A 113,750-nucleotide genomic window follows, 5' to 3' on the forward strand; every position below is an offset into this window, starting at 1 on the left:
CGACCTTGGCACATTGCGATGCCGTCGGGGGAGGGCGGCAACCATCCCATCTACCCAATGCCGACCTCCGAGAGGATCTCGAGCTTCTCGTCATCGCTCCATCGACGGCGCCGCTCAACGCCCAGAACTTCGCCCATCATGGCCCCTTCAGATAAGACACGTCGTTAACGACGCCGTTATGCACGTGTCTTAGATCAGAGGGCCCCAGTCAGGCAGGCGGCCTCAATCGGCGGTTACAGTTTTTCTATGTTGCGACGCTGATTGTCAGGTGCAAGGGTGCGGGCGACAGGCATGATCGCCAAACGGCAGAAGAAGGACGGTAGATGAGAATTCGATCCGTATCGGTCCTAATGGCCGGTTTCGTACTCGGTGCATGTTCGGCAGTAGTGAATGACAGTTCTGATAGTCGACAGGACCAAGAGCTATCTGAAGCCGTAGCGGCCTTGGCGGCACCCGACCAAAACCTCGCATCGGCGCGGCTGCGGTCGAGTGACGGCTGCTACTGGTATCGCCATTCCGGCCCCGTCGAAACGACAGAATTGCCGCTTCGGACAGTCGATGGCCAGCACATTTGTGTGCAAACTACCACTTAGATGCTGACAAGGAAGCTGACGGCCATCTTCTGAAGACTACTGCAGGGTCGGGGCCGGAAATACCAATGCCATATTCCGCACGTCCCTCAACTTTGGGCAGTAACGCTTTCTTTGGCGGAATAGAGGAAGGCCGTCGAATTGATCTCGACTTCTGGATAAAGCTGGTTGATGTGCGCCATCACCATGCGCACACAGCCCGAACTAGCCCGTGAACCAATGGACCGCGGTGAGGGTGTACCGTGGATCCGTAGGTAAGTGTCTCGATCCCCCACATAAAGGTAGAGGGCGCGTGACCCCAAAGCATTGTTCGGTCCTGGTTCCATCCCTTCCGAGTACTGCGCATAGGTTTCGGGATCACGTTCAATCATGGACTGTGTCGGCGTCCAGTGAGGCCACTTGACCTTGCGCTTGATTGTATAAGTACCAGGCTCGTATAGGCCACCCCGTCCAATGGCTACGCCGTACCTCATGGCTGTTCCATCCTGTTCGATATGATAAAGATACCGCGCCACGGCATCGACATGAATGTCACCTGGCGTAAGGTCGGCATTGGCAACGACCCGCTGCGGCAGAAAACGCGAATGCAAGCCCCACGGATTGGAAGTCGCCGGATCGAAGTTTGGTGGTGTCACCTGTGCATCCCAAGCGGCCTTCTCGGCCTCTGTTGGCCATGTGTTTGCGAGAAGGGGGCTCGCTATAGGAGCAGAGAACAACATGGCCGTCGTCGAAATGAAGTGGCGTCTCGTAAGCATACTTTCTCCTGATCCAGGAAGGAGCCTAATGCCGAAGAAAAGCCGGCAGGTTACTACCCTCACATAGGACCTCTACCAACTTTAGCTTCAAGGTATTGCTGGGAAAATTCTTGATGAATTCGACGAGCATGTGGCTGCTCACGGTATGGAGGGGCGAGCCGTCCCGGGTTTGCCGGAGGCTCCAGCTGACCTGATGCTGTGGACGGCCTCTGCACCACCGCAGCGTGCGATAATTTTGCCGATGAGCCAAATAAAAGGAGCGCTTTCCTTACCCTTAACCGGAGCTACAACTCAGAGAGTGTTCTGAGCTGCCCGGATATAAATCATTGGATCTACAGCCTCGCCTTTCACCCGGATCTCATAGTGGAGATGGGGGCCGGTGGAGCGTCCAGAGCTTCCCATATCGCCAATTTGCTCTCCACGTGAGACTTTTTGTCCGACCTTGACGCGGATCTTATTCAGATGGGGATAACGTGTTTCGATTCCGAACTCGTGCTGAACCTTAATGATGCGGCCATAGCCACTCTGCCAACCGGCATATGTCACCACGCCGTCTGCAGTTGAGTAGATCGGTGTGCCGACAGGCCCAGCCATATCAAGGCCCTTGTGCATTCGACCCCAGCGCGGGCCAAAACCTGAAGTGTAGCGGAATGAAGCTTGCACAGGCATAGCGAAGGGAATGCGCTCGACAGCGAGCCGGTAGTGGTTGATGCGGTCGAGCTGGTCTAGAATTCGGTTCGCTCGCAGTGTTTCGTCTGCAAGATCTGCCGCTCCCATTGTTGACATCTGGATCTGCGTCAAGGACGCGCTTTTCTGGGAATGGTCCTGATGCACGTCGCGCATCAGCTGTTCGGGTTCGAGGTCTGCCGCGCGAAACATGTCATCGAGCGGCTCGACAGGCACCGTCAACGCATCCTCAAGCTGTCCGAGGATTTCGTTGTTCCGCTCTTTCATGAGACGCAGTTCTAGATCGAACTTTTCGGTAACCACGCTAGCGTCTATGGCCTCCGTTGCTATCTGGTCGCGTTCGGCAGCCGTTTCGGCGAGTGCATTCGCCAAGAGGTCAATGGCACCGATCGACGCATCGGAAGCCTGCACCACATCGCCGGCTTCGCTAGCCTGCAATGTGGCCAGCCGCTCCTCAGCTTCCTTTCGGTCGGACATGGTTTTCCGCAAGGTTGCTTGCAGAGCTCTAAGCCCTGTGTCGAGTTCGCGGTGGCGTTCCGTAGAAGTCAGAAGTTCGCTCTGTAGTGCCGAGATCTGCTCAAGGGCGGCGACGAAGCGTTCTTGGGCCGCTCCGGCTTCTTTTCGACGTAGGTCACGCTCATCGGACAATGCATTGAGACGGCCCTCATAGATATTCAAGTCACGTGCAGCTTGGTCTCGGTAGCTCCCGGCTCCGATCGAGTCGATGAGTAAGATCGCCGTCACGAGAATTGCCCAAGCAACGAACATCCCTCCTGCAGTCCAAGCCAGCAGTTGAGCCCTGACCCCCAGACGAACAAAGCGGGTATGGTTCTCTGACTTGATAAAGAGCCGCCGCTCCGGCACGCGACGTTCAAAAGCCGCATATACACGCTTCATCGGTTGCGACGTCAATGGCTCGCCCCAGCTTGCTGCGACCATGGATGGCCGTATCTCCGCGAGACTGAGTATCGGCGCCGCCAAGAAATCGCAACGAATTTGACAGCTGCCTTTGGCAGACCACTGCTGGTTTAGCCCCCATCGGCGTTATCTTGCCAGAAACCGTCCGTATGATCTCTTTGCGGGAAAGGGCTCATCCGATCTCGCGCCCTACAATATGCCATGCGAGTCAGACTGATCGGACTCGGCGGGACCCGGGTCGAGACTACAGACGAGGATCTCGGGCGCTTGGCGGCCTGATCCGGCCGCCTCGCTTTGATCTGAACACCACTGCGTTTGCCCAAAATGGGGATCGAGCACCATCTCTTTCTGGAGTGTTGTTGCCGCCAGCCCATCATTCCCACGGCGGAAGTCCACGAGCCGCATGGGGATCACGATCGGCAGGCGCTGATCCGGCAGGATTTCGACCGAGCCTCGCGCAGCGCCGCGGCAATCTCGGCGATCCGCACCGTCGGCGTGGAAGGCATAGCCGGATCACCACGCCCCATGGGTCTCGATCTCGATCCACTTAAAGGGCGCCACCAGCCTGTCACCGGAATGAAGGCCGAAAAATTCAGATCCCGGCGGTCCAAGGTTGGGTCCCAGAGCACAAACCCGCAAACTCTCGTAATGACCGAGGGACCGGCGGGGAGCAGCTCATCTTGCATATGGTCTCTCCCCCATTCTTGAGGCTCGGCACCAGCCAATCTGGCGCAACCCTCGAACGGAAAATGCCGTGGGAGAGGCCACTGACCCAGTCAGCTCACTGCCCGATCATGGGGTCTAAAGCCTTTTAGCGGCGTCGCTTTGCCCGCTTCTTAGGCGTATATGTCGATGGGCGTCCCGATCCGCACCATGGCGTAGATTTCTTCGATTTGACGGTCCGACACCGCGATGCAGCCTGCCGTCCAGTCGCGCTTGTTCATGGGATCGATCCCGCGCCTTGGGCCGCCGTGAACAAAGATATCCCCTCCGGGAGGTCGACCCTGCGCCTCCGCGAAAGCAATGTCTGCCTCATTCGGATAGGAAATGCCGATGGAGAGGTGAAAGAGGCTGTTGGGGTTGCGCCGGTCAATTGTGTAGGAACCTTCAGGAGTGCGGCCGTCTCCCTCGAATTGCTTGTGGCCTTCGGGCGCGAAGCCGAGACCGATGGGGTAACTTCGCACTATACCATCAGCACCGTCCAGGATCAGAAAGCGTTGCGCCTTGTACATCCGCAGCCGGATGACTTCGGCTCCATTGTCAGATCTGAACGTGCTGGCACAGCCCGACAGAACGGCGGCCAATCCGCCCGATAGAAAGGCTCGCCGCAGAATTCTGGTATGCATCACTACTCGACGCCTCATTTGCGAGGTCTGGTTCGGTTGGAACGCTACTCTACCAAAAACGCCGGATCAATGACCATGCGCCAGTGCTCCTTTCGCCATCTGGTCGCCCACTGGTTCACCGCCCGATGGGCTTTCCTTGATCCGGTGGCCATTCAGAAGCCGCAGCGCATTGGCCACCACTAGCAGGGATACGCCCACATCGGCGGCGATCGCACCCCACATCGAGGCCATGCCAAATGCTGTCAATCCGACAAACAGGGCCTTGGCTGCCAGTGAGATGCCAATGTTCTGATGAATGATCGTCATGGTCCGACGCGAATGACCTATAAGCCATGGCACGCGATCGATATCGTCGGTCATCAGCGCGATGTCAGCCATCTCGATGGCCGCATCCGATCCGACGGCACCCATCGCGATGGCATAATGTGCCCTTGCCATGGCCGGCGCATCGTTCACGCCATCGCCGATCATCGCCACCATGTCATGGTCTGCGACTAGTTCCTCGATAATCCTCACCTTGTCCTCTGGCAGCAGTTCGGCACGCACCTTGTCGATGCCGACCTCGGCAGCTACCGCGCGGGCGGTGCGTTCATTGTCCCCGGTCAGCATGACGATTGTCTTCACGCCCCTCGCGTGCAGTTCCGCCACGATGCGCTTGGCATCAGGTCTGATGCGGTCGCGCAATTCCAGAATGCCGTTCACGCCTGTTTCGTCCCCTATAGCAACGAGCGTGCTACCAGCCCCTTCGATCCGATCACGGAGATCTGCCGGAATGCAATTGCTGAATCCTTTCTCGCCGGCGAACCGGTCCGAGCCAAGCCAGATGGAGTGCCCGTCGGCGCGCCCTTCCAATCCTCGCCCCGGCACCGTTCGTGTCTCGTCCGCTGCCGACACGTCGATACCCTCGGATTCGGCGCGCGCAAGGATGGCACGGGCCAACGGGTGCGACGAACGCGCCTCCAGTGCCGCCGCTCGCTTCATCAGGTCATGCGCCGAGGCATCGCCCAAGGGGTAGACTGCTGCCACTTCGGGCTCGCCCATGGTGATCGTTCCGGTCTTGTCCATCGCGAGCGCCGTGGTGCGGCCCGGCGCTTCGACATAGGCGCCGCCCTTGATGAGCACCCCCGCTCGTGCCGCAGCGGTAAGCGCCGCCACGATGGAAACCGGCGTAGAAATGACCAGCGCGCAGGGACAGGCGATGACCAGAAGCACCAGCGCATTGTAGAACCAGTAGTCCCAGCCCCCCCCCAGGAGGATCGGTGGCAACAGCGCAATGGCGATCGCCAGCATCATGATAATGGGGGTGTAGATGCGTGCAAACTTTGCAACCCACTGTTCGACCGGCGCGCGGCGCGCGTGGGCATCGCCGACCATGCGGATGATTTTTGCCAGCACAGTGTCCGAGGCGGCCTTCGTCGCGCGAATGATTAGCGTACCCTCACCGTTGATCGTGCCGGCATAAACCTCGTCGCCGCGCTCCTTGGGCACCAATGCGCTTTCCCCGGTGATCGGCGCCTGATCGACGGCCCCTGCCCCGTCCACGACTTCACCATCGAGGGGAATACGGTCGCCGCCGCGCACGATGAAGCGGTCGTTCACGGCGACCTCTGCCGCTGGAACATCCGTCTCGATGCCGTCCGGTCGGATCACCCGCGCCGAGGGCGGTGCTAGATCCAGCAGGGCCGACACCGCGTTGCGCGCGCGTCCGACGCTCCAGCTTTCGAGATAAAGAGAGAGAGAGAAGAAAAACGCGACCGTAGCAGCCTCAAAGAACTCACCGAGCCCGATGGCGCCGACCACGGCAACTACCATCAGCAAGTTCATGTCAGGAGAAAACCGTCGCGCAGAAGACCAAGCCTTGGGCGCAACCAGCCAGACCCCAAAGAGGATCGCAACAGCAAACAGCCCCGCTTCCACCAATGGCATCGTCATTTCACCATGCCCTGCGAACAGCCCAAGCGCGCCACCCATTCCGGATTCAACGATGTGATAGAGAAAACCCGCCGCCCAACAGCTGCCACTCAGTGCGGTGAAGCGCTTCTGACGTACCAGATGCGCCGCCTGGTCCTTCGCTGCGTTGTCTGCATCCCACGGCTTGGCGCTCATCCCCGTGCTTGTGACGAGCTGCGCAACTTCGTCGTCCGAAATTCTGTCAGCGGTGTCGAGGATCGTCATTCGTCCGTTTATGACATCGAACGCCAGATGCTCAGTCCCGCCGACCTTCGGACCAACAACCCTGTTCAGGATCGCCACCTCTTCTGCACAGTCCAGACCAGAGACCTGGAAACTTCGTCCGTTCGGGGGAATGGGATGTGCCGATCCCGTGTTGGTGCGAACACCGCAACACGCGCTACCCTCTCGATGAGAATGTTCATGTTCGCTTGAGTCGTCGTGGGCGCGATCATCGCGGTGGCCATCAGAAGACATGGATTGACCTCGGGATTCGTTCATTCCCCATCGGAATAGCCCCTACAGCAACTAGAGCTTCAAGGGGTAAAACAGTATTTTCGCTCAGCAGGGAAACCGACCGGCGGAAACTTCAAACGCGCCGCTATCGCCAGATAATGGGGCTCACCTGCCAAAAGGGTGAAATGGACATGCTTCAACGGCCCGCGGTGATCATGGTAACAACACTGGCCCTTGCAGGTTGTGCTGCGCCTGCAATGGAAGACAATGATTAGTCGAAGATCGGCAGTGTTCCAGAAGCTGTCGTTGTCCTCACCGCGCCTGACCAGAACCGCATCACGGCGCGCCTTCTTCCTGAAGATACTTGCTATTGGTATGAGCATAGTGGGCCGGGGAAAACGACCTTGGAGCCGTTGCGATCGACAAGCGGCAACCCCATCTGTGTCGCGCGCCAATCCTGATTGGCCCATCGGCATTTCCTATCCCAATGAGGCCGACATCGCGTTTGCGGAAGCGCTTGGTCGACCTCCCGGAAAGGACATTTTCATCCATGGCGGCCCGAGACCCGGGGTCGACCCCATGGATGTCCGCGATTGGACGGCAGGCTGTATCTCGGTGTCGGACCGTCAGATCGAAGAGATCTACGCCATGGTGCGGAATGGGACGCCCATCGATATCTACGCCTGACGATCAGGCAAAGCGACGGCGCAGTGCGACGTTGATGGCCTCGATGGCAACGACCATGATGATGACTGCGAGCGTCACACTGGCAGCCTTGTCGTATTGAAAAGAGCGCACGTAGGTCTGGATGTAGAAGCCGATCCCGCCTGCACCGACGATGCCGAGGATCAGCGACTCGCGGAGGTTGAGCTCGAACCGGAAAATCGTGTCACGAGCAATAACCGGCGCCATTTGGGGCCAGATCGCGTGCCGAAGACGCGCCAGCGGTCCAGCGCCCGCGCTTTCGAGCGCCGCGATGGGCGCACGGGAAACACCGTCAATCGCTTCGGCATAGAATTTGGCGAGCATTCCGGTCGCATGAAAGGCAACGGCGATGATGCCGGGCAGCGGGCCGAGGCCGACGGCGCCAACCATGAGCATCGCCACAAGAATCAGAGGTATCGCCCTGATGAAGGCGAGAAGTGTTCGAACCGTTCGATAGAGCGGCGGAGACACCATCGTTTCGGACGCAAGAATACCGAGCGGGGCCGACAGGACCACCGCTCCCAGAGAGCCGAGGATCGCGATCCTGAGCGTTTCGGCGCCGCCCTTCATGATCTCCCTCATCACGGTCGGATCAGGGGGAAACATCCGGCCGAGAAATTCTGCGATCCGGGGCCCGGCCGACAGGAGACGCGAGAACTCGACGTCGGTCGTCATGAAAGACCACAGAATTGCACCGGCGACCAATGTGCTGGCCGCGAAACCGCCGAACCCGCGAAACCGCATCAGGACACCGCTCGCAGACCGACACCGGGCATCCGCTCTGTGTCCCGGTATAGGTTCGCAGTCGCCTCCTCGCTCAGGTCGGAGGTCGGGACATCGAAGACGATCCGCCCACCGCTTATACCTACGATGCGTTGCGCGAAACGCCGCGCCAGATCGGGCTGATGCGACGAGAACATCGCCGTTGCGCCGCGCACTCGTGCCGCGCCTGTCAGCAGCGTCAGAATTTCGGCCGCCCGGGCGGGGTCGAGACTGCTCACCGGCTCGTCAGCGAGGATCAGTCGCGGCTCCTGCGCCAGACAGCGTGCGATGGCAACGCGCTGCCGCTGTCCGCCGCTGAGACTGTCGACTCTGCGCTCGGCGAGATCGGCGATGCCGCAGTCGGAGAGCGCGGCCAGCGCAGTTTCCAGATCATGCGAAGTCGACGATCCCATCAAGGCGCGCAAGGGCGACATGCGTCCCAAGCGGCCATTGAGAACGTTGCGTAGGACCGTGGACCGTTCAACAAGGGCGAATTCCTGGAACACGAAGCCTGTGTCGGGGCGTCGCGCGCGCAGAGGCGGTCGATCGGGATCGAGCGACGCTCCCAAGACCGAAGTTCGCCCTTGCCAGCCCCGGAGCCTACCGTCGAGCAGTGCCAGGAGCGTCGTCTTACCCGCACCAGAGGGACCGAGCAGAGCGACGCTTTCCCCCGTGGGAACGAGCAGAGAAATCCTTTCCAGAGCCGGAAGATCCGAACCCGGATGGGCAAAGCTCAGGTCGTCGATCTGCACGGCCGGGCTCATTTCAATAGTCCGTATCGCCTCGCCAAGTCGCGCACACCTTCGTAGGCGGCGGGATCGGCTCTGACGTATCCATCTGGCCCATAAAGAAAGCGCAGTTTGTCGCGGTGCTCTGGCTTGTTCAGCATCATCATGGCATCGACGAACCGCGTGCGCAGGCCAACGTCCAGCCCTGGCCGAGCGATCACCACGTGGCTGGGAATGGCATCGCTCTCCGCGATCCAGGTCACCTGCGACTGCTGCTCCGGCGTGAGCAAGAGATCGGCATACTGACTGGCGCCTGCCGCCGCGACCAGCCCCTCGGCCATCGCCTGCATTGCCTGTTGATAGCCACCCGCGAAGAAGACCCGCCCGAAGAACGCGTCGGCGGCCTCCGGGCGGTCGATCAGCCCCGCGCGCTCGAACTCGGCAAGCGGGTAAAGATAGCCCGACTCCGATATCGGATCGGCGAAGGCGATGTCCCTACCACGCAGGTCGGCGAGCGACTGGATGCCGGCGTCGCGGCGAACGAAAACGCGGCCGGTGTAGCTCGGATCACCGCGGTAGACCTCGGACAGGAGCGGGATCGCGTCGATCTCGGCCTCGGCCAGAACAAAGGGCAGCGCTCCCATGAAGGAGATGTCCGCGTCACCGTTCCTCAACGCCTCGACCGCGGCGGCATGGTCGATGGTGACGAAGCCCTCGACAGGCGCGCCGATCTGCTCGGACAGCCAGCTTGTGATGGCCTCGATATCCCCCAGCAGCTTGTCGGGATTTTCCTGCGGGATGAAGGCAAGGCGCAACGTATCATCTTGCGCGGCAAGGGGCGCCGCCAGAAGCACTGTGCTTGCTCCAGCCATGGCCAGGACGGCTCTGCGGTTCAGTTTCGTCGCCATTAGAAGGCCCTTTCGTCAATCGCGTTGGCGTCGGACTTGAACGCGCTCCAGCTTGCTTCCGCGGCCGCCCAGTCCTCGTCGCGCACCGCAGCGCCGACTTCTTCCAGCCCCTTGGCCAGCGCGTAGACATCGGGGCGGGCGGCAAGGTTTGACATGGTGCCGGCGTCGGCCGCGAGATCCGCCGCGACAGTGTCTACCAGCAGCAGGATATGCTCCGCATCCCGTTGTGGGATCAGCGTGTCGAGTGTCGAGGCAAACGTCGTGAGCTCGGAAAATGCCAGCCGGAAGGCTGTGTTTTCGCTGCCGAAGGCTTCATAAGGCTCATCCGCCGCGCCCACAGTTTCCAGATAGGCCGTGAGGTCGTCACGATCCGCCTCGGTCAGCCCAAGCGATTTCGTCTCGTCGAACCAGTCCACGACAGTCGCCAGTGTCGGCAGCGATCCGTCGTGGAAATAGGGTGCTGTATAGACGGTGCCGAGCAGCGTTGGGGTATCCAGTGCACCGGCACGAGCGCCTTCATAGACCTGCGCGACTGAGCTGATGTCGTGTGCCTGACGATCCAGGAAGTTCGCGTCCGGGACATGACAACTGGCGCAGGAACGGTCGCCGAGGCCTGCGAAGGGACGGCTGAAGATCGCCTCGCCGCGTCGAGCGGCCTCTGGCGCGGCACTGGTAAGCCTACCATCGGCTGTCAGCATGGCGTTGGGCAGAAAGTCGAATTCGAGCATGTAGGCGACCAGCGCGTCCAGCATGAAGGGCGTCGGCTCCTCGCCGCCGAACTCGTTGACGATCACGTTGCGGCTGAAATCGCGCAGGGAAGCGAAGCGGCCATCGCGGCCATAGGGTCCGGTGAAGCGCAGTCCGCGCAGGCTCGGAATATCAATCGGGTCGTCGCGCCGGTCGTTGAAGATGGGATTGAAGAATGCGCCATCCACGTCGATCGCACCGGGCTTGTGGCTGGCGCCGGGGATGAAGAGGCGCTGGTTCACGTCCGAGCGGTTGTGACAGGTCGAACAGCCGATTCCGATATCACGCGCGGGACTGCCGAAGATCTGCGCGCTGTCGAACAGCATGTCGCCATAGGCGACGAGTGGGAGGTCCGTTTCATCTATGCCCTGCTCCTCGAAGTTGAGCACAAGCAGCGGCAGCGGGTCCTGATCGAAAATATCCGAGCCGGGCGGCAGGCTTGGCGGCACTTCGACGGAGCGGCCACTCAGCACCGCTGTTTCCGGTAGAGCGCTCAGCGTCCGCCGCGTCGTGAAAGTGTCGAGGAGATAGTTGTCGGCGAGATAGTCCGAGATGACTGCGCGCGCGGTTGCCATTGCCTCGGTGGAGGTAGGTGTCGTGCCTGCGCCAAGGAGACCGGGAGAACCCGCGCTGCTGGCGAGTTCCAGCCATGCGCGGCCGATACGCCTCGAAGCTTCGGGATCGGCGGCGGCGATGCCGTCCGCGAAGGCGCGGTAAAGTTCACGGGCTTCGCGCACGGCCCGCTGCGCGGTCGCCGGGCTTTCGGCCGCAATGGCCCGATCCAGCTCTTCTTCGAGCCTAAGCGCTATCAATCGCGTCGCCTCGGCGAAGACCGCATGCCGGTCCTCGCTCGAGATAGCATCCATGAGCGTGTCAGGCTTCACGTCGCTATCTTCATCCAGACGCGCCAGCGCGCCGAACGAGAAATCCGAGTTGCGGTGGGGTTCAGACCAAGCGGCCTCTACGTCGTCCCAGGGCAACGGCTCGAGATTTCCGAGGAAGAGTGTCAGCCGATAGGCGGCCGCTTCGGGAAGCCAGGGCGCCTCCTTGGCAGGAGTCGCCAAAGCAGAGCCAGAGAGGGCAAGCGCCCCTGCAAAAGCGGCAAGCAACAATGCAGGAAATCTCGACGTCACAGCGTTCTCCGGTCTCACAAGTTAGCCGACGCTAACATATATAGATAATGCTAACAAGTTGTCATTCCCGCCAGATCGCGGCAATGTCCTGGCATGACGAAGTTGCAGATACATAGACGTGAGGCCTCCGACGCGAGCGACAGGGATGCCAAGGCGCAGGCGGAAGGCTTCGCGACCGTGCGCCAGGCGCATGAGAGCGAAATGGCCGAGGACTATGTCGAATTGATCGCCGAGCTGATCGAGATTCAGGGCGAAGCGAGACCGGTGGACATCGCCGAGCGTCTGGGTGTGAAACCCCCCACGGTCACCAAGAACATCTCAAGACTAAAAGAGGCAGGCCTCGTTTCCCGCGAGAGGTATAGAGCCATTTTTCTCACCCCTGAGGGACAGAAACTGGCAGAGGCCTGCCGAAGGCGTCACCGTATCGTGGTGGCGTTTCTCCTGAGTCTTGGGATCGATGAGGAAACGGCGGAACGGGACGCCGAAGGGATCGAACACCATGTCAGCGAAACCACTCTGGAAGCCTTCGAGGCGGTGGTGACGCGCGCTCATGAAAAGCCTTGACCTCGCGGTTTCGACTTTTGCCGGCGACCAATGGACGTCTGCGGAGAACTGAGAAATCCATGCGTTCTCCAAGTCCAAATTCGTTGCTTACGAAGGATCGTGGCGGATCTCCGGAGAGATGACATGCGCAATCCTTGAATGGGTCGATCGGCTCATCAACCGCCGCCCGGTCGAGCCTGTCGGCGTTGTCCGTTCAGCGGAGGCGAACACTACGTTGCTCTCGAAACATCGAGCATGGCCGCGTAGCTGAAGCAAACCAGCCCCCCGGAAGTCTGGCGCGGTTCATGCCGCGATAATGTTGCGGCCACGGGGACTGCTTTGCCAAGCAGGTCGGCGGCAAGGCCGCTTGAAAAGCGCGTCTCTGGAAGCCGAAGCATCGGGTCGACCAGCGGCTGGGCGGCCCATTTCGAGGACAGATAGGCTTTCGCCTACCCGTGCCCATACAACTCGGCGTTCTGGTGGGCATTTCCTTCGTGCTCGAACTCCAGACTCGAATGGGCGATACCGAAGCCGTCCTTCAATCGGGACTTGATGTCGGCTTTCACGCTTTCGATGCGCGCCCAGCCCTGATCGTCCAGCACGACGTGGCAATCGAGAGCGACCTCATGCTCCTGCATTTGCCAAAGATGCACGTGGTGGACATCCCGAACGCCATCGGCGTCCCGCATTGCCTGAACGACGGCGTCACTGTCGAGATCAGGCGGACTGCCGAGCATCAGGGTCCGGATCGGCCCGCTAATTTCGGTCAGTGCCAAGTAAAGGATATAGAGCGCGATGCCGATGGTGATGGCGGGATCGACCCAGCGCAGGTCGTATAGAAGGATCAGCGTGCCGCCGATGATGACAGCCACCGAGGCGAGCGCATCCGAAAGATTGTGCAGGAACAGTGCCCGGATGTTCACGCTGCCCTTCTGCATCGAATAGGTAAGGCCCGCGGTCAGCGCATCGATGACCAGAGCGATCCCGCCAAGGATGACGACCGTCCAGCCGCGCACCTCGGGTGGATCGATCATCCGCATGCCGCCTTCGTAGATCAGGTAGAAGCCGACGAGAATGAGAGTTGTGTAGTTGATGAGAGCGGCCACGATCTCGATCCGCCCATAGCCGAAGGTCATCGTTGAATCCGCGGGCCGGCGCGCGATCTTTCGGGCGGCGAAGGCGATGACGAGCGAGGCCATGTCCGAGAAGTTGTGCAGCGCATCCGCGATCAGCGCGAGGCTGCCCGCGAATATGCCGCCGACGATCTGCGCCACGGTCAGCAGAGCATTGGCCCATATGGCTATGGAAACACGCCGATCCCCGGATTCGGGATCGAGATGCGCGTGGCTGTGATCATGCGGCATGTCCATGCTCCTTCGGTAGACCTTTCCTCCGGGCACCCAGTCCAGGCACCGGAGGGACATCACCATTCCGGATCTTGCGCACCCGCGCGTTCATCCAATGGCGGATTGCATGACGATACAGCTGCTCCTTGAAGCGGCCGATCGCCTGTTTTCGGTTCTCGAGAAAATCGTCGGGTGAAGCGAAGGTTCCGAGATCACGGGCAATCCCGGTCTTCTGGATGTAGGTATCCTCACCGGTCCACTCGACCTGCGGCGCGTCAAGGCGATCCGTGCCGACACCATAGCCGCACAGACTATCCCGGTCCGGGAAAGCGGCTTGGATCGCCTGAAGATATGGGCTGTCGAGAATGAACCCCTCGAGGTTCAGCCAATCACCATCCAGTTCGACCTCGACCCAGGAATGCAGTATTTCCGCCGGAACCCACAGATAGGCCGCCTCCGGCACCACGCCGCGCTGAAGCGCCTTGTGTATCGTGAACCCGTGCAGCCTGCATGGCACCCCCACGCCGCGCAGGAGCGCCATCAACAGGGTGGCCTTGGTGTTGCACTGACCATGGCCGTCCCGCAGCACGTCGCTGGCCGAGATGTCATCCGCCCGGTTGTAGCCAAAGGGAATGTCGTCGCGCACGAAATCGTAGATGACGCCAATCCGATCGGCTCGCGGCAAACGTGACCAGCCCCGCGTCTCGATCAGGGCGGCGATGGCTGGCACCTTGAAATCCAACATCGGGGTGGTTGCCGTCAGGCAGGGGGAAGTTTGCACGAACTCTCTCCACGAATCGCCGGGAAGAAAGATAGTCCCTACAGTGACTTTAACTTCAAGCGTTTCCGCTCACGTGCCGCGTGGCGCCGCGAGAATGATCATTGCGCCCGTCAGGCTCACCATCGTCCCGACGAGATCCCACCGATCGGGACGATGCCCTTCGGCCAGCCACATCCAGAGCACCGAGGCGGCGATGTAGACACCGCCATAGGCCGCAAAGGCACGCCCCGCCGTGGACGTTTCGACCTGCGCGAGTAGCCATCCGAACAGTGCCAATGAAACCATGCCGGGTAAGAGCCAAAGCGGCGAGGCGCCAAGCCCAGACGGCAAAGCATCCCGCGATCTCGGCGATCGCGGCCAGCGGATAGGCGATGACGGCGTTCAAGTGCCGATGCCCTCGTGGTCCGTCAGGCATTCCGAGTGATCGCGCAGCACCTCGAGCACGCGGCAATCCGCCGCTCGCCCGCCGCTGCATTCCTCGATCATGCGTTCCAGCTCCAGCCGCAGCACCTCGAGCCGCGCCATGCGCTGCTCGACCTGCTTGAGCTGGCGCCGGGCAATGGCATCCGCCTCCTCACAGGACCGGGCGGGATGATCACTGAGGTCGAGCAGTTCACGGATCGCATCGAGCGAGAAGCCAAGCTGCCGGGCATGACGGATGAAAGACAGGCGGTCGAGCTCGGCATTTCCATAGCGGCGCTGTCCACCATCGGTCCGCCCCGGTTCGGGCATCAGGCCGATCTGCTCGTAATAGCGGATGGTCTGCACCTTCGTGCCCGTCTTCTTCGCCAGATAACCGATCGTCAGCATATCCACCTCTCCGCCTTACCTACAGTGTGTGTAGAGTTAAGCGCTATGCCGCACAAGTTCCGGTGAAATATCCCTTGAACCTACAGTGGCTAGAGGAGCTAAACACGCAGCAAAGTTAGAATCGACAATGGGCGGAGCGACGTGAAGCTTTCAGGTCTTCGGCGGGTATTATGGGTCTTGGCGGGCGCGGCTGTGTTCGCTTTCATCTGGCTGTTGCTGTGGTGGGACTACCGCGCCGACCGCGCCCAGAACACTGACGATCCAGCGTTTGTCGCGGAGTTCGAGCTGACTGATCACCAAGGCATGATCCGTACCGAGGAGGATTTCGCGGGGCGCTGGATGTTGGTGTTCTTCGGGTTTACCAACTGTCCCGATGTCTGTCCGACGACGCTCGCGGAAGTAGCTGCCGTCGTGGATGGCCTGGGCGAGGATGCCGAAAAAGTGCAACCGATTTTCATATCGATTGATCCCGAGCGGGATACTCCAATGGCTCTCGCCGACTTCGTTCCGCGCTTTGACTCGGGCATTATCGGGCTCACAGGCACATCAAAGCAGATCGCAGAGACAGCCGAGACCTTTCCAATTTATTTCGAGCGGATCGAGGAAGCCAGCGCGCCGGATGGTCATACAATGGGGCATACATCTCACCTGTTCCTTTTTGATCCACAGGCGGGCTTTGTGGACTCCTGGTCCTACGGCACCCCGGCCGAAGAGATCCTTGCCGATCTGAGAAAGAGGATCTGATCGCCATGACCCGACTTTCCGAAGAAACGGCTCTTGGCCTGGCGTGGATCATTGCGTTCACCTCATCTCTCGCCGTGCTCTTTGTCGGCGAAGTGCTCGGACAAGCGCCTTGCGTGCTCTGCTGGTTCCAACGAGCCTTCATGTTCCCCTTGGCCATCGTTCTGGGGCTCGGATTGTGGTGGCAGGACCCGCGCGTGGGCCGATACGGAGTCGCGTTGGCCTTGGGTGGTGCCGCCGTCGCGTTTTGGCATATGGGCCTCTATGTCGGCCTGATCCCCGAGCGTATCCAGCCTTGCATGGCGACCGGCCCCTCTTGCACCGACGATAACCAGCTGCTCTTCGGCATACCGATTCCACTGATGGCGCTTGTCGCATTTGCGCTAATCGGGCTGCTGTCAGCTCTTTCACTCAAGGAAAAGCAAATATGAATCGACGCGGCCTCCTTTTGTCCGTTCTCGGCATTGGTGCCGCAGGCTTCGGCGGCGCGGCCTGGTATGCCACCCGCCCCCAACCCGTGGCCGAGGCAGGACCCCTCGCACCTGAGGTGAACGACGTGCTGATCCGGCCCTATTCCCCGATCCTCGGACCCGAGACCGCGCCGGTCACGATCGTCGAATTCTTCGATCCAGCTTGCGAGGCCTGCCGCGCGTTCCATCCCGTAGTCAAGGATATCATGGCTGAACACGGAGATGCGGTGCGTGTCGTGATCCGATACACGCCTTTTCACGGTGAAGCTTCGGTGGAAGCGATCCGTGTGCTCGAAGCTGCGCGGATGCAGGACGTGTTCGAACCGGTGCTCGAAGCGGTCTTGCGAGAGCAGCCCCGGTGGGCATCCCATGGGACCCCTGCACCTGGCTTGATCCTTGAGATTGCTGCAAGCGGAGGTCTGGATGTCGAAGCAGCCCGGACACAAATGCTGGCCCCCGGTGTCGTGGCAGTGCTCAACCATGACCGCGCTGATGTCGAAACGGTTGGCGTGCGGCAAACGCCCACGTTCTTCGTGAACGCCAAGCCGCTAGACCCGTTCGGTGAGGCCGAACTGCGGCGACTGGTGGCTGCGGAAGTTGCGGCCAGCCAAAGTTGATGCGCGGACAGATACAGGAAGAATTGTCATGAAAAAGCGACCATACGTCAAGGGATTGGCCGTTATTTTTGTGCTCGCGGGCTTGTCGGCCCCGGCAATTTCCGGCTCGGAAGATGTGAATGTCGAGAACGCGTGGTCCCGCGCCTCCATCGGCGCGAGCCGTCCGGGTGCCGCCTATATGATCGTGCGCAACATGGGTGAAGACGCGGTCACGTTGACCGGGCTTACAACACCTTTGGCCATGATGCCCGAAATCCATGAGACGAAAACCAATGCCGATGGCGTAAGTTCAATGACGCCTGCTGGAGAGATCACGATTGAAGCGGGCGAAAGCCTAGCATTGGAGCCAGGCGGGCTACACGTCATGCTGATGAACTTGCAAAACCCGATGACCGAAGGCGAGACTTTCCCGCTGACACTGACCTTCTCGGACGGCGACGAAGTGACTGTCGACGTCCCGATCCTGGACATTGCCGCGCGCGGGCCGGAGGGCTGATGCAGCGTCGGCATTTGCTTCGATACGGTGCAGCGGGTGCAGGCGCTCTCGGACTGATGCTTGGTGTCGGATGGTGGCGCGTGGACGGACCCGGTACCTCGAAACCAGCTGGCCAACGGCCCCTAGCCCTGTCGGCAATGGACTTCCGTCTGACCGATCATGAAGGCAATGAAGTGGGCCCAGACACCCTGATCGGCCGCCCGACCATGGTGTTCTTCGGGTTCACCTACTGTCCAGACGTCTGCCCAACGACTCTGTCGGATATCTCCGGCTGGCTTGACGATCTCGGAGACGCGGCCGCGCAGATGAACGTGGCCTTCATCACGGTCGATCCGGAGCGGGACACGGTCGAGGCCATGGCCGAATACGTCGGCTATTTTCATCCGGCCATCCGCGGCTGGACGGGGCCGGAAGACCAAATTGCCCGCGCTGCAGAAGGATTTCGTGCCTTATACGAGCGCGCCCCAACCAAGGGCGGGGGTTACACAATGAACCATACGGCAAGCGTGTTCCTGTTCGATGCCGAGGGTGAGCACGTCACCATGATCGACTATCACGAGCCACGAGAATTCGCAGTGCCGAAGATCCGGCGCGCACTGCCAGAGAACGTAGAGGGGGCAACATGAAGAAGCGAGCTGTTTTGAGGACCGTGGCGGTCGCAGGCGCATGTTCGGTGACTACCATCGCCATCTCTGGAGTTCTGTCGAAAGAACCGATGCCCCAGCAATTGCCGAAACAACGCTTTGGACCCCCGATCCGCTCTCGGTACCGCAACTTGTCGACCACGTTGTGACGCTGCCTAAAGCACCACAAGCCGATGGGGGGTGCCCAATTCGACCTATCACTCTATTGCAGCCTGCCTTCGCCGAAACCTCGTTGCCCGAGATAGAGCTGCCTTTAATCGTTTGGACGCATGAGATCGCGTCGGGCGAGATACTGGATGTGGTCCTAGCGGACGCTGGCATTCCTGCGCCTGCCCGCGCAGAGATCGCCCTGGCACTTGGTGTGGAATATGATCCCCGCCGATTGCGCCCATGGCATGCGGTCGCCGTGATCTCAAAAGCGGAGGGGAACCCAAGGCGCGTGGAACTGGCCGTCGACGACGGGGTGCAGATCGAAACGATCCTGGGTAGGGATCTTGTCATCGGCGTATTGGGGCCAGACCCCGAGATGGTAATTTTCGCAAGCGAGGCAGTGATCGAAAGTTCTGCTCTCGATACGCTTGACAAGACAAGCCCCCCTGTACGCTTCTCGGGCGACTTGGCGCGAATGCTTGGCGGTACGAGGATTTTCGAAGCGAACTCTCCGGCGGCGAGTTGCTGCGGTTCCTTTGGCACGAGGCGCAAGACAGGAACGCTTCATCGGCCGTCGCGGTGGGTATGGTCGGGTGATTGGGATGGCGCATGGCTTCGACGCGCTTACAAGCCCTGCTCATCCCTGCGAGGTGCCGGACGATCACGAACAAGGGCAGCGCGTGATGGCCGGCCATGTGATCGGTCGCGTTGATGCGACCGCAACTGCAACTGGCCCAACCTGCCTTATGAAGTGTTCATGGACGGTCGTCCCACCGACCCGCTTTCAGGCGACCGGGTTACAGAGGCGGCCGAGCGTGAGACAGACGACACGACCGCACTTGAGCGACCGAGTGAGGCGCGCCCGCTCTTGGCTGAACGTCTCACCAGCGAACTTGTGCAAACAACAACTCGAAAGGCTTTATTCTATGAAACGACTAGCTCCCGCCCTTGCGGTCGCGTTCGCTTTGCTGCCTGCGGCACAAGCTTTCGCCGAGGCGATCCCGATCGATGTCCGCAAAACCAGCGGCTGCGGGTGTTGCCTGTCCTGGAAGAAGCACCTTGAGGAAAACGGCTTTGCGCCGAAGGGCGAGGACATGTTCGGGGGACTTCTCGTACGTTTCAAAGTCGACAATGGCGTGCCGCAGCGCATGGTGTCCTGCCATACGGCTTTGGTCGACGGTTACGTGATCGAAGGCCACGTACCGGCGTCCGACATCCAGCGTCTGTTGGACGAGCGCCCGGATGCAGTGGGGCTGGCGGTGCCAGGGATGCCCTATGGCTCGCCCGGCATGGGACCGGAAGACGATCGCGAGGCCTATGACGTGTTCCTGATCCGCGGCGACGGGTCGACCGAGGTCTTTAGCAGTTACTCGGCCTCTGACTGACGTATCGACGAGACCTCAGCGCATGGAAACTTCCTTCCCAATAGCCCTCGGCTTTCTTGGAAGCCTGGCCGCCGGATCGCTGACAGCCGTCGGGGCGGTCCCCGTTCTCTTTGGGCGCATCCCCTCCCGAGCCACGCGCGATCTTCTGCTTGGCTTTGCCGCAGGTGTCATGCTCGCAGCCTCGTTCTTCTCGCTGATCATCCCGGCTCTCGACGCAGCCGAAGGACAGTTCGACAACGGTGCACTCCCCGCGGCCATCGTTTGTGTTGCGATCCTGCTTGGCATGGGCGCGGTCGCTCTGATGAACGAAAGGCTGCCGCATGAACATTTCAAGACGGGGCGGGAAGGCCCCGACGCTGCTTCGCTGCGCCGTGTCTGGCTCTTCATTTTCGCGATCACGATCCACAATTTTCCCGAAGGTCTTGCCGTTGGTGTCGGGTTCGGCGCTGACGGTTTCTCTGGCGGCTTGCCGCTTGCGATCGGCATAGGGCTACAAAACGCTCCCGAGGGTCTCGCCGTAGCGGTCTCATTGCTTGGTGAAGGATATTCTAGGCGCCGCGCGTGGGGGATTGCCGCCCTGACAGGTCTTGTCGAGCCGGTAGGCGGGCTTCTTGGCGCTGGCATCATCAGCATCTCGCAGCCGCTGTTGCCTTGGGGCCTCGCCTTCGCTGCCGGGGCGATGCTCTACGTCATCAGTCACGAAATCATTCCGGAGACCCACCGTTCCGGCCATCAAAACAGGGCGACTTTCGGTCTCGCGGTCGGCCTCGTGATCATGTTGTTCCTCGATGTATGGCTGGGATGATGAGATGAAACAGTCCCTTTTCCAAGGTTTCATTGCGGCTGGAACTGCTTTTATTGTCGATCAGGCGACAAAAGCAATTGTCGTCGCCAATGCGGCAGATTTGAGCGCCGGAATTCCGGTCTTTCCCGGATTCAATCTCATCTACCTGCGCAACGATGGCGTAACATTCGGACTATTTGGTGGAGCGCCATGGTGGAGCCTTACGGCGTTGGCCCTCGCTATCTGCGGCTGGTTGACGGTCATGTGGGTGCGCACTGCCAACCCGGTTGAGGCTATCGCCTATGGTGCGATTATCGGTGGCGCGCTCGGCAACGTTATGGACCGCATCCGGTTTCGGGGTGTGACGGACTTCCTCGATTTCTACGTCAGATCCACGCATTGGCCCGCCTTCAACATGGCGGATATTTTCGTGGTCGGCGGCGTGGGCTTGCTGCTGATAGCGCTTTGGTTGAGCGCCAAGTTTCAGAATGGCCCATGATTACGGGCTTGCCATCACTGACTGGTCGGGGCCGTTACATTCCCCTGCGGTCCGGGATTAGCTTTGCGGCGGGCGGTCTGACGGTTCTCGCCCTTCCACCGTTCTCATGGCTCATCGTTGTTCCGGTCGCCTTCTCAGCACTCTTTCTCGTGCTCCGGCAGGTTTCGACAACGCCTGCCTTCTTCATCGGCTGGGTCTTCGGAATGGGCCAGTTCGGGTTTGGAATTTCTTGGATCGCCGAGAGCTTTTACGTCGATACCGAGCGTTTCGGTGCCCTCGCGATCCCGGCAGTCGCGGGACTGTCCGCCGGACTGGCCATTTTCCCGGCTATTGCGGCGATGTTATTTGCCACCATCATGCAGCGCCGTACTGTCAGCGGCATTTCGGCAGGCCTTCTGCTTGCAACCTGCTGGGTTGCCGCAGAATGGCTGCGTGGTCATGTCCTGACGGGGTTTCCCTGGAACCTTGCCGCTTATGCCCTTCTCGATCATGCCGCCTTGCGCCAACCCGCTGCTTGGGTCGGAAGCTACGGTCTGAGCTTTCTCACAGTCTTCATCGGCATATTACCGGGTGTTTTGCTTGTGGACGCGCCAAAAAAACGCGCGTTCGTTCTCGCACTCTTCGGCGTTGCGGTGACGGGTCTCGGGGGTGGCGGTGTGCTTCGATTGAGGCAGGACGTGCCGCCGACGGACATTGCTTTGCGCGTTGTGCAAGGCAATGTGCCTCAAGTCGAGAAGTGGGCGCCGGGCAGCCGAGAAAGCACGTTGGAAAAATACCTGCGCTTGTCCGCGCCACCCGGACGTTTTGATCTGCTGCTGTGGCCGGAAACGGCCTTTCCCGGTTTTTTGGACGAGGACGCTGCGGCGCGCACGCGGTTATCCACGGTTTTGCCAGACGGCAGGATCCTTTTGACAGGTGTGCCTGACCGCCTAGAGGGCGATGGGGGAACCCGATATTTCAACACGGTTCAGGCCTATGACGGCAGCGGCGAAATTCTGACGGGATATGCAAAACATCATCTTGTTCCGTTCGGGGAATATGTGCCCCTGAGAGGCTGGCTGCCGATCGAGCGGCTGACCGAAGGTTTGGGCGATTTCACGCCAGGACCAGAGCCACGCACGCTGGCGATCCCGGGTGCTCCTCCGGTCGCGGTGGCAATCTGTTACGAGATCATTTTTCCGGGCCATGTGGTCGATGATCTTTTCCGTCCCGATTGGATATTCAACGCCACAAATGATGCCTGGTTCGGAACCAGCATCGGGCCCGAGCAACACCTTGCATCCGCACGCATGCGCGCGGTTGAGGAAGGTCTTCCCGTGGTCCGCGCGGCCAACACCGGGATATCCGCGATCATCGACGCCAACGGAGAGATCGTCGCGCGCCTCGACACCGGGCAAACAGGGGTCATAGATGCCAACCTGCCGACAGCGCTAGCGCCCACGCCTTACGCACGTTTCGGCGATTGGACGTCGCTGGCGCTCATCTGTGCGGCCTGGGCCCTGATCTTTGCCGTCAGATTGACCAAACGACGTTCGAATACAAAATACTCAAGATCGGAGGAATCGTGATGCTGGTGCTCGCAGGCTTTGTCGGAGGGGCGCTCTGGGATGGCTATCTGGCGCGACGGCGGGAAGGGAACCGCCTGGATATACTTCAATACGCGACAAGCTTCGGTATTGCTTTTGGTCTAATCGCTTTTTTCACCTCGGTGATTCTCTTGCGCATCACGTCCTGAGATTACTTTGGCACCGGCAACGAATTGAGACGACTGTTCAACATATTATTTCGCTCGTTCCTGGCGGTTTGCGCAGCAGGCTTGGTCGTTTCCGGTGTCGCCTACTTTCTGCTGCGCGCCTCCGTTCCTAAGTATGAGGAGGACTTTAGCGTTGAGGGTATAGAAGGCCCGGTCGATATCCTGCGGGATACTTCAGTCGACACCGCCCGCGGCTACGCCGACCACGCGGTCTCCGAGAACACGCGTAGGGTCTTCGCCCTCTCGTATCGTTTAAGGTCCCTCCGCTTGCCCGAACCGGCGTGACTAAGGTTGCCCTTAGGCAGGGGCCGGCGCACTACGTGACTGTGATGCTCCATCGAAAGTGCGGTGCAGTTCGATAATCCTCTCCACCTCGCACGCCGATCCCAAGATAACCGGAACCCGCTGATGCGGTCCTTCGGGCGCAATCTCGAGAAGTCGCGCCCGCCCAGTGCTGGCCATGCCCCTTGCCTGTTCGATCAGGAAACTCATCGGATTGGCCTCGTAAAGCTGTCAGGCGCAACTTGCCCCCACTCTCCCGAAGCGTTCGGTCGATGGAATAGAGGAACACACCGCCTAGAAGCAGGTTGCGATGTACCTCGGCCACCATCGAGGCAACCCACCGCATGTTGAAGCTGCGCTGGCGCATCCCATCGACGCCGGCGAGGCATTCCTCGACATAGGTCCGGACTGGCTCCTCCCACAGCGGTGACACTATAGCGCCCTCGGAGTCGCAAGTTTCAAGCGCGCCGCCACAATAAATTTTCAATCAAGCCACTGATATTTATAAGAAATACAATTAAAGGATAGCGGTGCCAGCCAACCTTGCGCTGGGGATATTGGATTATACCGATCGGTATAATCGGTTAGCCATCTCGGTATCGCTGAATGAGATCCAACAGCTCTCGCTCGAAGTCCTCTTGCTTCACGGTTGGGATGGAGACGCCCTTAGCGGTGAGGCTGACCTTCTTACCGCTCCGCTCCAGCTTATATGTCCCCCCACCTGGGATCGTCTTCTGGGCGCGTTTCGCGGCGGTCCCCCTGCCCTTCTCTCTCCTCTCGGCCAGCGCCACTTTCGCCTCAGCAAGCGTTTCCCTCTTGTCGAGGAATGGCGCGAGATCCCGGATCATGTCCATGCTTGCCTTCGGGCCGAACCAGTCGAGCGCCTTATCGGCGTTCTGGGCACACTTCACACCGACAGATACGAGCGGTTGCGCAACACCCAAGCGCTCTGCGATGTGCGCCTGGGTCGCATCCTCTTCGTGCTTCAGCCTGACCGCGATCTGCCCGATCGACAGGATGCGTTCAAACGGCGTCAGGTCTTGCCTAATGGCGTTCTCGGAGTAGCGCTCCTCGAGGTCCGAGATGGTAAGGTCTTCGTGCCCATCCAGCGCGCTCTTCATGTCAGGCGCGATGATGGCTTGCACCTCATCCACACCTAATTCCTGCAGCGCCCGGAGGCGACGCCGGCCGGACAGAAGAAGGAACTGCGCAGCTCCGTCGATGACGGTCGGGTTCTTTTGGTTAGGGCGCCAGTCCGGATTCATCGGGCGAACACGGATCGGCTGGGTCTGCCCGCGCGCAGCGATGTTCTCCTTGAGCAGCCTGAACTCCGAGTCCTCTACCCAGTTGCCTTTGCGGTCGCTGCCGAGGGTGTCCTCGATCTGCGAGGTATTCATGACCACCGAGACCCTTCCGTCCATCACCTTCTTGAGGATGTCGTTGGTGGCATGGCCCATTTGGTGGCCAACCAGCCCGCCGCGCGGCTCCTCGTAGCTCTCGAAGGTTTGCACCGTCTCTTGCGGCACTCCCCTCTCCTCGTCCGTCATCGGTGCCGAGTTCAGCTTCCTCTTCGCCATCACACCCACCTCTCAGCGATGAATTTCTCGGCGTGGCCGCGCGATGGAAGCGCCCCACCCCACACCAGTTTGGCCAGTGCATCGTTCACTGCGTTCGCATTCTGAATGAATGCCTTCGCAGAAGGTCTTCTGCTTCGCGGAGGATCGTACTCGTAGATGGACTTATATTCCTCAGCCGCGTTGGCGACGGCATCTGATCTCGAATACCAGACCTGAGACACGAGGCCCGGGTGGCGCCTATGAATGTCGACGATCTGATCGACGTCCTTCTCGTTGGCCTCCTGAATGATGGTCGGGAGCACGATGTGGTTTCCGCCACCGATCACTCGATCCTCGATCGCCATCTCGGAGAGGTAGGCCTGCACGTTGTCGGCGTAGGTGCTGAGCGTCTTGAGGTCGAAACCTTTCATGGTCTGCGGCACGACCAGGTTGGTCGCGGCAACCAAGCCGTTGAGCTGCACAAGCGTGAAGGATGGCTGCTGGTCAATTACGATCACATCGACCGTCTCGTGAAGGGCTTCCTGATACTTCTCGACATCGAAGCTTCCATCGGACTTGCGAAGCTCGGACCCCAGGGTCTTCGGGCCATACGCGGCGTCCCAGCGAGCAATGGCATCCTTGAGGGCCGCATGCACGGGAGCGGTGCCGCCGGACTTCTGCGACAGCATGAGGAGCGCGAGATCAGCGTCCTGAATGTTTGCGCCGCCAGGAATGAGCCGGGTGCCTGGCCACTGGGTGGTCTGCCACATCCCATTCAGATCCTCGGCCGGCTTCTCCACGATCTGGTGCGCATTGAACTGGTCGAGGTCGAGCCCCATGAACGATGCCACGGTATTGCGGTTTCGCTCGAAAAGCTTGGTCTGCTTGTCAGCGAAATAGAGCGACACAGTAGCCTGCGGATCGCAGTCGAGAATACCCACGCGCAGACCGTAGTTCATGGCCACATACTGCGCGAAATGAGCAGCAGACAGGCTCTTCCCGGTGCCGCCTTTCTGGGCGGAGAAGCTCACAACCGGGAGCGGATCACCCGGCTTGCGCCAGTGCAAGTACTCGTGCTTCCGGTGCGTGCGTGATTGAAGGTAGGCCCGCATCATCATGATCTCGGAGATCGAGTAGTGGGCCGTATGTCCACTTTGCCCGACGGTCTTCCGCCCTACAGGGAAGCTGTCATCGTCGCTTGTAGCCTGGTTGAGCACACGGATGGTATAGGCATTCCCCAGCCCGAGAAGCTCTCCGACTTCGCGTGTGCTGAATGTCTTCTCAACACGCTTCTTCATCGTGTCGTCCTGACGAACCTGCCCGGCGATATCCCTCATGCCGTGGGCGAGGCGCTTGATGAAGTCAATCATCTGCGGCTTCGATGCGTCATTATACCGGTCGGTATAATCGGTCGTTTGCTTGTCTGCCTGCACTTTGCAGTCTCCTCGTTCTCTGCTATCCGGCTCCCAAGCGGGATTATACCGATCGGTATAATCGGCTCCGTGGCCGTCTTGGTTTGTCTTATTCGGTAGGCTGACGGTCACCGGTGGCAGTCTTCATCGCGGTCAGTTCGGTGTGTTTCTTCAGGTGGTGTCTTAGCACCTTGAGCGTCGACGCCATAGTCGCAGGAGCTGCCGCACACGCTTCAGCGAGGTAGTTTCGGAAGAAGTGTGGCTCTGGCATCTTCCTCCAGAAGCCGACCCGCCATTTCCTTTTGATAGCCGCCGATAGGGCAGGGAGAACCACTGCTGGCGCCGGGTTCTGGGACACTAACTCAACCTGCTCGCGCAGAGCCTCTTGGTTCTCCCTCACACCCAACGACCGCCAGATGCCCCGGAGCCTTCGCTCTATGTCCACATCGCTGATTGCTGTGTCTGCCTGAACCGGCGCGTAGTCGGCGAGGAGCTTCTCGGTCTTAGCAACCAGATCCCGCGAGGGCATGGAGTTGAAGTGCGTGCTCCATGACGCACCACGGGTCAGCTCGACCCATCTCTCCCGCAATTCTTCCACCACTGCACTGACGCAAGGATCCGGTCGCAGGGCAGGAGCCTCGTTCATCTCGACCAACTGTGGCAGAGGCTGCGGTGCAGTAGTGTGGTTAGAATGGATATGGTTATTATATTCGCGTTCGGAGGACTGAACGCCGCATTCAGCTTTCTGAACGTCCGCAACCTGTTCATCGACCTTCTTCTGGCGCCGTTCGGTTCCTGCCTTACGCAGAGCAGTGCGCCATTCTTTCCAGAAGGTCACGTTGTGACGCTGGTATCCATTGCCACCGAACAAGCCTCTCTTCGAGAACGAGGCAACTAGCCCCAGGGCGCGAAGCTCCTTGAGGTAGGCAGTGATGCTCGGCTTTGATCTCCCCATACGGGAGGCCAGCTCCTCGTGGGGAGTGTGGCAGTCACCGGTCATGTGGTTCGCATACGAGCATAGGAGGGTGAGTAGGCGGAACGCACCGCTGCTCATTTTGAGATCCATGATCTCGTTGGGCAGGGCAACGAAGCCTCTCCCCGGATTCATTGGGAAAGTCATTCTCAAGCACACTTTTCATGATCCCGCACGCCGAAGGGGCTTGCGGGAGGTGGGAAATGCCTGCTAGGAAGAAGGTGAATATAGGGTCTGTTTTCCTAGCAGACCGGGCGACTAAAGGGCTCAGAGAGGCGGCAACCTTTCTGGGCTCTCGTCTTGTCTAGGGGCTAGCTACTCATCTGCGGCCTCTTCGTGTGTGCATTTTCGGTCATCAATGCACAAGCACCTACCGAGACGCAACAACTAATCGAGAGCACTCCTGAACAAGGTGTAAATTGCACTTTGCAAAGAAGCTATTTTTCAGGGGCTTCGGCCTGATTTCGGCCCTGAACTTTTTTCGAGAGCCTTCTGAGAGCCCACGCTGAACGGGCAGTAGGCAGCACTAATATACAAGCATTGCATGAAACTAAGTGGATTTATTGAAGTACTTTCAGGGGGCTCACCCTCTGGTAGCCATTGTTGGTACGCGTGCCACGAGAATCAGGTGGCTTCCGATTTGATCAGGGCAGCCTACCGAGGCTCAGAGCAGCCGATCAATCGACACGAAGATCTGCCCGTGGACGAAGTGCGCCCTTTGGCTTGGACACGTCAGGCCGGCTGGTTTTACCAGGCTTGGGCGCCGAACTCGATCTTTGCAAACTCCAGCCACCTCTTCAGGGCTTGGACCTGGTAGGTCTGATCGCTGGAGCCGCGGGCGATCTCGATCTCGCGCCAGTCGGTCTTGCCGCGCAGCGTGACAAGAACGCCGGCCTCGAGAATCTCGACCCAGCCGCTGCCATCAATGGTGTCGTCCTGGCCATGATCCAGCCCGACGGTTCCGAGCGCCGCAGCGCCCCGGCAAAGCCGATCAGCAGCATCGCTCGGTCGCGCAGACCCCGCAGGTCGTGGCTGAGCGTCGCGAGCATGGCCAGAAGGTCGTCCGGCCTGATCGCCTCCATCTGTTCCGGCGGTCGGGCATGGCAGCGGCAGATGACGACGAGAACACTCGAGATGTGCCGATCGCGCTGGTCGAGCCGAAAGTCGCGCTGCGCGTAGCCCCAAGACAGTCCGGCAAGACGGCTTTCGATCCAGGCCACCGACAGCGGGCATGCCTTATCCGAAGGCGCGGCGAGATCGGTGATGTAGAGCCCGACCAGTTCGAGGGGGGGGCAGGGGGTTGGCGCCCTTCATTCGACACCAACGCGCGAAGGCCGCCCAGTTGCGCGTGTAGGCGGTTCGGGTGTTCTCGGCAATGGCGTGGTCGGCATAGCCGCAGGCGCTGTCGACGAGACGGTCGAGGCTGCCGGAGCTCGCAATATCGGCGAGCAGAGCGAGCGACGTCACAGGGCTTCAGGTAATCCAGTCATGTCGAGCAGCGTATCATCGTCCTGTCCGATAAACCAAGATTACAGGACATGAAAAGAGACCGCACAGCGCGGCGGTTGTGGCGCCATAGAATAGACAAAAGCGCCGCGATCCAATAGCTCTCGGGACATGTCGTTCACCTCAGATCCCAACCTTTCCGCTCCCCCTCGGTCCGCTCTGCCGGGCTGGGCCGTCACGTGCCACACCGCCGATCCCGAAGATGCCGCGTTCCGCGCCGGGGCGGCGCTGGCGCATCTGCAAGGCGTGATGGTCCAGCCCGGCTTGCCTCTCGCACTGTGGCGCGACCGGCTGGCGCTCGAGGCCGCCGCGGCAACTGTGAGGTGTTCGGGGCGGTCGGAGGGCTTGGCGGAACTGCGCGATGCACTGCATCTGGCACGTCCCGGCGATCCGCTCGGACCGGCGGGGGAGATCGGCCAGGCCTGGCGCCGCGCGGTGACGCGGCCGCTGACCGCACGCGGCCTGACGCCTCTCTCCGGGGTGGCGCCGGAGCTGGTCCGACGCGAGCTGGCGCGGCCTGGAGCCCCCATCGCGCGGGCCGCGGCCACGCTGGAGGCCGTGCTCAGTGAGGCCCCCCGGGCCGAGACGGCGGCGCTGATCTTGGCGGACGCGGTGCTGGCCAAGGTGCTTGGCTGGGACTGGATCGTGCCGCTGCTGGCCAATGGTCTCACACCGCGGGAGCTGCGGCGCGATGGGGATGAGCTGCGATTGGCCTGCCACCAGGCCGTGGTTCGGGCCGCAGCCCGGGCGGCCGGCCTGGCGCAGGACCTGGCCCGCCGCGCCGCACGGCTGCACGCCGTGGCGCCGAAGCTGCGCGCCAAGAGCGCCGATGCGGCGATCGCGCTGTTTCTCGCGCAGGACGCGCTGGCCCCGATGGCTCTGACCCATCTGATGTCGGACCGCGCCGCGCGGCGGTTCTGCGACCGGCTGGTGGCCCTCGGCGCGCTGCGCGAGCTGACCGGCCGCGACAGCTTTCGGCTCTACGGGCTCTGACCATGGAGATGATCGACCGCGAGCTGGCCGAGCTGCCGCCCGAGCTGCGCTGGCGCGAATGGATGCGGCGGATCGAGGCGGTGCTGTTCACCTCCGCTACGCCGGTGCCGCGCGCCGATCTCGTGCGGGTCGTGTGGCAGGGGGCGGCGCTGGATCTGCTGCTTGAGGATCTCGCCGCGGAGCTGGCCGACCGGCCCTACGAGGTGGTGCGGGTCGGCGAGGGCTGGATGCTGCGCACTCGGCCCGCCTACGGCGCGGTGATCCGCGCCGCCGCCGATGTCGGGGACCGGGAGGTCGGCCTGTCCGAGCGCGACCTCGCGGTGCTCGCCGCCATTGCCTATCACCAGCCGATCACCCGCGACGGCCTCAAGGACATCTTCGGACATGAGATCTCGCGCGATCTGATCGGTCGGCTGGCCGCGCGCAACCTGATTGCGCCGGGGCCGCGCGCGCCGCGGCGGGGCGCCCCCTACACCTACGTCACCACGCCGGGCTTCCTCGCCGCCTTCGGGCTGGCGGACTTGCGGGACCTGCCTGATGCCGAAGCGCTGCGCGATGCGGGGCTGGCGGGGGAATAGGGTGGGGTAACGGCGGGATCGTCATCCGCCGAACCTCGTCGGTCATATGCCAAAGGCATTGCCCGTTTTCTGTCTGTCTTGTCGGCAGGCCCGGGCATGGCCGATATCGGTCAGCACGTGCGGCGGTTCGAGTTGCTCCTCATCATGCGTCACCGATCGGCAGCCCTGTCCGGCCAGCCCCGCAGGCCGGGCAGCGTCGCTGAAAGATGTCCGAGCCGTTCGCCCCGTAGCGTTCGCCGCAGCGTCGGCATTGAAGGATGTAGACGAGCTGGTTGTGGTCGTTGCCGGGAAGGTCGGTCTTCCGCAGGACTTCCTGTTCGTTGCGATTGACGAAGCCCGGCCGTGTCGTCCTGGCCGATGCCGCTCCCCGCGTGGACGGCTTCTGCTTCGACGTCGGCTTTTTGGCCGGCGGCCAGGTGGAGCCGAGGATCCACCCCTCGACCTGTCCCGTCATGGCGATCGGTTCGGGCGCAGGTGCCGCAAAGGCGCCTGCCAGATCCCCGCTGCGATCGGCCTCCTGAAGCCATCGCGCGATGGCGTAGGCGTCATGCTGGTCGGGCGTGCGCGCGTCTCTCGGATAGGTCGCGCTCCAGAGCCGCGGATACGCCTCGACGACCACCGAGGCCCCTGAAGCCGGAGCCCAGCCGTCAAACGGCCAGAAGTGAAGCCCTGGCCTCGCCCTGCGCAACGCGCGAAGCCAAGGGAGTCCAGAGTGGGTGGACTTCGCGACGGAGCCCTGCACGTCGAAATGAAACACCGACTTCGCCGATCCGGTGGCCTCCTCGGTCAGGCGGCGCCAGGTTCGCTCGCCTGTCCGGGCCACCCCGTTACCGACGTGGCCATACCGCACGAAGTCGACATAGGTGCGCGGCTCGTCCGTCGGCCAATGCGCGCAGAAGTCGTCCAGGAAATTCGGCCAGTCGGGCGCCAGACGGTGACGCTCGAAATAGCGCATCGGGAAGGAGAACGCATGGTCGATACCCACGATCGTTGGCACGCGGCTGTCCAGCTCCTGCATCAGCCATGCCGCCAACCCGCGCCGGGTCCAGTATTTTCGAGGCCCTACGGGCGGCAGGACTTCCTGCGCCTCTTCGTCACAGAGGGTCTGATAGACTCGCAATCCCTTGAGGCTCGCCTCTGCGGTCTCGGCCCCCGAATAATCAATGCCGATGGTGCGGGCGAAGCGGCGCGGTGTATCGGTCACTGGAAGCTCGCGCGAAAGCTCGTGGCGGTCAGCGAGACATGCGCGTCGAGAGGGGGACGCAGCTCGAACGCCTTCGGCGCACGCGCAAAGTCGTAGAGCCGGAAGAGATGCCAGTCATCCCGGCGCTCCTGCGCCACCTCGATCTCGTTGCGCGAGATGTGAGAGGGGGTCCGCTCCCACCCATTGGTGGTCTTCACCTCGATGAGGCGCTCCCGGCCTTCGGCCGTGAAACTGGCGATATCGTAGCCCGCGCCGTCGCCATCTTCCTGCGAGACCCAGCGGACCCGCCCCGCCAGATCCTCGCGGCCGTTTTGCCGCAGGACTTGGATTTCATGGCGAAGCACCCGTTCTTCGCCGGCATGACCCAGAGAACGGTTGCGCTCATCTCGACCGGCCACGTCGAAGCGTCGTGCAATGCGCTGCGTGTGCTCGAGATCTTCCGAGGGCGGTGAGTTGCGCAGAGTCGGTGCGACGCCAACGTGGAGCATGGTGGCCTCGGTCAACTGCGGGACAGCTTTGCCATGCAGGGCTGCTTCCCATTCCGGGTGCCGCGCGAGCCAACGGGCGGCGGCCTCGGCCAGCGACATCGGTGCGTTGAACCGGGGCAGGTAGCCTTTGATGATCGGCAGTCCGAGGCCAAGGCAGGCCGCGGACACGTTGCACAGCTTGAACTCGATCGAACCGCGGCTTCGACCGATCTGCTGCTGCAAAGCCCTGTTCTGGGCTGCCTTGTTGTAGGGCCGTCCAGACAACTCATCGCTGAGCATCGCAAAGTAGGCTGCCACGACGGCGTCGTTCTCGATGTCTGACCAATCATTCGGGTTCATGCCGTCACGCTACGGTGGGACGGGTGGGGTGTCATCAGGGTTCGGGGACTGGGAGGGCTGCCCTTGGGCGTCGAGTCAATCGAAGAAATTTTTTTACTGTCACTTTCACAATTGTCCAATCTCTGCCGTCTCGCTTTAAGATTGAACTATACATCATAGCGATCTCAGAAGGGACATTGGATTGGGTGATTGGCATTCTGATCGAAAGACCATCGACGGAGGGTGGTCGTGGTGGGTTAGAAAAAAACCTTGCCTAATAGCTACTCGCCGACAAGCGCTTTCGCAGTAGCTCTAACGGAGGCCTTTATATATTCGGCGCGAATTTGATGGCTTTCGGCGATCATTGAGACCGCACCCTCAATATCTCCGGGTGCCTTGGGACCGTCGGCCCCGGACTGAAAAGGTGCGTCAGTTTCAGTTAACAAGCGTGCCAGCGGTACCGTTTCGAGTAGCGACCTGCCCCTGAGCGTCTTCAACATCTGCTCGTTGACCGAAAAGTAACACCCGAGGTCGATCGCTCGCCTGATTTCGGACTTGGAGCCGGTAAACCAGTGAAGAATTGGCGTGCAGGTCCGGTGCACCCCGGTGCGCTCGACGATGTCCAGCACCTGTTTTGCGGTTCTTACACTGTGTAAGCTGATCACCTTGTCGCCGAGCCGAGCACAAAGGGTCATTGCACGTTCGAATACCTGAGTCTGCAGCGCGAAGGATGGATAGAAGCGGCGGCCGGCGTCCAGACCCACCTCACCGATAAAACGCGTAGATGGAGCCGCCTCCTCGAACAGGGTGAGCTCGTCGGCCCGCTCCGCGACGAGCTGCGGATGTAGGCCGAGCGCCGCGTGCACATAGCGGTTCGATCCCGCCATCGCTTGGTTGCGCCTAAAAGCCTTCGGAGTGGTTGTGACCGCGAGGGTAATGCATCGGACCGCCTCGCAACGATCGAAGGCCCCCCGCATATCTGGGCAAAGGTCGAGATGACAATGAAAGTCGACTGGCGCCGTTCCTTCCTTACCGGACATGCCCGACCCTCACACCGCGCAACATCTCAGATACCTCCGCCATCCCTCGTCTGTAGACGTTCACGTAGTTGTCCAAATGCTCTCGTGGCAGAGGGCCGGGTTTCTGCACAAGATATCGCGCCCTCTCGGGATTGCACCGCAGGTTCTCAGCGGCGAACATGAAAGAGCGTATGTTCTTGCCGTTGGCCGACCTCGAGTCCAATACGCCCGAATGCAGGTCATGCAAGAAGTATGGTGTCGTATCGGCCCCGTCGAGTCCGGCGGCGAGCGCCGCTCGTCTGATGAGGCAAGGCACACATCTCCCGCAGTGCTGGGGCGGCGCGCTTTCAAAACGGACTTGGGCGGGATGGGAGCATGACATTGAGATTGGTGCGAGTTCTGCCAAGAGATCTCGGTCCAGACATTCAGAAGCCATCTCGCCTTTGGTCTTGAACTGGTATGGATTATCCAAAGTCGCGTCTATGCCGAGACTCTCCACCAGATCGGACATGCACCGGATGAAATGCGGGTGAGCGGTTCTGGTACTTAGGGAGCCTAACCTCAGCGGATCCATCGGTACGTTAAGCGCGATGAGACCATTTTCTGGGATGAGCACCTTGCTGGTGGAGCCGACGGCGTCGGCGGCGACAATCGCCAAGCTGTAGAACAGAAACGATCGTGCCCTCTGATTGTTGTCGCTCCCTGCCTCGGCGAAGTCCGTCTTGCGGAATCCTATATAGGCGCGAATAGATACAAATGCGTCGCCGTGGCGTTCCTCCAAGATTTTCAAGAGTCGCCGCTGAGCGCTCGACGCCTCGCCATCCCAATAATGGCTGATCAAGAGAGGGCGTTGATCGGATGCAAGGAGGTCGACAGTCCCGATCAAGCTGTCGAGGCCGCCGGAGAATAGGCTAACATGCGAGAAATTAGTCAGGTTCATCTCGTCCGGTTGACGCGTCAACTCCTTCTGGCCTTTCGGCCTTGGTCGGAACGCGAAGCTCCAATGATCGCCGGTGAGAAATCGTAACATCGAAGAGAGCTTCGCGCCCATCGCGCTCCAGAGTTCGGGATCCGCTACCGGGATGCTGAGGTGGATCACACGAGTCCAGCCGTCGTCGGCGTACTGATTTCGAGAGATTCCGGTATCTGCGGCGTAGACGGCAGTGGCCACGATCATCAGATCAACGGCCGCCTCGCTCGGCCGGACGCCCAGTTTGGACAACCGCTCCAGCAGTTGTGTCAAGCCCCTGTCAAGCGTGCCGGATGCATCGATCATGTCGATTGTAATGTCGCTTGCGCCTGCCAGCGGGGCAGCGTCGTCTTTACCTAAGCGGATGAAAATACCACGTCTCATTACATCGTCTCCAGAACGGCTTCGAGCATATCGAATGTCTCGGCGTAGACGTCCCCGATGGTGCGATCGATCTCGGCTTGAGTGGACCTCGCGCCGATGTCGAACCGGTTACTCAAAGCGTCCCGGACACGGCCCTGTGTATAGTCTCTTGTTATCTGCTCGGCCTCCCGGAAGTCGGCATCCGAAGCCGAACCATGGAGCGCGTTGGTTCCGATCTCGTTTAAGACCTTCGTCAAGATGCTGCGCGCAATCACATCGCACAAGAAGTCGTTCAGTTGATCGGCTGAGAGGTCGTCGAACGCGCCCGGATCACTGTCTGCGAGATCCGCGATCGCTTCGAGCATGGCGTCTCTGGCGATAGATTCATCGATCGTCCCACCATCGGGACAGATCATGTCGGCCACAGCCTCGAGCACCTCGGCCGCTGGCCTACCGGCCAGATCTTGAAGATCGAAACGCGCGAGCGCTGCCTCGGCGCCTTCGGTCGCTACGGCGCTCGCGAGGGCGGCCACGCCCGAGGCCATCCGCGTCGACCCCGGCATCCGTCTCGCCGCGCCGGCCCCTCCGCCGGCCCCGCGGACATAGCCGCGCAACGCCCGACCAAGGGATTTGTCCCCGCCACCGTTTGTAAAACGGGTGAACTGTCCTCGCGGATATGCGAACCCGCCGGTCTGGGGCGGGAATGCAGGACCGGCTTCAGTCGCGCCATCTTCGGCCTCCTGCCCGTGGTGAGAGTTCTCGCCAGGGTCGACCTCCCCCGCTTGCACATCAGGGCCGTCGCCGCCGTCCATTCCGGCGTCAACGCCATCGACCCAGTCAGGGACAAGGCCCGAAGGCGGTCCGCCGTACGAACTCGATGTCCCCATCAGCGTCTATCCTTCCCTCCAGCTTTTCTGCCGCCTGCCGCGAGCTGCAGTGGTGTGTTGTCGGTGAGCTTGGCCCATTCCTGTTTGAGCACTTGAAACTCTTTTTTTGCACCGGCTTCCGTTAGCAGCTTATCCCACCCGGCAGCCGCCCACGGACCGAGCTGACCAGTGGGAAGTTCGGAGAGGAGGCGCACGGTCGGTGTCTGCAAGACTGGAGAGATCCGACACAATTCCATGAGGCCATCCACGCCTGCGGGCTTCCTCCGGAGATCGGTCGAGGCACGGACTCTGGACGCCACGACGTCGAAAATCGGCTCAATCTCGCCGGGCGTGAGCTTGGCGATCTCGACTGCCGCAGCCCTGGCCCCCAGTGTGCTGCCGCAAAGCTTCTCGATCCAATCCTCCTTGAGGGCGAGCGCGGAGCCAGCGGTGAACAGCGCTTTGCGGTCGCGTGACACGAAGAGGTATGGACGAAGGTCCTCACCGGACAGCGCCGGCGTCATAGCGGCCCAACGCCGGACCCACTCGCCCTCGGCTGCCTCCTGGGCCGCAGGTGCCTCGTCAACCTTCAACGCGCTTTCCTTCGTGGGCGCCTTCGAAGGGGTGTTGTTCTTCTGGGCTTCGCTCAGGCTCGCCTCGAGTGCTTCGACAGTACGTGACGTGCCACTTACAGCTGCTTCGGCCTCGATGCGTTGGAAGAAATCGTCTTTGAATCGTTCGGCGAGCATGAGCTTGGCGAGGACAGCGGGGTTCACATCATCGCCGATCCCACGTGCCTCGGCGATCGCCAGACGAAGATTCAGGGTATTGAGGAACCGCTTTATCTGTCGCGGATTCCCATGGGCGCCTTCGGCGAGGGGCAACGCCAGCTGGTCTGCAAGGGCGAGTGCGTTCTCAATGTCTGGCGTTATCCGTCCAAGACCGCCCTCAATCACCCCTCGACTTAGCCCATGCCCGTCCCACGGGCGCCTCAGCGCCTTGCGCCCCGCATCAAGCAATTGTTCGAAATCCGTTGATCCCAGTGGGAACGATCTGCCGGCGACCAAGAGCGTGAGATAGATCTTGGTTTCAACATATCCCAGCGGCGGGAGCCGGAACGGGACTTGTATCAGTTTTTCGAGATAGTTTCGCGCATAGGTAGAAGGTCCGGTCGAGAGCGGCAGGTCAGGAAAGTGCGTTCGAACCGCATACTCGATCATGCCCTCGTCGGCGGCGATTACGAATGCGGCGCCTGGAACGAACAGAAAAAGTCGTATTGCCTCAAGTGTTTCGATCGCCGTGGCGGGCAAGCACCGGTCGAGATCGTCGACTACCACGACGAGCCTGTCGATGTCGGCAGCCTCCAATAATTTCTCAAATTCCTGCCGGAACGCGTGTATATGCGCGGGCAGGGTGTCTGCGTTCGCCCCGTCCAGGCAATCGTTGACGCCCTTCACGAAGTTGGCCACGTCTGCGACATTCATGTCAGGGCCGTCCGCAAGAAGCTTTTTGCCGGCGTTCATCAGTCCGCCGATCATGTCCGGTGACGGGATGCCGGTGAGCCCGGTCAGGGCAAGCCCACCGGCTTTTGACGCGACTTTCATCAAATCAACGCGTTTGAGGAGCCGCGTCGCAGCATCCTTCAGTTTAGTCGTCGTCGCACGGTCGCGCAGCAACTGCTCTACGATCGTTTCAATGACGACCGTCTTGGCATCTTCCAAGCCTTGAAACAGCCATCCGTTGAACCGGATCACGGACGTCCTATCATCGTTCCGAAAAGCCTCTTCGAGCATGAGGAGGACACTCGACTTACCCGCGCCCCAGTCGCCATGAACACCGATTGTCAGCGGCTCGTCTCCAGCGTCCCGGATCACTCGCGCGACCGTCGCCGAGACCGCCTCAAAATAGATCATATCAGTCGCGGTCTCATTGTCCGGGATAATCATTCAAATTCTCTTTGTCATTCTGAGTTGTTTAGGGGCGATTTGGGCGCCCGATACTAAAATTCCTAAACTGCCTTCGTTGTTGCAATCAGCGACCACCTCAAAGACAGGTTAAGTAGTTGCCCGCCGGCGCAGCGAATAGTCAATTGCCGTCTATTCGGCCAGGCCTCAGTGCCCGCACTTGGAGTCAATTCAACTTCCACACTTTTCCTGAACGAGCCCATAAATAGCGTCGGCCTCGCCGGGAGGGAACGTAAGGCCATAGGATTCCGACACCCGGGTAAAGCGGAGAAGATACTGACAGTGGAAGCCCGCATCTTCCGGCATCCATTCGAGCGGTCCTGATGCCCCCTTCTGCCGGTTCGCCGACGCCTCGACGGCGAACAGGTTCACCGGGTCGTTCGCGAACCGACGCCGCTTTTCCTCCGCCCATGTGTCGGCCCCATGGGCCCAAGCGTAGGCCAGCGGCACGAGGTGATCGACGTCGAGCGTCGCGGCGTCGAGATGGATCTGCCCTGAATACGGATCGTTCCAGCGACCTCGCTCGACACGGCAGCCGTCGCCTGAGTAGCGGATCGGCCCGGTCGACAGCTCGGCCAGAAGCTCATGCCTGGTGTTCTGGCAGTCACCATCGTCATCGGCCCAGCCACCGAACAGGTCCCGGTCGTAGCTGCCGTTTCCAGCCGAGACGATGACGGCGTTGGCAGTGGGCTGGCTGAGAGCGGGTGCAGAGGACGCGAGCTCGCAGGCACCTTGGCCCTTCTTCGGGTGTCGTCCGCCAGCCTCGAGACAAGCCTGTATGGAGGGGAAGGGACGGAAGTTCTTCGTCCGCGCATAGTAGGCGCCGCCGGGGCAATGGCAGATCGCGGAGGTCGACATCTTCACCGGATCGGCAGCGCCGAGCGTGGGAATGGCTATAGCGCCGGAAATCGCGATCGCGCGGAGAAAACTCATGCGGCACCTTCTCGAGAGCAGATGCGCCCATGTGCGCATAGCTCGCTCCAGTTGTGTAGGGGAAATTGTTGCGCTTCTTAGGGGTGAAGTAGGGTCGTGGAGTCAGGGCCAAACTGTCTTTGGCAGGCACCCAGTCCGGGAGCGGCGCGGCTGACCGTCTTCACGACAAGCGGCTCGGATAGAGCCAGCCTGTTGCTACTGAGTTGACCCGCTCTCAACGGGATTAGCGACCAGTGCCGAGAACCGGCTGCGGATCATCTCCTCCCGGTATCGCTCGGCGAGATGCCCGTAGGTCGACGCGACCGTTCGCGTATCGGCATGACCGAGCTGTCGGGCCACGACCTCCAGCGGCACGCCGTGGCAGATGAGGTCGCTGGCATAGGTGTGCCGCAGACCATGAAAGACGAAGGTGGAGGGCAGGCCAGCCCGAGCAGCAGCGAGCCGAAAGGGTCCGGCATGCTGGCGCCGCCAAGCTCTCCCGGCTTCTGAGAGCAGAACATGATCCCGAGGGGCTTTTCCCACGCAGCATTTCTGAAAGAAGGCCATGCCTTCGTCCGGCAGGAAGACGAAACGGGCAGGACTTCGCTTGAAGGCCGGAATGCGCAGGCCGTAAACCTGATAGGCGACGTCTTCCACGCGCAGCTGTCCCAACTCGCCGACGCGGCAGCCGGTGTAGAGAGCGGCCATCACGAGGCGACGCAGTGCCGGTGAGCACTCATCGAGCAGGTGCCGGCATTGAGGGCGGTCAAGGAAGTCCCGGCGGAGCGTGTGGTTCACCGGCAACCGTCGCAAGCAGCGCCACGTGCGCTCCGCATCCAGATGCCCGTTCTCCCAGGCAAGACGAAGCGCCATACGCAGGATCGTCACCAGGCTGTTGAAGGTGCGCTTGCGGCGTCGAAGATCCTCCGAGGTGAGATCGCACAGCCGCACCTTCGGCCGCTCGCGCTGGAAGCCGAACTTCGGGGGGCGCTCCAGAACACGATATGCCAGCCGCCGGAGATGATGAGGCGTGAGGGCGTCGACCGGCACGAACAGCAGCTCGTCCGTCAGGTGATGGTTGATGAGCGCCAGCGTGTTGTAGTGTCCGCCCGGCGAATGCGCGATCTTCGTCCAGGCGGTATAATCGGCGAGAGCATGGCCAACCGTGTAGAGATCCCCGATGGGGCAGAAGCTGACCCCTGTCATCCGCTCGGCGGGCCGGGCGGCATGCGCCTTGTCGGCGACATCAGGGGCAGTGAACCATGCTTCGGCGAGTCTCAACGCGACCCCAAAGCCCATAGCGCCCTGGCCCGCGTCCAAGGCAGGACCGAGAGCTTTCTGCTTGTAGAGTTTGTCCACTGACAGGTAGCGCGCCGTCCAGGTGCAGACTCCGGCATGGGGCCGGTAAATCCCCAGATGCCGGGAGGTGGCGATAGACCACCAGTAGGGCGTTTCCCGGAATGGCAGGGCCGCGATGGCCTGTTGAGCGGCGAAGGGGCACGTCCGCTCATGCATCGCATATGGCGGTGGCACCGGCGGCGTCATGGCTCCCTCCATGCGACCGTTAACGGTTCGGTAACAGTTTGCTGCCAAACTGGAGGACATGGGAAGCGTCAGTTCATTCGAGCGATGGATCAGCAGGAGCGCCGTCGCCTACACCGAAGGGCGGGAAGTCCGATACGGCCTGTTCGGCCCGAAGGCGCTGACGCGGCTGGCAGGGCTTCCGCGCTTGCGGTGGATTCGACTGGAAGGCATCGCATCCCCACGGGCCTCGTATCGAAGCATCATGGCCCAAGAGGAGCGAGCGATCGCCATGATGTCGGATCTGCTGGATCTGCATGGCCGTCGAGTGTTCGATCATGAGATCATCCTGTCGCCCAAGTGCTGCGACCTGTTAATCCTGGTCAGCCGCGCACTGACCTCTCCCAACACGGATATAGAAAGCTGCGGCGACGTACAGGGTGATGTCGTCACGGTAGCGCAGGACGTGACAATCCCTCGACGCGAAGGAGAGAACGTCGGATCATTGCGCTAACCCAGCAGGTTCCGTTCGATCACCTTTGATACTACCTTACGTTGAGATGGGTGGCGGCACGATTTTTGGATCAGACAGCAACGCAGCGCCCTCGTGCTCATAAACATACTGAAGCGGACGATATGACCCACCCCATCGACAAGCACGTCGGCAGTCGCATCCGCTACGGCCGCTGGATGAGAGGAACGACGCAGCACGATTTGGGGGATGCAGTCGGATGCAAGTTCCAGCAAATCCAGAAGTATGAAACGGGCGCGAACCGGGTTTCAGCCTCCCGGCTGTGGGACATCGCCAAGGCGCTCGGTGTGCCCATCACCTTTTTCTTCGAAGGTACGGAACAGCCGGGGTCGATGTTATCAGCGTTCCCGGATCGCGGCGCGGCCGAATTGCTTCGAATTTGGATGTCCTTGTCGGATAGGCAAAAGCAGGCGCTGCTAAGCCTCGCGAAAAGCATGACCGATATCGATGGATAGCCTTAGATATCTCATGGCCACTTCCCCAGGTATGCAGAACGAGTTCTTAGCGGCTGTGTCCTACTCAACCTTGGCAATGTCGCAGACCAGCGCGGTGGCCGGGGCGGCAGTGCGATTGTAGACCCCGCGCACCGTATCTTTTGTTTCGGGGAGAGGGTCGAGCGAGGCGGCATCGAGGCCGCGTTCACCCGAAGGCTGATCCCCAACCCGGCTGCCGTCGATGACGGTGACGATACCCAGACGGTCGACGTAATCGTGCTTGGTAATCTGACTGCCGGCGCCGATCTCTACGACGCGAAACCGAAGGCTGTAGCCCGCAAGGCCAATGGTGGCCTCCATGGTCTGGGGAGACCGCTCGGCCAGCAGGTCGACCGTAAGGCTGGCATGCTCGATCGAGCCTGACATCTGCGCTAGGCCGGGTCCTTGGTAGCTGCGAGCAGACCCGTGCGTAGGCCAAGGACGAAGGTTGTACGGGGATGGCAGCGAAAACGCGACATGGGGGGCCGTTTGAGGTTGCTAGGTTTTGCCTTCGGCGATGCGAGAGCCGTTAATAGGAGGCAGGTCACCTACAAGCTCATGGTGCGAACATAGCCTGTGAGTGATGCCCATATTCGCTCAAAGCCAGTAGATCACCGCTTCAGACGCATCGTCTCGTCGAGCATCTCGTCGACGGTGGTGACGATCTTGGCGTTGGACGAATAGGCCCGCTGGGTGCTGATCAGATCGGTCAGTTCCTGCGCGATCTCGACGTTCGAGCTCTCAAGCGCGCCGGCCGTCAGCGAGCCAGCCGATCCCGCACTGGCCTGGTTGAGGCTGAATTTGCCCGAGCTGCGCGACAGCGCATAGGCGTTGCCGTCGCCGGCCAAGAGCCCGTCGGGATTGGCGACCTCGGCCAGCGGAATGTTGTAAAGCGGCTTGCGGCTGCCGTTGTTGAACACGCCATAGACATCGCCCTTCTCGTCGATCTCGGTGCGCACCAGCACGCCGCTCTCGGCCCCGTCAGCACCGATCTTGAGCGCCGAGTAGTCGCCAGCGAACTGGGTCATGCCGGTGTGCTCGTCGGGCGCGCCGAGCTGCACCTCGATCACCTGCGGCTCGGTGCCGTTGTCGACCGTCAGCGTTGCGGTGCCGGTGGCGGGATCGAAGGCGAAGGCCGCCGGAGCCGTGGCGGTGGAGGTGGCGGCCGAATAGGCCAGCGGTGCGCCGGCGAGCGGGCCGCTGTCGTGGAAATCGACCGTGATGTTGCCGTAACTCGCGCCATCGGAGCCAGACATCCTGAGCGTCCACTGGCTCGGCGTGGTGGTTGGCTGCCAAGAAAACTGCAGCCGCTCGGCCTCGCCCAGCGGGCTGTAGTATTCCGCAGAACTGAGGAAGGGCTCGCCCGCCTCGGCCAGCCCGGTCTGTTGGGCGGGGATGTTGCCGCTGACGGTCATCTGCTCAGTCGGCGAACCGGTCTGCGACAGGCTGCCCAGATTGACGGTCTTCAGATCGCCGAACTGGTTGCGGTCGATCACCCCTAAGGATCGCGTTTGATCATAGGGGAAGCCCGTGAGGTAGTAGCCTGCGGCGTTGCGCAGATCGCCGTTCTCGTCGGGCAGGAACGAGCCCGCGCGGGTCAGCATAAAGGCAGACTCGTCGGTCTCGTTGGGCTCCTTGGAAACCACGAAGAAGCCGCTACCGCCGATCGCCAGATCGGTAGAGTTGCCCGTCGCACGTACTGCACCCCCGGTTTTTACATCAGCGCCTTGCGCCGCCCTCACGCCTGAGGGTGAAATGCCTGCACTGTCACTCAGCGTGCTGGTGGTGACCATCTGCACGAAGCTGCGCCGGTAGCCGTCGGTGTTGGCGTTGGCGATGTTCTCCGAGATCCGGCCGACGGCCGTGGAGTTGGCGCGCAGACCGCTGACGCCGGTCTGCATGGCGTAGGAAATGCTCATTATTCTTCTGCCTTCTCCTTCCGGTGCGTAGCGGCCTGACGCCTTCAACATTCTAAAATGCTGAGGTGAGTGGGTCAGGCCGCTACCCGGAGGTATAGTTTTCCTTTCCTTTCGAGAAGAACGAGAATTGTGGCTGAAATGTGTTCGCATCGATCACAATCCATCCACCCTGAGAACTGTCCGATTTCGCGCAAACGCCGCATAACTGCTTGAGTTGCAATAGAACAACAGATCTCATTAAGGGTATGGGACATCGCGGCCTGCAGCCATGAGACGGGTCCTGCCCCCTGAAACGTGGTCCTCCCTGAAGTGAGCTTTCCAGCAAGTCGGAGGATGCAGGAATGCGCGCGAAGAAGCATAAGCGGGAAGAGATCGTCGCTAAGCTCCGGCAGGTCGAGATCTTGGTGTACTCCAAGGCCGGACGGTGTCCGAAGCCGTGCACACCATCGGCGTGACGCAGTTGACGTCTTACCGTTGGCGCAAGCACTTCGGCGGCTTAAATGTGAGCGATACTTGAACCGCGACTCCGCGGCAGCTTCAGGGTAGGGCGCTCACGGCCTCTTCTCCAGCGTCTTGGCCCGGAACACCTTGGCGGGTGTCAGCTATCCGAGGCATTTGCGCGGCGTGGCGTTAAGCCGGTCGCAGATCTCGCGAATGTCATGGTCCGAAAGTTTGCCGATATCGCGGTCTCTGGATAGCCAGCGGCGGGCGCAACGGTTGGTGTTCTCGACCGTGCCCATCTGCCAGGGCGCTGAGGGGGCGCAAAACCAGCTTCTCGCGCCGATCTCGGCTTGCAGGTGCTGCTACGAGACGAACTCGGTGCCGCGGTCGAAGGTGATCGATCGGCGCGCCGGCTGGGGCAGGGCGCGGATGGCCGCGATGACTTTGTCCATGACAGGCCGGGTCCGCTTGTCGGCGTTCTTCAGTAGCACGGTGAAGCGGCTGACGCACTCCACGAGCGAGGTGACCGGCTGCTGCCAGCCGGGCAGGTAGAGATGCCCCGCCGCCTCGTGCAGGCCGAGATCGACGTCGATCGAGGGCAGCGAGAACTCGGCCGCCGCGATCAGCCCGGTGTCCAGCGCCGGGCGAATGTCGGCGGCTGGCAGCTCGTAGGGCACGACGCTGAGGGCCCTGAGCGTCAGCGCGCCGTAGCCGAAGGCGCGCATGGCTAAGCCGTCGAGATCGGCGACGGTCTCGACCGGCGCGCGGAACCAGCCGCCGCCCTCGGCCGGCAGCACGCCGCAATAGAGGCTCTTGAGCCCGTGGCGCGCATAGATCGCGTCGAGCGCCTCGGCCCCGCCGCCCTCGCGCATCCAGGCGGTGAAGCCGTCCGGGTCCGGACCGAAGGGAAATCCGCTGAAGATCGCGAGTGCCGGATCCTCCCTGTGATGGTGACCAGCCGAGCCCCAGACCGCGTCGATCAGCCCTGCATCGAGCGCGCCGAAGCTGTCCTGGTCGAGGACTATCCGGTCCTGCACCTCGATGACGAAGCGGCCCGCGGTCAGGCGCTCGACCTCGGCGGCGAAGTAGGACCCGGCCTCGCCGAAGAGTTTCGGGTAGAGCAGGCTGTTCATGCGCCAATGCAGCACGTCCGAGACCGCCGGGTCCGGAGCTGATGCCAGGCCGAGCGCCACGATCAACGGGGCCGGTTGAAAGATCGAAACAGGTCGGCGGGGCATGGCTCGAACACCTTCGCTTGGGGCTGGTGATATGCCTTGTCATTCGTGTCGCGGGCGCTGTGCAGATCAGGTTTACAATGCCGCAGCAAAGGGGCGGGTGGTACTCTAAGGCGGTTTCTCGACGGCTGGGGCCTCCTTTCGGTCTGATGTGGAGTGCATCCCCGCACCGACCTCCGCTTGAGGCTATCATACTTGATGAGAACCGGGGGCAGGATATACTACTGAGTAGCAACGGAGGATGTCATGAGCGTGAAGGCGTCAGTTTCATTGACCGAGGCACAGGATGCCTATGCCCGTCAGTTGGTGCAGGAGGGGCGCTTTCCCAGTGTCAGTGCCGTCATCCAGCAGGGGATTGAGATGCTGCGCAAGGAGGGGCAGACCGAAGCCGCGCTGCAAAGTTTGCTGGCCCAGCGTCAGTCCGGGCCGATGATCGGCCTTGCGGAGGGCCGCCGCCATACCGAGGAGATGATAGCTCGCAAACGGGGCGCACGTGGCCTATGAGGTTCGGCGCGCCGCTGCGATCGATCTCGATCTCGAGTTGATCTTCGACTTCATCGCCAACAGCGCCGAAACGTTGGGTGAGCCCCCCGAGACCGCTTTCGACATGGCGATGCGCCGCGTGCTAGCGATCGAGGCCGCGATGGAGGGCTTGGGGCGTGCCCCGCATCAGGGGACGCTGGCGCCGCATCTCGGCTTCGGCATTCGGCATGTCACCAAGGATCGCGCCATCCTCTACTTCGACACCGACAACGAGGCCGAAACCCTTCGCATCCTCGCCGTGTTCTTCGGCGGGCAGGATCACGATACGCGGATTCTTTTGAGGCTACTTTCGACAAGTTGAGCCCCTCTCGGATGCAATTTTCCTGACCGCGTCTTACTCAGAAGCCTTCAGGTGATAGTGGCCAGGGAGACCTTACCACTTTTGTGGGTGTCGCTGAGGATCGGTTGGCATGACCGATCTGGTCCACAGCTGCCCTGAGAGCCCGTAGCCATGCCGGCGGATTGGATTGGTCGGTAACGCGGCCGGCGATGACTGACAGAACGTAACGTTTTGAAAAGCCGAGACGTAGCGTCCGAACATCACCGCCACATTCTTGCCATCCGGATTAGTCATTCGGCCTGAGAAACACCGGCACCGGAGGTAGACAGAATGTCCATCGCGAGCAAGAAGCACCTCGGCTTCACCCTCATTTCCATCCTGATCGCGGGCGCGATCGGCGAACTCGGCTTCGCCCGCCATGCTGACGTGGTGTCCGTCGACTCATACGAGTTGTTCACCACCGTCGAGATGGAGGTTGGCGGGATCGTCTACGACGTGCAGGTCCGGAAAGACACGCCGACGATCACGCCATCGAGCACCGCCTACTTTTTCTGAAACGCGAGCACGTGGATGGATTGTGCGTCTTGGCCTTCGCTTTGGCGCTGCATTCTCGTAAGCGGTGCGGGCTCCGGGTCCAAGCTTCCCAAGCATCGAAGATGCTCGGGGCTGTGAGAATTCAGCCGTGCTCGGCGGTAAAGAAGGTGCTGCCTCGCGCACCTCGTGTCCTGGCGGATGGGGTCCGGACTGATCTTCCAGTGTCAGGCGACACGACAAACTGATTGGCACCGAGAAAACGGTCGTTTGAAAACGTCGGCAAGAGACCTGAAGCTTTGGTTGGGCTGGCAGGGGAGGGGAGGCGACAGCCTCCAGACCCTTTGCCTCTAAGGGCGCGGAACGAAGCTGAAGGTTCTGTTCTAACTGCAACGCGTCACTTGATTGGACAGGATCACCCTTCCAGACCCCTCTCCTAGAGGGCCGGCAGAAACACATCTGCAATCCATCGAGACAATTGAAAATGAGCGGCTCCATCCTCAAGTGCGAAGGGAATATTACTTTTCTGCGGGCTCTTGTCCGATGGCCTTCAACGATCCCGAAATTGCTCGAAGCGCTGTGGCCACATTCCTGCGGGCTGAAGTGTTGGCTGCGCGGCTGGAGGCCATGGCCTGCGCGGAGCCGGAGGTCGGCAACCTCTGGCGCTCGGAACTCGCGCTGGCCGAAGCGGTCGCAAGCGCGAGCTTCGAGGGCATCCGGATCTCCAAGGGTGACCTGCTGCCGCGCGTCGCGTTGAATGGAAGTCAGGACGCGGATCCGACTAGTGCGGAGCTGGCGCTGAGCCTAATCCGCGTGCTGAAGGCGCCGGGCGACTCTTTGGCGCGGCCTGTCCAGACCGTGCGGCGTTTCGAGAGAGCGGCAGGCACCGGAATGGGGCCGGGTGTCGACCCGAACGAGGAGCCGCATGGGCATCGGCTCGATGACGCCGAGATCGAGGTCCTCTTCGCAGAGCTCAGCCCCGGCGACATGCCGATCCTGAGCGCAGCGCGGGCCGCCGCCGGTTACGCGGTTCTCTCCGAGCGTGCCAACCCCATCGTCGAACGGCTGATCTTCATGGCGGTCGACAGCAGCTTGCGGGGCCGGGCTGCGCGCGGGACCCACCCCGAGGACGTCCTGCGGGGTCTGTCGGGCCGGGTTGATGCGCATTGGGTCTCGCCGCCTGCGCTCGCGCTGAGCCAGCGCCGCTTCCTGCCATGGTCGCCCGGCAGCGAAACAGGGCTGATGGATCTCGGCACCAGTCTCGCGCGGGTCTTCGAAGCAGAAGTCGGACATTTTGCGCTCTCGCGCGACTGGCTGCGGGGCGGGCAGGAGGCAGCAAAGGGCAGGGGCGGACGCTCGCGCATGGCCGACGCGGTCCAGGCCTTCGGCACCGCGCCGGTGCTGTCTTCGGCGCTGCTCGCCGAGACGATCGGCGTGTCGATCCGCACCGCGCTGACCCTTCTGGACGAGATGACGGATCTGGGGCTTCTGAAGGAGATCACCGGCCGCCGGACGGCGCGGATCTGGGCGGTGCCAAGCTTGGGCGGGCGCCTCGCGGCGCGGCCGTTCCGGCGGACCCGGCTGCAGTGTCGCGCTGTCTTGCCGCCGGCCGAGATGCATGAAACGGCGCGCAGCCGCAGCCGGGATCAAAGGGGGGCTTCGATGCAGGCGATGGAGCGCGCTTTCACCGATCTCGAGACGGCGCTCGGCCAGGCGAATGCGCTGCTGATCAGCACGCGGCGCTGGAGATGACCACGCCGAGCGCCGTCATGAACTAAGCTGACGGTGGCGAGTTGTGCGTGCACACTCTTCATGGAGATTTCCAATGATCAAGGCCTTTGCAAGCGCCGCCGCCCTCTCCGCCCTGATGGCCGGGGGCGCCTTGGCGCAGGATGACGAAACGATGATCGTGGTCACCGAAGACGCGATGATGCAGATGTCGATGGTGGACGGACAGACCACCGTGACCTTCCCGCTCATCACCGCGCTGCAGGACGGCTACATCGTCGTGCATTCCGTTGCCGCCGACGGCACGACGAGCGAGGCATTGGGGCATGCCTCGGTGATGGCTGGAGAAAATGCCGATGTGGCGGTGAGCATTCCGGAGGCGCTGCCTGTCGGAACTCAGTTGATGGCCATGTTGCATGTCGAGAGCAATGACAACGGCACCTTCGATTTCGGGCCGGAGATGACCGATGTGGATGCCCCGGTGATGCGCGACGGGGCGCCGGTAATGGTGATGTTCGCCGTGCCCGAGGGCGTGGTTGACGGTGTCATGGTCATCGAACCCATTCCCTCGCCCGATGTGGCCGATCCCGAGTCCCGTTCGGTCTCGGAGGACGACGAGGAGCGGGATTCTGTCGACGAGGACGACCCCGCAATCGATCCGAATGATACGGAAACCGACGGCTTCATCGAGGAAGGTGAGGAATCCGAAGGGGAAGGCAACGAGGAGGAAGGCGAGGTTCTCGAAGAAGGCGCTGGCGACGAAGAGACCCAGGATACTGATCCAGAGCTTGAAGGTCAGGAAGATGGCTCTATCGATGCTGATGCTGATGCTGATGCCGATGCCGATGCCGATGCCGACGGCGAGGTGAACGTCCAATAATCTCGGTATCTTCTGAACTGTTCCTGAGGGGCTAGCCAAGCAACGATTGGCTAGCCCTGCGCTTCCAGGGGAACGGCAGGTCGGCCCGATGAAACTCTGAGCGTTCAGGAGCTGGCGGCTCCGACCGATCCGTCGGCGTAGCAATGCGTCGGTGCTTCGAAACGAGGAGCATCTTCTTCAGTCGCGATCGCGACTTCCAGCACCCTCCCGCCGCTGTTCGCCCGCCTTCCCGGGATTTGCGCCGTTCTTGCGCGGCGCATCAGAGCCCAATTTGTTTCCGGCACCACGCTTCTGGGCATTCTGCCCACCCGCCTGCGATTTTTCAGAGCTGCCCCCACCGGGCGCTGTCCCTCGACGCGCCTCTTGGCCCTCGCCAGCACGACCGGGAGGAGTTCCTTTGGAGGCCTTGCCCTGAGCACTCGAGGAACTCTGGGAGAGTTGGACCTCGTCGGGGGTGAGGTGACCATCGCCATCCCGGTCGAGACGCTTGAGCATGGCCTGCCAGCGGCTGCCAAAAGCCAGCCGGAGTTCCTCGGCGGAGAGCACTCCATTCCGATCGAGATCGATCTGCGTGAAGCTTTTGGAGCCGTCATCCGGGCCCCCGAAAAGGTCTTCGTATTTGAAAAAGGCGAAGACCACGCCAGCGCTGCCATCAATCGAAGGAGTGGGGCGTGCAGGGACAGAGGCAGTTGCCGGTGTGACAGCTGCGCAAAGCGCCACAAGAATGGCCCCTCCCTTGAAAGGCCATTTGGGTAGCCAGAGCTTTCGACATGAGCTGGTCATCGCAGAGAAGTAAATCGCCGCCGGCGCTATATCCAGTCGCACGACGCATTACTCGCGCGCCCGTGACATACCGATTGCACTTGGCGAGATGAGCGTTCAGGTTGATCTCGCCTCACGAGAGGAGCGCTCTAGGAGTTAGGACCGCTATTGTTGTTGTGTTTTCAGCGAGGCGGACGCCTGCCCCGTTCTCTGGCCCAGTCCGCGCATTCCGGCTGGGGCGGCTTGCCCGGCCGGGCGCCGGTAGCTAGTTCGTCTACTGTCGCAGTGTTAATGCTCCCTCGATGGATCAGGGCCGCTGCCGTTTTGGTGGAGAAGGGTCGAGTCGCTTGAACGCCGGACTATCGCTGAGCCACCGTCTTTTTCTCCTGACCGGGGTGGCGCTTCTACCAGCCATCCTGATTGTCACCAGTACCGAAGTCTCCTCCAGACGAATCCGCGAAGCTGAAGCTCAAGGCTATGTCGCCAGGATGAGTGACCTCGCCGCATCCGAGATCGAACGAGCGCTGACATCGGCGGCGACGCTCATGATCGCTGTCGCGGCGGCTCCGCCGGTCACTCGGCGCGATAGCGAAGGCTGCGAGACCTATGTTCAGGAGGTCAACAGGCAGCTCCCACAACTCAATGATATCATCGTCGCCGATGAAGAGGGCACGATCTTCTGCCATATGGGCGCGACGCCCAAGGGTGCGTTGCCCGCGGTTGCAGATCCTCTGATGGCAGAACTTTCTGGCTCGCGCTTTGCCATCGGAACCTATCAAGACACGCCCGCTGGACCGAGTTTGCCTATCGGGATGGCGGTCAGGACCGAGGGCGGGGAGGAGCGGTTCGTCTTGCTCGGCATCAGCCTCACGGCGCTCGAGGAGGTGATTTACGACAGCGGCTTTGAAGTCGGCACCGAGATGACGATCGCCGATCGGAACGGGACCATCTTGGCGCATCGCCCTTTCGTATCGAATATCGTGGGCGAGAAACTCTCGGAAGGAGCGGCTGCGCTCGCGGTGTCTGGAACAAGAGGAACAGCGTCCTTGCCGGGGAGCGACGGCCGGGAACTCTTCGTCGGCTACCAGCCACCCGTGGAGAGGCGGCCATTTTTTATCTCCGTGGGTCTGCCGAAGCACCAAGTGATGACTCCGGTGAACGCTGCGACCCGCCGTTCGGCATCCTTGGCGTTGGCCGGCGGCGCCATCGCGTTTCTCATGGCCTGGATGTTCGGGCGGGTCTTCGTGCGTCGCCCGGTGCAAAATCTCGTGCGCACGATCAAGCGGTGGCAAAGCGGAAACAAGAACGTACGGACGGGTGCGCTGGAGCGCACGAGCGAGCTGGGCTTGATCGGCGCGGCCTTGGATCACCTGCTCGATGAACTGCAGGAACGTGAGGAAGCTCAGCGACAGGCGGAAGGGCAGCGTGATGTGCTCGCGCGGGAGCTCGAGCATCGGGTCAAGAATCTGCTTTCGGTCGTTCAGGCCATCGCGCGCCGTACTTTCTCCGATGGCATCGAGTTGCCCGAGGCGCGCCGCACCTTTCAGGATCGTCTGAACGTGCTGGCCAAGGCTCAAGCCGTTCTCACGTCCAAGCAGAGGTCTGGAGCGACTATCGCGGAAGCAGTCCGTTCCGCCTACGAGCCTTTTGCAGGGCTCGACGCTGGACAGATCACCGCCTCTGGACCGGACACTCCTCTCGGTCCCGAGGCGAACCTGGCTTTGTCCATGGCGCTGCATGAACTGTTCACAAATGCGATGAAATATGGCGCCCTCAGTGTCGCCGATGGTCGGGTGTCCATTGAGTGGGCTGTTCAGGACGCAAAGAGCAGCGAGTGCCTTCATCTCCGCTGGAGCGAGTATGACGGCCCGTCCGTCGTTTCGCCTGAGAGGGTCGGCTTCGGCACCGTCATGATCAAGCAGATGTTGGAGACAGAGACTGGAGGGAAGGTGAACATCGAGTACGACCCATCTGGCCTCGTCTGTGAAATCCAGTTGCCGGTGAAAAAAGGGGCTCAGCGGGACAGGATCGAAAGAGAAGTTTCTATCTGACTGAACCGCCTCGGCTTGCCTCGAAAGCAGAGCTGCCCCCCGTCTGCGTCCTTGGGATATCTGAGCTGCTTTTGTAGCGGAGGTTTTTGGCTCATCGTGACCACCGAAGACTGGAGATGAGCCAAAAACCGGCAAATAGGCGGCGGCCACGGGGGTGAAGGACATGCGTCGGTGCGCGTGAAGCAAAATGCTGTCCCCTATCGACTTCGAGCGCTAGTAAAAGCTGAGGCACGAGGGAGTCCACGAGTTACAAAGCTCATCAAGATCTGAAGAGCATCTCCGATTAAAACGGACCTATTTGGCGGGCTATCCGTTTGACCAAAACCCCAACGAATAGAGGTAAGTTTATGGCTGCGAAGATCACCGTCCTCTTCTATTCTACGTACGGCACCAATCACGGCATTGCTCTTGAAGCCGCCAGAGCTCTCGAGGCTGCTGGGGCCGAGGTGCGGTTGCGTCGATGCCGGGAGACCGCGCCGCGCGACGTTGTCGAAGGACAAGAGGCTTGGCGAGATCAGCTGCAGAAGATGCAGGGCATCTCTGAAGCCACGCTCGATGACATGGAATGGGCTGACGGCTATTTCATCTCTGTACCGACACGCTTCGGCGTCCCTGCAAGCCAATTCCGCGCTTTCGTCGATACGCTGGGTCCGTTGTGGCAGTCAGGTGCTTTGGCCAACAAGGTCGTAACCGCCACCACTTCTGCCCAAAACCCGCATGGCGGCCAAGAGACGACGATCCAGTCAATCTACGTGACCGCTATGCATTGGGGCGCGATCATCGTGGCCCCCGGCTATGCCGACCCGATCAAGTTCGAGGATGGCGGTAACCCCTATGGTTACTCATGCGTGCCGGGTCCCCTCGACGAGACCGGAAAGCAGTCGGTGGCATTTCAGGCCCGGCGGCTGGTGGAGTATGCCGAAAAGCTGAGTGGCTGAAGCGATTTAGAGAAAATAGTATGCGTTAAACTGGCCAGCTTTCCGAGCAGTGTGGACCGCCTTAGGCTGTCAAAAGGATGATTAACTTTAGCTATACGGCCATGCTGGACGGGTTCTGCCTCGCATGGTCAAGGCGGAGTTCAAGTTCTCCCCGTCGGGGTGGTTAACTAGTGCGCTAAAATATAAGGACAATTCGGCCTGCCTAAGCACCTTCTCCAACCCGATTGTCCGTACCCACTATATTAAATCCAGTCGTGATATTAAATCCAGTCGTGGTTGCGTTCCCATAGTGGCGAAGGCGCTCCGGGGCGCCTTCACCTGTATTCAGAACTTGACGCTGGTGGTCAGCGAAATGTCGCGGCCCTCGCCAAAATAGCACGCAGCGCTGGCGCAGTAGGTCACATGCTCCTCATCCGCCAGATTGCGGATGTTGAGCGCGACTTCGTAGTCGTCGGTGCCATAGGCGAGCCGCGCGTCATAGAGCGTGTAATCCGGCGTGGTGGTGCTGCCGCTGCCGTCCTGCTTCTCGCCCGAATAACGGATGCCGGTGCCGGCCTCCCAGCCTCGTGCCAAACCGGCCTCGGGGGCGTAGGTGGCCCAGATCGAGCCAAAGCTCTCGGCCACGGTGGCAATGGCATTGCCATCGGCGTTCTCGGTGTTAAGCAGGGTCCAATTCGCATCAAGGCGAAGATCGCCCCAACGGGTCTGGGCCTCGAGCTCAAGCCCCCGCACCTCGACCTCGCCGGTCTGGATGCTGAAGCCGGGATTGTCCGGATCGGCAATGGCGAGGTTGGACTTGGTCAGGTCAAACAATGCCGCGGTGAACAGACTGTTGGACCCCAGCGGCTGGTATTTCAGCCCGACCTCGTACTGATCGCCGCGCGTCGGCTCGAATGGATCGCCCTGCGCATCGGTGCCGACGATCTCCTGCCGGAAGCTCTCGGCATAGCTCGCATAAGCCGAGACGCCATTGTCGAAGGCGTAAAGGAGCGCGACATTGCCGGTCACGGCGTCGTCTTCGGCGTTGACCGCCGCCGAGCTGAAGGCGCCCGTGGTCTCGCCGGTTTCAATCTCTCCATAGCGCAGCCCGGTGTCGAGATGCAGGCTTCCGCCGAAGGTCGCCCGGTTCTGCACGTAGACGCCCCGTTCCTCTACCGTACTGGCGGGATTGTCGGTCACGGTGACGTCCGGCGCGCCAGCATAGTCGGGATCGAATGGATCGATCGTGGCGATCTGCTCGCCATAGCCGAAGTCGCTGTCGTATTCGCCGCGGTTGTAGCTCAGACCGAGCAGGGTCTGCATTTCGACTTCGCCTACCGAATAGTCGGCAGTGGCGGTGAGATCGGTGCCAAAGGTCTCGAGCTCGTTCTCGGCGCGATAGAAGGTGCGGTCGATCGTGCCGTCATCGTTGTAGCGCGTTGGGTAGTCGTCGAAGGCCCACCATGCGTGCCGGTAGTCGGCCTCGCCCCGGCTTGCGCGCATCCGGGCGTCGAGCGACCAAACCGGCGACAGGCGATGCTCGGCCAGAAGCGTCAGGCCACGGCTTTCGCTGTCGAAGCGGTCGAAACCCGGCTCACCGACGAACAGGCTGTCGTCGAGGATTTCACCGTTCGGCGCCGGTTCCAGCGTGCCATAGTGAGAGGCGAACTGGATCATCGGGCTGCCCTGGTTCTCCTGGTAATTGGCCAGAAGGGTCAGCTTGGTGCCCAGCTGCGGCTCCCACGTGATCGAGGGGGCGATCGCGAAGGCGTCGTCGCGGCTATAATCGACTTGGGTCTCGCTGTCGCGGGCCAGTGCCACGAGGCGGCCGCGCAGGCTGCCGTCGGCGTTGAGGTCGTGCGACATGTCGAGGCTGACCTGGCGGCGATCATGCGATCCGATCTGGAACTGGGCGACGTTGTCGGAGACCTCGGTGGAGGTTTTGGACCCGGTGTTCACGACGCCGCCGACCTCGCCATTGCCGTAGAGGCCTGAAGCCGGGCCGCGCAGCACGCCGATCTCGGAGAGCAGGAAAGGCTCGGGCTTGGTATCATTGTAGAAGCCGTAGCGCGCCGGCAGCCCGTCATGGAAAGTGGCGGGACGGAAGCCGCGCACGAGATACCAGTCCGAACGGTTGTCGAGGCCATACTCGCCGGCAAAAACCCCGGCACTGTATTGCAGCGCCTGCTCGACATCCTGGGCGCCGCGTTCGGCGATCTCGGCCTCGGTCACGACCGAAATCGCGCGCGGCGTCCGGGCGATCGAGGCGCCGGTCTTGGTCACGTTGCTGTCGATGGCCACGGCATCGCCGAAGAAGGTGTCCTCGAAATCGCCCTCGATGGTGATCGCGTCGAGTTGAATGTCCTGCGCCACGGACGGAAGAGCCGCCATGAGGGCGCAGACGGATATAGCAGTGCGCCGAAGCAGCATGTCCCGTCTCCAATGAATTTTTCTGGAATTGCCTTGCCTTGGCGGCTGGGTTGCGCATCGGCTATATTAGCCTACCTAAACAGTCAAGAATTTTGCTGCTTCACCCGTTGAACATCATCGGCAAGGTGAAGCTGTAGCTCGGATCGTTCAGGCCGCGTGGTGACGCGGGCAGACGCGCGGCCTGCACCGCAGCCAGCGCCGCCTGATCGAGCGCAGGATTGCCCGACGAGCCCACGAGAGCGAGACCGGTCAACCGGCCGGCGCGATCAAGGGTGATGCGCACCGTGGCCGTGCCGGACGCGCCGCGCGCGGCGTTCGGATAACGCTTGCGCCGCTCGATCTGCGCGCGCAACTGCGCGCCCCATTGCGCGACGAGCGATTGCATCTGCCCCGGCGAGAGGCTGGGCGCAGCCTGACGCTGCGCCGCGCCCGCTTGAGCCCCGCCGCCCGTGCCCGCCGCGCGCTGCGCCTGTTGCGGCGGCGAGGGCTGGCGCTGCGGGTCGGCCTGGCGCTGCGGAGCTGGCTTGGGTTCTGGTTCTGGCTTCGGCTCAGGCGGGCGGTCGGGGCGTGGCTGCGGCCGCTCTTCCGGAGGCTCGGCCATGGGCTGCCGCGGCTCGGGCGGCTGCGGCTCGGCCGTGGCGGTGTCGATCCGGGGGGCCTCGGGGGCCTGCGGTACGGCGAGGCCCGGCCCGGCTGGCGGCACCGGTGCGCTTGGCGCGCTCGATGCGACAGCTGGCTGCATCGCAGGCATGCGCGGCCTTTCGGGCGCCTCGATGGGCCGCGGTTGCGCGATCTCCACCGTCTCCATCTTTTCAGGCGGTCGCTCCCAATCCTTGACCAGCGCCACGACCCGGGCGTCGGCGGCCGCCAGCGTCACCGTTTCGGCCCCGCCCGCGCCGGCGGCGTCCGGCGCACCCTGCTCAGGACGCAGTCCCAAGAGCGCCAGATGCGCGCCAAGCGCCAGCGCCACGAAGCCTCCGCCTTCGAGCAACCCTCTCATGGCGCGGCCGTCATGAGCTCGATCGCCGAGAAGCCGGCAGCCGACAGCTCGGGCAGCAGCGCCGCGAGCCGCACCGCGGGTACGCCCGCATCGGCGCGCAGCGTCAGGGGCGGCATGTCGCATTCGTCGCAGTTCCCGGCTTCGGCCGAGGCCGCAGCGACCGCGCCCTCGCCAACAGTGTTGCGAAAGGCCAGTTCGCCCTTGCTTGAGAGGTGCAGCACCAGCTCGGCGGTGGCCTGCATCTCTGCTTCGGCCTCGGGCGGCGTCACCTCGAAGGGCTCGGGCGGCGCGATCTGCGCCGTCATCAGAAAGAAGATCAGCAGCAGGAACACGACGTTGATCATCGGAACGATGCTCTCGGCCTGCGGCCTCCGGGGCGGCTCGTCGAAGGTCATGCGCTACTCCACCAACACGAGCTGACCGTATCCGGCGGCCGAAAGGCGCTGCATCACCGCCACCAGCCGCTGCAGGTCGGTGCCGGCCTCGGCTCGAAGCACGATGGTGTCGGAGGTATTTTCGACCAGCTCGGCCAGCGCCTCGGCCAGTGTCGCCTCCGCGACCGACGTGCCGTTGAGCGCTAGATCGTCGGGGCCGATCGAGACCAGCCGCGGTGGCCCCTGCCAGCCCTCGCCCGGCTCCTGACCTACGGCGTTCAGCGGCAGCTGCTGGTCGAGGCCGAAGCGGGCCGAAAGCATGAAGAACACCAAAAGCAGGAACACCACGTCGATCATTGGCGTCAGGCTGATGCGGCGGCGTGGCCGGTCGAGATTGGCAAGGTTCATCTCAGGCCGCCTGCGAGATCGGTTCGACGGCCAACGGGCGCAGGAAGATCCGGGTCGCGGCGTCCTCCATCTCATGGCGCAGCCGATCGGCGACGCTCTCGAACCAGGTCAGCGCCATTGAGGCCGGAATTGCCACGGCCATGCCAGCGGCGGTGGTCAGCAACGCTTCCCAGATACCGCCTGCCAGCGCCGCCGGATCGGCGCGGCTGCCTGCCTCTTGCAAGGCCTGGAAGGCGGCGATCATGCCCAGCACCGTGCCCAGAAGGCCAAGGAGCGGGGCGATGGTCGCGATCAGCTCAAGCGGCCGCAGACCTGTTCTGGCGCGGGCCAGCAGAGCGCGGGCCACGCGCTCGGTTTCAGCCTGCGCTGCGGCGTCATCGAAATCCCGCCGCGCCCGCATCGCCGCGCGGACCAGCCGCGCCCGGCAGCTGCGCCGCCCCTCGACCAGCGCCAGCGCCTCGGTCTCCTGGCCGGCACCCCACTGCTCGACCGCTCGCCGGGTGCGCCGCCCACCGTTCCAAGCGCCAAGCAACGCAAGCCGCCAAGCCTTCCACAGGATCAATGCCAGCGTGATCACCGAAAGCGCCGCGATCGCCCAGATCGCCGGACCGCCCATAGAGATCACCTCCCAGCCGCCTTCGAGATCGGTGCGCAGGCCTGTCCAGACTTCGTTCATATGCGATTGCTTTCTTGTAGAGGATGCGCCCACAGGGCGGATCGTCATTTCCGGGTGTGGAGCCGAGGGAATGCGGATCGGCCAGACGACCTGCCGGTGCTGTGTTCGCCTGCTGTGCCGACCGATGAGCGGGACGACCTTCTTCGGCTGTTACCGAAGCCGATCCGGCATCATCGCCAATGCGCGCCCGTCCGCATGGCTGAGGATCGTGTAGGCGAGGGTGCTGGCCGCGTCATAGGTCGCGGTCGATGCCAGGGAGCGCGGCAGGTAGACGACCTGGTTCTCGCGGCAGGCATGCAGTGCTTCGCACCATGACGGCAGAACGCTTTCCAGAGCGGCCTTGGCATCGGCCGCCGTCTCGCCGCGATCGGCGCGATAGGTGACGAAGATCATGTCCGCGTCGAACCGCGGCAGCATCTCGGCCGAAAACGTCTGCCGCTGGTTGCCCTCGATGGCGTCGACGATCTCCGGAAACTCGAAGCCTGCGTCGCGCAGGACCTTTCCGAGCGTGCCGTAGGTGTTCCAGACCAGCAGCTCGCCGTCATGGCCCTGAATGACCGAGACACGCAGCGCGTCCGTGTCGATCTGGCTGCGGATCAGATCGAGTTGTGCCGCGTAGCGCGCCTCGAGTGCCGCGAGGCGGTCGCCGCGCCCCGTGAGCTCCGCAAGCTTGGCGTAGACATCGAAGTCGTCGGTCGTCGCGATGTCGAAGACATAGGTCGGCGCGATCCGGCGTAGCCGATCCACGTCGGCCGTCTGCCAGTTCGTCGTCACGATCAGGTCGGGATCGGCCGCGGCGACGCGCTCCACATCAGCGGGCAGGTTGCCCATGAACGCGATGTCGGAGGTGTCGAAATCTGTTCCAGTCGCCGTGGCAGAGGAGCGGATATAGGGCGTTCCATCCGTTCGCTTCCGTCCATGCGATCCGACCGGTTCGATCCCCAGTTCCAGCAGGGCAACCGTCAGCGAGGTGTCGTGCAGCGACACGATCCGCTGCGGGGTGCCGGGCAGGGTGACCTCGGACCCGGTGCCGTCGATCACGGTGCGGGCCTCCTGCGCGGCCGCGGGTGCGGCGACCGCGATCAGGGCCATGGTGACGACATGCTTCATGAAAGCACTCCTTGTCTCATGCTCAGTTCGCATCGGCGGACGTCACCGGGTCACCGTCGAGAGCGGTCTCGATCATCGGGACGATCCGCTCCACGGCGTAGGGGATCGACAGGAGCGATGCGTGCGAGAACGCGCCGGTCAGCTCCTCGTCGAGAAAGATCTCGCCGCCTTCTTGGGCGACATCGAGGAACTTGCGCGCGGGCAGGTCGAGGATCGGCTGCCTGTTCCCTTCCTCGGGAAGCCAGACGAGAAGATCGGTATCTATCGGCGAGAGATCCTCAGGCGAAAAGCCGACAGCGAATTCATTGCCGACGATCAGATCGTCGATCGCCTGCGGCGTCTCGAAGCCGAGCTCGGCGAGCAGCTGGGGACGCACGTCGTTCGAGGTGTAGGCCCCCAGATCGCCGCCCCACAGATAAGCAACGGCGGCGGTCTTTCCGGCCCAGCCGGGATGGGCCTCGGCTGCCGCCTGAAGCTCGGCCTCGACCGCGGCGATCCGGGCTTCGGCTTCCGCCTCGCGTCCGACGGCCCTACCGGTCAAGAGCGCGCGCTCGTCCCAAGGCAGGGCATAATCGCCGACGCCTTCGGGGACCGCCACGACCGGTGCAATCAGGCTCAACCGCTCGTATTCCTCGGCCGTGATGCCGGACCACAGCGCGACGATCACCTCCGGCTCGGCGGCGGCGATCGCCTCGAAATCGATCTGGCCGCGCAGGATCGTCGGGGTGCCCTCGAGCAGGGGCTCGGCCCAAGGCCAGACTGAGCGGGGATAATCGCCATACCAATGGCGAATGATCACGGGTTGCACGCCAAGGGCGAGCAGATCGTCAGCCCCGGCATAGTCCAGCGAGGCGACGCGCTCGGGTGCCTCCTCGATCACCGTGGTGCCGAACTTGTGCTCGATGGTCACGGGGTAGTCCTGCGCGAATACAGGCCCCGCAAGGCCGATGATGGTCGAAATGGCCGTGGTCAGGCGCAGCATGGTCTTCTCCGGTTGTGCGAAATGGGATGTCGAACCCGTGGCGACGGATCTCGTGGTAGGGGGCGGGCAGGGAGTGGACCGCAATACCCGCGCGCTTGTTCGGAGGCGTGTGCAATCATGTCCCGTCCAGCCCGTGCTTGCGGCGCAGATGGGCGCGCAGCAGCGCCTCGCGGCTTTCAGGGTCACGCAGGACGCAGGTCGAACAATATGCACCGCCTTCCGTCGTGTAGTAGCGGCAGCAGCCACCCCGCGCCCGGAACCATTCGGCGATGTCCGGCCGTTCGGGCAGATCGATCCGGAAGTAGCCGGTCTGGCGGGAATAAAGCGGGCTCTGTCGATCGCGCAGGACCGCATGGGCGATCTCCATGGCCTCCTCTTCTCGCCTGACGTGCTTGCCCTGTATCAGGAGCGCGCCCGACAGGGCGTCGCCGACGAGCCTCCACAGCGCCCCCCGCGACAGGCCCGAGCGATCGATGAGATACAGGACGAGCTGCGCGAGCAACTCGGGCAGCGCGGCACCCAGCATCGCGGCGGGAGCGCCGCAAGGCACGAGGTCTGACCCGGCAAGCACGATGTCATAGGCGCGGCCCTCGCCGCTTTGCTCATCGAGATGCCACGCCGCCCGGCGGGCGGTCAGCGCGACGGCATCGGGCGCGAGGCGCGCGGGTTGCAGGCCCTGCAGCGCGAGGGCCGCGAGCACCTCGCTGACAGCGAAGGCGACCCGACCCAGCAGGTAGGCCGCAGCAAGCTTGTCGTCGGCACCGTCCTGCGCCTGCATCTCTGCGGCAAGCCATGCCTCCAGGAGAGCCGCATCCGGCGCATCGAGGCGAAGCGCCTCTCCAGGTGCAGGGCCGGCATGCAGCCGTGCCGAGAAGGCGTCGCGCAGCCGGGGCAGGCGCGCGGCCACCGTCGCGACATCGGGGCAGGCGGCATCGACCAGGAGTGCCGTGCTGCGGGATCGTGCGTCAGTGCGTTCCAGCCGTATCATTGACGTCACAAGGTCTCCCTCCCTTTGGTGCGGAGGAGGAGCCACACGAAGAGCGGCACGCCGATCACCGCCGTCACGAGGCCCGCGGGGATCTGAACCGGGGCGAAGACGACACGGCCCGTAAGATCCGCCGTGCCCACCAGAAGCGCGCCGACCGCCGCTGAGAGGGCGAGTTGAAGCCCGACGCCGGAGCGTGCCAGCCGGTGGGCGAGGTGTGGCGCGACGAGGCCGACGAAGCCGATAGGGCCGACCATCGCCACGGCCGCCGCGGCGAGGGCCACGGAGAGCGTGACAAGCGCCATGCGAGTCCGGCCGGCCCGCAGCCCGAGCCCCACGGCCATCTCTGGTCCCATGCGCATCGCCGCCATCGGGCGGGAGGCCGCGACCAGGGCAGGGGCGAAGCAAAGCAGCGCGCCTCCCAGGACCGCCACCTCGCCCCAGCCCGCCGCATGGACGGAACCCGCGAGCCAGCCCAATGCCGAGAGCGCGCGGTCGATCTGCCCATAGGTCAGAAACGCCGAGGTCAGCGCGGAGATGAAGGCCGCGACGCCGATACCAGTCAGGATGAACCGCATCGTCGCTCCGCCCGATCTGCGCATCGCGATCCCTTGGATCAGCGCGGCCACCGCGAGAGCGCCGCCAAAGGCGAGCAGGGGCCGCAGCGCCTGCGGCAACTCGGGCCAGGCCACGATCGCCGCGACGACGGCAAGGCCCGCCCCCTGGCTCACCCCGACCAGTGAGGGATCGGCCAGCGGATTACGCGTAACGTTCTGGAGCGTCGCGCCCGACAAAGCCAGCAGCGCGCCGGCCGCCAGTGCGGCGAGGGTGCGCGGAAAGCGGAACTGCCAGACCACCGTCTGCGCCATGTCCGAAGGCGCCCGTCCGGCGAGGGTCACGGCGACCTCGGCGGCCTCGAGCGGGTAGCTGCCGGCCATCAGGCTTGCGAGCACGAAGGCGCAGATCAGGCCGAGCAGGACGGCCAGCACGCCGAGCGCCCGGATCGGCAGGGCGTAAGTGACCGACCCGTCGAGCCTAAGAAGCAGACCCGCGCTCACAGTCGTGCCCTCACCAGCCAGACGAAGAGCGGCGCGCCGAGGAGCGCCGTGATGAGGCCCGTCGAGATCTCGACCGGGGCCAGCACCATCCGCGCGGCCACGTCCACGACAAGGAGATAGCCCGCTCCGGCGATCGCCGACCATGGAACGATCCGCCGGTAGTCCTGCCCCGCGAGGAGACGCACGGCATGCGGCACCACGAGACCCACGAACCCCATCGGCCCGGCCATGGCCACCGCGGCCGCCGTCAGCGCCACCACGGCGAACAACGTGAGCGCTTTCAATCGTCCGATATTCAGCCCCAAGCCTATGGCGGTCTCTTCCCCCATGGCGAGCGCCGTGATTTGCCGCGCGACGGCGAAGGCCACGGCCAGCCCGGCGCCGAACCAGGGTAGGGCCCAGCGAATGACATCGCCTTGCGCGCCCGCAAGGGAGCCGGTCATCCAGACCCGCAACTGCTCGAAGCTCTGCTCGTCGAGCAGGTTGGCGATGGTCACGAGCGCCGCGAGAAAGGCCGTGACCGCCGCCCCCGACAGAACAAGCGTGATCGGCATCGCCCCGCCCGGCGCGGCTGCGGCGATGCCCCAGACGGCCATGGCCGCTATGACCGCCCCGAGGGCCGCGACCAGCGGGATCAAGGCTGGCGCGGCGAGGTCGAACACGCCCACGAAGAGCACGACTGCGAAGGAGGCGCCGATCAGCAGCCCGAGGATGCCAGGATCGGCCAAGGGGTTGCGCGTCACGCCCTGCATGAGCGCGCCCGACACCGAGAGCGCGGCGCCGACCATCGCCGCCAACAGCGCGCGTGGCAGACGCAGATCGACGATGACGACATGTTCGAAGACCGAACGGTCATATGACAGCAGCGCTTCGGCCACGACCGCGAGAGGAATGGTCTTGGCCCCGACCGAGACATGCCATGCGAAGGCGAGTGCGAGCGCGGCAAGCCCCAATACGGGTGCAAACCTGGCACGTCGCCACGCCGGGCGTGTCGGAAGCGACATCATTGCGCAGCAAGCCAGGGCGCGACGCTCTCGACCGGCTCGACAGCGGGCACGCAGACCGGGCGGCCACTCGCGGGATCACGCAAGACATTCGCCTCGAGACCAAAGACCTCGTCGAGGGCGGACGGGGTGAAGACGCTCTCCACGGGGCCATCGGTGACAATACGGCCGTCCTTCATCATGACGAGGCGATCGGCGAAGGCGGCCGCAACGTTGAGCTCGTGCAGGACGACAACCAGCGTCCGCCCTTCTTCCTTCGCAATGCGCCGCAGCAGCAGCATCAGGTCGACCTGCACCTTGAGATCGAGGAAGGTTGTCGGCTCGTCCAGAAGCAGGATGCCGGTCTCCTGGGCAAGAACCATGGCGATCCAGCAGCGCTGGCGCTGCCCTCCCGAGAGATCCGACACTGACCGATCCGCGAACTGGATCACGTCAGCGGCCTGCATCGCGGCATCGACGGCCTCGGCGTCCCGGCGCGACCATTGCCGCAGGAGCGACTGGTGCGGAAAGCGGCCCTGCGCCACCAGTTCGCGCACGCGCAGCCCCTCCGGGGCGATCGGTCCCTGCGGCAGCAGCGCAAGTTGCCTGGCAACCTTGCGTGTCGGCATCGCTTGAATAGGACAGCCATCGAGGCTGATCACCCCGACGCTGACGGGCAGGACGCGCGCCATGGCCTTCATGAGCGTGGATTTTCCCGAACCGTTCGGTCCGACCAGCACCGTCAGCGCACCATCTGGCACATCGAGCGACACGTCGCGGACGATCGGCGCATCCCCATAGCCGACCGAGACACCTGACACGCGAAGCCTGGGTGCAGCGCTCTCTTCAGGAGCGTCCGGATTGTGGTGTCTGGTCATGCTCTGCCTCCATCACGACTCATGCCTAAGCAAATCTGTCGGATTAAACAAGTTGACTGACAAAACTGGTCGGGTATGAAGGGCGCCGGAAGAAGGAGCTGTAGACGCTGATGTCTAACCGCCCACTTTTTCAACGTAATGCCCGATGGAGATCGTCGGGAAACGAGATGCTCAAGCGTTACTGAATCAGGGTAAAGCTATGTTCCTCGCCGCCTCGGACCCCCGCGTCGTCCCTGACAGCGACCAGCGCGCTTCGTTGGAGCCCAAGGACCGGCGGCTGCTTGCCCAGATGCGCCTGTCCGCGCTGCGCTGCCGGTCTCGGAGCCGGATCGAGCTGGCGCAGGCCTGTGCCATGGTCGGCACTCGGCGAGACATCCCCCCGGAAACCGTGCTCGATGCCTTGATCAGGACGTTGGGCGAAGCGCTCGGCCGCTCCCCCCGCTTCTATCGACCGACCGCCGAAGCGCTGTCCTTCGACGAAAGCTGGCTGCTGCGCCTGATCGCTGCTCTGCGCGACGACGACTTGGCCAGCGCCACGTTCCTGCTGCACAGCCGTGTGCCAGCGCAGGTTCGGCGATCTCTGGTTCATCTGGTCGTCCGTGTCGCGTCCGAGAGTGACGCGTTGACACGTTTGGCGGATGCGACAGATGATCCGGCATCCCCGAAGTTGGAAAGGATTGCGTTATGACACAGCCTGCCATCGAGTTGAGCCCCGACGCTCGGAAGGAGATCGCCGAGGCGCTGAACCAGAGCGTGGCGGAAACCGCCGTGACCACGATGCTCGCCCAGAATTTCCACTGGAACGTCACCGGCATGGCCTTTGGCGAATTGCATCGCCTGTTCCAGGAAATCTACGAAGACCATTTCCAGGCTCAGGATGACCTGGCGGAACGCATTCGTGCATTGAATGTCCATGCCGAGGGTCAGCTCGCTGGGATGCTTCAGCGATCCAAGGTCAAGGAGCATGACGGGCACCAGAGTGACCGTGAGATGGTCGAGATCCTGGTGAGGGCGCAGGAGACCATCGCCGCGACGCTGGGAGGGCTTGGCGAACTCGCGGCCGGCCACGGCGACACGCTGACCGAGGATCTCGCCATCGAGCGTGGGCGGACCCATGAAAAGTTCGCCTGGATGCTGCGCGCGCACCTCGGCTGACAAACGGCGGCCAAGACAGTCGAGCGGCGCCCCGAGGGCGCCGTTCTCCGTGTCAGATGGGCCCCCGGCGGCACGCGACCCGCTCATAGCCGCCCTCGGCCCGGTGCGGCCCGCTGCCGTGGCGCTCAGGTAGGGATGGGCGGCGTCACGCCCTTCTTCGCGCATTTCTTCAGATAGGCCGGGGTCCAGTGCCGGTAGCGGCCCAGATCGTTCTGCTGATGGACCAGCATCGTGACGAAGGCCTCGCGATGCGCGGGCTTCTTCAGCGTCTTGAACATCTTCTTCTGGGCCTTGGTCATCGAGCAGCCGATGCAGTGGCCTTCGCGGCGGAACTTGCAGACGTCGATGCAGGGCGAGGGGAGCTTCTTTGGCATTTGTCCTCCGGCAACCACAAAGTAGATGGGTGACCGTCTTCCGGAACATAGAAGATATGGCCGCGGGACAAGGCGAAAGGCACCGCCGCCATCCCTCGGCCTTCGCCCTGCGGCATCCTCCCGGCAGGGAGCATTTCCGAGGCCTGCGGCGATCGGACTTTCCATGTCCCCTACGATCAAGGTGACGGCCGTGACCCGATGAGCACGCATTGCTGCATACGGAGATGTTGTCGGCGGCCGGCAAGGGAGTGCATCGTGACGGATCTGAGACTGCGCGATGCGACCCTCAAGTGTCAGGCGTCGAAAAACCCCGGCGGGGTAGCAAGGCGGGACCCAGCTGCGTGGTCACCGGAGCCCACACCGTGGTCAGGCAGGGCGGGCGCCTCGTGCAGCATGACCGCAAATCGACGACAGCTGGCTCGAATAACCCGCGGGCAGCGCAATCCCCGGCTCTAGCTTGGAAGACATGCCGGTCTTGCTTTGACGCTTTCTTCTGGGGGCACGCAGAGTTTTGATCGGAAAGTAGGGCGCGATCGGGCGGGAGAGACCGGCTGTTTCCGATTCTGATACGCTGGTCCATGCGGTATCCCTGCAGCGTTACGTCAGCCAAGCCATAGGCCAAAGTACGATCTGCGGCAGCGCGGCGACCAGCAGCAGGACAACAATGTTGATGGCATAGAAGGGCAGAGCGGCGATGACGATTTTCTCCGCCGGAACCTTGGAGACATAGGCCGTGGCAAAAAGGCAGGTGCCAACGGGGGGCGAAGCGAGGCCGACTGCAAGGCTTGCCACCATGAAGATCAGGAAATGCATCGGATGCACGCCCGCGGCCACGGCGGCGGGCATCAGCACGGGGATCAACATCAGCGCGGCAGCGACGATATCCATCAACATGCCCACTATCAGAAAGATCAGCCCCATCAGTAGCAAAGTGGCAAAGCCTGAGCCGCCGAGCAGCGACAGGGCGCCCGAGGCTTTCTGCGGCAACATGTCCACCGTGAAGACGAAGGTTGCGGCGCTTGCCACCATCAGGATGAGAAGGACTGACCCCGCCGATTGCCCCGCCAGAACAGTAAGGTCCCAGAGATCACGCCACCCCACCTCTCGATGCATCAGGGCAGCGACGGCAAAAGTGTAGAGCACGGCAAGACCTGCCGCTTCGGTCGGGGTGACGATACCCGAAAACATGCCGGTCAGGATGATGACCGGCGCGCCCACTGAAGGCGCGGCACGTAGCAAAGCGCGCAGCATTCGGCGCCCATCGAAGGCGCTCAACGTGCCATAGCCATAGCGGCGCGCGGCAAAGACATTGTATCCGGCCAGCGCGAAAGCCAACAGAAGCCCCGGCCCGAGGCCACCGGCCAAGGCGCCACCCACCGATTGCCCAGCTGCGGCCGCGGCGACGATGATCAGGATCGAGGGCGGCACCAATGTCGCCAAGGTCGAGGTGATCAGTGTCAAAGCCGCCGAATAGGGCAGGGGATAGCCGCGGGATGTCATCGAGCGAATGGTAATCGGCCCGAGGCTTGCAATATCGGCCACCGAAGAGCCCGATATGCCACCGAAGACGAAGGATGAGGCGATGTTTACATGCCCCAGCCCGCCGCGCATCCGGCCCACCACTGCCTCCGCCGCGTCGAAAATTCGCTCCGAGAGGCCGCCGCGCTCCATGATCTGGCCTGCAAGAATGAACAACGGCACGGCAATCAGCAGAAACGAGTTGATTGACGTCGCCATCGACTGGGTCAGCATCGACAGGGGCAAGTCGAACCACCAGAGTGTGCCAACCGTGGCAAGGCCAAGAGAAACCGAGAGCGGTACGCCGAGAATGGCGAGCACGGCGAAAACAAGGAGAAGCGTCGCACTCATTCTAGTGACCTTCCATGACAGGAGCAGCGGACTTGGCTGTGCGATCAGCAAGCTGGTCGGCGTTGATCGCCTGTGCAGGTTCGCCGCGCTTCTTGCCACAGATCGTTTCGATCGCATGCACTGCGGCGCCGAGCATCGAAAGCCCGGCGCCCAGCACCAGCGGCACGGTAAAGAGCCACATGCCCACTTGAAGAATGGCCGACTGTTCGCCGAAGCGCAGCTGTTGACGCAGAAGTTCAGCCCCATGCCAGGCGACCAAAGCGAAAAGGATCATGGCTGCGAAAGGCGGCAGCAGCTTCAGCGCAGAGGCCGCACCTCCAGGCAGAAGTGAGGTCAGCACCGAGAGGGAGGGATGCGCGCCATGCCGAAATCCCGTCCCGAGGCCAAGCCAGATCGTCCATATGAACAGCAGCCGGGACAATTCTTCCGTCCAAGCAATGGATGCCCCCGCCAGCCGAGAGCCGACCTGCAAGGCGATGAGCATGACCATCCCGAGCACACTGACCGCTATCACAGTGTCGACGATGCGCCAGAGCACTCGGTCGATCCGTTTCATTTCGCCCCTCCCTTGGTGGAGGGCGGCCTCCCCGACCGCCCCGCCCTCAATCAGCCCTGCACGAACGCGAGGCTCTCGGCCATGAACTCGGCACCGATCTGGTCCTCGTAGTCCGAATAGATGCCACGAGCGATGTCCTGAACTCGCGCCAGTTCTCCATCGGCAAACTGGTTCACCTGCATGCCGGCGCCCTTTAGCTGTTCTATGATTTCCGCCTCTTGCGCGATCTCCTGATCATCATGCTCGGCGATCATTTCGGCGGCCGCCTCTTCCACGGCCGCGTGATGCGCCTCAGGGATCTTGTCCCACGCCTGTCCCGACAGCGCGACAAGGAAGCTGTCGGCCAAGTGCTGGGTCATGTTGAGGTGTCCCTGCACCTCGTAGAGCCGGTTGTTCCACGGCACTTCCACCGGGTTTTCCTGCCCGTCGATCGCCTTGAGCTGCAGCGCCGAATACACTTCGGAAAAAGCCATCGGAGTTGGATTGGCGCCGAGCGCTTTGAAGAGCGAGACGAAGAGCGGGTTGTTGGGAGTGCGCAACGTTACGCCCGCAAAATCCTCGGCAGTGGTGATCGGCGTCTCCCGCGTGGTCACATTGCGGAAGGTGCGCAGGAAGAAGCCCAGCCCATGGATGCCAAGCCGGTCGAGCGAAGCGAGAAGCTGCTGCCCCGGGGCGCCGCCGAGATAGTCGCGCAGCTGATCGTAGTCCGAGAACAGGTAGGGCAGCGAGATCGCATTCATCTTGGGCTCGAATGAGGCATAGACCGAGCTTGCAAGGATCAGCCCGTCAAGTGCCCCGGATCCGAGCTGGTTGACCGCAGCGTTCTGATCTTTCCCGAACAGCAGCCCGTCGGGAAAGACCTGGATTGCAACTTCTCCACCGGTCTTCTCGGAGACCAATTCGGCGAAGCGAGTGGCCGCGCGACCGACCGAACTTTCGGCCGGGTCGGGCACGGCAAGCCGCAGGCTGGTTGCCGCCCAGACGGGCCGGGCTTGCAGGCCCAGGCCAGAAGCGAGAGCAGCCGTACCTCCGATCTGCGCCATCATACGGCGGCGGGTGATTTTAACAGTCATATGGGTCTCCTCCCTTTTGAGACAGTTCAGTCGTGTAGCGATGTCACCGGCACGGGCAGGCCGTTTCGCCGCCTGAGTTCGAGAAGCAACGCCGAGTGATCGAGATCGCCGCCGCCATGCGCGACGAGGTCGGTGAAAAGCCGATCCGCCAGCGTCAAAGCCGGCAGATCGAGGCCGAGCCGTTCCGCGACGGCGCGCGCTGCCTGAGTATCCTTGATCTGGTACTTCGCCGGGCCGCCGGGGACGTAGTCGTCGGCGATCATCCGGGCTCCGTGGAGGTCGAGGATCCGCGAGGCCGCAAAGCCCCCCATCAGCGCCTCGCGTACCCGGGCGGGATCTGCGCCGCCCGCCTGTGCCAAGAGCAATGCCTCGGAGATCGAGACGATCGTGGTTGCCACAACCACCTGGTTCACGAGCTTGGTCAGTGCACCCGCCCCGGCGGGACCGACCAGGGTGACCCGGCCCATCGCATCGAAGATCGACCAGGCCGCGTCCACATCCGGAGCGGCCCCGCCCGCCATGATCGAAAGAGTGCCGGCCTCGGCTGCGGGCGTACCGCCGGAAACTGGGGCATCGATCCAGCGCAGCCCCAGCTTTTGGGCTGTGTTCGCCATGGCCTCGGCCTCGTCTTGCGCGATCGAAGACATAACGATGAGCAAGGTGCCCTGTGGCATCTTGCGCGCCGCTCCTGACGGACCGAACAACACCTCCTCGCAGACTGGTCCCGACGACAACATGACGATCACTGCATCCGCGCCCGTCACGGCCTGTTCGGGCGTGTGGGCCACAAGGATCCCGTGTCCCAATGCCCGGGCCTTGGCGATGTCTCGGTTCCACGCCCTGACGGTGAACCCCGCCCGTGCGAGGCTGCGCGCCATGGGTCCGCCCATCAGCCCTGTTCCAAGAACCGCGATCTGTTTCACGCTGCGATCCGGTCAAAGAATTGCACTGTGCCCTCCTCGCCAGGCAGGATAGCGGCCCGAAAGCGCTCGACATGCGCCGTGCGAAGGTGAGCTTCGAATGCGTGCCTATCGGCGTAGACCTCGTAGAACAGCACTTCGACAGGGTGTGAGCCGCGGTCGACGCATATGTCGAATTGGAGGCAGCCTGGCTCGTTTGCCAAGGAGCACGACGCGTCTTCTTGCGCGGCATCCAAAAAAGCTTTGAGACGCCGCTCAGGCAAGCTGAAGCGAGGCACGACGACAAAGCTCATTCGGCCGCCTCGGCAAGTTTTGGCCCCATCTCGCGGACCATGCGGCGCCGCAGCTCAACCACGTCGAGATCTTGCGTGAACTCGACATCCGACATGCGTACAACCTGATCGCGCGGGATGTCGTGCTTGAGCTTGACGTGATGCGCAAGCCCCATGGGCAGCGCGTCATGGGCTGTCGAGATCCGGGCAGGAATGGCCTTGGCCCAGGTGGCAAAGCCGCCTTCGCCATCGAGAAAGCTTCCGGCCTTGAGATCTGCCTTGGCGGTCGCCACCGCATCTCCGCGGAATTCACGGGGCGTACCGGTGGGTTCGCCGCGCAGCACTGCGGAAAGAACCGAGACAGAGGTTTCGAGGCCGATCAGGTGGAATGGCCGCCACATCGACCCGTACCACCCGGACTTGTCCGTCAGCAGACCGTACTGCTCGAAACAGTCGCGGGTATAGGCATCGGGGGCTCGGAAGGTGACGAACATGCCATAGCGGATGTTGTTGAACACCTCGCGACCATCTGGCTCTTGGCTGGCGGCAATATCGACAAGACCGCCAGTGGGTAGTCGCCCGCCATCGGTGGCCGGCTTGAATACCTGTGCGAGGTCGTGCAGTCCGGCGGGATAGAACCCCAACCCGTCGTCAGGACAGTCGAGACCGGTCCCGTTCGCCACGGCCGCCATCTCGATCGCCGCCTTGGTGCCGTCGGTGAAGGAATTGTACATCTTAGGGTTGAAATCCCCTTTCGCGACAAACTCCTCGGACCAGCCGAAATAGCCCCATACCGTGTCGGGGGTGGAGTAGCGGTATTCGGGCTGGAAGTTCATGCCCTTGCCAGCGGACACTAGTTCAAATCCGGTAGCGCGAACCCAATCCACCAGTTCGCAGATGAAAGCGGGTTGGTCGCCATAGGCCATCGAATAGACGAGACCTTTCTCCCGTGCCATGCGCGCCAAGATCGGACCGCACATCACGTCGGCCTCGACGTTGACCATGACGATGTGTTTGCCCCCTTCGATCGCCGCGAGCGCGTGGCGGGTGCCAGCAATCGGGTGACCCGTTGCTTCGATGATGCAGTCAATCCCCTCGAAGGCACACAGCGCGTTCGCATCCTCGGTGACGAAGGCGCGGCTCGTGTCATGAGCGTCGGAGAGAGAGGTCGCGGCATATTCCTCCTCAGTCCAGCCAGTCCGCTTGAGCGCCGCGCGCGCCTTGGCGCCATCGAGATCGGCGATGCCGACAATCTGATAGCCGTTGATCTTGCGCGCCTGCGCCAGCACCATCGAGCCGAACTTGCCGGCGCCGATCAGGCCGACGCGCACGGGTCGGCCGGCGGCATTGCGTTCGCTGAGCATGGTCGAAAGATTCATATGGGACTCCGTTCGGGCCTCTGCGGCCGGGATGGGCAGGGGGGCCGCAATACGTGCGACATGTCCTAATGGTGCTCCCCCGCAGGCCGGTATCGACCTGACAGGTGAATGATCGTCGCCACCTAGCCTGAGAACAATTTAACTTTTCTCGACGGCAGATTAGATTTTCTAATCTTTCTGCATGGGCTGTGCGGCCTGCCAGGAGTGCGCTTCGGCAGTGACCCAATCGATGAAGCGCCGCACCCGGCTACGGCGCAGGTTGGCGGGCGGGCAGACCAGCCACTGGGTAGTGATGCGGATCAGGGGAGCCTCACGAAGGGGTTGAACCAACTTGCCCGCGGCCAGCTCGCTTTCCATCATGAGCGTGCTCTCCAAGGCCATGCCGAGGCCCAATACGGCTGCATCCACCGCCATGTGCGAACGATCGAAACTCAGCCGCCGAGCCGTATTCGGGGCTGGCAGGCCCTGTGCCGCGAACCAGGCGGGCCACTGCACCTGCGCCTTGAGCGACTGAATCAGGCGATGATCAACTAGATCTTCGGGGCCGATCGAGGCCCCTTGCGCCAACTGAGGAGCGCAAACGGGGATGAAGCTTTCCTCTGCTAGTGGCAGGATGTGAAGCCCGGGCCACCGCCCCGTGCCATGGCGGATTTCCAGATCGACAGGGTCACGAGCAAAGTCCGTCGGCTCGTTGGTACCATCGAGGCGGACATCGATGCTTGGATTGGCCTCGAGAAACCCGGAAAGGCGCGGCAGCAACCACTTGGTGGAGACGGTCGGGGTGGCCCGGATGGTGAGTTTTGCCGTCGTGCGAGCGCCGCGCATCGTTTCCGTTGCGCGGATCAATCCCTCGACCTGGTCCGAAATCAGCTCGAAATAGCGTTCGCCAGCTTCGGTCAGCCGAATCCGTCGTCCTTGGCGGGTGACCAGCACAGTACCAAGCTGCGCCTCGAGGGCGCGCAGCTGCTGGCTGACCGCCGAGGCGGTGACGCCGAGCTGTTCAGCGGCGGCCATGACGGAGTTCAGCGTGGCGACATGGTAGAACACCGAGATGGCCCGGAACGGCGTCATGATTTTCTCCTTTTCTGCCCTGGGCATTCCATCGCATCCGAAATCGCTGTAGAAGCCCTCTTGCTAACTTCACAAGTTTACGAAACAACGTGAAGAAAGCTGGAGGCACCATGACACGATTCGCAACCCGCCTGAACTCCTTCGCCGCCAAGGCTGAGATGGAATGGCCAGATCTGCAGGGCAAACCCACGGCGTTGATGATGGCGCGCCGTGCCGCGCGGGTCCCGGGGCTCACCCATGTCGACCTGAATTATCCCGATCACGTCACAGATGACCCGCGGGCCGTAAAGGAAGAGATCGAGGCCATGGGTCTCGGGATCAACGGTCTCGCCATGCGCTACTACACGAACCCAGCCTTCAAACTCGGTGCCTTCACCCACCCCGACAGGTTGGTACGGCGTGAAGCGATCGATCTGACCAAGCGGGGGATCGACGCGGCGCTGGAGATGGAAGCGCCGCTGATGACGCTGTGGATGGGGCAGGATGGCTTCGACTACAGCTTCCAGGGTGATTACGGACGGATGTGGGATGACGAGGTAAGCGCCATCCGCGAGGTGGCCGAGCACGCCCCTGACTGCATGATTTCCATCGAATACAAAGCCAACGAGCCGCGATCCTTTGCTCTGTTGCCCGATGTTGCCACGACGCTTCTCGCCATCGATGAAGCCGGTGCGCCCAATCTCGGGGTCACGCTCGACTTCGCGCACGTGCTTTATGCGGACGAGATGCCCGCTTTCGCCGCGACGCTGATCGCGCGCCGTTCGAAACTCCTCGGAGTTCATCTCAATGACGGCTACGCCAAGCGCGACGATGGTCTGATGGTGGGTTCCGTGCATCCCCAGGCGACCCTTGAGCTGCTCTGGCAGATCCGCCGCGACGGCTATGACGGTGTCATTTATTTCGACACCTTCCCCGACGCCTCTGGCATCGACCCGGTAGAGGAATGCACGGCCAATATCGAGATGGTTGAGAGGCTGATGGCCATGGCCGATCGCGTCGACGCCGACAATGTGCTGCACGACGCCGTCGCCGCGCAGAACTCACCCGCCGCCCAACGCGCAATTCAGCGCATTCTGGCCGGCGCATGAGCTGACTTCACGAATACCACGATCATCGTAAAGGGAGGAAACCTGATGACCGCGAGCCTCAAAACCCTGCTGATGGCAGGCACCGTTCTGGGCATGGCCACCGCCGCCATGGCCCAGGATCTCGCCCCGCTCAACTCCGACGAGGAGCCCGATCGTATGGACTGGAGCGAGCTCGATGCGCGCTTTGGCGAACTGCCTGCACCTGAGGCGGGCACTGCGGTGGGCGGCGTCTCCAAGACGCTGACCAACGAATACTGGCGCTCATTGGGGGACGGGTACGAGAACCTCGCCCAAGAGTACGACGTGAAGTTCGCCTATCAGGCCGCACCGTCGGAAGGTGATCAGCTTGGACAGCTCTCGATTGCCGAGAACATGATCCTGCAGGGCTACGACGCGTTGCTGTTTTCGCCGCAGACCGACAACAACCTGCAGCCGGCACTCGAGACGGCACGCGCCCAAGGCATTCCCGTGCTCAACGTCAACGATGCGGTGATCCCGTCGGTAGAGCATTATGTTGGCAATGTGCAGCGCGACAATGGTGTGCGGGTGGCGCAGTGGTTCATCGACAATACCGAGGGCGGCAAGCTCGCGGTGATCGAAGGCCAGCCCGGCGTGTTCGCCGCCGGTCAGCGCACCGACGGCTTCACCACCACGATCAACGAGGCCGAAGGCTTCGAGGTGGTGGCCAGCGTTCCCGCCAACTGGAGCCGCGAGCAGGCTTATGACGCGGCCTCGACGATCCTGCAGCAGCATCCCGACCTGATCGGCTTTTATGCCAACAACGACGGCATGGCGCTCGGCGTAGTCGAGGCGGTGAAGAATGCCGGCCTGCAGGAGCAGGTTGCGGTGTTCGGTACCGACGGCATCTCGGACGCCTACAACTCGATCCGTGCCGGCGACCTGACTGGCACGGTCGACAGCTTTCCGGTGTTGACCGGCGAAGTGGCGATGGAGGTCGCGCTGCGGCTCATCGCGGGCCAAGAGCTGCCGCGCGTGGTGGCGACGCCGCAGGCGCTGATCACTGCTGACAATATCGAGCAGTATGCCGTCGAGGATACCGCTGCGCTGCGCGAAACGCTGCTCGCGCAGTAACCGCGAAGCCTCAGTTGCGGCGCGCGTGCCTCCCTGCGCGCGCCGCTCAATGCGGAAGGATCCGACATGGTTTCCCAGACCCCTCGTCTCGCAGTGGACGGCATCGAGAAGGGCTTCCCCGGAATCAAGGCGCTCGATGGCGTCTCCTTTGAAGTCCGCCCTGGCGAAGTCCACGGACTTCTCGGCGAGAACGGCGCCGGCAAATCGACGATGCTCAACATCCTGTCGGGCGTACTCAAGGCCAATGCGGGCGAGATCCGCGTGGATGGCCTCAAACTCGACCTGCACCGCCCCGCCGACGCCCGCGCAGCCGGGATCGCGATGATCCATCAGGAACTGCAGCATATCCCGGCCCTCAGCGTTGCGCAGAACCTCTATCTCGGGCGACCGCTCAAGACCGCTGGCGGTCTCCTCGTCGCCCGTCGCGCGCAGGAGGCACGGGCTCGCGAGATTCTGGCCGATCTCGATCCCTCCATCGATCCGTCGCGCCCGATCCACGAACTGAAGGTGGCACAGCAGCAGATCGTCGAAATCGCCAGAGCCCTGCTCTACGAGGCGAAGATCATCGCCATGGACGAGCCGACCTCCTCGCTTACGCCATCTGAATTCGAGAGCCTCGCCGCACTGATCGAACGCCTGCGCGGGCAGGGGGTGTCAATCATCTACGTCTCGCACAAGATGGACGAGGTCTTCCGTGTTTGCCAACGCGCGACGATCCTGCGCGATGGCCGCTTCATCACCACGGTCGATCTGGCCAAGACCAGTGAAGCGGACGTGGTCTCGCGCATGGTCGGTCGCGACATCCAGCACGAGCGCCATGTGAGTTATGCCACCGCCACTCCGGCGCTTCGGGTCGAGGGCTTGGGCGACGGCCGCATGATCAGGGACGCGTCCTTCACGTTGCACAAGGGCGAGGTGTTGGGCCTTGCCGGCCTCGTGGGGTCGGGACGCACCGAGCTCTTGCGGCTCGTGGCAGGCATCGACCGAGCCCGATCCGGGCGCATCGAGGTGAATGGCCAATCCCACACCTTCCGTTCGCCCCGTGAGGCGATTGCGGCAGGCATCGGGTTGGTGCCCGAGGAGCGCAAGAAGGACGGCATCGTGCGGGATCGCTCGGTCGCCTCCAACATCGCGTTGCCCTCGATGCGTCGCTTCAGTCGAATGGGATTGATCCGCCGTTCCGCGCTCAGGCGAGAGGCAACCGAGCTGATGCAGCAGATGAACCTGCGGCCGCCCAATGTCGATCGCGCCATCGGCCAGTTCTCAGGGGGCAACCAACAAAAAGCCATCATTGGCCGCTGGCTCGCTGCCGACGTGGACATCCTGTTGTTCGACGAACCGACACGCGGCATCGACATCGGTGCCAAATCCGAAATCTACGATCTCATCGAGCGGCTGGCCGCCCAAGGCAAGGCGATCCTGGTGGTCAGCTCCGAGCTGCCTGAAATCCTGCGGCTGTCCGACCGCGTCATGGTGCTGCGCGAAGGCGAGGTGGCGGCCACTTTGGCAGGCGCCGAGATCACGGAGGCGAAAATCGCCGCTCACGCCATCCCCCAATCGAAACGCCGTGGCCCTACCCTGGCCGCCGAACCCGCATGAGCCCCAAAATGACCGACACCTCCGATGCCACGACCCCGGTCCACCGTCTGCGGTCGTTCCTGCCCGCCTCGCTGAGCCTGCGCGATGCAGGCACGCTTCTGGGCCTCGTCCTGATCCTGATCGTCTTTGCGAGCTTGAACCCGGTCTTCCTGACTGCGCCGAACCTGCTCAACATTCTTCAGCAATCCTCGATCAATGCCTGCATCGCGCTTGGCATGACATTCGTGATCATTTCCGGCGGCATCGATCTCTCCGTCGGCCCCGCCGCGGCCCTCTCGGCAGTGGCTGGCGCGGCCCTGATGGCCGCCGGAGTGCCGCTGCCCCTGGCGATCCTGGCAGCACTTGCCACCGGCATGGCGTGCGGGCTCTTCAATGGTACGCTGATCGCCTTTGCCGGCCTGCAACCCTTCATCGTCACGCTGGGCGGGCTGTCTCTGTACCGGGCGCTGGCGCTGATCTTCACGGGCGGTAACCCGATTTTCGGCATCCCGCAGGAATTTCGCGCAGTGATCAATGGAGATGTCTTGGGGGTCCCGGTTCCGGTCCTCATCATCGGCGTGATCGCGGCGCTGCTCTGGGTGGTCCTCAACCGCAGCCCCTTTGGCGAGTATATTCTGGCCGTGGGCGGCAACCAGGAAGCGGCCAGGATCGCCGGCGTGCCGGTCGCGCGCACCAAGATCACCGTCTATGTGATGTCGGGAGGCTTGGCCTCGGTGGCCGCACTCATCCTGATGGGCCGTCTCGGTGCGGCCGACCCCACCATGGGCAATTTGTGGGAACTTGACGCGATCGCGGCGGCGGCCATTGGCGGCGCCTCGCTGATGGGCGGCAAGGGCTCGGTCGTGGGTACGCTGCTGGGTGCAGTCATCCTCGGCTCGCTGCGAAACGGTCTCACGCTGATGAACGTTCAGGCGTTCTATCAACTCCTCGCCACGGGCATTATCATCATCCTCGCCATGTTGATTGACCGCGCCACGCGGGGGAGAGGCTGAAACCATGAAGATCGATCCGCGCACCGTCGGCGCTCAGGTCAGGATGCGGACTCCGTCGCTGACACCGCTCGAGGCGCGGGTGGTCGACACCATGACAGGGCGCGCCGATCTCGACCTGACCACGTCTTTGCGCGAAGTGGCCGAAGAAGCAGGCGTCTCGGATGCGATGATCGTCAAGATCGCCAAGAAGCTCGGCTTCAATGGCTATCGCGACTTCCGTGAGGCGCTGGTGGAATACCGGCAATCGGATGTGGCCTCTCTGCACGCAGAGATCTCGCCAGAGGACAGCGCGGCCGACATCGTCCGAAAGGTGTTCAACACGGCGGTGCAGGCACTGGAAGAAACCATGTCGATCCTTGACATGGAGGCGTTCGAGCGCGCAGCTACCTTGCTGCACGGCGCGCGTAATCGCGATTTCTATGGCTTGGGCGGTTCGGCGCAGATCGCCCGCGACGTGGCGCACAAGTTCCTGCGGATCGGCCTGCGCGCCACGGTGCAGGATGACGCGCACATGATGCTGATGTCCGCCTCGCTCCTCGGGCCCGAAGATGTAGTGGTGGCGTTTTCGCATTCGGGAGCCACGTCGGCCGTGCTCGAAGCAACCAGGCTTGCCCGGGCCAACGGCGCGCGCACCATCGCGCTTACCAACTACTCGAATGCACCTCTGGCGGAGATCGCGGACGTCACCCTGTGTTCGACCGCTCAAGGTTCCCCGCTTCTGGGCGAGAACGCCGCCGCGCGGATTGCGCAACTCAACATCATGGATGCCATCTTCGTCGCGGTGGCGCAGCGCGATTTCCCTACCGCCGAGGCGCGTCTGGCCAAGACGATGCGATCGGTGAGCGACAAGCGCAACAAGTAGGATCACACCCCATGACAAGGACACCTGGTGCCGTCATCGTTGTCGGCAGCCTGCACTATGACATCTTCGTCGAAGCCCCACATCGTCCCGCGGCGGGCGAAACCGTGACCGGCAGCCGTTGGTACCCCAAGTTCGGGGGCAAGGGCGGCAACCAGGCGGTTGCCGTCGCGGCGGAGGGGGTCGCGGCGCGCATGGTATCGGCGGTGGGGGATGACGATTTCGGCGCCTTCCTGCTAGAGCGTCTTTCCCACAAGGGCGTATCGACAAGCCATGTGGCGCGGCTGCCGGAGACGCGCTCTGGTATGAGCGTGGCGATTGCCGACGCAAGCGGCGACTACGGCGCCGTCATCGTGTCCGGCGCGAACCTCGACATCGCGGAGCAGAGCCTGGCTTCAGACAGGCTTTGGGACGGCGCGAGCCATCTGGTCTTGCAGAACGAAGTGCGCGAAGAAATCAATGTCGCAGCGGCGCGGGCGGCGCAGGCGCGCGGTGTCGCGGTCTGCCTCAATGCCGCGCCTTGGCGGGACATGGGTCCGGACCTTCTGAATCTCGTCGATATCCTCGTCGTCAATGCGCTGGAGGCCGAAGGCCTGTGCGGTATGGCCGTGTCGTCTCTGGAGACGGCGGCAGCTGCCGCTGAGGTTCTATCCGCGCGCTTCCCTTGTGTCGTGGTCACCGCCGGTGGGGATGGTGTGGCCTTCCGGAGCGGGCAGAACCACGCGGCGCTGCCGGCCGAGAAGGTCAAGTTGGTCTCGACCCATGGTGCGGGCGACTGCTTCATCGGCGCGCTGGTCGGGCAGCTTGCAGCCGGTGCGGACTTCGCAACAGCGCTCGGCGGTGCCAATCGCGCGGCCGCTCGACATGTGTCTCAAATCACGGATTGAGTTCAGTCAGGACATTCTCTGGCCTCGAACGATGATGAGCCCGTCTGCCATGTAACCCGGGTCGAAGCCTGAATCTGAGCAATCGTCCTGTCATCTCGACGGAGAACACGCTCTGTCTCCGGACCCTTATTTCTCGGGAAAGAGGTTTGGCATCCATGCCGATGCGAGTGTGGCTGGAAAGTTCAGCCGCAATGATGAGCGCGGACTGTTCGAGGACAGGGCTTCCAATTCGAGAAGCCGGGCGGTCACCTTTCGTGCCTGACGGTCGCTGACACCCAGCATGTCGGGAACCGCTCCCCGCTCAATCTCGCCCTCCATCAAAACGGCGCGCAGGATCCGATCGCTGCCCTTGAGAACGCCTCCGCGTGCTTCTTGCTGCCGCGCCCAGTCCACGACGCGTCCCCTCAGCTCGGACGGCCGCATCAGGCCAGACATGAAGGAGACTTGGTCGATACAGCACTGCAGAAAGAACTGCGCAAACTCGGCGAGCCGGGCTTCCGAGAGCGCACCGCGCCCATCGGCGCTGCCGGGGCGTTTCGCATCGGCGGCTTCGAGGCGGGCCTTGTAGTCTACCACGTTGCGGGCAAGCCCCCGGGACGCCGACCAGAGGCCTTCCGATCGCACCGTATCGCGCAACATGGCATGTGCCACCATACGGGCGACCCGTCCGTTCATATCGGTGAATGGATGGACCCAGACCAGCCGGTGATGCGCGCAGGCAACCGCCAGAACGGTGCCAAGACGACCCTGCATGCGATACATCCGATGCATATGCGCGAGCAGCCTGGGCACTGCGCCGGGACTGGGGGGCACATGGCGCCCGACCTTCACATAACCTTCCCGGAACTGACCCGGGATGACCGGTAGGGGATTGCCGGTGGGATCCTTCTGCAGAAGCAGTTCCTCCGGCAGCCCCGCACAGAAGCGCCGATGAAGCTCGCGAAGGCTTTCCGGATGCAGGGGATGCTCTGTCAGCCCGCCGTCGTCGATCCACTTCTGGACCGCGATATGTGCCACGGCTTCGAGTTGAAGGTTCCGCTTTTCCCGGTCGGCGCTGAAGTCCTGGCGCAACGCCCGCTCGATATCGATCGGATGCGTGTCATGCCCCTCGATCAGGTTCGAATAGTAGCAGTTCATCGAGCGGACCAGTCCGCTCAGGGGCGTGCGGATCGCCGGGGGCAGGGCGGCGCTCAGCTCCGCCGAAACCGTCGCCAGCTCAAGCGCAAGGTCATTGAGGGCGGGCCGGTGTTTTGAAGCCTCTTCGGGCAGAAGCGGCTCCACCGCGTAGATGGTTTCCTGGTCGTCGCGCAGCTTTGTCATGATTGGGAAATGACGCCTCAAAGCCCCCTTGGAGTTCCGCTTTATCATCCGCTATCATGGGGGCGGGCAAGAAGAGAATATCTTTTTTCTCCATTGCCTTGAAGAATGCGGCCCTGCCTCGCTCTTGCGAACTGTTCCGCTTCTAGTGCCGGTTGGACGGCCGGAAAGGGCAACCTGGTGGGAGGATCGCGCTGGCAAGGACGGGTCCAAAGCCTTCCCGCCTTCGACGAAGCGGCATGCCCTGCAGCCTCACGAGAACTCGTCATCCCACTTATGTGAAGAGAAACTTCGGATGTTCGCCGGCGGCCCTGCTGGCTGCCTCGGCGGCGCGCCGAGGATCTGGTCAGCCGATGGTCCTCGCCAGAGGAGCAACGAATGTGGCTCGGCGGGCCGAGGGGCCCGCACGCGCCCGGAAGTGACAACAGTCGCCTAACGGCGTCTCGGCCCGCCAAGCGCCCAAGGGTCGAGGACGTCCGCTCCGAGCGCCATGAACGGCATGGGATCGCGCGTCGCGACCATCGCCCCCGGTCGGGAGAGGGCGATCGAGGCGATCTGTCCATCCGCAATCGAGATCGCGTAGCCCTGCTGGCATGCGACCGCGACACGCGCGCCGTAAATCCGTGCCGCCGCGCCATCAAAGGGCAGGATCCGGCCAGAAAAGTCCTCTTCGAGAATAGCTGTGACAGCCTCCATCAGACCGTCGCGCCGCTTGCCCTTCGGCATTGCCTGAACGCCAAAGATCAGCTCCGCCGCCGTGATCGCACTCAGAAAGAGGTTCGTGGGATCCTGCGCGTCGAGCCAGTCCATGACAGCATCGTCGGGGACTTTCCTCTGGGTCTCGGAGATCACGCCCGTATCAAGAATGATCAATCGAACAGGCTCAGCTGGTTCGTGGTCTGGTCTCGCTCAACCGCCAGCTCATCCCCGAGGTGGCGCCCGTAGCGCTCGCGAAGCTGGTGTCCGAAACCGCCGTCGCTGGATGCAATGACAGAGTGCACGAGGATCGAGCGTACTTCTGCCTCCAGGCTGCGTCCGTTCGTTTGGGCTTGCGCGCGTAGGCGCTCGTGAACCTCGTCCGGCAGGTTTCTTACCGTCATGTTCGCCATGATCCCTCCGACATGATGGCAGATGTCTCGTAGTGATGGCCTTGCGACGAGCCACATTCAAGCGAGGGTATGCGACCGCAGCCCGAGGATAGCGCGGCAGTCTGAGTGAGAAGTCGTATTGCCGCATCCGAGATCGCGCGAGGGTTCATGCCTGATGCTCTCCGCCCGCGATCGTGGCCCAATCGGGGCGCGCTGGCCGACGCCACCGCAGAGCCCGAGCCCCGCGGTATCAATAGCCATCTTTCGGGGAACGGCGGGGAGATGGGCTCGTGCCAAGCATAGGGGATCTTTGAACTGCGCGCCGATTCTGGCCTGCGATCTGTGGGGCATCCGCCCTGCTGTGACATGACGTCACGGGCCGGACCAAGTGGGCCACCTTGTGATAAGAGGCCTCTCCTGACAGCTCCAACGGAGCTTGGTTAAACAAAGACAACAGCGGGAGGGCTCCCATGTCGATTGATCCGGCGTACAGTCACTGGACTGCCGTTTTCACACCTGCCGGCGAGGTAGAACCCACGGCCACAACGGTAGATTTCAACGAGCTGGGCGGTGGCGACCCTGTGGATGCGCGGGAAGCGATGGCGCATTTCAGGTCAGCCCTCGGTGGTGGTGCCGACGTGCTCGATGTCTATCCGTTTCCCGATCCCGATGAGGCGCTTGAGACCTACCGGGCAAAAAACATGCTTCAAGTGGCCGGCATGTAAATGCATGGGACCGACTTGGTCGGCATAGGCGGTCGTGGCGCAGCCTTGCTCAGATACGTGGAGACAGTAGGGGGTCGAAGATGCATGGGATCCGCTGATAGCTGTATGACCAACACGCTTTTCAGACATGGCCATCAGTTTTGAATCCGCCTCAGGGGGCGACTTGAGCTCTGCCCCCGGCTGCACCACTCAGCCACTCGTCGAGCTTTGACCACCGCCGGCGACCGGACGTGTTCTTCACTGCCATCGCCACGGCCTTCGGCTGCCCGACGAGGACCACGAGCTTCTTTCCACGGGTCACGCCCGTGTAGAGCAGGTTTCGCTGCAGCATGGCGTAGTGCTGGGTCAGGACCGGGATGACCACCGCCGGGTACTCCGATCCTTGGCTCTTGTGGATCGTGGCGGCGTAGGCAGGCACGAGCGTGTCGAGCTCTCCGAAGCCGTAGGCGACGGAGCGGTCATCGAAGTCTGCCACGAGTTCTCCGTCATCGAGATCGACGCTGCTGACATAGCCGATGTCGCCGTTATAGACGTCCTTGTCGTAGTCATTCTCGATCTGCATGACCTTGTCCCCCGGTGCGAAGGTCCAGCCGAAGCGCTCGACCTTGCTGCCGCCGGCGGGATTGAGGGCGGCCTGCAGTTCAATGTTCAGCGAGCGCGCACCCACGCCTCCACGGTTCATCGGACACAGGACCTGCACATCGCGAATGGGATTGAGGCCGAAACGCTGCGGGATCCTCGAGCGGACAAGCTCCACGACCCGGGCGACCGCTTGCTCTGGGTCGGACGCTGGCACGAAGTAGAAGTCGGTTTCTCCTTCGGGCTTTGCGAGATCGGGGATACGCCCACGGTTGATCTGGTGTGCGCTGGTGATGATGCGGCTTTCGGCCGCCTGACGGAACACTTCCGTCAGCCGAACCACTGGAACGGCCTCCGAGCCGATGATGTCGGCCAGTACCTGCCCGGGGCCCACCGATGGCAGTTGGTCGATGTCGCCGACGATCAACAATGCCGCGTGATCGGGGATGGCGTTGAGCAAGGATTGCATCAGCAGGACATCGACCATCGAGCTCTCGTCCACGATCAGAAGCTCGCATTCGAGCGGGTTCTCGCGGTCTCGTTTGAAGCCGAAGGCTTGGGGGTCAAACTCAAGAAGGCGGTGGATCGTTTTTGCCTCCATTCCGGTCGCTTCTGTCATGCGCTTGGCGGCGCGGCCGGTCGGAGCACAAAGCAAAAGCTCGACCGACTTTGCTTGCAGGATGCGCAGGATCGAATTCACGATCGTTGTCTTGCCCACACCCGGACCACCCGTGATGACCAGCACCTTGGAACGCAGAGCCAACCGGATGGCCTCTGCCTGGCTATCCGCCAGAGACAGCCCGGTCCGACTCTCGATCCAGGGCAGGGCCTTTTCAGCGTCGATCTCGGGCCACGGGACCTCGCCCGCAGCAATCCGTTGGATCCGCTCTGCAATAGCCTTCTCCGCGTGATAGAGGCCGCTGAGGAAGACGCAGGGTTTGCCTGCGACGCTGTCGGCAATGATTGTGCCGTCTGCCAGCTCGAGTTCCATTGCCGTCCCCACGAGGTCTGCGGAGACATCAAGCAGCTTCACGGCCAAAGCAGTCAATTCCACCACGGGCAGCCCGCAATGCCCGTTTCCCATCGCTTCACTGAGCGCGTAGGAGATCCCGGCACGCACGCGGATCATGGCAGTCTTCTCGATGCCCAGCTTCTCTGCGATCAGGTCCGCCGTACGGAAACCGATACCGCGGATGTCCCGCGCGAGGCGGTAAGGGTTCTCGCTCATCACCTGCACGGCGTCGGTGCCATAGGTCTTGAAGATGCGAACCGCACGGGCCGTCCCGACCCCGTGCTGATGAAGGAAGACCATGATCTCACGGATCACCTTCTGGTCAGCCCAGGCGGAAGTGATCTTGTCGGCGCGCTTCGGGCCGATCCCTGCGACTTCGCGCAGCCGCTCCGGCGCGGCTTCGATGATATCGAACACGTCCTTGCCGAAATGCTTGACCATGCGTTTGGCGTAGACCGGCCCGATCCCGCGAACCATTCCGGAGCCGAGGTACTTCTCTATGCCTTCCAGGGACGACGGTGCCGACGTTTTCAGGAACCGCGCGCGAAACTGCAGGCCATGCGTCCGATCGTTGACCCATTCGCCGGAGGCCGTCACCCACTCACCGGCCGAGATCGTGGCGGCGTGCCCGATGGTGGTGACCAGGTCGCGGTGTCCTCGCGCCTTCAGCCGCAACACGCAAAAGCCGCTCTCGGCGCTGTGAAATGTCACTCGCTCGACCAGACCGGCGAGCACTTCGCTGGTGGCCGGATCCTCCCTCTCCGAGTCTCGGGTGCGCTTCATGCTAAAGACCAGCCTCTGCGCGGCCAAAAAGCTTCAACATGGTCGGTGACGGCATTCTCCCGCATTCCGCCACGACATCGCGCCAGTTTCGGCTTCTGAGCAAAGCCAGCGCTCCCCTTTGCTCTCATCTATCCCGATCCTAGCGTACCAGCCTGTGCCGGAAAGGTAACAGATCTTCCCGCCGTCCAAGTTGACAATCCCCTTCGCGAGACAGCCGCCCGCGTAGCTCTGCCGTGCGTCGACCCCCTCAGGCGCTCGCCGTTTTTCCACTCCGACAGGAGCTCGCAGTGGCGCAGCCTCGAAGCGGTGGAGTACGCGACCCTCAAGTGGGTGGACTGGTTCAACAACCGCCACCTGCTCGAGCCCATAGGCAGCATCCCTCCAGCGGAAGCGGAGGCGAACTACTACGCGGCTCTGGAAACATCGAGTATGGCCGCGTAGCTAAAACCAATCAGCCTCCGGAAAACCCGGCGCGGTTCAGTGGTGCCCGACAACCTGAAGTCGGCGGTGTTCAAGGCGGACCGCTTTGATCCGGGCCTGAACCTTACCTATGCCGAGATGGCCAGTCATTACGGCACCGCCATCTTGCCGGCGCGCCCTTACAAGCCGTGCGACAAGTCCAAGGTGGAGGTGGCCGTGCAGGTCGCGCAGCGCTGGGTTCTGGCACGGCTGCGCAACCGGCGCTTCTTCTCCCTGGCCGATCTGAACGCTGCGATCCGCCGGCTGGTGGACGAGTTGAACATGCGCGTCATGCGCGGCTATGGCGCCAGCCGTGCCGATCTCTTCGCCACCATCGATCGGCCGAATTTACAGTGCCTGCCGCCGGAGCCCTATATGTTCGCCCGCTGGAAACGGGCCCGTGTCGCGCCCGACTATCATGTCGAAGTCGACAGCTCTTGGTATTCGGTGCCGTTCGGCCTGATCCGACAGGAGGTCGATGTCCGCGTCTGCGGTGCCGTCGTGGAGATCTTCCATAGGGGGCAACGGGTTGCCAGCCATCCCCGCTGTCCCAGTCGGCGCAGCCATGTGACAGTGCCAGAGCACATGCCATCGGCCCATCGTCACTATGCAGAGTGGACACCGGCTCGCGTGCTGGCACAGGCCGCGAAGCTCGGCCCGTCGGTGGCGGCATTCTGCGAGGCCGTGATGTCCGACCGCCCCCACCCTGAGCAGGGCTTTCGGAGCTGCCTCGGCGTTCTCGCGCTGGCCAAGAGCTACGAGCCTGCCCGTCTCGATGCCGCCTGTCGGCGCGGATTGTCGATCCGGGCCCGCTCCGTCGTCTCGATCAGATCGATCCTGAAGAACGGGCTCGACCGCGCCTTCCTCGAGGACGAACCCGAGCCGTTTCCCCTCCACCACCCCAACATTCGCGGGCGGGGCTATTACCATTGAAAGGAGATCCCATCTTGCTGATCCACCCCACCTCCGAGCGCCTGATCGCCCTCGGCTTCACGGGCATGGCGAAGGCGCTGGACGAGCAGCGTCAGATCCCGGCCACCTTCGACAGTCTCGGCTTTGAAGAGCGCTTGGGTCTTCTGGTCGACCGGGAAGCTGCCGAACGCGATGCCAAGCGTCTGACCGCCCGGCTCAAGTTCGCAGCGCTCCGCCAGGCTGCCTGCGTGGAAGACCTCGATCTGCGCACCCCGCGCGGCATCGACCGCACCATGATGGCTCATCTGGTCGACGGCGGGTGGATAGGCCGCCACGAGAACCTGCTCATCACCGGCCCGACCGGGTTGGGAAAAAGTTGGATCGCCTGCGCCTTGGGGCAGAAGGCCTGCCGTGACAGCCGCGCTGTCGTCTACCACCGGGTAGCGCGTCTCTTCGAGGCGCTTGCCATCGCCCGGGGCGACGGCCGGCACGCCCGCATGCTCAAAGCGCTGGCGAGGACCGACCTGCTCATCCTCGATGATTGGGGCCTTGCCGTTCTGAGCTCATCCGAGCGACGCGACTTGCTTGAGATCCTCGAGGACCGACATGGCCGAGGCTCTACCATCGTCACCAGTCAGCTCCCGGTCGAGCATTGGCACGAGGCCATCGGGGACCCGACCTTGGCCGACGCCATCCTGGACCGGCTCGTCCACAACGCCCATCGGTTGCCCCTCGTTGGGGAAAGCATGTGAAAGCGCGCGGCCAGGCTCAAACCGCTTGACCCAACCCTTCATGCCTGACTCCATGCAACCGTCGGCCAGACTGCCCGAGGCGTGGAATGGCTGCCCATCTTCCGTGGAATACGCACGATGCGGTAAGCGTTGTGGACGATGCGGTCGAGGATGGCGTCCGCGAAGGTCGGCTCGCCAACCACGTCATGCCAGGTGGAGACGGGCATCTGGCTCGTGATCATGGTGGAAATCACATTTCAGGACGGCATATCCGGATTATCATCCTCCGCGCCATCCATCTGTGCGCTGTCGATGATTCTGAAGCAGGGCTTGTGCGGCGGAAACTTAGCGCGGTCCTCTTCAAGCAGACCTGCGTCTGTAATGATGAGGTCGATAGAGTTGATAGGCACCGTGCGGTGCAGGGCGCAAGACATGAACCGGCTGCTGTCCGCGATGAGCACGACCTCTCCTGCGGCGGCGGCCATCGCCCGCTTCATGTGCCCCAGCTCCAAATTTGTTTCCGAAGTGCCATTTTCGTCGATTGCGGTGGCCGACGTGAAGAAGATATCGCAGTGGATATTCTTCAGGAAACCCAGCCCGGGTTCCCCCAATAAGCTGAAAGAGCCGACACGACATGCGCCTCCTGGCACGATCAGGATGATGTTGTCGCGGTAGGTCAGTTGCTTGGCCACGTAGAGATCGTTGGTGATCACGGTCAGTGGAAAGTCGATCTTTGCGATCTCGTCGGCCAGCCGATGACAAATGACGGCGCCGGTATCGATTAAGAGGGACTGGCCTGGCTCGATGAGCGTGAGCGCCTCGCGCACGATAGCCAGTTTTTCCTCGACCGCAGTTCGCCGCGACAAATCGGTGGACGGCTCGTAGCTCGAGCGCGATCGGATTGCCACTGCGCCTCCATGGGTGCGCCGCACGAGACCCTCGCCTGCCAGAACGTCTAGGTCGCGGCGAATGGTCGATACTGAAATGCCCAGCATCCGAGCAAGATCCTGACCGGAACCCGCTTGGTTATGCTTGAACCAGTCGATGAGATGTTGCCGACGTTCTGCCGGCAGCATCTCTTCATTCAATGTGTCCTCTGACTTGCGCAAGGGGACCTCCTAATCTGGCATTTGGCCGGTTTGACGTGACTATCGGTATCTAAGTGCGTCAAAGCAGGCTAGGTAACCACAGCACGATCTGCGGGAAAACGGCGAGAATGACCGTTCCGAGACACAGCAGCAGGAAGAAGGGCATCGTTGCGCGCACGGTTTCGCCAAGCGATCGCTGCGTGAGGCCCTGCAGCACAAAGAGATTAAGTCCCACCGGGGGTGTCAGGGCACTCATCTCGATCATGATGACGAGGTAGATACCAAACCACAGCGGGTCGAAACCGGCCTGCACGATGAGTGGAACCGCGATCGGCACCGTCATCACAGTCATCGAGGTGCCATCGAGGAACATGCCCAGCACGATGTAGAGGCCGGCGAGGATCAGCAGGACGCCATGTGGCGACAGGTCGAGCGACGAGATGGCTTCCGTGATCTGATTGGGCAACTGCAGGAAAGCGATTGCTGCCGACAGGAAAGAGGATGCGGCAATCAGCATGAGGATCATGGCCGAGACGCGGATGGTCGCTGCCAGGCTGTCACGCATGAGTTTGAGCGTGAACTGACCGGTGACGATGGTGATCGCGATGGCCCCGAACACACCGACCGCGGCGGCCTCGGACGGCGTGGCGATGCCCGAGTAGATCGAACCGAGCACGACAAACATGAGCAGCATGATCGGCAGCAGTTCGACAAAGCCGCGTGCAATGGCGCGGGCGTCCACCGTACCTTCGTGGCGCGGGGCACGTTCGGGGTGCAGCAGGGAGACAAGCGCTATATAGCCTGCATAGAGTCCTGCCATCATCAGGCCGGGAAGCAATCCGCCTGCAAAGAGCTTGGCAATAGAGACTTCGGCCAGGACCCCGTAGACGATCATGGCAATCGAGGGTGGGATCAGCAGCCCGAAGGAGCCGGCGCCGGCCAGTGATCCTGCGGCGAGGCGCAGGTCGTAGCCGCGCGCCTGCAGTTCGGGGATGGTGATCTTGCCCACCGTCGCCGTGGTGGCGGTGGACGAGCCGGAGATCGCGGCGAAGACCGTGCAGCCGAAGACGTTGGTGTGCAGCAGCCCGCCCGGGATGCGCGCCACCATGGGTGTGAGGCCGCGGAATAGCCGCTGCGAGATGTCGGTGCGGAAGATGATGTCCCCCATCCACATGAAGATTGGGATGGCGGCAAGCTCCCACGAGATGGCGGAGGAGGAGATCACCTTGGTGGCGATGGTCCCGATGCGGGCGGCGCTAAAGTCGAGGACAAAATACATTGCCGAGGCCCCGACCAGCATCAGACCGGAGAATATCCACGCGCCCGAGCCGAGGAAGAGAACGAGCAGCAGAAGGACGACCGTGGCGGAAAACGTGATGGGCATGGAAATCTTCCGATCAGAGGGTCAGGGCGCGTTCTTCGGCGTGACCGACCACGACGAGCCGGAGCGCCCGTACGAGCATTTGCAGGAGCAGCAGGGCGAGACCCAGGAAAAAGAAGCTCTCGGGGATCCAGAGCGGGATCGGAATCAGGTGTTCGCTGACCGAGCCGCGCTCGAAAAGCTTCGCCACTGTCTTCCACTGGTGCATGGCGAGAAAACCCATGATGGCGGCGGAGGAGCCGAGGGCGAAGGCTTCGACGATCCAGCGCACCGGACCGGAGAGTGTGTCGGTGAGGGCTGTTACACGGATCATTGCACCTTCCTCTAGCGCCCAGGGCGCAGCGAGGAAGGTGATCGCGGCAACGCCGAAGCCCACCAGAACATCGGCCATATAGGTCGAGGTTGAGAACATTCGCATGCAGATCTCGAGCAGGATGAGCAGGGTCATCGCGACCAGAAGGATCGCCGAGATGACAGCTGCGGTCCGGTTGAGGATCGTCGACAGCCGCGCGATGGAGGCAAGCCAAACCGGATCGTCGTTGCGGTCGGGGTGGTGGTGCTCTTCAATCTCGGGGAGTTCAGCCTTCGCTACGGGACTCACTGCACGCTCCATGGTTTGTCATTACTGGGGCTCCGCGCCCCGCTGGGCCGGGTGCGGAGGAGAGGAGGATCAGCCCTGCTGGGACTTAAGTTCCTCGAAGCGGGCGAGGATGCGTTCGCCGCGCTCGCCAGTCTCGGCCAGCCAGTTCTCGCGCACCTGAACACCGGCCTCTTTAAGGAAGTCGAAGACCTCCTGCGGCACGTCTGCGCTGCGGGTGATGTTCATGCCGTTCTCGGCCATCTTGGTGTAGGCCGTGTCGATCGAGGCGCGGATGATGTCCCAGTTGTAGGCGTCGCAGGCTTCGATGGTTTCGAGCATGGCGGTCTGAACGTCCTCGGGCAGGGCGTCGAACTCGTCCTTGTTCACGTGGCACATGAACAGGCCCATGGCGTAGCTGAGTTCGGTGAAGTCGCTCAGGTAGTCCCAGATCGACAGCTGGACCGCGCCATCCGCGGAGGTGAGCACCGCATCGAGACCGCCGGTCGACAGCTGCGGGATCAGGTCGGACCAGGCCACTTGCAGCGGAGCCGCGCCCGCGTTCTTGAGGGTCTGGGTCCCGTTGACGTCATAGGTGCGCACGCGCAGGCCCTTAAGGGCGTCTTCCGAGGTGATCGGCATCTTGGCGTGGATTCCCGAGGGCGCATTCGGCATGGCCCAGAGCAGCACCATGTTGTTCTCTTCGAAGACCTTCGCGTATTCCTCGCGGGCGGCCTGCCACAGCAAGTAGGCCTCGCCGAGGTCCGAGGCAATGAAAGGCAGCGAGGACAGGTTGAACAGGGGGTCGATGCCGCCGAGTTGCGTCATCAGGGTGACCGCCGCCTGCACCCCGCCATCCTGAACGGCATCGAAGTGGTCGATCGACTTGTAGCCGAGGGCGCCGCCGCCTTGGTAGTTGATAGTAAGCTTGTCGCCGACCTTCTTGCTGACTTCCTCCACAAAGAAATTGCACGCCTGACCAGAGAGGGACGTGGCGCCGTACTCATCGGACATGTCCCAGCGGGCATTGGCGAAGGCGGGGCCAGTGAACGCGACGAGCGCGCCGGTAGCGGTGGCGGTGCGCATGAACGCGCGACGAGTGAATGTCATGGTAAAGCTCCCTGCGATTGCTATCGTTTCGGGCGGATACGTGCGCCGCACCGATCATTGAGGCGTGCACAATGATGCGTGCATGCAGGCACATCCAAGGCCATGTCGTCAAGAAACTTTCACGTTCGCGCATTCTGTTGTGATATCGGCGCGCGATTATGACGTATTTGGGTGATCTTGCACAGGTAGAGCGCCGAAACTACCGACTCTGACCCGAAGTGAGAGAATTTCGTTCACATTCATCCATAAATGAGCAATGTTACGACTGTAACGGGAATTTTTCCCGAATCTCCTAAACCACACAGGACAAAGGCAGCAGTACATGCCGTCGATGATCGAAAATCCTCTGCAGGGCTCTAGCCATAGCCCTGCAGAGACCGCACTCAGCACCCGGCTTTGCCCGGGTGGAATCGGGGCGCTACGGGCCCGAGGGGCCGGTCGCGCCACGGAATGTGCGGCGTTGAGATTGGCTGTCTTTACCCTGTTATGAAGAATTGTGATCGTATCTTGTTGCAAACTTCGCAAACCGATCAACTCGGGCGCGGTCGGGGACACGCCGGCCTCCTGCATGAACCTGCGGCGAAGGTCCGTCCCGCGACGGCAGTAACCGGCGTCCTCGCGTGTCGCTCCGCGGCGCGACATATTCCAGAAATCGGCCGCACGCGCGGCCTGACCCAAAGGTAGGAAGGCAGAAATGGCCTGGAGAATTGGCGTAGATTCCGGTGGCACGTTCACGGACGTTTGCCTCTTTGACGAAGATAGCGGCAAGGTGGAGATCTGGAAGGTCTCGTCGACCCCAGACGATCCCTCCCGCGGGATCACGACCGGCGTCGTCGAGGGGATGGACCAGGTTGGCAAGACCGCCAAGGACCTATCGTTCCTCGGTCACGGCACGACCGTCGCCACCAATGCGCTGATCGAATTGCGCGGCGTGAAGACCGGCCTGATCGTCTCCGACGGTTTCCGCGACCTTCTTGAGATCGGTCGCCAGAAGCGTCCCAACCTCTACGACATGATGGCCGATAAGCCCGAGCAGCTGGTCTCCCGCGACCTGCGCCGCGAGGTGCCCGAGCGCATGAGCTACAACGGCTCCGTCGATGTCCCCCTCGACGTCGATGCGCTGCGCGCCGAACTTCAGCTTCTCGCCGGGCAGGACATCAAGTCGCTCGCCGTCTGCTTCCTCTATGGCTTCCTCAACACTGAGCACGAAAAGCTCGCCAAGCGCGTGATCGCGGAAGAGCTTCCGGATGTCTTCGTCTCGACTTCGCATGACGTCGCGCCCGAGTTCCGCGAGTTCGAGCGTCTCTCCACCACCGTGGTGAACGCCTATCTCGGCCCGGTCATGCAGCGCTACATCCGCCGGCTGAAAGAGAACCTCGACGAGATCGGGCTGGAAATCGCACCGCAACTGACCCAGTCGAACGGTGGCGTCATCGGTTTCGACACCGCTGCGAACCTGCCCGTGCGTACCGTGCTTTCCGGCCCCTCGACCGGCGTCGTAGCGGCCCAGGCCATCGGCAAGATGTCCGGCTTCAACAACATCATCACCTTCGATGTCGGCGGCACCTCCTCGGACGTGGCGCTGCTACAGAACGGTGTTTGCCAGCTGACCGGCGAGGCCGACGTGCACGGTTACCCGATCAAGGCGCCAATGCTCGACATCCACACCGTGGGGGCAGGTGGCGGCTCGATTGCCAGCGTCGACACCGGCGGGCTGCTCAAGGTGGGGCCGCGCTCTGCCGGGGCGCATCCGGGGCCAGTTTGCTACGGTCTCGGCTCGACCGAACCGACCGTGACCGACGCTAACATTGTGCTGCAGACGCTGAACCCCGTCGAGATCCTCGGTGGCCGCATGAAGGTGCGCCGCGATCTGGCCGTCGAGTCCGTGCAGCGCCTCGCCGACAAGCTTGGCTTGGGCGTGATGGAAACCGCCCAGGGCATCATCTCGGTCGTGACTGCAAACATGGCGAAGGCGATCCGCGTGATTTCCGTGCAGCGCGGTCATGACCCGCGCGACTACGCACTGATGGCCTTTGGCGGGGCGGGCCCGCTCCACGCCGCACGGCTGGCCCGCGAGCTCGACATGGACAAGATAATCGTGCCGCTGACTCCGGGCACGCTCTGTGCGCTCGGACTGCTGCTCACCGACCTGCGCGCCGACTTCGCGATCTCACGCCTGCTGCCGCTTGAAGACAGTGCGCTTGCCTCCATCGACGCAGGCTTTGCCGACCTCATGGGACAGGCAGGCACATGGTTCGATGCCGAGGAGATCTCCGAGGACCGCCGCGTGATGACGCGGACTGCGGACATGCGCTACATGGGCCAGAACTACGAGCTTTCCGTCGCCGTGCCTGCCGGTCCAATCACCTCCGAGACCTTCAAGGCGCTTGAGGAAGGCTTCGAGGCCGCGCACCGTCAACGCTTCGGCTTCGTCGCTGAAGGCGAGCAGATACAGCTCGTCACACTGCGTCTCGAAGCGGCCGGTGTCGTGAATAAGGCTCAGTTCAAGCCGCAGCCGGTTGAAGGTCCCGATGCTTCCGCCGCGCAGATCGCCACCCGCGACGTCTATATGGCCGAAGCCGGCGACTTCGTGTCCTGCGCGGTCTACGTGCGGGACAAGCTGCGCCCCGGCAATGTCATCCAAGGCCCTGCAATTGTTGAACAAATGGATACCACCACGGTCATCGTGCCAGACATGTCGGGCACCGTGGACACCTATCTCAACCTGATCCTGGAGGTGAAGGCATGACCGCGACCGAAAAAATGACCATCGATCCGATCACGGTCGAGGTGATCGGATCGGCACTTCAGAGCATCGTCGAGGAAATGGGCGAGGCGCTGGTGCGCGCGTCCTATTCTACCAACATCAAGGAGCGGCGCGACTGCTCCACCGCGCTCTTCGACCACCGCGGCAACACCCTGTGCCAGGCCGAGCACATCCCGATGCACCTCGGCTCCTTCCTCGGCGTGATCCCCGCGATCCAGGACCGTTTCGACATGGCCGACATCAAGCCGGGCGACGTGTTCATGGCCAACGACGCCTATGCGGGCGGGGCCACGCACTTGCCCGACATCGTTCTGGCGGAACCGATCTTCGTCGACGGCACGCTGGTGGCATGGGCGGTCAACACCGCACACCATTCGGACTTCGCCGACCGTGGCCACGAGCACATCTATCAGGAAGGCATCCGCATCCCGCCGGTCCGCCTCTACAGGGAGGGCGTGCTCAACAACGACCTGCAGGAGATGTTCCTGCTCAACTGCCAAGTCCCGCGCGAGCGCATCTCGGACCTGCGCGCCCAGATGTCCGCGAACCGGCTCTGCGTGCAGCGGATGAGCGACCTCTGCGTCAAATACGGCACCGCGAAAGTGCTCGCCGCAGGTGACGCGCTGCAGGACTACGCCGAGCGCAAGATGCGTGCGGCGATCAAGGCGATCCCCGACGGTACCTACAGCTTCGAAGATCAGTTCGACAGCAACCAATGGTCCGGCGCGATGACCTTCAAGGTCGACATTACCGTCACCGGCGACGAGATGCGGCTGGCCTTCGATGGCCCGCCGCAGGTTCGCGGCGGCCTAAACTTGATCTACACCTCGCTTCTGGCAGCGGCCTATTTCACGGTGAAATCCGTGCTTGATCCGACCGTCCTGCCGAACGCGGGTCTGGCGCGGCCGCTCACCGTGACGGCGCCCAAGGGCTCGATCCTCAACTGTGCCCATCCGGCGGCGGTCGAGGGGCGGATCGCGGCGTCGCAGCGTGTGACCGATCTGGTCTACGGCGCGCTCGCCAAGGCGCTTCCGGGCAAGGTCATGGCGGCCGGCAACGGCTGCTGTACCGGCGCGATTTTCAACGGCGCAGACGAGGACGGCAACATGTGGGTCTACCTCGAGACGATCGGTGGCGGTGGCGGCGCACGCCCCGGCGCGGACGGGCTCTCGGGCATCCATGTCGGTCTGACCAACACCTCGAACCTGCCGGTCGAGGCGCTGGAGCTGGAATACCCGCTCACGCTGCTGCGCTACGAGCTCGTGGACGACAGCGCTGGCTTGGGTCAGTTCCGCGGCGGCATGGGAGTCCGGCGCGTCTATCGTGCCGAGAAGGCCTGCCGCTTCACCGTCGAGAGCTCTCGCGTGGCGTCGCAGCCCTGGGGTCTCGACGGCGGCCAAAGCGCCAAGGGTACCATGCTCGACTTCGGCGACGAGCGCACGAGTTTCGCGGGGATGGTCGACCTGAAGCCCGGGCAGATCGTCACGATCACCACCCCGGGTGGCGGTGGCTACGGTGATCCAGCGAAACGCCCCGAAGAGTCCGTCCTGCGCGACATCGCGGAGGGCCGCATCAGCGCCGCGGTCGCCAAGAAGACCTTCGGTCTGGGCGCCTGACGGACCTTCCATCGCAACGAGGAGCGGTCACGGTACACGATCCGTGGCCGTCCCGCGGACACGCCACGAACTCCTGAGCAAAGAATTTATCATGATTAACAGTGAAACCAGAGGGTTCGTCCCCTCGCTGAACACGGTCGTGAGCGAGTCCGAACTTCCGGCCGAAACTGATGTGGTGGTCATCGGCGGTGGGACGGCGGGCGTGTCAACCGCGCTTTTCCTCGCGGAGAAGGGCGTCCGTGTCACCCTGTGCGAAAAGGGCGAAATTGCCGCCGAGCAGTCGTCGCGCAACTGGGGCTGGACCCGCCAGATGGGCCGTGATCCGCTCGAGATGCCGCTGACGATCCAGAGCCTCAACCTCTGGCGCACGCTCAAGGACCGTTTTGGGATCGAAGCGGGCTACAAGGAAACCGGCATCGTCTACGTCTGCAAGAAGGACTGGGAAGTCAAACAGGCCGAGGGATGGGCCAAGACCGGCAAGGAATACGGCCTGCCACTGCGTGAACTGACAGCCCGCGAGATCGAGGACATCGTTCCGGGCATCGCGCCAGGTCAAAACTACGGCCTGCATACGGCGACGGACGGGCGCGCGGAACCGGCGCTCGCCGTGCCTGCCTTTGCCGACGCCGCCCGCCGCCTGGGGGCAAAAATCGTCACTCAATGTGCGGTGCGCGGTTTCGAGAAGACCGGCGGCGCCGTCTCTGCGGTCGTGACCGAAAAAGGCACAATCAAATGTTCTGCCGTGGTGGTCGCCGGAGGTGTCTGGGCCCGCCCTTTCTTGTTGAACATGGGTGTGCATCTGCCGCAACTGAACATCATTGCCGCCGCTGCGCGCGTCGAAGTTGTCTCGGGAAATCTCCACAACGGCCCTGATTTCCCCATGGGAGGCGCGGCATTTGGCCTGCGCAAGCGGATGGACGGCGGCTATACCGTGGGTCCGCGCAACATCAATATCGCACCGATCACACCGGACAGCTTCCGCCTGTTCACCGACTATTTGCCCGTCTTCCTCAAGAGCTGGCGAGAGCTGAGCCTGCGCTTCGGCAAGGACTTCTTCGAAGAACTCATCTCGCGCAAGCGCTGGAGCCTCGACCAGATGACCCCCTTCGAAGCTGTGCGGGTGTTGAATCCCGAGCCGTCGGACTGGATGCTCAACCGCGCCCTGAAAGGGATGCGCGAGACGTTGCCCGCCCTGCGCGATGCGCGGGTGACGCATGCCTGGGGTGGCGCAATTGACGCCACGGCGGATGGTGTGCCGGTGATTGACGGGGTCGAACAGATCCCAGGCCTCTACATTGCGGCAGGTCTGTCCGGCCATGGTTTTGGTGCCGGTCCCGCAGTTGGCCAGCTCATGGCGGAGCTGGTGGCAGGGGACCGTCCGACCGTCGATCCGACGCCCTTCAGATACAACCGCTTCCGCTCCACGAAGCGCTTTGCTTCATGGGAGCCAAAACAGGCCTACGCCTGAGCGCCGATCCCGCGCGCTGCGCTCCACACCAACCGGCCAGACCAAGGATGGAAGGACTATCCATGACCTATTCGCCAAGCGAAACTCGCTACGAAAAGATGACCTACAACACCTGCGGCGCAAGCGGGCTGAAACTTCCGGCGATCTCGCTGGGTCTTTGGCACAACTTCGGCCACGACACGCCGCATGACGCCAAGCGCGCGATTTGCCAGACCGCTTTTGACCTCGGGATCACCCACTTCGATCTCGCCAACAACTACGGCCCGCCCGCAGGCTCCGCCGAAGAGGCGTTCGGGGAAATCCTGCGCACTGACTTCAAGGGCTATCGGGACGAGCTGTTGATTTCGTCGAAGGCGGGTTGGGACATGTGGCCCGGGCCCTATGGTGATGGCGGTTCGCGCAAATACCTCATGGCGTCCTGCGACCAGTCGCTGAAGCGTCTCGGCGTCGACTATGTCGATATCTTCTACTCGCACCGGTTCGACGCGAACACGCCGCTCGAGGAAACCATGGGTGCTCTCGACAGCATCGTGCGACAGGGCAAGGCACTCTATGTCGGGATCTCGAGCTACAACGCTGAGATGACCCGCAAGGCCGCCGCGATCCTCCAGGACCTCGGGACGCCCTGCCTCATTCACCAGCCAAGCTACAACATGCTCAACCGCTGGATCGAGCGCGACGGCCTGAAGGATACGCTGGCCGAGCTCGGCATGGGCTCCATCGTCTTTACGCCGCTGGCGCAGGGGATGCTGACCAACAAATACCTCAACGGTGTTCCCTCCAATAGCCGTGGCGCCCGTGGCACCACGTTGAGCGAAGGCTTCCTATCGGAAGAAAACATCGAAAATATCCGTCAGCTGAACCGCATTGCCGAGGGCCGTGGCCAGACGCTGGCGCAGATGGCGATTTCTTGGGTTCTGCGGGGCGGTGCGATAACCTCCGCTCTGATCGGGGCATCGAAAGCGCAGCAGGTCATCGACTGTGTTGGCGCGCTGGCAAATTTGGACTTCACCGCCGTAGAGCTCGCCGAGATCGATCGCTACGCGGTTGAAGGCGACATCAACCTGTGGGCTGGCGCGACAAACAGCTGATCCCGCACCATTTGCTGCTCGAGGGCGTTACGTAGTCTCCAAGTGTCCTGCTCCTCTAAAAGGGGGCGGGGCTCATTTGCGGAACTTTCAGCGATCCGCAGATCGGCCGGCAACCGGACGACCATCGCGGCGGCAGGGAGCTTTGAATCAAAATCGGAGCAGGCGTGCCTCATCCGGTTCTCTGTAGAGCGGCTGTGAAAGAAGGATCCCTTCCAATCCGATGGCGCACTAGACCCATCGACCCAGTCAGCTCACTGCCCGATCATCGGGTCTAAGCATGACAGAGGCGGTTACGTTCCTCGTACGCGCATCCGGGGGATATTCCCCCGGAATTCGATCCTCAACTGTAGGAACTCTCCCGACAGCCACCGCTTACGGTCGCAAAATTGACAGCAGCCTCTGAAGGTCGTCGCGGGTCGGTGTGCGGTCGTCATCGATCATGCGCTCAAGCTGGACTGCAGCGGCGCCAGCCTGCCACATGCCGCCGCCTTCAACTATTTCCAGGACCTCCCCTCCGACCTCCTCGAGCGACAGCCCTTCCGTGAATCCCGGCTCATCCTGCGCCATGCTCTGGCGCGTCAGTTCGACGGCATGGTCCTCACTGCGGGCCCATCCGATCCAACCGTAGAGCCCGGACTCCCGATAGTTATATTCCCACTCGATCAGCACAGAATAGTATTTCAGTTTCCCTTGCATGTCGGTCCCGCTAATACATGACACCTTGAAAATTAGCGGATCCAGATTTCCCCGAGATTAAAAAGGGCTGCCCCGGACCGTTCGGCCTCAATTCAAACAGAATTGGTCCAGGGCGGATGGGTGCCGTCCCTACCGGACGGTCTCGCTGCTATTTGGAAGATCTTTTTCGACCTTTGGCGTGCAGAGGAGCGCCCAGTGAAAGCGGATCATCTGATTATCTCGCCTCGCCGTATCCCGCGGCCGAGGTGGTGCGTGAGCACAGTGACGGCGATTACGCATTTCCTCACTGTGGCCGGACACGGGCGCCTGATCACCCGTCGCGTGGGAAGCCTGCCCGTGCTGCGGCCAAGGCGAAGATGACGAGGATGACCTCGCCTGGCGGACACAAGCCCCTTTGCGGATGGAAAGGAGCCTCAGCTGGTCCTGCGGCCCTTCTTCTTTTCCTGAGATAGCGTCTCGAGGATGTCCGAAAGGGCCAGGCCATACTGTCTGGCCGCAGCTTCTGCGGCCTTCAATGCATGGGCCTTGGGTCCGTTTCGGCGGTCCTCGCTCGCCTGCCGGCGGGGGCGAGAGCGGATCGGAGACTTCGCAGACACCGGTGAGGTCTGAGAGTCCTCATCGTTGATCTCTTGCGCCGCCTGACGCCAATGGGCCTCGCTGCGGTCAACGGGGCATCCTTCGCGCTCCCACAGCTCATAAGCTCGCTGGCGAATGCGGTCTTCAGGGGTCGTCGACATGGGGGGAGTCCTCCAACGCGCAGATGCTTCAAAGCTAGCGGTGCAGCAGCGCAGGGCAATGGCTCGCCAAGCCCTCTGCCAGTGCGGGATTCTGGGGCTCAAGTGGGGGAGGGCGGATTGTCAACATTATGAAATCATATGGAAAAACCACAGAAAGGCGTATTTTAGCGCTTGCGGCCGGAGCCAGGATGCGGTAGTAAGGATGTACCGGAAGCGGGGCGTTTGACTGACAGCAGTGCCTCGATCCCGGCGGCCGCGCCGCGGCTTAGAATACAAGTGGATCAGGTAGCGCACGCTCGCGATTCATAGGACAAACTTCTCGGAGTGAAGTCCGACCCTTCCGCATTAGGCGGCCTAGCCCCCGGAGGTCCGACCTCCGGGGTTGCTCTTTTCGATGATCCATATTGCGCTCCGATGGACAAGGTCGGGGCGGCCTGCGCTCGCTCTTCCCCACCAAGCTGCCTGGGGCCATGCTGTCGGCTCCCGCGGCGTCGAGCGGAGCGCGATCATCTCGCGCAGCCCCAGTCAGCTCGGCCGGGAGGGAGGGAGAGCGCAAGAGTCCGATCCAGACTTTGTCGACCGCGATAGATCGATCTTCATCTTCAGCTGGACCTGAGAGCTCCGATTGATTGCACGCCTCGGGACCCCGTCCATTCACGAGCCTCGGCCTGCCTCCATCTGCTTCGACATAGCCAGCTGGATTGTGGCAGGTTCAGCAGATTTGCGCACATTATGACGACCTGATGCCTAATTCGACATGAGGATGGCTGGAAAGCTGGGTCCTCTAGGGAATGGATGTGAAAGAATGTCTGGAGTGGTCTCGGACAGGCATCGCCGAACCTACTTTGCTCCATCAGATCAGCGCGCACGTCAATCGGCATAATTTGTACCGTGAGGTCATTTTGGCCTTTAATCCACCTAAGGTATGTCCTACCTCATCCCTGCCAGTGCGGTTTCGAACAATGGCTGCAGCGGCAGCCGCGCGCAAATGTTTTAGGTAAGCTTAAATTCTTAAGCTCGATTCCGTTTGCGCAAGCAGGGGAAATACTTGGTATGGCCAGAATTGCCGTTGTTGATGACAATGTGAATCTTTTGGTCTCTGTTTCGGCGGCTCTGGAAGCAGAGGGTTTCGAAGTTTCCACCTATCGGAATGGTGTCTCAATCCTCAAGGAATTCCCGAAGGTCGAGCCCGAACTGGTGGTATTGGACGTGAAGATGCCCGGGCTGGGTGGCCTGGAGGTGCTGGAACACTTGCGACAGATCAGCCAGGTTCCCGTGATCTTGCTGTCCGGCAAAGCCACCGAGGTGGACGAGGCGATCGGCCTTCGGATGGGTGCGGACGACTACGTAGTCAAGCCCTTCTCTCAGCGGCTCCTCACGGAGCGCATCTCTTCGCACCTGCGGAGACAGGAGGCGCGGCTGGCGGAGCGGGGCAAGCCCCGCGTGCAGTCGCTTGGCGAGGCTGATCTCGAGGAGGCCGAAGTGCCTCGCATCGACCACACCAAGCTTGCGATGGATCCACGCAGTTTTTCCGTGCAATGGCGCAACGAGAATGTACCCCTGACGAAGTCGGAATTCGCGTTGGTGCATTTTCTCGCCAGCAATCCGGGCGTATTGATGTCCAGAGACCAACTGATGGATGTTCTTTATGCAGATGAGGCCGGTGTGATCGACCGAAGCATAGACGGTCACATCAAGAGGATCAGGGCGAAGTTCCGACAGGCGGATGAGGGGTTTTCCTCGATCGAAACGATGTACGGAATTGGATATCGATACACCGGGGAATGAGGGCGCTGGCTGCATGGCATTTTTCGGTCTCGACGAGGTCGCCTCCGTGCCTCCCGATCTGGCACGCCCTTCATCCTCTTGGAGGTAACGCGGTGCCCGCGACACTGGTGATGCCATTCGACTTCCTCCGCCTGCCGGTCATCGCGGTGGTCGGGCTGGTACTCTACGGCGAACCGGTCGGACCGCTCATGCTGCTCGGCGCCACGTTGATCCTCGGCGGCAACTACCTGAATATTCGGGCCGAGGCGCGGCGGCCCGAAGCGGCCTGATCTCGTGAGACCCTCCATCTTGTCAGGAATGGCGGCCGCCAGACGATGAGCATGCCGATCTCTGTAGGCGAGCTCGGCTTAGGCGGTTGCAACTTCTGCCCCTTGCAGCCGCCGGTGCCGCGCATAAGGTCACCCGGCTCGGTAGAACTCGGATAGAGGCGATGTCATGACAACTGCGGCTCGTTCCGGAACCTACCTGGCGGTTCTGTCCGTTCTCGGGGTCACGCACCTTCTCAATGACCTGATGCAGTCGTTGATCCCGGCCGTCTACCCGATCCTGAAGGCCTCCTATGCGCTGGACTTCGCGCAGATCGGTATGATCACCCTGACCTTCCAGGTCGCCGGCGCACTGCTTCAGCCCGTCGTGGGAATGGTCACGGATCGGCGCCCGGCGCCATATTCGCCCGTCGCCGGCATGATGTTCACGCTCACTGGGCTGATCAGCCTCGCTTTCGCGGCAAGCTACGCCATGATCCTGATGTCGGTGGCCCTCATCGGTATCGGGTCGTCGATCTTCCACCCCGAAGCAACCCGAACCGCGCGCTACGCGGCCGGTGGCCGACAGGGATTGGCGCAAGGCATCTTTCAGGTTGGCGGGCAGACCGGTGGCGCTCTTGGCCCCGTGCTGGCCGCGTTCATCATCGTTCCCTGGGGCCAACCAAGTCTTGCCTGGTTCGCCGTGGCAGCCTTGACCGCGATGATCCTGCTCACTTGGATCGGCAGTCAGCAGGCTCGGATCAGCGCCGCATTTGCTCAGCTTCGTGCCCAAACACGAAAAGGCTCCGACACGCCCCAGCACTCGCGTCCGACGGTCGCTGTCGGTCTCGTCGTCCTGACCCTGTTGATGTTCATCAAGAACGCCTATGGAGAGAGCTTCCGGTCCTTCTATACCTTCTATCTCATCGAGCGGTTCGAGGTGTCGATCCGCAGCTCCCAGATGATGCTGTTCGTCTTCCTTCTGGCCGCCGCCGTAGGCGTTCTTGTCGGTGGCATAGTCGGAGACCGCATCGGACGGTATCGCATCATCTGGATTTCGATCCTGGGCCCGCTGCCACTGACGTTGCTGCTGCCTTATGTCGACCTGTTCTGGACCGGTGTGCTGACGGTGATGATCAACCTCATCATGGCCAGCGCCTTCGCCTCGATCCTGATCTACGCCATGGAACTCCTGCCGAACCGTATCGGGCTCATCGGCGGGCTGTTCTATGGTCTCAACTTCGGCCTGGCCGGCATCGCCGCTGCGATGCTTGGCGTGGTGGCCGACAGTCACGGCGTTGAAACGCTCTATCAGATCTGTGCCTTTCTCCCAGTGGCCGGACTTCTGGCATGGTTCCTGCCGCGGATCGAGCACTGACGCCGCCGACGCCGACCAATTCCCGAAAAGTGCCGAGGTCTGCGACATGGCGAATGCGGTAGGCCCCAGCGGAAACACTCGTAACCTCAAGGGGTGGCGTTTTCATTGGCCACACTTGATCTTACAGTTCAGCATCGCGTGTCAGACGGGAGTGGAAAGTGGTTCGATCGGAGCTGGTTCAACGGATTGCCGACGATAACCCGCATCTGCTGCGGCGCGACGTCGAGCGGATATTGAATGTAGTTCTGGCGGAGATCATCGAAACGCTGGCCCGCGGTGGGCGTGTGGAACTGCGCGGCTTCGGCGCTTTCTCTGTCAGCCGGCGTGACCCGCGCTCGGGTCGCAATCCGAAGACGGGCGCACCCGTTCAAGTCGATGAGGCCCATTTGCCGAAGTTCAGAGCGAGCAAGAAGCTGGTCGCGCGGCTGAACGGAGCAGCCGCCGACATTTCAGACGGACAAACCGCGGAAAGCCAGCACGGATAGCAGATCATCCGATGCGGTGTCCGTTGCCGCCGGGGTTCTGAAGCGGGCCAGGGGCACATCTCGAAACCCGTCAAGATCAGCCGGATCATGCCTCTGTCGATGCAGTCCGGATCAGAGAGTTCGCCACACCATTTGGCCACGCGCGTCCGCCATCATTTGTCGGCGGGTTCGAGATAGTGAGCCCGGTGGAGCGACTGATTTGAGGGCCTCGCTCCCAGTCAACGCTCAGGGAATTTCGCCTGTCCGCTTTAGGAGAGAACGACGGCGGCGTCCGGGAGGGAGGAAGACGCCGCCGCTGGTTCCTCGGGTCTGGGAGGAGAGACCCGAGGAGCTCTGGGTCGAGCCGCCCAGGGAGGAGGAAAGGGCGCTCGAGTCTGGCCTTGTGCCCTTCGCGAGTGGGAGGACTGCGAGGACAGCATTGAGATAACCATCCGGGACCCAGCCGCAATCCGCCCTCAAGACAATCCTGCTATGCAGTGAATGCATGGGTAATGAGGATGTTCATTCGACAGAAGCGCGGCGCTACGCCAGTCGAGTTATTAGACCTGAGCGCGCAGTTTCGTGTCTGTCCTTTCCTCTCGCCTTGAGAACGAGCACCGGCACCAAGGCTGACAGTCGGACGACGCGAAGCCGGGCTGACCCAGCGCTACCTGCCCGAAGGGCAATGTCGACTGGGACGCGCCATCGCGTAGGAAGATGGTCGCTCTGCGCCGCGTCTGGTCTTTCCTGGGGGGATGGCTGGATGCGGCCGGGCATCTGCCCATTCCTCACACCGCGCAAAAAAATGCTGCCACTGGATACGCCAGGGCAGCAGTTTCACGGAAGAGCAACGGGGAGCGTTCCTGATCCGCCGAGAGGATACTGCCCCAACAAGCCGGCATCCCACGCAGAAAACCTATACCTTCGGATAGATACAGGTCAACCTCAAGCTGAGGCGTGCTGCCGGGCGACCTCGTCAGCGGCAGCGCCGGGGGGGCAACTGTGTCGTTTCTTAGAGGCGAATGGGCTGTTTGTTCCGGATCATGGCGTTGAGGATGACGAGGAGCTGACGGGCAACGGCAATGAGAACTGTTTTGGGGGCTTTGCCGGCAGCCTTCATTCGATCTCGCATGGCAATCAAGAGCGGCACGCTGCGGGACGCGCTCAAAGCCGCGATGTAGAGAGCCTCGCGGACTTTGCGTCGTCCTCCCCATATACGTCGTGTGCCGCGCCATGTGCCGCTCTCGCGGGCATGTGGAGCGAGCCCGGCGAGAGAGGCGATCCGACGCCGACAGAGCGTGCCGAGTTCGGGCAGTTCGCCGAGAAGCGTTGCCAGCACCGTCGGTCCAATCCCAGGCACGGCGCGAAGCAACTCCGCATGCTCGGTAAGTTCGGGGCTGTCTCCGATCAGAGCCGCAATCTTGCGATCCATGATGACAATGCGGCGGTCGAGCAGCGCGATCATCGTCTCGATCTCGCGCAGGATTGCTGGCTGGCCGGCGCTGTGGCGACGCACCTTTTCGGCTTTCCGCATTTCGACCAACTGCCTGCGGCGACGAAGGAAATCAGAAAGTCGGGCCCGATCCGGATGAGGCGGCGCGGTAACCTCGAGAGGCAATAGGCGCCCCATATCAGCCAGTATGCGCGCATCGACCCGATCCGTTTTGGCCAACACGCCCGTCGCGCGGGCGAACTCTCGGGCTTGGCGCGGATTGACCCGTGCGAAGCGAAGGCCCCGGTCGCAGAGTGCCTTGATCAAAAGAGTGTCGCAGCCGCTGGTGGCCTCGAAGACGACCAGAGAGTTTGTAGGCAAGGACGCGGCCCAGCGGGAAATGCTGTCCGGATTGTTATTGACCCTCACGACCACCTTGGTCGGCAGGGCATGCGTATCGATCCAGCCGCGGGCAAGGTCGCAGCCGATGACGGTCTGTGGCATGGTAAAAGCTCCTGTCCATGTCATGCGGGATCGGAGTCAGCCGTCCCAAGCAACTGTTCAGGTTGATCGCGACGCGGAAGGGACCCTTGCTCCCACACGGGCTCTCTACCCTGGGGGGGGACGGGCTCCCTTCCGCACCGCCACTTTACTCCATTCGCAACAGACAGGGGGGGGGCGCTAGGCCCGCTCTTCCCTTTGCGCCCAGGCTTCTCCGACTCAAGCCAATCAGATGGCCGTGGACGCTGCGGCAGAATTAGCGTTTCGATGGCTTTGGGGGACGGAGCACGCCTGTCCCGATGAGGCCGCGGGCCGAAGGTAGGGTGTCCCTATTTCCATCCAGGCACCGACTGCCGGTTTCCCCTCTGCTCAGGAATCAGGCAGACCCCGACGGGAACGCGCAAGCAATCAGCTTCGCGCGCTGCTCTCGGAGAAACCCGAATGCGAGCCTGGCATCATCTCTATCCCGCGCTGCCGGCGTCTCAGAGATCCGAGCAACTGCGAGCCGGATTCGGGGCCTTGATCGGCATCAGCCTCTGCGCCGCGCTGGTGAGCCTTGGTGCCACCTGGGCTGGTCCAGAACTCTTTCTCGTGGCGCCCCTCGGTGCGACGGCCGTGCTGGTCTTCTGTGTGCCGAACTCGCCGCTTGCTCAGCCTTGGTCCGCAATCGTCGGCAACGTGACCTCGGCCCTGATCGCGCTGCTCGCGATCCGGTTTGTCCCCGCGCCCTGGACGGCCGGCATGGCGGTCGGCACCGCGATCGTGGCGATGATGGTCATGCGCGCTCTGCACCCTCCCGGTGGCGCGGTTGCCCTGCTGATGGCGCTCGACCCGGCGCTGGCGCTGGAGGCCGGGCCGATGTTCGCGCTGATGCCCGTGGGGGTGACGACAGCTGCGCTGGTTCTTGCGGCCATTATCTACAACCGGATAACGGGCCGGGCCTACCCATTCCGCCAGCCGGACGCGGATGACGCCCAAGATCCCGCATTGCGACTGGGGCTATCGACCGACCAGCTCGGCGCGCTGCTGGAGCGATTCAATCAGTCGACGAATGTCGGCATTGCTGACCTTGGTCGGCTGCTCGCAGCCGCAGAGGCAGAGGCGGCGCAGCATCGCTTCGCGGGCACGACCTGCGCCGACATCATGACCAGAAATCTCATCACCGTGCAGCCCGGCACGACGTTGACCGAGGCAGCACGGCTCTTTCACAGCCATGCCATCAAGAGCCTCCCCGTCGTGGAGGAGGGCATGAGGCTGCGCGGCCTCGTGCTCCAGTCCGATCTGCTCGCCCCGATGGCAGCCGAGAGGGGCTTTGAAGCGCAGCATCAGCGCACTGCCCTATGCACCGTCGCCGATGTCATGCGCGCGGCCGACTGCGCCGTTTCCCATGATCTGGCGGTCGGGGTTCTGTTGAACCGGCTGGCCGTTCAGGGAAGCGAGGTCATACCGGTGGAAAGGAATGGGCGGCTTGTCGGCATTGTGACCCGCTCCGACATGATCCGGCTGCTGCTCAGCGGTGCCGAAGAGCGCTCCGCGGCATAATCGTTCCGCCCTGACGCCAACCGGCGCGAGTGCGGCAGTGCCTGGCGCTACATGTTGAACCCAGCTTCGGCTTTCTCCTATGTCGGCAGGGCATGGATTCACGCAAAGCCGTTATGGTTTGGCTCACTGGGAGCGGAACCCGTCCCACTGGTAATCGCCAAACGTCAGCTCTCGTGGGCCATGATGCTGTGCTTCGCCGGAACTGCGCCTTCCCCCTTCAGGACTGTATCACGCCAAGTCGTCGGGCAGCACGCCTTCCGGGATGTTCTGGTAGCAGACCGGGCGCAGGAAGCGGCGAATAGACAGGGTGCCCACCGAGGTTGCGCCGAAGTTGGTCGAAGCCGGATAGGGCCCGCCGTGGACCATGGCGTCACAGACCTCCACCCCCGTGGGGAAGCCGTTGGCCAGCACGCGTCCGGCCTTACGCTCCAGTACCGGCAGCAGGCTCCGCGCTAGTGCGGTGTCGTTTTCGTCAATGTGCAACGTCGCGGTCAACTGCCCGGCAAAGCTCTTCGCCACCTCGACCATCTGGTCCGCGTCCTTCACCGTCACGATCAGACCGAGAGGGCCGAAGACCTCCTCACCAAGCGTATGATTGCTCAGCCAATCTTCGGCGGCGACCTTGAAGAGAAAGGGCTTTGCCTCACGCGTGTCGCACATGGACGTCAAAAGATGCTGCACGCCGGACTGGTCGCCCATCGTCGCTGCGCCGGAGGCAAAGGCCTCCGCGATACCGTTGGTCAACATGACCTGCGCGCCGCTTTCTGAAAGCGCCGCACGGGCGGCCTCGGCGAAACCATCGGCCTCGGCCGATTCAATCACCACGGCAATACCGGGGTTGGTGCAGAACTGACCCGCGCCCATGGTCAGCGAGGAGGCCCACCCCCTGCCCAAGGCCTCGCCGCGGGCGGCGAGTGCCGCAGGACCCATGAACATTGGGTTGACGGAGCCCAGTTCGCCGTAGAAGGGGATCGGCTCGTCACGTTGCGCGCAGAGATCGAAGAGAGCGCGCCCACCGCCAAGCGAGCCGGTGAAGCCCACGGCCTTGATCAGCGGATGCTGCACCAGTGCCTGGCCGACGGAGCGATTCCCGCCTTGGATGAGGGAGAAGGTCCCGGCTGGCATGCCGCATTTCCTGACAGCGGCATCAATGGCTTCAGCGACGATCTCACCGGTGCCGGGATGGGCGCCGTGACCCTTCACCACCACCGGGCAGCCGGCCGCGAGTGCCGCCGCTGTGTCGCCGCCGGCGGTGGAGAAGGCCAGGGGGAAGTTTGAGGCACCGAAGGCAGCTACTGGTCCGATGGGGCGCTGCATCATGCGCAGGTCGGGGCGCGGCAGGGGCTGGCGGTCGGGAAGCGCCGGGTCGTGGCGGATCTCGAGATGCTGGCCCGCACGGATGTGGCTGGCGAAGAGGCGCAGCTGTCCGGTGGTGCGGCCACGTTCGCCTTCGAGGCGGGCGGCGGGCAGGCCGGTTTCCCGGGTCCCGATCTCAGTGATCTGGGGGCCGCGATCTTCGATCTGATTGGCGATTTCCTCGAGGAAGAGCGCGCGTTCTTCGCGGGTGGTGTAGCCGTAGATCCAGAAGGCTTCTTCGGCGGCTTCGCAGGCGCGAGCGACGAGCTCGGGGGTGCCAAGGGAAAAATCATGTGCCGGACCGCGGACGGGTTCGAAGGTGAAGGTCGCTTCGGTGGCGACCCAGTCGCCGGCGATGAGGTGTTTGCCGTGGGGGGTTAATTCCGGGATCGTGCCGTCCATGGGAGGTCTCCTTCCGAATGGTATAAAACGTTGGCCTCGTGTCGGTCTTCGGCCGGATCGCCCTGGTGCGACCGCCGATGCCGATCGACAGAGGGCTGGAGGAGGGCCTGCCCCTCTCTTGCCTACGGCAATTCCCTCTCGGGGTAGGTCCGGCAAGATGGAGGAGCGCAGTACCTCCGAGGATCATCTTGCTCCTCCTACTTAAAAGAGGTGGGGTCAGGCCGGTGGGAGCTTGTAGAACCGGGCCGCGTTGGTTTCAAAGATCTTTGCCAGATCTTCCGGACCGAAGAGATCGCCCAGCAAGTTACGGGCGAGATCGGTGACCTGCGCATGGGTGGCGGCCAAGGTACAGACCGGCCAGTCGGTGCCGAAGACCAGCCGGTCGGGTCCGAAGGCCTCAGCCACATGGGAGAGGTAGGGGCGGACGCGCGCGGGCGTCCAGTCCGGGCCTGCTTCGGTCACCATGCCGGAGATCTTGCAGGAAAGGTTCGGGTGGGCCGCGAGGCGGGTCATGTCCTCGCCCCACTGGCCGAGGCTGGGAACGGTCATGTCGGGTTTCGATAGGTGGTCGACGATGCCGCGCAGCGTTGGGACTTCCGGCAGTATGTCGAGCAGGGGCGGCAGGTGACGCGGGAAGGTCAGGATGTCGAAAGGTATGTCGCGGCGGGCGACCTCGGCGAGGTTTGCGCGGAAACTGTCCGAGGTGATGAGTGCCGGATCGTGCTCCTGCAGCATGGGGCGCAGGCCGTGCCATTTCGGCTGGGAGACGGCTATGCGCCGTCGGTCGCCGGCAAGCAGATCGCACGGGCCTGTCACGAGACGCTGATGCGCGACGGGCTGGCCGCCTATGACGCTGCTCGCGCCGGCTGCCTGACCCAGGCGGTGGAGAACATCATCGAGGCGAACACCTTGCTGTCGGGGCTGGGGTTCGAGAACTGCGGCGTTTCGGCGGCGCATGGGGTGCATGACGCGCTGACCGTGCTGGAGCCGACCCATCACTTCATGCATGGCGAAAAGGTCGCCTTCGGCATCGTCTGCCTTCTGGTGCTGGAGAACCGCGGGCCGGAAGAGGTCGAGGAGGCCGTCCATTTCTGCGCCGCAATCGGCTTGCCGGTGACGCTGGCGGACCTCGGCCTGACAAAAGTGAGCGATGCCGACCTGATGCAGGTGGGAGAGGCCGCGATGAACCCGGCCTCGGTCATTCACTCGGTGCCCGTTCCGCTGACTGCCGCCAAAGTCGCCCAGGCGATCCGCGCGGCAGATGCCATCGCGACCCGGATCACCGGGCGCTAAGGCTCTGTCCCCGGCCCTTCCGGGCCGGGGACAGACGCCCCGGTGCAAGGAGGCGCGGGGGCGAGGGAGGAGAGATCATGAATGTTCGCCAGCTCGCCGATACCTCGGCGGCATCGGGAAGTGTTGCCTCGGGCCCGGCGCTGTCGGTGCGCGGCATATCGAAAACCTTTGGCCCCGTTCAAGCACTGAAACAGATGCAGCTCGACCTGTCGCCGGGGCGCATTCACGCGCTGATGGGCGAAAACGGTGCGGGGAAATCCACGCTGGTCAAGGTGCTGGCGGAAATGCACCTGCCGACTGCTGGGCAGATTTTCGCTGGCGGGGCGGAGGTGCGCTTCGGTTCTCCGCGTGATGCGACTGCAGCCGGGGTGGCCGTGGTCCATCAGGAACTGCTCCTGTTCGGGCAGCTGACGGTGGCCGAGAACATCTTCTGCGGCCACTACAAAGTTCGCCCTGAGCAACTCCCAAGCTCCTGAATTTGCTATCTGAACTCTCGGAATTTGTGGCGATGATTTGCAGGCTTTCGTAAGCTGTGTTTCGAAACCTTGCGAATTCCGGAGCCGTGATGAAGCCTCATCCCCGCGCTGAAGAGCAGGACGACCTCCTGCGGCCCCGCCTGACCGACATGATCGACATGCGTCATGAGCTGGCGACCTTGGCAGAGCTGATCGACTGGGAATTCTTCGAGCGTGAATGGGCCGGGTTCTTTCCATCCTCGGTCGGGCGGCCAGCGACACCGGCGCGGCTGATCGCGGGGCTCCTCTACCTCCAGCACGCCTACCGGCTTTCGGACGAAGCCGTGGTCGCGCGCTGGGTCGAGAACCCGTATTACCAACACTTCTGCGGTGAGACGTTCTTTCAGCACCGCCCGCCGATCGACCCCTCATCGCTCACCCGCTGGCGCAAGCGCATCGGCGAAGAAGGCGTGGAATGGCTGCTCACGAAGACCATCGAAGCTGGTCGCAGCTCGGGCGCGGTGGCGGACAAGAGCCTGAAGCAGGTGTCGGTCTGACACCACGGTCATGGAAAAGAACATCGCACACCCGACCGACGCGCGGCTCTACGAGACGGCGCGGCAGAAGCTGGTGGCCCTTGCGGCCGAGGCCGGGATCGAGCTGCGCCAGACCTATGCGCGCCTGGCCCCGAGCCTGGCGGTAAAGATCGGGCGACAACCTACGGACAAGATTGTTGTCGCCCATCATCAACTGGCCTGCCAAGGCGCTGAGGCCGAAGGGTAAGACGATCCGCAAGGTGCTCGAGCAGCGACGGAGGGCCGGATCGAGCCGACCATGTTTCGGGTCACGCTACCAGGCTGGCTGCGAGAGCGCTTCGCCGAGCAAAAAGGGTGATGGGCTCGGACAGAAAACGGGAGGGCGCTGGTTGTATCGCTCCTGATGGCCGAGCCGTCCCCGAATGGCTGCCGCCTGTGCTGGCTTCGGACTGGTGGTTGCCTTGCCGGTCGTATGTGGGGATTTCGATGAAGTGATGTGGCGGTCTCACATCCTTGCCGGCTCGCGCGCTAGGGCGCCGATCCAACCGGGCCGCCATATATGCATGCTCTTGGGCCGCTACACGTTCGGCCCCAGTCACCACCGTTTCTAGCCGGTGCGTGACGGAGTATTTCCGGAAAACGCCTGCATCGTGGGGTGCTGGGCCGGCCGTTGGTGAACCGCGTGTGCCTGCAGCCGGGGGCAGGCTCGTATCCTGCGGCTGACACGGGTCGCTGAGAGTTATCGCTTGGCATTCTCCCGACAGTGCGCGTTCCCCCGTTTTCTGTGCCAACCGCTCTCTCCCGGTTACTCCATACAAAAGAAACACGGATCCAGAACGAGGAAACAGATTTCCCGAACCCTGCTGGCTCTGCAAATCTGTTTCCTCGTTCTGGTCCTGTCGCCCTTGGCTTATCGAGCAGAGCGTTCCTCTCGGTATCGACCCGCTGTAGATCCGTCTTGGTGCGCGAGGTTCGGCATTCTCCTTGTCTCGGTGATGCCCGCCGCCTGACCGAGCCGAGAGGCGCAGAAGTTCAGCGGGCTTGTCATGGCACGGGGACTGGAGCTCGGGAGGCATGGGATGCTTTGAGCAGGCTTGGAAGAGCCGAACCGAACTTGCCGCGCTATCATCCGCAACGGCTTAGCGGGCATCCCATGCCGCCCAAGACATGCGGCTACCTTGGTGCAGAATGAAGGGCGATCCCCTCTCCTCGAACGCGAATCACTAAGAGGGTTGAGGACACGGGCGGCAGCGAAAAGGGGAGTTCCACCTCTTCCACGGGAGAAATATAGGAGACTAGAGCCTATGACGTTGCGTCAGTCGGCAAAAAAGTGCCGAATCGCTCGCGAGGCTCGGTTTGGCTGAGGATACTTGGTTCAAGAATGAACGCGCCGCGGGCGCCGTTCGCAATAACCCCATGATATCCATGCATATATAGCGAACATCATAGTGCAATCCCATGCATTGTCAACATTAGATTTTGTTTTTCGGACTGCATTTTTGGCTGACAAAGACACCCAAGAACAAGTTCCGCGGACACAACCGCCGCGCTCGTAGCGCTTCTTTTTCAGTACTTGATCCATTAAACCAATTCCCAAGCATGGTCACCGAACCATGCACTAGAGAGGGACTATACATGAGGACAGTGACGATTTCGGAGCCGCATCGGCCCCCGATCTCCAGGACGATGCGGCCAACCTCGACGAAGAGCTGGCCGCAATGCGGAGGAGGGCCGGCCGTGCGCTGCATGTTCCCAGAGGGTGTGACCTCGTGCAGCTCACCAATGACATCGAGCTCGGATTTCTGATGCAGGGTATCAGGCAGGAGAACCTGATCGATACCATCGTCGGGCATATTCCGGACGGACCAGATTCTGACGCCATGGGATCCAGCGACGCCGTAGCCACGGCCATGGTTCTCATGCGTCGCGCCCCGGAGGGCTGGCGGCTTGCCTTCGTCGATCAGGTCGATCGGCCGGCAAACGGCATGAGCAGCTTCACAGCCTGGCTGTCTCCTGCAGCGGCGGCGGAAGCTGACACCTTGCAGAAGGGAGCAGCGCAAATGTCTCTCTAGGCCCGTTCCGGCGACCTTTCCGTCGCCTGCATTTCCCGACCTGACTGAGGGCAAAGCCTGCGCGCGTACAGCGTGACGGGACGGATGACGCACGGACATGCGCATCCTCCCGATCACGAAGCACGGGTTTAACCGCAGTCATTCATTTCGAACTCGCGCAATCCCGCGCGGGACGCCGCCCGGCTGCACGGTCGGCGCACAGACAAGGACGACATCATGAGTAAGATCACGCCCGACGCGTTCGCCCACTCGCAACCTGTCTCGGAGATCGAAAACGATCTCGCGAGGCAGGTGCCCTCGGTGACGCTGTTCACCGCCGATGGCCAGTCCCTGACTAAGCGCTGTTCTATCGAAAATGGCGCTCTGCGCAAGGCATCATTGTCAACATTCAGCAGGGGCACCGCAGAAACTCGATCCGTGGCGACAGCAAGCGTCGTCATCCGATCGGTTGCAAGGGCGCGGCTCCTGACACCGATCTATCGCTTTTGAGAGGGTTAGGCGGACACCGTCGCTCCCAGCGATCCCCCGGCAGTAGGGGAGGGCGCAGCTCGGTTTCTCCACGCACTACGTAAACCCGCAGGAAACCGGCGGCCCGCACAATTCGATGCAAATCGTTCGGACGGCCGCCCCGTGGGGCGGCTCGCTTCCCCCAACAAAGAAAACCAATGAGGCACAGATGAAGACCCTGACGATCACCAGCCGCGACCCCCAGCTCACTTCCACCGAAATCCGGGCGGCGCTCAAGCGGCATCTGCATGAGGTGAACGGCCGGGCCCGTGTCCACACGCTCGATGCGGACGACATTCTCGCACTGGCGAAGCGGGTCGAGCGCACCCTGGTCACGGCCGGCGTCACGCAGCGACACCGCGCCGGAACGCGCGTGTCCTTTCTGCCCGGCGGGCCAGGGAGCGCTTACGCTCAAAAGGGATACTACGTCGTGACGACCGTCGTCACCCTGCGCCGGACACGAGATGGCTGGCGACTGGCTTCGGCAGAGAAGGCCGAGATTCCGGCGGCCCGCGTCGAACGACTGGATATCGAAATCACCGAGCGCGCCGAAGCGGACATCCTGCGTCGCAGTTTCGACGGGCTGAGCGTCCGGCGCGCGGCGTGATCGTCCCGGCACACAGGAGCGGGGGCCTATTTCGGCCCTCGCATCATCACGCCCTTTTTCAACGCCAATTCATCCTCTCCCTCATTTTTAGGACACCATTCATGTACAGCATAGACGCCTTCGCGGGCACAGGCGCCTTGACCCTTGGGCTCAAACAGGCCGGTGTCATCGCCGCGGCACTCATCGAACGAGATAGGCATTGCTGCGAGGCGCTCCGGCGCAACGCGCGCCTCCTCGGTCTCGAAGGCACGACGGCGATCCTCGAGCGCGACATCCGGGAGGTCGATTTTCGGCCCTACCGGGGTATCGACATCGTCGCCGGTGGCCCCCCGTGCCAGCCCTTTTCAAGCGGAGGCCAAGGTAGGGGCCAGCAGGATCCGCGCGACATGTTTCCGGAAGCGATCCGGGCGGTTCGTGAATGCCGCCCGAAAGCCTTCCTGTTCGAGAATGTCCCAGGTGTGTTGGCACCGCGCCACCGCGACTACCTCGACCACATCATCATGCAGCTGCAGCTTCCGACCGTCACCGCCCATTCCGGCGAAAGCTGGCAGTCGCATGCCGAACGCCTCAAGGCGTGCCTGGATTACGGCATCGCGGTACCGCTGCAATACGAGGTGCACGTGCTGCCGCTCAACGCCGCGGATTTCGGCGTGGCGCAGTCCCGCAAACGTGTGTTCATCCTGGGCTTCCGCTCGGATCTCGCAGCAAGCTGGGCCGCCCCGGTGCCCACGCATGAACGACCTCCAAGGCGGGTCAAGGGAGTGTGTGCCACTCCGGGGGTGCAGGTGACGATGGGCAATACGCGCAAAACCGGCGGCTTGCGGCCCTGGCGCAGCATCAGGGATGTCGTACATGATTTGCCGGCATTCGGCACGTCGGAGGCCGAGGCCCTTGAGCATCGGTTCCGATCAGGCGCCCGTCCGTATCCGGGGCATACCGGGAGTCCTTACGATGGCCCGTCGAAGACCCTGAAGGCCGGGGTGCACGGAGTGCCCGGTGGCGAAAACATGATCGCCTTCGGTAGCGAGCAGTATCGCTACATGA

107 protein-coding genes and 9 pseudogenes (1 of these 116 running past the window's edge) are annotated in these 113,750 nt (G+C 62.5%); 53 read left to right on the plus strand and 63 right to left on the minus strand.

The features are described from left to right. Positions 1-679: 679 nt before the first annotated feature. The 4 genes from AADJ02_RS14325 to AADJ02_RS14340 form a co-directional block, all read right to left on the minus strand. Positions 680-1,345 carry a L,D-transpeptidase gene (locus AADJ02_RS14325; protein WP_253335418.1) on the minus strand — a complete coding sequence of 222 codons (666 nt, stop codon included), beginning with the start codon at positions 1,343-1,345 and terminating at the stop codon, positions 680-682. 291 nt (positions 1,346-1,636) lie between these two features. Continuing rightward, positions 1,637-2,929 carry a DUF5930 domain-containing protein gene (locus AADJ02_RS14330; RefSeq protein WP_282026635.1) on the minus strand — a complete coding sequence of 431 codons (1,293 nt, stop codon included), beginning with the start codon at positions 2,927-2,929 and terminating at the stop codon, positions 1,637-1,639. 857 nt (positions 2,930-3,786) lie between these two features. Further along, on the minus strand, positions 3,787-4,296 hold the full coding sequence (locus tag AADJ02_RS14335; protein ID WP_341213700.1) for a L,D-transpeptidase family protein: 510 nt from the start codon (positions 4,294-4,296) through the stop codon (positions 3,787-3,789). Between the two features lie 66 nt (positions 4,297-4,362). Beyond that, a complete protein-coding gene (locus AADJ02_RS14340) occupies positions 4,363-6,549 on the minus strand; it encodes a cation-translocating P-type ATPase (RefSeq protein ID WP_341213701.1) in 2,187 nt (728 codons plus the stop codon). Positions 6,550-6,936: 387 nt separating this feature from the next. On the opposite strand from AADJ02_RS14340, the gene AADJ02_RS14345 reads away from it, so the two are divergent. After that, complete coding sequence (locus AADJ02_RS14345; protein ID WP_341213702.1) at positions 6,937-7,389, plus strand: L,D-transpeptidase; 453 nt, start codon at positions 6,937-6,939, stop codon at positions 7,387-7,389. 3 nt (positions 7,390-7,392) lie between these two features. Here the strand turns inward: AADJ02_RS14345 and phnE are convergent, their stop codons facing one another. Genes phnE through AADJ02_RS14365 form a run of 4 tightly spaced genes read right to left on the minus strand, consistent with a single transcriptional unit; the run spans position 7,393 to position 11,685 of the window. After that, positions 7,393-8,151: a phosphonate ABC transporter, permease protein PhnE gene (phnE, locus tag AADJ02_RS14350; RefSeq protein ID WP_341213703.1), complete on the minus strand. Its 759-nt coding sequence runs from the start codon at positions 8,149-8,151 to the stop codon at positions 7,393-7,395. Continuing rightward, positions 8,151-8,933, minus strand: coding sequence for an ATP-binding cassette domain-containing protein (locus tag AADJ02_RS14355; RefSeq protein WP_341213704.1), 783 nt, complete (start codon positions 8,931-8,933; stop codon positions 8,151-8,153). The genes phnE and AADJ02_RS14355 overlap by 1 nt, the downstream gene beginning before the upstream one ends. Next, a complete protein-coding gene (locus AADJ02_RS14360; protein ID WP_341213705.1) occupies positions 8,930-9,769 on the minus strand; it encodes a phosphate/phosphite/phosphonate ABC transporter substrate-binding protein in 840 nt (279 codons plus the stop codon). Before AADJ02_RS14360 ends, AADJ02_RS14355 begins: the two co-directional genes overlap by 4 nt. Before the next feature lie 35 nt (positions 9,770-9,804). Next, positions 9,805-11,685, minus strand: a complete 1,881-nt coding sequence (locus AADJ02_RS14365; protein WP_341213706.1) for a cytochrome c peroxidase — start codon at positions 11,683-11,685, stop codon at positions 9,805-9,807. 93 nt (positions 11,686-11,778) lie between these two features. Here AADJ02_RS14365 and mntR point away from each other — a divergent pair, with 93 nt between their 5' ends. Continuing rightward, positions 11,779-12,249 (plus strand): manganese-binding transcriptional regulator MntR, encoded by a 471-nt coding sequence (mntR, locus tag AADJ02_RS14370; protein WP_341213707.1) that lies wholly within the window; start codon positions 11,779-11,781, stop codon positions 12,247-12,249. A gap of 428 nt (positions 12,250-12,677) precedes the next feature. Here the strand turns inward: mntR and AADJ02_RS14375 are convergent, their stop codons facing one another. The 4 genes and pseudogenes from AADJ02_RS14375 to AADJ02_RS14390 all read right to left on the minus strand — a co-directional run bounded on the left by AADJ02_RS14375 (position 12,678) and on the right by AADJ02_RS14390 (position 15,165). Then, positions 12,678-13,592 carry a cation diffusion facilitator family transporter gene (locus AADJ02_RS14375; RefSeq protein WP_341213828.1) on the minus strand — a complete coding sequence of 305 codons (915 nt, stop codon included), beginning with the start codon at positions 13,590-13,592 and terminating at the stop codon, positions 12,678-12,680. Next, positions 13,582-14,319, minus strand: a complete 738-nt coding sequence (locus tag AADJ02_RS14380) for a transglutaminase-like domain-containing protein (RefSeq protein ID WP_341213829.1) — start codon at positions 14,317-14,319, stop codon at positions 13,582-13,584. The genes AADJ02_RS14375 and AADJ02_RS14380 overlap by 11 nt, the downstream gene beginning before the upstream one ends. 105 nt (positions 14,320-14,424) lie before the next feature. Beyond that, positions 14,425-14,770 (minus strand): annotated as a pseudogene (locus AADJ02_RS14385) (YnfA family protein). After that, positions 14,737-15,165 (minus strand): helix-turn-helix domain-containing protein, encoded by a 429-nt coding sequence (locus AADJ02_RS14390; protein WP_253331588.1) that lies wholly within the window; start codon positions 15,163-15,165, stop codon positions 14,737-14,739. Before AADJ02_RS14390 ends, AADJ02_RS14385 begins: the two are co-directional and overlap by 34 nt. A 177-nt stretch (positions 15,166-15,342) precedes the next feature. Here AADJ02_RS14390 and AADJ02_RS14395 point away from each other — a divergent pair, with 177 nt between their 5' ends. The 11 genes and pseudogenes from AADJ02_RS14395 (at position 15,343) to AADJ02_RS14445 (ending at position 22,686) form a co-directional block, all read left to right on the plus strand. Beyond that, positions 15,343-15,909 (plus strand): SCO family protein, encoded by a 567-nt coding sequence (locus AADJ02_RS14395; protein ID WP_341213830.1) that lies wholly within the window; start codon positions 15,343-15,345, stop codon positions 15,907-15,909. Between the two features lie 5 nt (positions 15,910-15,914). Beyond that, entirely contained in the window at positions 15,915-16,337 is a 423-nt protein-coding gene (locus tag AADJ02_RS14400) for a disulfide bond formation protein B (protein WP_341213708.1), read from the plus strand. After that, a complete protein-coding gene (locus AADJ02_RS14405; protein ID WP_253331584.1) occupies positions 16,334-16,993 on the plus strand; it encodes a thioredoxin domain-containing protein in 660 nt (219 codons plus the stop codon). The genes AADJ02_RS14400 and AADJ02_RS14405 overlap by 4 nt, the downstream gene beginning before the upstream one ends. A 28-nt stretch (positions 16,994-17,021) precedes the next feature. Then, positions 17,022-17,489, plus strand: a complete 468-nt coding sequence (locus AADJ02_RS14410; RefSeq protein ID WP_341213709.1) for a copper chaperone PCu(A)C — start codon at positions 17,022-17,024, stop codon at positions 17,487-17,489. Then, the gene (locus AADJ02_RS14415; protein ID WP_341213710.1) at positions 17,489-18,115 is read left to right on the plus strand and encodes an SCO family protein; all 627 of its coding nucleotides are present in this window, start codon (positions 17,489-17,491) and stop codon (positions 18,113-18,115) included. Before AADJ02_RS14410 ends, AADJ02_RS14415 begins: the two co-directional genes overlap by 1 nt. Continuing rightward, a pseudogene (locus AADJ02_RS14420) lies at positions 18,112-19,199 on the plus strand (M23 family metallopeptidase); the annotation flags it as partial. The gene AADJ02_RS14415 and the pseudogene AADJ02_RS14420, both read left to right, overlap by 4 nt. Positions 19,200-19,209: 10 nt before the next feature. Next, on the plus strand, positions 19,210-19,668 hold the full coding sequence (locus tag AADJ02_RS14425) for a DUF411 domain-containing protein (RefSeq protein ID WP_341213711.1): 459 nt from the start codon (positions 19,210-19,212) through the stop codon (positions 19,666-19,668). A 22-nt stretch (positions 19,669-19,690) separates the two neighbouring features. Continuing rightward, positions 19,691-20,473 carry a ZIP family metal transporter gene (locus tag AADJ02_RS14430; RefSeq protein ID WP_099278719.1) on the plus strand — a complete coding sequence of 261 codons (783 nt, stop codon included), beginning with the start codon at positions 19,691-19,693 and terminating at the stop codon, positions 20,471-20,473. Beyond that, positions 20,457-20,951: a signal peptidase II gene (lspA, locus tag AADJ02_RS14435; RefSeq protein ID WP_341213712.1), complete on the plus strand. Its 495-nt coding sequence runs from the start codon at positions 20,457-20,459 to the stop codon at positions 20,949-20,951. Before AADJ02_RS14430 ends, lspA begins: the two co-directional genes overlap by 17 nt. Beyond that, a complete protein-coding gene (lnt, locus tag AADJ02_RS14440; RefSeq protein ID WP_341213713.1) occupies positions 20,948-22,519 on the plus strand; it encodes an apolipoprotein N-acyltransferase in 1,572 nt (523 codons plus the stop codon). The genes lspA and lnt overlap by 4 nt, the downstream gene beginning before the upstream one ends. Continuing rightward, on the plus strand, positions 22,519-22,686 hold the full coding sequence (locus tag AADJ02_RS14445; protein ID WP_099278717.1) for a hypothetical protein: 168 nt from the start codon (positions 22,519-22,521) through the stop codon (positions 22,684-22,686). The genes lnt and AADJ02_RS14445 overlap by 1 nt, the downstream gene beginning before the upstream one ends. A 315-nt stretch (positions 22,687-23,001) precedes the next feature. Here AADJ02_RS14445 and AADJ02_RS14450 read toward each other — a convergent pair whose 3' ends face one another. The 6 genes and pseudogenes from AADJ02_RS14450 to AADJ02_RS14475 all read right to left on the minus strand — a co-directional run. Continuing rightward, the gene (locus tag AADJ02_RS14450) at positions 23,002-23,196 is read right to left on the minus strand and encodes a hypothetical protein (protein ID WP_341213714.1); all 195 of its coding nucleotides are present in this window, start codon (positions 23,194-23,196) and stop codon (positions 23,002-23,004) included. An 82-nt stretch (positions 23,197-23,278) separates the two neighbouring features. Next, positions 23,279-23,353, minus strand: a pseudogene (locus AADJ02_RS14455) (hypothetical protein); the annotation flags it as partial. Positions 23,354-23,570: 217 nt separating this feature from the next. Further along, a complete protein-coding gene (locus AADJ02_RS14460; protein WP_341213715.1) occupies positions 23,571-24,563 on the minus strand; it encodes a ParB N-terminal domain-containing protein in 993 nt (330 codons plus the stop codon). Then, the gene (locus tag AADJ02_RS14465) at positions 24,563-25,975 is read right to left on the minus strand and encodes a ParA family protein (RefSeq protein ID WP_341213716.1); all 1,413 of its coding nucleotides are present in this window, start codon (positions 25,973-25,975) and stop codon (positions 24,563-24,565) included. The genes AADJ02_RS14460 and AADJ02_RS14465 overlap by 1 nt, the downstream gene beginning before the upstream one ends. An 88-nt stretch (positions 25,976-26,063) precedes the next feature. Continuing rightward, positions 26,064-27,074 (minus strand): helix-turn-helix domain-containing protein, encoded by a 1,011-nt coding sequence (locus AADJ02_RS14470; protein WP_341213717.1) that lies wholly within the window; start codon positions 27,072-27,074, stop codon positions 26,064-26,066. A gap of 615 nt (positions 27,075-27,689) precedes the next feature. Beyond that, a pseudogene (locus AADJ02_RS14475) lies at positions 27,690-28,394 on the minus strand (integrase); the annotation flags it as partial. 150 nt (positions 28,395-28,544) lie between these two features. Here AADJ02_RS14475 and AADJ02_RS14480 point away from each other — a divergent pair. Together AADJ02_RS14480 and AADJ02_RS14485 are read left to right on the plus strand one after the other, a co-directional pair. Beyond that, positions 28,545-29,426 carry a DUF1403 family protein gene (locus tag AADJ02_RS14480; protein ID WP_341213718.1) on the plus strand — a complete coding sequence of 294 codons (882 nt, stop codon included), beginning with the start codon at positions 28,545-28,547 and terminating at the stop codon, positions 29,424-29,426. A 2-nt stretch (positions 29,427-29,428) separates the two neighbouring features. After that, on the plus strand, positions 29,429-30,004 hold the full coding sequence (locus AADJ02_RS14485) for an SMC-Scp complex subunit ScpB (protein WP_341213719.1): 576 nt from the start codon (positions 29,429-29,431) through the stop codon (positions 30,002-30,004). Positions 30,005-30,146: 142 nt separating this feature from the next. Here AADJ02_RS14485 and AADJ02_RS14490 read toward each other — a convergent pair whose 3' ends face one another. From AADJ02_RS14490 to AADJ02_RS14525, 8 genes are all read right to left on the minus strand, one after another. Further along, on the minus strand, positions 30,147-31,208 hold the full coding sequence (locus tag AADJ02_RS14490; RefSeq protein WP_341213720.1) for a hypothetical protein: 1,062 nt from the start codon (positions 31,206-31,208) through the stop codon (positions 30,147-30,149). Further along, positions 31,205-32,035 (minus strand): DUF3883 domain-containing protein, encoded by an 831-nt coding sequence (locus AADJ02_RS14495; protein WP_341213721.1) that lies wholly within the window; start codon positions 32,033-32,035, stop codon positions 31,205-31,207. The genes AADJ02_RS14490 and AADJ02_RS14495 overlap by 4 nt, the downstream gene beginning before the upstream one ends. Before the next feature lie 260 nt (positions 32,036-32,295). After that, the gene (gene qatD / locus AADJ02_RS14500) at positions 32,296-33,054 is read right to left on the minus strand and encodes a Qat anti-phage system TatD family nuclease QatD (RefSeq protein WP_341213722.1); all 759 of its coding nucleotides are present in this window, start codon (positions 33,052-33,054) and stop codon (positions 32,296-32,298) included. Next, a complete protein-coding gene (gene qatC, locus AADJ02_RS14505; RefSeq protein ID WP_341213723.1) occupies positions 33,044-34,387 on the minus strand; it encodes a Qat anti-phage system QueC-like protein QatC in 1,344 nt (447 codons plus the stop codon). The genes qatD and qatC overlap by 11 nt, the downstream gene beginning before the upstream one ends. Further along, the gene (qatB, locus tag AADJ02_RS14510; protein WP_341213724.1) at positions 34,387-35,178 is read right to left on the minus strand and encodes a Qat anti-phage system associated protein QatB; all 792 of its coding nucleotides are present in this window, start codon (positions 35,176-35,178) and stop codon (positions 34,387-34,389) included. The genes qatC and qatB overlap by 1 nt, the downstream gene beginning before the upstream one ends. A 74-nt stretch (positions 35,179-35,252) precedes the next feature. Then, complete coding sequence (gene qatA / locus AADJ02_RS14515; protein ID WP_341213725.1) at positions 35,253-37,178, minus strand: Qat anti-phage system ATPase QatA; 1,926 nt, start codon at positions 37,176-37,178, stop codon at positions 35,253-35,255. Positions 37,179-37,367: 189 nt separating this feature from the next. Next, on the minus strand, positions 37,368-38,129 hold the full coding sequence (locus AADJ02_RS14520) for an HNH endonuclease family protein (protein WP_341213726.1): 762 nt from the start codon (positions 38,127-38,129) through the stop codon (positions 37,368-37,370). A 195-nt stretch (positions 38,130-38,324) separates the two neighbouring features. Beyond that, a complete protein-coding gene (locus tag AADJ02_RS14525) occupies positions 38,325-39,653 on the minus strand; it encodes a site-specific integrase (protein WP_341213727.1) in 1,329 nt (442 codons plus the stop codon). A 58-nt stretch (positions 39,654-39,711) separates the two neighbouring features. Here AADJ02_RS14525 and AADJ02_RS14530 point away from each other — a divergent pair, with 58 nt between their 5' ends. Both AADJ02_RS14530 and AADJ02_RS14535 read left to right on the plus strand, forming a co-directional pair. Next, positions 39,712-40,143, plus strand: a complete 432-nt coding sequence (locus AADJ02_RS14530; RefSeq protein ID WP_341213728.1) for a hypothetical protein — start codon at positions 39,712-39,714, stop codon at positions 40,141-40,143. A 122-nt stretch (positions 40,144-40,265) separates the two neighbouring features. After that, complete coding sequence (locus AADJ02_RS14535) at positions 40,266-40,616, plus strand: helix-turn-helix transcriptional regulator (protein ID WP_341213729.1); 351 nt, start codon at positions 40,266-40,268, stop codon at positions 40,614-40,616. A gap of 60 nt (positions 40,617-40,676) precedes the next feature. Here the strand turns inward: AADJ02_RS14535 and AADJ02_RS14540 are convergent, their stop codons facing one another. Both AADJ02_RS14540 and AADJ02_RS14545 read right to left on the minus strand, forming a co-directional pair. Further along, the gene (locus AADJ02_RS14540; protein ID WP_341213730.1) at positions 40,677-41,021 is read right to left on the minus strand and encodes a cupin domain-containing protein; all 345 of its coding nucleotides are present in this window, start codon (positions 41,019-41,021) and stop codon (positions 40,677-40,679) included. A 224-nt stretch (positions 41,022-41,245) separates the two neighbouring features. Continuing rightward, the gene (locus AADJ02_RS14545) at positions 41,246-42,553 is read right to left on the minus strand and encodes a flagellar hook-basal body complex protein (RefSeq protein ID WP_341213731.1); all 1,308 of its coding nucleotides are present in this window, start codon (positions 42,551-42,553) and stop codon (positions 41,246-41,248) included. A 341-nt stretch (positions 42,554-42,894) separates the two neighbouring features. On the opposite strand from AADJ02_RS14545, the pseudogene AADJ02_RS14550 reads away from it, so the two are divergent. Further along, positions 42,895-43,052, plus strand: a pseudogene (locus AADJ02_RS14550) (IS3 family transposase); the annotation flags it as partial. 103 nt (positions 43,053-43,155) lie between these two features. Here AADJ02_RS14550 and AADJ02_RS14555 read toward each other — a convergent pair. Further along, positions 43,156-44,232, minus strand: a pseudogene (locus tag AADJ02_RS14555) (IS30 family transposase). Positions 44,233-44,475: 243 nt separating this feature from the next. On the opposite strand from AADJ02_RS14555, the gene AADJ02_RS14560 reads away from it, so the two are divergent. The 5 genes from AADJ02_RS14560 to AADJ02_RS14580 all read left to right on the plus strand — a co-directional run bounded on the left by AADJ02_RS14560 (position 44,476) and on the right by AADJ02_RS14580 (position 48,191). Then, positions 44,476-44,733: a type II toxin-antitoxin system ParD family antitoxin gene (locus AADJ02_RS14560; RefSeq protein ID WP_341213732.1), complete on the plus strand. Its 258-nt coding sequence runs from the start codon at positions 44,476-44,478 to the stop codon at positions 44,731-44,733. Next, positions 44,723-45,073: a type II toxin-antitoxin system RelE/ParE family toxin gene (locus AADJ02_RS14565; RefSeq protein ID WP_341213733.1), complete on the plus strand. Its 351-nt coding sequence runs from the start codon at positions 44,723-44,725 to the stop codon at positions 45,071-45,073. Before AADJ02_RS14560 ends, AADJ02_RS14565 begins: the two co-directional genes overlap by 11 nt. 309 nt (positions 45,074-45,382) lie before the next feature. After that, positions 45,383-45,607 (plus strand): hypothetical protein, encoded by a 225-nt coding sequence (locus AADJ02_RS14570; protein WP_341213734.1) that lies wholly within the window; start codon positions 45,383-45,385, stop codon positions 45,605-45,607. Between the two features lie 555 nt (positions 45,608-46,162). After that, entirely contained in the window at positions 46,163-47,335 is a 1,173-nt protein-coding gene (locus tag AADJ02_RS14575; protein ID WP_341213735.1) for a hypothetical protein, read from the plus strand. A 73-nt stretch (positions 47,336-47,408) separates the two neighbouring features. Further along, the gene (locus AADJ02_RS14580) at positions 47,409-48,191 is read left to right on the plus strand and encodes a hypothetical protein (protein WP_341213736.1); all 783 of its coding nucleotides are present in this window, start codon (positions 47,409-47,411) and stop codon (positions 48,189-48,191) included. Between the two features lie 177 nt (positions 48,192-48,368). Here AADJ02_RS14580 and AADJ02_RS14585 read toward each other — a convergent pair whose 3' ends face one another. Then, on the minus strand, positions 48,369-48,830 hold the full coding sequence (locus tag AADJ02_RS14585) for an EF-hand domain-containing protein (protein WP_341213737.1): 462 nt from the start codon (positions 48,828-48,830) through the stop codon (positions 48,369-48,371). A 425-nt stretch (positions 48,831-49,255) separates the two neighbouring features. On the opposite strand from AADJ02_RS14585, the gene AADJ02_RS14590 reads away from it, so the two are divergent. Further along, on the plus strand, positions 49,256-51,004 hold the full coding sequence (locus AADJ02_RS14590; protein ID WP_341213738.1) for an HWE histidine kinase domain-containing protein: 1,749 nt from the start codon (positions 49,256-49,258) through the stop codon (positions 51,002-51,004). Between the two features lie 347 nt (positions 51,005-51,351). Then, on the plus strand, positions 51,352-51,942 hold the full coding sequence (locus tag AADJ02_RS14595; RefSeq protein WP_341213739.1) for an NAD(P)H-dependent oxidoreductase: 591 nt from the start codon (positions 51,352-51,354) through the stop codon (positions 51,940-51,942). 324 nt (positions 51,943-52,266) lie between these two features. Here AADJ02_RS14595 and AADJ02_RS14600 read toward each other — a convergent pair whose 3' ends face one another. The 11 genes from AADJ02_RS14600 to AADJ02_RS14650 form a co-directional block, all read right to left on the minus strand. Further along, complete coding sequence (locus tag AADJ02_RS14600) at positions 52,267-54,312, minus strand: TonB-dependent siderophore receptor (RefSeq protein ID WP_341213740.1); 2,046 nt, start codon at positions 54,310-54,312, stop codon at positions 52,267-52,269. 139 nt (positions 54,313-54,451) lie between these two features. Beyond that, a complete protein-coding gene (locus AADJ02_RS14605) occupies positions 54,452-55,351 on the minus strand; it encodes a TonB family protein (protein ID WP_341213741.1) in 900 nt (299 codons plus the stop codon). Next, entirely contained in the window at positions 55,348-55,746 is a 399-nt protein-coding gene (locus AADJ02_RS14610) for a biopolymer transporter ExbD (RefSeq protein ID WP_341213742.1), read from the minus strand. Before AADJ02_RS14610 ends, AADJ02_RS14605 begins: the two co-directional genes overlap by 4 nt. 3 nt (positions 55,747-55,749) lie before the next feature. Continuing rightward, positions 55,750-56,133: a biopolymer transporter ExbD gene (locus AADJ02_RS14615; protein ID WP_341213743.1), complete on the minus strand. Its 384-nt coding sequence runs from the start codon at positions 56,131-56,133 to the stop codon at positions 55,750-55,752. Between the two features lies 1 nt (position 56,134). Beyond that, entirely contained in the window at positions 56,135-56,809 is a 675-nt protein-coding gene (locus tag AADJ02_RS14620) for a MotA/TolQ/ExbB proton channel family protein (protein ID WP_341213744.1), read from the minus strand. Between the two features lie 150 nt (positions 56,810-56,959). Continuing rightward, a complete protein-coding gene (locus AADJ02_RS14625) occupies positions 56,960-57,919 on the minus strand; it encodes an ABC transporter substrate-binding protein (RefSeq protein ID WP_341213745.1) in 960 nt (319 codons plus the stop codon). Between the two features lie 22 nt (positions 57,920-57,941). Further along, positions 57,942-58,901, minus strand: coding sequence for an ABC transporter substrate-binding protein (locus tag AADJ02_RS14630; protein WP_341213746.1), 960 nt, complete (start codon positions 58,899-58,901; stop codon positions 57,942-57,944). Positions 58,902-59,016: 115 nt separating this feature from the next. Further along, a complete protein-coding gene (locus AADJ02_RS14635) occupies positions 59,017-59,889 on the minus strand; it encodes a (2Fe-2S)-binding protein (RefSeq protein ID WP_341213747.1) in 873 nt (290 codons plus the stop codon). Positions 59,890-59,894: 5 nt separating this feature from the next. Beyond that, positions 59,895-60,944, minus strand: coding sequence for an iron ABC transporter permease (locus AADJ02_RS14640; protein ID WP_341213748.1), 1,050 nt, complete (start codon positions 60,942-60,944; stop codon positions 59,895-59,897). After that, entirely contained in the window at positions 60,941-61,948 is a 1,008-nt protein-coding gene (locus AADJ02_RS14645) for an iron ABC transporter permease (RefSeq protein WP_341213749.1), read from the minus strand. The genes AADJ02_RS14640 and AADJ02_RS14645 overlap by 4 nt, the downstream gene beginning before the upstream one ends. Further along, positions 61,948-62,700 (minus strand): ABC transporter ATP-binding protein, encoded by a 753-nt coding sequence (locus AADJ02_RS14650; RefSeq protein ID WP_341213750.1) that lies wholly within the window; start codon positions 62,698-62,700, stop codon positions 61,948-61,950. Before AADJ02_RS14650 ends, AADJ02_RS14645 begins: the two co-directional genes overlap by 1 nt. Before the next feature lie 250 nt (positions 62,701-62,950). Between AADJ02_RS14650 and AADJ02_RS14655 the strand changes: the two genes are divergently transcribed. Further along, on the plus strand, positions 62,951-63,493 hold the full coding sequence (locus tag AADJ02_RS14655) for a hypothetical protein (protein WP_341213751.1): 543 nt from the start codon (positions 62,951-62,953) through the stop codon (positions 63,491-63,493). Then, a complete protein-coding gene (locus tag AADJ02_RS14660; protein ID WP_341213752.1) occupies positions 63,490-63,960 on the plus strand; it encodes a DNA starvation/stationary phase protection protein in 471 nt (156 codons plus the stop codon). The genes AADJ02_RS14655 and AADJ02_RS14660 overlap by 4 nt, the downstream gene beginning before the upstream one ends. A 125-nt stretch (positions 63,961-64,085) precedes the next feature. Here AADJ02_RS14660 and AADJ02_RS14665 read toward each other — a convergent pair whose 3' ends face one another. From AADJ02_RS14665 to AADJ02_RS14700, 8 genes are all read right to left on the minus strand, one after another. Further along, positions 64,086-64,334, minus strand: coding sequence for a DUF1289 domain-containing protein (locus AADJ02_RS14665; protein ID WP_341213753.1), 249 nt, complete (start codon positions 64,332-64,334; stop codon positions 64,086-64,088). Positions 64,335-64,931: 597 nt separating this feature from the next. Next, the gene (locus AADJ02_RS14670) at positions 64,932-66,203 is read right to left on the minus strand and encodes a TRAP transporter large permease (RefSeq protein ID WP_341213754.1); all 1,272 of its coding nucleotides are present in this window, start codon (positions 66,201-66,203) and stop codon (positions 64,932-64,934) included. Position 66,204: 1 nt separating this feature from the next. Continuing rightward, positions 66,205-66,759: a TRAP transporter small permease gene (locus AADJ02_RS14675; protein ID WP_341213755.1), complete on the minus strand. Its 555-nt coding sequence runs from the start codon at positions 66,757-66,759 to the stop codon at positions 66,205-66,207. A 50-nt stretch (positions 66,760-66,809) separates the two neighbouring features. Beyond that, a complete protein-coding gene (locus tag AADJ02_RS14680; protein ID WP_341213756.1) occupies positions 66,810-67,832 on the minus strand; it encodes a DctP family TRAP transporter solute-binding subunit in 1,023 nt (340 codons plus the stop codon). A 26-nt stretch (positions 67,833-67,858) separates the two neighbouring features. After that, a complete protein-coding gene (locus AADJ02_RS14685; protein WP_341213757.1) occupies positions 67,859-68,755 on the minus strand; it encodes an NAD(P)-dependent oxidoreductase in 897 nt (298 codons plus the stop codon). Further along, positions 68,752-69,045 carry a putative quinol monooxygenase gene (locus AADJ02_RS14690; protein WP_341213758.1) on the minus strand — a complete coding sequence of 98 codons (294 nt, stop codon included), beginning with the start codon at positions 69,043-69,045 and terminating at the stop codon, positions 68,752-68,754. The genes AADJ02_RS14685 and AADJ02_RS14690 overlap by 4 nt, the downstream gene beginning before the upstream one ends. Beyond that, positions 69,042-70,403, minus strand: a complete 1,362-nt coding sequence (locus tag AADJ02_RS14695; protein ID WP_341213759.1) for a Gfo/Idh/MocA family oxidoreductase — start codon at positions 70,401-70,403, stop codon at positions 69,042-69,044. Before AADJ02_RS14695 ends, AADJ02_RS14690 begins: the two co-directional genes overlap by 4 nt. 168 nt (positions 70,404-70,571) lie before the next feature. After that, complete coding sequence (locus AADJ02_RS14700; RefSeq protein ID WP_341213760.1) at positions 70,572-71,474, minus strand: LysR substrate-binding domain-containing protein; 903 nt, start codon at positions 71,472-71,474, stop codon at positions 70,572-70,574. A 197-nt stretch (positions 71,475-71,671) separates the two neighbouring features. On the opposite strand from AADJ02_RS14700, the gene AADJ02_RS14705 reads away from it, so the two are divergent. From AADJ02_RS14705 to AADJ02_RS14730, 6 genes are all read left to right on the plus strand, one after another. Continuing rightward, the gene (locus tag AADJ02_RS14705; protein WP_341213761.1) at positions 71,672-72,562 is read left to right on the plus strand and encodes a sugar phosphate isomerase/epimerase family protein; all 891 of its coding nucleotides are present in this window, start codon (positions 71,672-71,674) and stop codon (positions 72,560-72,562) included. Positions 72,563-72,607: 45 nt separating this feature from the next. Then, a complete protein-coding gene (locus tag AADJ02_RS14710) occupies positions 72,608-73,654 on the plus strand; it encodes a substrate-binding domain-containing protein (protein WP_341213762.1) in 1,047 nt (348 codons plus the stop codon). Positions 73,655-73,720: 66 nt separating this feature from the next. Continuing rightward, complete coding sequence (locus tag AADJ02_RS14715; RefSeq protein WP_341213763.1) at positions 73,721-75,253, plus strand: sugar ABC transporter ATP-binding protein; 1,533 nt, start codon at positions 73,721-73,723, stop codon at positions 75,251-75,253. 8 nt (positions 75,254-75,261) lie between these two features. After that, positions 75,262-76,245, plus strand: coding sequence for an ABC transporter permease (locus AADJ02_RS14720; RefSeq protein ID WP_341213764.1), 984 nt, complete (start codon positions 75,262-75,264; stop codon positions 76,243-76,245). 4 nt (positions 76,246-76,249) lie between these two features. Then, the gene (locus AADJ02_RS14725) at positions 76,250-77,107 is read left to right on the plus strand and encodes a MurR/RpiR family transcriptional regulator (RefSeq protein WP_341213765.1); all 858 of its coding nucleotides are present in this window, start codon (positions 76,250-76,252) and stop codon (positions 77,105-77,107) included. An 11-nt stretch (positions 77,108-77,118) separates the two neighbouring features. Next, positions 77,119-77,991, plus strand: a complete 873-nt coding sequence (locus AADJ02_RS14730) for a PfkB family carbohydrate kinase (RefSeq protein WP_341213766.1) — start codon at positions 77,119-77,121, stop codon at positions 77,989-77,991. A gap of 126 nt (positions 77,992-78,117) precedes the next feature. Here AADJ02_RS14730 and AADJ02_RS14735 read toward each other — a convergent pair whose 3' ends face one another. From AADJ02_RS14735 to AADJ02_RS14745, 3 genes are all read right to left on the minus strand, one after another. After that, positions 78,118-79,311, minus strand: a complete 1,194-nt coding sequence (locus tag AADJ02_RS14735) for a Fic family protein (RefSeq protein ID WP_341213767.1) — start codon at positions 79,309-79,311, stop codon at positions 78,118-78,120. Between the two features lie 429 nt (positions 79,312-79,740). After that, positions 79,741-80,181, minus strand: coding sequence for a type II toxin-antitoxin system VapC family toxin (locus AADJ02_RS14740; RefSeq protein WP_341213768.1), 441 nt, complete (start codon positions 80,179-80,181; stop codon positions 79,741-79,743). After that, entirely contained in the window at positions 80,178-80,417 is a 240-nt protein-coding gene (locus AADJ02_RS14745; protein WP_341213769.1) for an Arc family DNA-binding protein, read from the minus strand. The genes AADJ02_RS14740 and AADJ02_RS14745 overlap by 4 nt, the downstream gene beginning before the upstream one ends. A gap of 449 nt (positions 80,418-80,866) precedes the next feature. Here AADJ02_RS14745 and AADJ02_RS14750 point away from each other — a divergent pair, with 449 nt between their 5' ends. Next, a complete protein-coding gene (locus tag AADJ02_RS14750; protein ID WP_341213770.1) occupies positions 80,867-81,121 on the plus strand; it encodes a hypothetical protein in 255 nt (84 codons plus the stop codon). A gap of 151 nt (positions 81,122-81,272) precedes the next feature. On the opposite strand, the gene AADJ02_RS14755 is transcribed toward AADJ02_RS14750, so the two are convergent. Next, positions 81,273-83,495 carry an ATP-dependent RecD-like DNA helicase gene (locus tag AADJ02_RS14755; RefSeq protein WP_341213771.1) on the minus strand — a complete coding sequence of 741 codons (2,223 nt, stop codon included), beginning with the start codon at positions 83,493-83,495 and terminating at the stop codon, positions 81,273-81,275. A 288-nt stretch (positions 83,496-83,783) separates the two neighbouring features. On the opposite strand from AADJ02_RS14755, the pseudogene AADJ02_RS14760 reads away from it, so the two are divergent. From AADJ02_RS14760 to istB, 3 genes and pseudogenes are all read left to right on the plus strand, one after another. Next, a pseudogene (locus AADJ02_RS14760) lies at positions 83,784-83,936 on the plus strand (IS3 family transposase); the annotation flags it as partial. 42 nt (positions 83,937-83,978) lie between these two features. After that, positions 83,979-84,887: a hypothetical protein gene (locus tag AADJ02_RS14765; protein WP_341213772.1), complete on the plus strand. Its 909-nt coding sequence runs from the start codon at positions 83,979-83,981 to the stop codon at positions 84,885-84,887. Positions 84,888-84,901: 14 nt separating this feature from the next. Beyond that, entirely contained in the window at positions 84,902-85,618 is a 717-nt protein-coding gene (gene istB, locus AADJ02_RS14770; protein ID WP_341213773.1) for an IS21-like element helper ATPase IstB, read from the plus strand. Between the two features lie 38 nt (positions 85,619-85,656). Here the strand turns inward: istB and AADJ02_RS14775 are convergent. The 5 genes and pseudogenes from AADJ02_RS14775 to AADJ02_RS14795 all read right to left on the minus strand — a co-directional run. Further along, a pseudogene (locus AADJ02_RS14775) lies at positions 85,657-85,845 on the minus strand (ATP-binding protein); the annotation flags it as partial. Positions 85,846-85,854: 9 nt separating this feature from the next. After that, positions 85,855-86,706, minus strand: a complete 852-nt coding sequence (locus tag AADJ02_RS14780; RefSeq protein ID WP_341213774.1) for a DeoR/GlpR family DNA-binding transcription regulator — start codon at positions 86,704-86,706, stop codon at positions 85,855-85,857. 58 nt (positions 86,707-86,764) lie between these two features. After that, positions 86,765-88,069 (minus strand): TRAP transporter large permease subunit, encoded by a 1,305-nt coding sequence (locus tag AADJ02_RS14785; protein ID WP_341213775.1) that lies wholly within the window; start codon positions 88,067-88,069, stop codon positions 86,765-86,767. 13 nt (positions 88,070-88,082) lie between these two features. Next, on the minus strand, positions 88,083-88,679 hold the full coding sequence (locus AADJ02_RS14790) for a TRAP transporter small permease (RefSeq protein ID WP_341213776.1): 597 nt from the start codon (positions 88,677-88,679) through the stop codon (positions 88,083-88,085). A gap of 57 nt (positions 88,680-88,736) precedes the next feature. Beyond that, entirely contained in the window at positions 88,737-89,753 is a 1,017-nt protein-coding gene (locus tag AADJ02_RS14795) for a TRAP transporter substrate-binding protein (protein ID WP_341213777.1), read from the minus strand. Positions 89,754-90,447: 694 nt separating this feature from the next. Here AADJ02_RS14795 and AADJ02_RS14800 point away from each other — a divergent pair. The 4 genes from AADJ02_RS14800 to mgrA all read left to right on the plus strand — a co-directional run bounded on the left by AADJ02_RS14800 (position 90,448) and on the right by mgrA (position 96,695). Continuing rightward, on the plus strand, positions 90,448-92,502 hold the full coding sequence (locus AADJ02_RS14800; RefSeq protein ID WP_341213778.1) for a hydantoinase/oxoprolinase family protein: 2,055 nt from the start codon (positions 90,448-90,450) through the stop codon (positions 92,500-92,502). Next, complete coding sequence (locus AADJ02_RS14805; protein WP_341213779.1) at positions 92,499-94,136, plus strand: hydantoinase B/oxoprolinase family protein; 1,638 nt, start codon at positions 92,499-92,501, stop codon at positions 94,134-94,136. The genes AADJ02_RS14800 and AADJ02_RS14805 overlap by 4 nt, the downstream gene beginning before the upstream one ends. Positions 94,137-94,227: 91 nt before the next feature. Continuing rightward, complete coding sequence (locus AADJ02_RS14810; RefSeq protein ID WP_341213780.1) at positions 94,228-95,604, plus strand: FAD-binding oxidoreductase; 1,377 nt, start codon at positions 94,228-94,230, stop codon at positions 95,602-95,604. Positions 95,605-95,666: 62 nt separating this feature from the next. Further along, the gene (gene mgrA, locus AADJ02_RS14815) at positions 95,667-96,695 is read left to right on the plus strand and encodes an L-glyceraldehyde 3-phosphate reductase (protein WP_341213781.1); all 1,029 of its coding nucleotides are present in this window, start codon (positions 95,667-95,669) and stop codon (positions 96,693-96,695) included. 372 nt (positions 96,696-97,067) lie between these two features. Here mgrA and AADJ02_RS14820 read toward each other — a convergent pair whose 3' ends face one another. Together AADJ02_RS14820 and AADJ02_RS14825 are read right to left on the minus strand one after the other, a co-directional pair. After that, the gene (locus AADJ02_RS14820) at positions 97,068-97,391 is read right to left on the minus strand and encodes a hypothetical protein (RefSeq protein ID WP_341213782.1); all 324 of its coding nucleotides are present in this window, start codon (positions 97,389-97,391) and stop codon (positions 97,068-97,070) included. Between the two features lie 413 nt (positions 97,392-97,804). Beyond that, positions 97,805-98,128, minus strand: coding sequence for a DUF2934 domain-containing protein (locus AADJ02_RS14825; protein ID WP_341213783.1), 324 nt, complete (start codon positions 98,126-98,128; stop codon positions 97,805-97,807). A 1,053-nt stretch (positions 98,129-99,181) separates the two neighbouring features. Between AADJ02_RS14825 and AADJ02_RS14830 the strand changes: the two genes are divergently transcribed. The 4 genes from AADJ02_RS14830 to ihfB all read left to right on the plus strand — a co-directional run bounded on the left by AADJ02_RS14830 (position 99,182) and on the right by ihfB (position 102,024). After that, positions 99,182-99,916, plus strand: a complete 735-nt coding sequence (locus AADJ02_RS14830) for a response regulator transcription factor (protein ID WP_341213784.1) — start codon at positions 99,182-99,184, stop codon at positions 99,914-99,916. Positions 99,917-100,026: 110 nt separating this feature from the next. Continuing rightward, positions 100,027-100,185, plus strand: a complete 159-nt coding sequence (locus tag AADJ02_RS14835) for a hypothetical protein (protein ID WP_341213785.1) — start codon at positions 100,027-100,029, stop codon at positions 100,183-100,185. A gap of 166 nt (positions 100,186-100,351) precedes the next feature. Beyond that, positions 100,352-101,539, plus strand: coding sequence for an MFS transporter (locus AADJ02_RS14840; protein ID WP_341213786.1), 1,188 nt, complete (start codon positions 100,352-100,354; stop codon positions 101,537-101,539). A gap of 158 nt (positions 101,540-101,697) precedes the next feature. Next, positions 101,698-102,024, plus strand: coding sequence for an integration host factor subunit beta (gene ihfB, locus AADJ02_RS14845; RefSeq protein WP_341213787.1), 327 nt, complete (start codon positions 101,698-101,700; stop codon positions 102,022-102,024). 991 nt (positions 102,025-103,015) lie between these two features. On the opposite strand, the gene AADJ02_RS14850 is transcribed toward ihfB, so the two are convergent. Further along, on the minus strand, positions 103,016-103,939 hold the full coding sequence (locus AADJ02_RS14850; RefSeq protein WP_341213788.1) for an IS110 family transposase: 924 nt from the start codon (positions 103,937-103,939) through the stop codon (positions 103,016-103,018). Between the two features lie 516 nt (positions 103,940-104,455). On the opposite strand from AADJ02_RS14850, the gene AADJ02_RS14855 reads away from it, so the two are divergent. Beyond that, positions 104,456-105,478 carry an HPP family protein gene (locus tag AADJ02_RS14855; protein ID WP_341213789.1) on the plus strand — a complete coding sequence of 341 codons (1,023 nt, stop codon included), beginning with the start codon at positions 104,456-104,458 and terminating at the stop codon, positions 105,476-105,478. 228 nt (positions 105,479-105,706) lie between these two features. Here the strand turns inward: AADJ02_RS14855 and AADJ02_RS14860 are convergent, their stop codons facing one another. Together AADJ02_RS14860 and AADJ02_RS14865 are read right to left on the minus strand one after the other, a co-directional pair. Beyond that, a complete protein-coding gene (locus AADJ02_RS14860) occupies positions 105,707-107,236 on the minus strand; it encodes an aldehyde dehydrogenase (NADP(+)) (RefSeq protein ID WP_341213790.1) in 1,530 nt (509 codons plus the stop codon). A 216-nt stretch (positions 107,237-107,452) separates the two neighbouring features. Continuing rightward, positions 107,453-107,971 (minus strand): amidohydrolase family protein, encoded by a 519-nt coding sequence (locus tag AADJ02_RS14865; RefSeq protein ID WP_341213791.1) that lies wholly within the window; start codon positions 107,969-107,971, stop codon positions 107,453-107,455. Between AADJ02_RS14865 and AADJ02_RS14870 the strand changes: the two genes are divergently transcribed. The 7 genes and pseudogenes from AADJ02_RS14870 to AADJ02_RS14900 all read left to right on the plus strand — a co-directional run. Continuing rightward, positions 107,957-108,529, plus strand: coding sequence for an iron-containing alcohol dehydrogenase (locus AADJ02_RS14870; RefSeq protein ID WP_341213792.1), 573 nt, complete (start codon positions 107,957-107,959; stop codon positions 108,527-108,529). The two genes, AADJ02_RS14865 and AADJ02_RS14870, sit on opposite strands and share 15 nt — an antisense overlap. Positions 108,530-108,606: 77 nt before the next feature. Beyond that, positions 108,607-109,005, plus strand: a complete 399-nt coding sequence (locus AADJ02_RS14875) for an ATP-binding cassette domain-containing protein (RefSeq protein WP_341213793.1) — start codon at positions 108,607-108,609, stop codon at positions 109,003-109,005. Between the two features lie 89 nt (positions 109,006-109,094). Further along, positions 109,095-109,698: pseudogene (locus AADJ02_RS14880) on the plus strand (IS5 family transposase); the annotation flags it as partial. 1,591 nt (positions 109,699-111,289) lie between these two features. Continuing rightward, positions 111,290-111,592 carry a hypothetical protein gene (locus tag AADJ02_RS14885; RefSeq protein WP_341213794.1) on the plus strand — a complete coding sequence of 101 codons (303 nt, stop codon included), beginning with the start codon at positions 111,290-111,292 and terminating at the stop codon, positions 111,590-111,592. A 216-nt stretch (positions 111,593-111,808) separates the two neighbouring features. After that, positions 111,809-112,081 (plus strand): hypothetical protein, encoded by a 273-nt coding sequence (locus AADJ02_RS14890; RefSeq protein WP_341213795.1) that lies wholly within the window; start codon positions 111,809-111,811, stop codon positions 112,079-112,081. Between the two features lie 187 nt (positions 112,082-112,268). Beyond that, positions 112,269-112,706 carry a hypothetical protein gene (locus AADJ02_RS14895; RefSeq protein WP_341213796.1) on the plus strand — a complete coding sequence of 146 codons (438 nt, stop codon included), beginning with the start codon at positions 112,269-112,271 and terminating at the stop codon, positions 112,704-112,706. A 101-nt stretch (positions 112,707-112,807) separates the two neighbouring features. Further along, positions 112,808-113,750, plus strand: the 5' portion of a protein-coding gene (locus tag AADJ02_RS14900) for a DNA cytosine methyltransferase (protein ID WP_341213797.1). The gene runs 182 nt beyond the window's last position; only the first 943 of its 1,125 coding nucleotides appear in the window; the start codon lies at positions 112,808-112,810; its stop codon lies beyond the right edge, outside the window.

The sequence above is a fragment of the uncultured Limimaricola sp. genome (assembly GCF_964022235.1).
In the GTDB taxonomy this organism is placed as follows: domain Bacteria; phylum Pseudomonadota; class Alphaproteobacteria; order Rhodobacterales; family Rhodobacteraceae; genus Limimaricola.

Coding starts and splice junctions, on each gene's coding strand:
- AADJ02_RS14325 (WP_253335418.1), bottom strand. CDS start 1,345: ATGCTTACGAGACGCCACTTCATTTCGACGACGGCCATGTTGTTCTCT.
- AADJ02_RS14330 (WP_282026635.1), bottom strand. CDS start 2,929: ATGAAGCGTGTATATGCGGCTTTTGAACGTCGCGTGCCGGAGCGGCGG.
- AADJ02_RS14335 (WP_341213700.1), bottom strand. CDS start 4,296: ATGCATACCAGAATTCTGCGGCGAGCCTTTCTATCGGGCGGATTGGCC.
- phnE (WP_341213703.1), bottom strand. CDS start 8,151: ATGCGGTTTCGCGGGTTCGGCGGTTTCGCGGCCAGCACATTGGTCGCC.
- AADJ02_RS14355 (WP_341213704.1), bottom strand. CDS start 8,933: ATGAGCCCGGCCGTGCAGATCGACGACCTGAGCTTTGCCCATCCGGGT.
- AADJ02_RS14360 (WP_341213705.1), bottom strand. CDS start 9,769: ATGGCTGGAGCAAGCACAGTGCTTCTGGCGGCGCCCCTTGCCGCGCAA.
- mntR (WP_341213707.1), top strand. CDS start 11,779: ATGACGAAGTTGCAGATACATAGACGTGAGGCCTCCGACGCGAGCGAC.
- AADJ02_RS14375 (WP_341213828.1), bottom strand. CDS start 13,592: ATGCCGCATGATCACAGCCACGCGCATCTCGATCCCGAATCCGGGGAT.
- AADJ02_RS14380 (WP_341213829.1), bottom strand. CDS start 14,319: ATGTTGGATTTCAAGGTGCCAGCCATCGCCGCCCTGATCGAGACGCGG.
- AADJ02_RS14390 (WP_253331588.1), bottom strand. CDS start 15,165: ATGCTGACGATCGGTTATCTGGCGAAGAAGACGGGCACGAAGGTGCAG.
- AADJ02_RS14400 (WP_341213708.1), top strand. CDS start 15,915: ATGACCCGACTTTCCGAAGAAACGGCTCTTGGCCTGGCGTGGATCATT.
- AADJ02_RS14405 (WP_253331584.1), top strand. CDS start 16,334: ATGAATCGACGCGGCCTCCTTTTGTCCGTTCTCGGCATTGGTGCCGCA.
- AADJ02_RS14410 (WP_341213709.1), top strand. CDS start 17,022: ATGAAAAAGCGACCATACGTCAAGGGATTGGCCGTTATTTTTGTGCTC.
- AADJ02_RS14415 (WP_341213710.1), top strand. CDS start 17,489: ATGCAGCGTCGGCATTTGCTTCGATACGGTGCAGCGGGTGCAGGCGCT.
- AADJ02_RS14425 (WP_341213711.1), top strand. CDS start 19,210: ATGAAACGACTAGCTCCCGCCCTTGCGGTCGCGTTCGCTTTGCTGCCT.
- AADJ02_RS14430 (WP_099278719.1), top strand. CDS start 19,691: ATGGAAACTTCCTTCCCAATAGCCCTCGGCTTTCTTGGAAGCCTGGCC.
- lspA (WP_341213712.1), top strand. CDS start 20,457: ATGTATGGCTGGGATGATGAGATGAAACAGTCCCTTTTCCAAGGTTTC.
- lnt (WP_341213713.1), top strand. CDS start 20,948: ATGATTACGGGCTTGCCATCACTGACTGGTCGGGGCCGTTACATTCCC.
- AADJ02_RS14445 (WP_099278717.1), top strand. CDS start 22,519: ATGCTGGTGCTCGCAGGCTTTGTCGGAGGGGCGCTCTGGGATGGCTAT.
- AADJ02_RS14450 (WP_341213714.1), bottom strand. CDS start 23,196: ATGAGTTTCCTGATCGAACAGGCAAGGGGCATGGCCAGCACTGGGCGG.
- AADJ02_RS14460 (WP_341213715.1), bottom strand. CDS start 24,563: ATGGCGAAGAGGAAGCTGAACTCGGCACCGATGACGGACGAGGAGAGG.
- AADJ02_RS14470 (WP_341213717.1), bottom strand. CDS start 27,074: ATGACTTTCCCAATGAATCCGGGGAGAGGCTTCGTTGCCCTGCCCAAC.
- AADJ02_RS14480 (WP_341213718.1), top strand. CDS start 28,545: ATGTCGTTCACCTCAGATCCCAACCTTTCCGCTCCCCCTCGGTCCGCT.
- AADJ02_RS14485 (WP_341213719.1), top strand. CDS start 29,429: ATGGAGATGATCGACCGCGAGCTGGCCGAGCTGCCGCCCGAGCTGCGC.
- AADJ02_RS14495 (WP_341213721.1), bottom strand. CDS start 32,035: ATGAACCCGAATGATTGGTCAGACATCGAGAACGACGCCGTCGTGGCA.
- qatD (WP_341213722.1), bottom strand. CDS start 33,054: ATGTCCGGTAAGGAAGGAACGGCGCCAGTCGACTTTCATTGTCATCTC.
- qatC (WP_341213723.1), bottom strand. CDS start 34,387: ATGAGACGTGGTATTTTCATCCGCTTAGGTAAAGACGACGCTGCCCCG.
- qatB (WP_341213724.1), bottom strand. CDS start 35,178: ATGGACGGCGGCGACGGCCCTGATGTGCAAGCGGGGGAGGTCGACCCT.
- qatA (WP_341213725.1), bottom strand. CDS start 37,178: ATGATTATCCCGGACAATGAGACCGCGACTGATATGATCTATTTTGAG.
- AADJ02_RS14520 (WP_341213726.1), bottom strand. CDS start 38,129: ATGAGTTTTCTCCGCGCGATCGCGATTTCCGGCGCTATAGCCATTCCC.
- AADJ02_RS14525 (WP_341213727.1), bottom strand. CDS start 39,653: ATGACGCCGCCGGTGCCACCGCCATATGCGATGCATGAGCGGACGTGC.
- AADJ02_RS14530 (WP_341213728.1), top strand. CDS start 39,712: ATGGGAAGCGTCAGTTCATTCGAGCGATGGATCAGCAGGAGCGCCGTC.
- AADJ02_RS14535 (WP_341213729.1), top strand. CDS start 40,266: ATGACCCACCCCATCGACAAGCACGTCGGCAGTCGCATCCGCTACGGC.
- AADJ02_RS14540 (WP_341213730.1), bottom strand. CDS start 41,021: ATGTCAGGCTCGATCGAGCATGCCAGCCTTACGGTCGACCTGCTGGCC.
- AADJ02_RS14545 (WP_341213731.1), bottom strand. CDS start 42,553: ATGAGCATTTCCTACGCCATGCAGACCGGCGTCAGCGGTCTGCGCGCC.
- AADJ02_RS14560 (WP_341213732.1), top strand. CDS start 44,476: ATGAGCGTGAAGGCGTCAGTTTCATTGACCGAGGCACAGGATGCCTAT.
- AADJ02_RS14570 (WP_341213734.1), top strand. CDS start 45,383: ATGTCCATCGCGAGCAAGAAGCACCTCGGCTTCACCCTCATTTCCATC.
- AADJ02_RS14580 (WP_341213736.1), top strand. CDS start 47,409: ATGATCAAGGCCTTTGCAAGCGCCGCCGCCCTCTCCGCCCTGATGGCC.
- AADJ02_RS14590 (WP_341213738.1), top strand. CDS start 49,256: ATGGATCAGGGCCGCTGCCGTTTTGGTGGAGAAGGGTCGAGTCGCTTG.
- AADJ02_RS14595 (WP_341213739.1), top strand. CDS start 51,352: ATGGCTGCGAAGATCACCGTCCTCTTCTATTCTACGTACGGCACCAAT.
- AADJ02_RS14600 (WP_341213740.1), bottom strand. CDS start 54,312: ATGGCGGCTCTTCCGTCCGTGGCGCAGGACATTCAACTCGACGCGATC.
- AADJ02_RS14605 (WP_341213741.1), bottom strand. CDS start 55,351: ATGAGAGGGTTGCTCGAAGGCGGAGGCTTCGTGGCGCTGGCGCTTGGC.
- AADJ02_RS14610 (WP_341213742.1), bottom strand. CDS start 55,746: ATGACCTTCGACGAGCCGCCCCGGAGGCCGCAGGCCGAGAGCATCGTT.
- AADJ02_RS14615 (WP_341213743.1), bottom strand. CDS start 56,133: ATGAACCTTGCCAATCTCGACCGGCCACGCCGCCGCATCAGCCTGACG.
- AADJ02_RS14620 (WP_341213744.1), bottom strand. CDS start 56,809: ATGAACGAAGTCTGGACAGGCCTGCGCACCGATCTCGAAGGCGGCTGG.
- AADJ02_RS14625 (WP_341213745.1), bottom strand. CDS start 57,919: ATGAAGCATGTCGTCACCATGGCCCTGATCGCGGTCGCCGCACCCGCG.
- AADJ02_RS14630 (WP_341213746.1), bottom strand. CDS start 58,901: ATGCTGCGCCTGACCACGGCCATTTCGACCATCATCGGCCTTGCGGGG.
- AADJ02_RS14635 (WP_341213747.1), bottom strand. CDS start 59,889: ATGATACGGCTGGAACGCACTGACGCACGATCCCGCAGCACGGCACTC.
- AADJ02_RS14645 (WP_341213749.1), bottom strand. CDS start 61,948: ATGTCGCTTCCGACACGCCCGGCGTGGCGACGTGCCAGGTTTGCACCC.
- AADJ02_RS14655 (WP_341213751.1), top strand. CDS start 62,951: ATGGAGATCGTCGGGAAACGAGATGCTCAAGCGTTACTGAATCAGGGT.
- AADJ02_RS14660 (WP_341213752.1), top strand. CDS start 63,490: ATGACACAGCCTGCCATCGAGTTGAGCCCCGACGCTCGGAAGGAGATC.
- AADJ02_RS14665 (WP_341213753.1), bottom strand. CDS start 64,334: ATGCCAAAGAAGCTCCCCTCGCCCTGCATCGACGTCTGCAAGTTCCGC.
- AADJ02_RS14670 (WP_341213754.1), bottom strand. CDS start 66,203: ATGAGTGCGACGCTTCTCCTTGTTTTCGCCGTGCTCGCCATTCTCGGC.
- AADJ02_RS14675 (WP_341213755.1), bottom strand. CDS start 66,759: ATGAAACGGATCGACCGAGTGCTCTGGCGCATCGTCGACACTGTGATA.
- AADJ02_RS14680 (WP_341213756.1), bottom strand. CDS start 67,832: ATGACTGTTAAAATCACCCGCCGCCGTATGATGGCGCAGATCGGAGGT.
- AADJ02_RS14690 (WP_341213758.1), bottom strand. CDS start 69,045: ATGAGCTTTGTCGTCGTGCCTCGCTTCAGCTTGCCTGAGCGGCGTCTC.
- AADJ02_RS14695 (WP_341213759.1), bottom strand. CDS start 70,403: ATGAATCTTTCGACCATGCTCAGCGAACGCAATGCCGCCGGCCGACCC.
- AADJ02_RS14700 (WP_341213760.1), bottom strand. CDS start 71,474: ATGACGCCGTTCCGGGCCATCTCGGTGTTCTACCATGTCGCCACGCTG.
- AADJ02_RS14705 (WP_341213761.1), top strand. CDS start 71,672: ATGATGGCGCGCCGTGCCGCGCGGGTCCCGGGGCTCACCCATGTCGAC.
- AADJ02_RS14710 (WP_341213762.1), top strand. CDS start 72,608: ATGACCGCGAGCCTCAAAACCCTGCTGATGGCAGGCACCGTTCTGGGC.
- AADJ02_RS14715 (WP_341213763.1), top strand. CDS start 73,721: ATGGTTTCCCAGACCCCTCGTCTCGCAGTGGACGGCATCGAGAAGGGC.
- AADJ02_RS14720 (WP_341213764.1), top strand. CDS start 75,262: ATGACCGACACCTCCGATGCCACGACCCCGGTCCACCGTCTGCGGTCG.
- AADJ02_RS14725 (WP_341213765.1), top strand. CDS start 76,250: ATGAAGATCGATCCGCGCACCGTCGGCGCTCAGGTCAGGATGCGGACT.
- AADJ02_RS14730 (WP_341213766.1), top strand. CDS start 77,119: ATGACAAGGACACCTGGTGCCGTCATCGTTGTCGGCAGCCTGCACTAT.
- AADJ02_RS14735 (WP_341213767.1), bottom strand. CDS start 79,311: ATGACAAAGCTGCGCGACGACCAGGAAACCATCTACGCGGTGGAGCCG.
- AADJ02_RS14745 (WP_341213769.1), bottom strand. CDS start 80,417: ATGGCGAACATGACGGTAAGAAACCTGCCGGACGAGGTTCACGAGCGC.
- AADJ02_RS14750 (WP_341213770.1), top strand. CDS start 80,867: ATGTCGATTGATCCGGCGTACAGTCACTGGACTGCCGTTTTCACACCT.
- AADJ02_RS14755 (WP_341213771.1), bottom strand. CDS start 83,495: ATGAAGCGCACCCGAGACTCGGAGAGGGAGGATCCGGCCACCAGCGAA.
- AADJ02_RS14785 (WP_341213775.1), bottom strand. CDS start 88,069: ATGCCCATCACGTTTTCCGCCACGGTCGTCCTTCTGCTGCTCGTTCTC.
- AADJ02_RS14790 (WP_341213776.1), bottom strand. CDS start 88,679: ATGGAGCGTGCAGTGAGTCCCGTAGCGAAGGCTGAACTCCCCGAGATT.
- AADJ02_RS14795 (WP_341213777.1), bottom strand. CDS start 89,753: ATGACATTCACTCGTCGCGCGTTCATGCGCACCGCCACCGCTACCGGC.
- AADJ02_RS14800 (WP_341213778.1), top strand. CDS start 90,448: ATGGCCTGGAGAATTGGCGTAGATTCCGGTGGCACGTTCACGGACGTT.
- AADJ02_RS14805 (WP_341213779.1), top strand. CDS start 92,499: ATGACCGCGACCGAAAAAATGACCATCGATCCGATCACGGTCGAGGTG.
- AADJ02_RS14810 (WP_341213780.1), top strand. CDS start 94,228: ATGATTAACAGTGAAACCAGAGGGTTCGTCCCCTCGCTGAACACGGTC.
- mgrA (WP_341213781.1), top strand. CDS start 95,667: ATGACCTATTCGCCAAGCGAAACTCGCTACGAAAAGATGACCTACAAC.
- AADJ02_RS14820 (WP_341213782.1), bottom strand. CDS start 97,391: ATGCAAGGGAAACTGAAATACTATTCTGTGCTGATCGAGTGGGAATAT.
- AADJ02_RS14825 (WP_341213783.1), bottom strand. CDS start 98,128: ATGTCGACGACCCCTGAAGACCGCATTCGCCAGCGAGCTTATGAGCTG.
- AADJ02_RS14830 (WP_341213784.1), top strand. CDS start 99,182: ATGGCCAGAATTGCCGTTGTTGATGACAATGTGAATCTTTTGGTCTCT.
- AADJ02_RS14835 (WP_341213785.1), top strand. CDS start 100,027: ATGCCATTCGACTTCCTCCGCCTGCCGGTCATCGCGGTGGTCGGGCTG.
- AADJ02_RS14840 (WP_341213786.1), top strand. CDS start 100,352: ATGACAACTGCGGCTCGTTCCGGAACCTACCTGGCGGTTCTGTCCGTT.
- AADJ02_RS14850 (WP_341213788.1), bottom strand. CDS start 103,939: ATGCCACAGACCGTCATCGGCTGCGACCTTGCCCGCGGCTGGATCGAT.
- AADJ02_RS14860 (WP_341213790.1), bottom strand. CDS start 107,236: ATGGACGGCACGATCCCGGAATTAACCCCCCACGGCAAACACCTCATC.
- AADJ02_RS14865 (WP_341213791.1), bottom strand. CDS start 107,971: ATGCTGCAGGAGCACGATCCGGCACTCATCACCTCGGACAGTTTCCGC.
- AADJ02_RS14875 (WP_341213793.1), top strand. CDS start 108,607: ATGAATGTTCGCCAGCTCGCCGATACCTCGGCGGCATCGGGAAGTGTT.
- AADJ02_RS14890 (WP_341213795.1), top strand. CDS start 111,809: ATGAGTAAGATCACGCCCGACGCGTTCGCCCACTCGCAACCTGTCTCG.
- AADJ02_RS14895 (WP_341213796.1), top strand. CDS start 112,269: ATGAAGACCCTGACGATCACCAGCCGCGACCCCCAGCTCACTTCCACC.